The sequence below is a fragment of the Streptomyces sp. NPDC059917 genome (genome assembly GCF_042730635.1).
GTDB lineage: Bacteria > Actinomycetota > Actinomycetes > Streptomycetales > Streptomycetaceae > Streptomyces.
In genome coordinates this window covers 1-115,343 of sequence record NZ_JBHWLC010000015.1, presented here as the reverse complement: position 1 = coordinate 115,343, position 115,343 = coordinate 1, and the positions used below count along the sequence as shown (strand labels likewise).

General features: G+C 74.1%; 81 protein-coding genes. 25 read left to right on the top strand and 56 right to left on the bottom strand.

Annotated elements, in window-relative coordinates:
• Positions 1-142: 142 nt before the first annotated feature.
• The 5 genes from ACFWAR_RS11735 to ACFWAR_RS11715 all read right to left on the bottom strand — a co-directional run bounded on the left by ACFWAR_RS11735 (position 143) and on the right by ACFWAR_RS11715 (position 6,512).
• Positions 143-2,629 (bottom strand): right-handed parallel beta-helix repeat-containing protein, encoded by a 2,487-nt coding sequence (locus tag ACFWAR_RS11735; protein ID WP_385775728.1) that lies wholly within the window; start codon positions 2,627-2,629, stop codon positions 143-145.
• A gap of 129 nt (positions 2,630-2,758) precedes the next feature.
• Positions 2,759-3,358, bottom strand: coding sequence for a hypothetical protein (locus ACFWAR_RS11730; protein ID WP_385775726.1), 600 nt, complete (start codon positions 3,356-3,358; stop codon positions 2,759-2,761).
• Positions 3,359-3,675: 317 nt separating this feature from the next.
• The gene (locus tag ACFWAR_RS11725; RefSeq protein WP_385775723.1) at positions 3,676-4,500 is read right to left on the bottom strand and encodes an MOSC domain-containing protein; all 825 of its coding nucleotides are present in this window, start codon (positions 4,498-4,500) and stop codon (positions 3,676-3,678) included.
• A gap of 59 nt (positions 4,501-4,559) precedes the next feature.
• Complete coding sequence (locus ACFWAR_RS11720; protein ID WP_385775721.1) at positions 4,560-5,102, bottom strand: DUF6643 family protein; 543 nt, start codon at positions 5,100-5,102, stop codon at positions 4,560-4,562.
• A 237-nt stretch (positions 5,103-5,339) separates the two neighbouring features.
• The gene (locus ACFWAR_RS11715; protein WP_385775719.1) at positions 5,340-6,512 is read right to left on the bottom strand and encodes a glycosyltransferase; all 1,173 of its coding nucleotides are present in this window, start codon (positions 6,510-6,512) and stop codon (positions 5,340-5,342) included.
• A gap of 174 nt (positions 6,513-6,686) precedes the next feature.
• Here ACFWAR_RS11715 and ACFWAR_RS11710 point away from each other — a divergent pair, with 174 nt between their 5' ends.
• The gene (locus ACFWAR_RS11710; RefSeq protein ID WP_385775717.1) at positions 6,687-7,484 is read left to right on the top strand and encodes a glutamate racemase; all 798 of its coding nucleotides are present in this window, start codon (positions 6,687-6,689) and stop codon (positions 7,482-7,484) included.
• 58 nt (positions 7,485-7,542) lie between these two features.
• Here ACFWAR_RS11710 and ACFWAR_RS11705 read toward each other — a convergent pair whose 3' ends face one another.
• A complete protein-coding gene (locus ACFWAR_RS11705; protein WP_385775715.1) occupies positions 7,543-8,523 on the bottom strand; it encodes an ADP-ribosylglycohydrolase family protein in 981 nt (326 codons plus the stop codon).
• Positions 8,520-9,116 carry a TetR/AcrR family transcriptional regulator gene (locus ACFWAR_RS11700; protein WP_385775713.1) on the bottom strand — a complete coding sequence of 199 codons (597 nt, stop codon included), beginning with the start codon at positions 9,114-9,116 and terminating at the stop codon, positions 8,520-8,522. Before ACFWAR_RS11700 ends, ACFWAR_RS11705 begins: the two co-directional genes overlap by 4 nt.
• Before the next feature lie 195 nt (positions 9,117-9,311).
• Here ACFWAR_RS11700 and ACFWAR_RS11695 point away from each other — a divergent pair, with 195 nt between their 5' ends.
• From ACFWAR_RS11695 to ACFWAR_RS11685, 3 genes are all read left to right on the top strand, one after another.
• Positions 9,312-9,827 (top strand): hypothetical protein, encoded by a 516-nt coding sequence (locus ACFWAR_RS11695; RefSeq protein WP_385775711.1) that lies wholly within the window; start codon positions 9,312-9,314, stop codon positions 9,825-9,827.
• A 76-nt stretch (positions 9,828-9,903) separates the two neighbouring features.
• Positions 9,904-11,637, top strand: a complete 1,734-nt coding sequence (lnt, locus tag ACFWAR_RS11690; RefSeq protein ID WP_385775709.1) for an apolipoprotein N-acyltransferase — start codon at positions 9,904-9,906, stop codon at positions 11,635-11,637.
• Positions 11,638-11,646: 9 nt separating this feature from the next.
• Positions 11,647-12,147: an NUDIX domain-containing protein gene (locus ACFWAR_RS11685; RefSeq protein WP_385775706.1), complete on the top strand. Its 501-nt coding sequence runs from the start codon at positions 11,647-11,649 to the stop codon at positions 12,145-12,147.
• A gap of 25 nt (positions 12,148-12,172) precedes the next feature.
• Here the strand turns inward: ACFWAR_RS11685 and ACFWAR_RS11680 are convergent, their stop codons facing one another.
• Both ACFWAR_RS11680 and ACFWAR_RS11675 read right to left on the bottom strand, forming a co-directional pair.
• On the bottom strand, positions 12,173-12,967 hold the full coding sequence (locus ACFWAR_RS11680; protein ID WP_385775704.1) for a trypsin-like serine peptidase: 795 nt from the start codon (positions 12,965-12,967) through the stop codon (positions 12,173-12,175).
• 106 nt (positions 12,968-13,073) lie between these two features.
• Positions 13,074-14,612, bottom strand: coding sequence for a hypothetical protein (locus tag ACFWAR_RS11675; protein ID WP_385775702.1), 1,539 nt, complete (start codon positions 14,610-14,612; stop codon positions 13,074-13,076).
• 174 nt (positions 14,613-14,786) lie between these two features.
• Between ACFWAR_RS11675 and ACFWAR_RS11670 the strand changes: the two genes are divergently transcribed.
• Both ACFWAR_RS11670 and ACFWAR_RS11665 read left to right on the top strand, forming a co-directional pair.
• On the top strand, positions 14,787-16,076 hold the full coding sequence (locus ACFWAR_RS11670; RefSeq protein ID WP_385775700.1) for an ATP-binding protein: 1,290 nt from the start codon (positions 14,787-14,789) through the stop codon (positions 16,074-16,076).
• A gap of 369 nt (positions 16,077-16,445) precedes the next feature.
• The gene (locus ACFWAR_RS11665) at positions 16,446-16,802 is read left to right on the top strand and encodes a DUF6191 domain-containing protein (protein ID WP_385775698.1); all 357 of its coding nucleotides are present in this window, start codon (positions 16,446-16,448) and stop codon (positions 16,800-16,802) included.
• On the opposite strand, the gene ACFWAR_RS11660 is transcribed toward ACFWAR_RS11665, so the two are convergent.
• The 5 genes from ACFWAR_RS11660 to ACFWAR_RS11640 form a co-directional block, all read right to left on the bottom strand.
• Positions 16,780-17,421, bottom strand: a complete 642-nt coding sequence (locus tag ACFWAR_RS11660) for a hypothetical protein (protein ID WP_385775696.1) — start codon at positions 17,419-17,421, stop codon at positions 16,780-16,782. The genes ACFWAR_RS11665 and ACFWAR_RS11660 overlap by 23 nt on opposite strands.
• Positions 17,418-19,037, bottom strand: a complete 1,620-nt coding sequence (locus ACFWAR_RS11655; protein ID WP_385775694.1) for a serine/threonine-protein kinase — start codon at positions 19,035-19,037, stop codon at positions 17,418-17,420. Before ACFWAR_RS11655 ends, ACFWAR_RS11660 begins: the two co-directional genes overlap by 4 nt.
• A 193-nt stretch (positions 19,038-19,230) precedes the next feature.
• On the bottom strand, positions 19,231-20,484 hold the full coding sequence (locus ACFWAR_RS11650; protein WP_385775692.1) for a Tm-1-like ATP-binding domain-containing protein: 1,254 nt from the start codon (positions 20,482-20,484) through the stop codon (positions 19,231-19,233).
• Positions 20,485-20,532: 48 nt separating this feature from the next.
• Positions 20,533-21,018, bottom strand: a complete 486-nt coding sequence (locus ACFWAR_RS11645; RefSeq protein WP_385775689.1) for an NUDIX domain-containing protein — start codon at positions 21,016-21,018, stop codon at positions 20,533-20,535.
• A 29-nt stretch (positions 21,019-21,047) separates the two neighbouring features.
• Entirely contained in the window at positions 21,048-22,094 is a 1,047-nt protein-coding gene (locus tag ACFWAR_RS11640) for a cation diffusion facilitator family transporter (RefSeq protein ID WP_385775687.1), read from the bottom strand.
• A 231-nt stretch (positions 22,095-22,325) separates the two neighbouring features.
• Here ACFWAR_RS11640 and ACFWAR_RS11635 point away from each other — a divergent pair, with 231 nt between their 5' ends.
• Genes ACFWAR_RS11635 through ACFWAR_RS11625 form a run of 3 tightly spaced genes read left to right on the top strand, consistent with a single transcriptional unit; the run spans position 22,326 to position 26,493 of the window.
• Positions 22,326-24,734: an FHA domain-containing protein gene (locus ACFWAR_RS11635; RefSeq protein WP_385775685.1), complete on the top strand. Its 2,409-nt coding sequence runs from the start codon at positions 22,326-22,328 to the stop codon at positions 24,732-24,734.
• Between the two features lie 14 nt (positions 24,735-24,748).
• Positions 24,749-25,453 (top strand): hypothetical protein, encoded by a 705-nt coding sequence (locus ACFWAR_RS11630; RefSeq protein ID WP_385775682.1) that lies wholly within the window; start codon positions 24,749-24,751, stop codon positions 25,451-25,453.
• Positions 25,450-26,493, top strand: a complete 1,044-nt coding sequence (locus ACFWAR_RS11625) for a serine/threonine-protein kinase (RefSeq protein ID WP_385775679.1) — start codon at positions 25,450-25,452, stop codon at positions 26,491-26,493. The genes ACFWAR_RS11630 and ACFWAR_RS11625 overlap by 4 nt, the downstream gene beginning before the upstream one ends.
• Positions 26,494-26,528: 35 nt before the next feature.
• Here ACFWAR_RS11625 and ACFWAR_RS11620 read toward each other — a convergent pair whose 3' ends face one another.
• On the bottom strand, positions 26,529-27,791 hold the full coding sequence (locus ACFWAR_RS11620; RefSeq protein WP_385775677.1) for a streptophobe family protein: 1,263 nt from the start codon (positions 27,789-27,791) through the stop codon (positions 26,529-26,531).
• 172 nt (positions 27,792-27,963) lie between these two features.
• On the opposite strand from ACFWAR_RS11620, the gene ACFWAR_RS11615 reads away from it, so the two are divergent.
• The 3 genes from ACFWAR_RS11615 to ACFWAR_RS11605 all read left to right on the top strand — a co-directional run bounded on the left by ACFWAR_RS11615 (position 27,964) and on the right by ACFWAR_RS11605 (position 31,555).
• On the top strand, positions 27,964-29,706 hold the full coding sequence (locus tag ACFWAR_RS11615) for a DUF6777 domain-containing protein (protein WP_385775675.1): 1,743 nt from the start codon (positions 27,964-27,966) through the stop codon (positions 29,704-29,706).
• 216 nt (positions 29,707-29,922) lie between these two features.
• On the top strand, positions 29,923-30,780 hold the full coding sequence (locus ACFWAR_RS11610; RefSeq protein ID WP_385775673.1) for a hypothetical protein: 858 nt from the start codon (positions 29,923-29,925) through the stop codon (positions 30,778-30,780).
• 322 nt (positions 30,781-31,102) lie between these two features.
• Positions 31,103-31,555, top strand: a complete 453-nt coding sequence (locus ACFWAR_RS11605; protein WP_385775671.1) for a hypothetical protein — start codon at positions 31,103-31,105, stop codon at positions 31,553-31,555.
• 99 nt (positions 31,556-31,654) lie between these two features.
• On the opposite strand, the gene ACFWAR_RS11600 is transcribed toward ACFWAR_RS11605, so the two are convergent.
• Together ACFWAR_RS11600 and ACFWAR_RS11595 are read right to left on the bottom strand one after the other, a co-directional pair.
• Entirely contained in the window at positions 31,655-32,173 is a 519-nt protein-coding gene (locus ACFWAR_RS11600) for a DUF2716 domain-containing protein (RefSeq protein WP_385775669.1), read from the bottom strand.
• 51 nt (positions 32,174-32,224) lie between these two features.
• Entirely contained in the window at positions 32,225-32,986 is a 762-nt protein-coding gene (locus ACFWAR_RS11595; RefSeq protein WP_385775666.1) for a hypothetical protein, read from the bottom strand.
• Between the two features lie 271 nt (positions 32,987-33,257).
• On the opposite strand from ACFWAR_RS11595, the gene ACFWAR_RS11590 reads away from it, so the two are divergent.
• Both ACFWAR_RS11590 and ACFWAR_RS11585 read left to right on the top strand, forming a co-directional pair.
• Positions 33,258-33,608: a peptidase inhibitor family I36 protein gene (locus ACFWAR_RS11590; RefSeq protein ID WP_385775664.1), complete on the top strand. Its 351-nt coding sequence runs from the start codon at positions 33,258-33,260 to the stop codon at positions 33,606-33,608.
• Positions 33,609-33,725: 117 nt separating this feature from the next.
• A complete protein-coding gene (locus ACFWAR_RS11585; protein ID WP_385775662.1) occupies positions 33,726-35,834 on the top strand; it encodes a SpoIIE family protein phosphatase in 2,109 nt (702 codons plus the stop codon).
• A gap of 7 nt (positions 35,835-35,841) precedes the next feature.
• Here the strand turns inward: ACFWAR_RS11585 and ACFWAR_RS11580 are convergent, their stop codons facing one another.
• Both ACFWAR_RS11580 and ACFWAR_RS11575 read right to left on the bottom strand, forming a co-directional pair.
• Complete coding sequence (locus ACFWAR_RS11580; RefSeq protein ID WP_385775660.1) at positions 35,842-36,501, bottom strand: DUF4328 domain-containing protein; 660 nt, start codon at positions 36,499-36,501, stop codon at positions 35,842-35,844.
• A gap of 187 nt (positions 36,502-36,688) precedes the next feature.
• Positions 36,689-37,312, bottom strand: a complete 624-nt coding sequence (locus tag ACFWAR_RS11575) for a DUF4328 domain-containing protein (protein WP_385775659.1) — start codon at positions 37,310-37,312, stop codon at positions 36,689-36,691.
• A gap of 191 nt (positions 37,313-37,503) precedes the next feature.
• Here ACFWAR_RS11575 and ACFWAR_RS11570 point away from each other — a divergent pair, with 191 nt between their 5' ends.
• A complete protein-coding gene (locus ACFWAR_RS11570; RefSeq protein ID WP_385775657.1) occupies positions 37,504-40,401 on the top strand; it encodes a phosphodiester glycosidase family protein in 2,898 nt (965 codons plus the stop codon).
• Here the strand turns inward: ACFWAR_RS11570 and ACFWAR_RS11565 are convergent.
• From ACFWAR_RS11565 to ACFWAR_RS11555, 3 genes are all read right to left on the bottom strand, one after another.
• Entirely contained in the window at positions 40,382-42,421 is a 2,040-nt protein-coding gene (locus tag ACFWAR_RS11565) for an ABC transporter permease (RefSeq protein ID WP_385775655.1), read from the bottom strand. The two genes, ACFWAR_RS11570 and ACFWAR_RS11565, sit on opposite strands and share 20 nt — an antisense overlap.
• A gap of 249 nt (positions 42,422-42,670) precedes the next feature.
• A complete protein-coding gene (gene modA / locus ACFWAR_RS11560) occupies positions 42,671-43,498 on the bottom strand; it encodes a molybdate ABC transporter substrate-binding protein (RefSeq protein ID WP_385775653.1) in 828 nt (275 codons plus the stop codon).
• Positions 43,499-43,707: 209 nt separating this feature from the next.
• The gene (locus ACFWAR_RS11555; protein ID WP_385775651.1) at positions 43,708-44,103 is read right to left on the bottom strand and encodes a molybdopterin-binding protein; all 396 of its coding nucleotides are present in this window, start codon (positions 44,101-44,103) and stop codon (positions 43,708-43,710) included.
• A 128-nt stretch (positions 44,104-44,231) separates the two neighbouring features.
• Between ACFWAR_RS11555 and ACFWAR_RS11550 the strand changes: the two genes are divergently transcribed.
• Positions 44,232-44,615, top strand: a complete 384-nt coding sequence (locus ACFWAR_RS11550; RefSeq protein ID WP_385775649.1) for an RNA-binding S4 domain-containing protein — start codon at positions 44,232-44,234, stop codon at positions 44,613-44,615.
• A gap of 58 nt (positions 44,616-44,673) precedes the next feature.
• Here ACFWAR_RS11550 and ACFWAR_RS11545 read toward each other — a convergent pair whose 3' ends face one another.
• From ACFWAR_RS11545 to ACFWAR_RS11525, 5 genes are all read right to left on the bottom strand, one after another.
• On the bottom strand, positions 44,674-45,102 hold the full coding sequence (locus ACFWAR_RS11545; protein WP_385775647.1) for a PTS-dependent dihydroxyacetone kinase phosphotransferase subunit DhaM: 429 nt from the start codon (positions 45,100-45,102) through the stop codon (positions 44,674-44,676).
• Positions 45,099-45,725: a dihydroxyacetone kinase subunit DhaL gene (gene dhaL, locus ACFWAR_RS11540; protein ID WP_385775772.1), complete on the bottom strand. Its 627-nt coding sequence runs from the start codon at positions 45,723-45,725 to the stop codon at positions 45,099-45,101. Before dhaL ends, ACFWAR_RS11545 begins: the two co-directional genes overlap by 4 nt.
• A gap of 85 nt (positions 45,726-45,810) precedes the next feature.
• Entirely contained in the window at positions 45,811-46,815 is a 1,005-nt protein-coding gene (gene dhaK, locus ACFWAR_RS11535) for a dihydroxyacetone kinase subunit DhaK (protein WP_385775645.1), read from the bottom strand.
• Between the two features lie 331 nt (positions 46,816-47,146).
• Positions 47,147-48,229, bottom strand: a complete 1,083-nt coding sequence (locus ACFWAR_RS11530) for a CHAT domain-containing protein (RefSeq protein ID WP_385775769.1) — start codon at positions 48,227-48,229, stop codon at positions 47,147-47,149.
• A 29-nt stretch (positions 48,230-48,258) separates the two neighbouring features.
• Complete coding sequence (locus tag ACFWAR_RS11525) at positions 48,259-50,283, bottom strand: hypothetical protein (RefSeq protein WP_385775642.1); 2,025 nt, start codon at positions 50,281-50,283, stop codon at positions 48,259-48,261.
• Between the two features lie 71 nt (positions 50,284-50,354).
• Here ACFWAR_RS11525 and ACFWAR_RS11520 point away from each other — a divergent pair, with 71 nt between their 5' ends.
• Positions 50,355-50,915, top strand: a complete 561-nt coding sequence (locus tag ACFWAR_RS11520; protein ID WP_385775639.1) for a hypothetical protein — start codon at positions 50,355-50,357, stop codon at positions 50,913-50,915.
• 167 nt (positions 50,916-51,082) lie between these two features.
• On the opposite strand, the gene ACFWAR_RS11515 is transcribed toward ACFWAR_RS11520, so the two are convergent.
• Positions 51,083-51,760 (bottom strand): DUF6338 family protein, encoded by a 678-nt coding sequence (locus ACFWAR_RS11515; protein ID WP_385775636.1) that lies wholly within the window; start codon positions 51,758-51,760, stop codon positions 51,083-51,085.
• A gap of 1,046 nt (positions 51,761-52,806) precedes the next feature.
• Here ACFWAR_RS11515 and ACFWAR_RS11510 point away from each other — a divergent pair.
• Positions 52,807-53,238 (top strand): VOC family protein, encoded by a 432-nt coding sequence (locus ACFWAR_RS11510; protein WP_385775633.1) that lies wholly within the window; start codon positions 52,807-52,809, stop codon positions 53,236-53,238.
• Positions 53,239-53,324: 86 nt separating this feature from the next.
• Here ACFWAR_RS11510 and ACFWAR_RS11505 read toward each other — a convergent pair whose 3' ends face one another.
• Positions 53,325-53,783 carry a ricin-type beta-trefoil lectin domain protein gene (locus tag ACFWAR_RS11505; RefSeq protein ID WP_385775630.1) on the bottom strand — a complete coding sequence of 153 codons (459 nt, stop codon included), beginning with the start codon at positions 53,781-53,783 and terminating at the stop codon, positions 53,325-53,327.
• 64 nt (positions 53,784-53,847) lie between these two features.
• A complete protein-coding gene (locus ACFWAR_RS11500; RefSeq protein ID WP_385775627.1) occupies positions 53,848-58,077 on the bottom strand; it encodes a S8 family serine peptidase in 4,230 nt (1,409 codons plus the stop codon).
• A gap of 91 nt (positions 58,078-58,168) precedes the next feature.
• On the opposite strand from ACFWAR_RS11500, the gene ACFWAR_RS11495 reads away from it, so the two are divergent.
• Positions 58,169-59,122, top strand: coding sequence for a helix-turn-helix domain-containing protein (locus ACFWAR_RS11495; protein WP_385775624.1), 954 nt, complete (start codon positions 58,169-58,171; stop codon positions 59,120-59,122).
• Between the two features lie 15 nt (positions 59,123-59,137).
• Here ACFWAR_RS11495 and ACFWAR_RS11490 read toward each other — a convergent pair whose 3' ends face one another.
• The 8 genes from ACFWAR_RS11490 to ACFWAR_RS11455 all read right to left on the bottom strand — a co-directional run bounded on the left by ACFWAR_RS11490 (position 59,138) and on the right by ACFWAR_RS11455 (position 72,329).
• Entirely contained in the window at positions 59,138-61,996 is a 2,859-nt protein-coding gene (locus tag ACFWAR_RS11490) for a TIR-like protein FxsC (protein WP_385775621.1), read from the bottom strand.
• Positions 61,989-62,942 (bottom strand): AAA family ATPase, encoded by a 954-nt coding sequence (locus ACFWAR_RS11485; protein ID WP_385775618.1) that lies wholly within the window; start codon positions 62,940-62,942, stop codon positions 61,989-61,991. The genes ACFWAR_RS11490 and ACFWAR_RS11485 overlap by 8 nt, the downstream gene beginning before the upstream one ends.
• Positions 62,939-65,014 (bottom strand): hypothetical protein, encoded by a 2,076-nt coding sequence (locus tag ACFWAR_RS11480; protein ID WP_385775615.1) that lies wholly within the window; start codon positions 65,012-65,014, stop codon positions 62,939-62,941. Before ACFWAR_RS11480 ends, ACFWAR_RS11485 begins: the two co-directional genes overlap by 4 nt.
• A complete protein-coding gene (locus tag ACFWAR_RS11475) occupies positions 65,011-66,006 on the bottom strand; it encodes a hypothetical protein (RefSeq protein WP_385775612.1) in 996 nt (331 codons plus the stop codon). Before ACFWAR_RS11475 ends, ACFWAR_RS11480 begins: the two co-directional genes overlap by 4 nt.
• 119 nt (positions 66,007-66,125) lie before the next feature.
• A complete protein-coding gene (locus tag ACFWAR_RS11470) occupies positions 66,126-68,072 on the bottom strand; it encodes an amino acid transporter (protein WP_385775609.1) in 1,947 nt (648 codons plus the stop codon).
• 110 nt (positions 68,073-68,182) lie between these two features.
• A complete protein-coding gene (locus ACFWAR_RS11465; RefSeq protein ID WP_385775766.1) occupies positions 68,183-70,249 on the bottom strand; it encodes a helix-turn-helix domain-containing protein in 2,067 nt (688 codons plus the stop codon).
• A gap of 79 nt (positions 70,250-70,328) precedes the next feature.
• Positions 70,329-71,723 (bottom strand): MFS transporter, encoded by a 1,395-nt coding sequence (locus ACFWAR_RS11460; protein WP_385775764.1) that lies wholly within the window; start codon positions 71,721-71,723, stop codon positions 70,329-70,331.
• Between the two features lie 264 nt (positions 71,724-71,987).
• Positions 71,988-72,329, bottom strand: a complete 342-nt coding sequence (locus ACFWAR_RS11455; protein WP_385775606.1) for a DUF1330 domain-containing protein — start codon at positions 72,327-72,329, stop codon at positions 71,988-71,990.
• Between the two features lie 309 nt (positions 72,330-72,638).
• On the opposite strand from ACFWAR_RS11455, the gene ACFWAR_RS11450 reads away from it, so the two are divergent.
• Positions 72,639-73,115: a cupin domain-containing protein gene (locus tag ACFWAR_RS11450; protein ID WP_385775602.1), complete on the top strand. Its 477-nt coding sequence runs from the start codon at positions 72,639-72,641 to the stop codon at positions 73,113-73,115.
• 600 nt (positions 73,116-73,715) lie between these two features.
• Here the strand turns inward: ACFWAR_RS11450 and ACFWAR_RS11445 are convergent.
• From ACFWAR_RS11445 to ACFWAR_RS11430, 4 genes are all read right to left on the bottom strand, one after another.
• Positions 73,716-75,194 (bottom strand): GH1 family beta-glucosidase, encoded by a 1,479-nt coding sequence (locus ACFWAR_RS11445; RefSeq protein ID WP_385775599.1) that lies wholly within the window; start codon positions 75,192-75,194, stop codon positions 73,716-73,718.
• A 49-nt stretch (positions 75,195-75,243) separates the two neighbouring features.
• Positions 75,244-76,137, bottom strand: a complete 894-nt coding sequence (locus tag ACFWAR_RS11440; protein WP_385775596.1) for a carbohydrate ABC transporter permease — start codon at positions 76,135-76,137, stop codon at positions 75,244-75,246.
• Positions 76,121-77,158: a carbohydrate ABC transporter permease gene (locus ACFWAR_RS11435; protein WP_385775593.1), complete on the bottom strand. Its 1,038-nt coding sequence runs from the start codon at positions 77,156-77,158 to the stop codon at positions 76,121-76,123. Before ACFWAR_RS11435 ends, ACFWAR_RS11440 begins: the two co-directional genes overlap by 17 nt.
• A 122-nt stretch (positions 77,159-77,280) precedes the next feature.
• Positions 77,281-78,633 carry an ABC transporter substrate-binding protein gene (locus ACFWAR_RS11430; RefSeq protein ID WP_385775590.1) on the bottom strand — a complete coding sequence of 451 codons (1,353 nt, stop codon included), beginning with the start codon at positions 78,631-78,633 and terminating at the stop codon, positions 77,281-77,283.
• Between the two features lie 334 nt (positions 78,634-78,967).
• Between ACFWAR_RS11430 and ACFWAR_RS11425 the strand changes: the two genes are divergently transcribed.
• Entirely contained in the window at positions 78,968-79,993 is a 1,026-nt protein-coding gene (locus ACFWAR_RS11425; protein WP_385775587.1) for a LacI family DNA-binding transcriptional regulator, read from the top strand.
• A gap of 70 nt (positions 79,994-80,063) precedes the next feature.
• On the opposite strand, the gene abc-f is transcribed toward ACFWAR_RS11425, so the two are convergent.
• On the bottom strand, positions 80,064-81,662 hold the full coding sequence (abc-f, locus tag ACFWAR_RS11420; protein ID WP_385775584.1) for a ribosomal protection-like ABC-F family protein: 1,599 nt from the start codon (positions 81,660-81,662) through the stop codon (positions 80,064-80,066).
• Positions 81,663-82,382: 720 nt separating this feature from the next.
• On the opposite strand from abc-f, the gene ACFWAR_RS11415 reads away from it, so the two are divergent.
• Positions 82,383-83,840, top strand: coding sequence for a trypsin-like serine protease (locus tag ACFWAR_RS11415; protein ID WP_385775580.1), 1,458 nt, complete (start codon positions 82,383-82,385; stop codon positions 83,838-83,840).
• Positions 83,841-83,906: 66 nt separating this feature from the next.
• Here the strand turns inward: ACFWAR_RS11415 and ACFWAR_RS11410 are convergent, their stop codons facing one another.
• A complete protein-coding gene (locus ACFWAR_RS11410; protein WP_385775578.1) occupies positions 83,907-85,454 on the bottom strand; it encodes a S8 family serine peptidase in 1,548 nt (515 codons plus the stop codon).
• Positions 85,455-85,715: 261 nt separating this feature from the next.
• Here ACFWAR_RS11410 and ACFWAR_RS11405 point away from each other — a divergent pair, with 261 nt between their 5' ends.
• Positions 85,716-88,631 (top strand): AAA family ATPase, encoded by a 2,916-nt coding sequence (locus tag ACFWAR_RS11405; protein WP_385775576.1) that lies wholly within the window; start codon positions 85,716-85,718, stop codon positions 88,629-88,631.
• A 19-nt stretch (positions 88,632-88,650) separates the two neighbouring features.
• Here the strand turns inward: ACFWAR_RS11405 and ACFWAR_RS11400 are convergent, their stop codons facing one another.
• From ACFWAR_RS11400 to ACFWAR_RS11385, 4 genes are all read right to left on the bottom strand, one after another.
• Positions 88,651-91,503, bottom strand: a complete 2,853-nt coding sequence (locus tag ACFWAR_RS11400; protein WP_385775574.1) for an ATP-binding protein — start codon at positions 91,501-91,503, stop codon at positions 88,651-88,653.
• 45 nt (positions 91,504-91,548) lie between these two features.
• Complete coding sequence (locus tag ACFWAR_RS11395) at positions 91,549-93,222, bottom strand: hypothetical protein (protein WP_385775571.1); 1,674 nt, start codon at positions 93,220-93,222, stop codon at positions 91,549-91,551.
• Positions 93,223-93,487: 265 nt separating this feature from the next.
• Positions 93,488-95,062, bottom strand: a complete 1,575-nt coding sequence (locus ACFWAR_RS11390) for a S8 family peptidase (RefSeq protein ID WP_385775569.1) — start codon at positions 95,060-95,062, stop codon at positions 93,488-93,490.
• A 376-nt stretch (positions 95,063-95,438) separates the two neighbouring features.
• Positions 95,439-96,878 carry a sulfatase gene (locus ACFWAR_RS11385; protein ID WP_385775565.1) on the bottom strand — a complete coding sequence of 480 codons (1,440 nt, stop codon included), beginning with the start codon at positions 96,876-96,878 and terminating at the stop codon, positions 95,439-95,441.
• Positions 96,879-97,160: 282 nt separating this feature from the next.
• Here ACFWAR_RS11385 and ACFWAR_RS11380 point away from each other — a divergent pair, with 282 nt between their 5' ends.
• Positions 97,161-97,820, top strand: coding sequence for a hypothetical protein (locus ACFWAR_RS11380; RefSeq protein ID WP_385775563.1), 660 nt, complete (start codon positions 97,161-97,163; stop codon positions 97,818-97,820).
• A 62-nt stretch (positions 97,821-97,882) separates the two neighbouring features.
• Here the strand turns inward: ACFWAR_RS11380 and ACFWAR_RS11375 are convergent, their stop codons facing one another.
• From ACFWAR_RS11375 to ACFWAR_RS11345, 7 genes are all read right to left on the bottom strand, one after another.
• Positions 97,883-100,738, bottom strand: coding sequence for a condensation domain-containing protein (locus ACFWAR_RS11375; RefSeq protein WP_385775561.1), 2,856 nt, complete (start codon positions 100,736-100,738; stop codon positions 97,883-97,885).
• Entirely contained in the window at positions 100,728-102,521 is a 1,794-nt protein-coding gene (locus ACFWAR_RS11370; protein ID WP_385775559.1) for an amino acid adenylation domain-containing protein, read from the bottom strand. The genes ACFWAR_RS11375 and ACFWAR_RS11370 overlap by 11 nt, the downstream gene beginning before the upstream one ends.
• A 46-nt stretch (positions 102,522-102,567) precedes the next feature.
• Complete coding sequence (locus ACFWAR_RS11365) at positions 102,568-104,475, bottom strand: non-ribosomal peptide synthetase (protein ID WP_385775557.1); 1,908 nt, start codon at positions 104,473-104,475, stop codon at positions 102,568-102,570.
• Positions 104,472-107,657, bottom strand: coding sequence for an amino acid adenylation domain-containing protein (locus ACFWAR_RS11360; protein ID WP_385775555.1), 3,186 nt, complete (start codon positions 107,655-107,657; stop codon positions 104,472-104,474). Before ACFWAR_RS11360 ends, ACFWAR_RS11365 begins: the two co-directional genes overlap by 4 nt.
• 117 nt (positions 107,658-107,774) lie before the next feature.
• On the bottom strand, positions 107,775-109,073 hold the full coding sequence (locus tag ACFWAR_RS11355; RefSeq protein WP_385775553.1) for a condensation domain-containing protein: 1,299 nt from the start codon (positions 109,071-109,073) through the stop codon (positions 107,775-107,777).
• A gap of 26 nt (positions 109,074-109,099) precedes the next feature.
• Positions 109,100-110,413, bottom strand: a complete 1,314-nt coding sequence (locus ACFWAR_RS11350; RefSeq protein ID WP_385775551.1) for an MFS transporter — start codon at positions 110,411-110,413, stop codon at positions 109,100-109,102.
• Positions 110,414-110,741: 328 nt separating this feature from the next.
• Complete coding sequence (locus ACFWAR_RS11345; RefSeq protein ID WP_385775550.1) at positions 110,742-111,236, bottom strand: MarR family winged helix-turn-helix transcriptional regulator; 495 nt, start codon at positions 111,234-111,236, stop codon at positions 110,742-110,744.
• Between the two features lie 75 nt (positions 111,237-111,311).
• Here ACFWAR_RS11345 and ACFWAR_RS11340 point away from each other — a divergent pair, with 75 nt between their 5' ends.
• Complete coding sequence (locus ACFWAR_RS11340) at positions 111,312-113,390, top strand: MMPL family transporter (protein WP_385775549.1); 2,079 nt, start codon at positions 111,312-111,314, stop codon at positions 113,388-113,390.
• Here the strand turns inward: ACFWAR_RS11340 and ACFWAR_RS11335 are convergent.
• Positions 113,374-115,233 carry an SIP domain-containing protein gene (locus tag ACFWAR_RS11335; protein WP_385775548.1) on the bottom strand — a complete coding sequence of 620 codons (1,860 nt, stop codon included), beginning with the start codon at positions 115,231-115,233 and terminating at the stop codon, positions 113,374-113,376. The genes ACFWAR_RS11340 and ACFWAR_RS11335 overlap by 17 nt on opposite strands.
• Between the last annotated feature and the right edge of the window lie 110 nt (positions 115,234-115,343).

The window sequence follows — 115,343 nt, the reverse complement described above, 5'->3', positions numbered from 1 at the left end:
GATTACGTCCAGTAGGCGGGCGATCCTCCGCCTTGCGATCTTCCCCTCGGCCCTTCGGGCCTGGGGAGACCCCATGGCACCAGACGCCGCGAGCAGCGCCCTTCGGGCGCCCGGCGCTACTTTCGAAACACGCCCGAGGATCTCAGCAGGGCGACGGGAGCAGCGGAAGGTCCGCCACGAACAGCAGGGTGAGGTCGTCGGTGGTCGGCTCCGACAGCTGGGCCACCCGCCCCGCGTGCCGCTCGACCATCGACTCGAAGGTCTGGCGGGCGGTGCGGCCGTTGCCGAAGGCCGCGCCCTTCGGCAGCTCGGTGAAGTAGGTCAGCAGGGCCTCGACGGTGCCCTCGCCGAGGCGGTACTCGTGCTCCTCCGCCTGCTGTTCCACGATCCGCAGCAGCTCCTGCGGGCCGTAGTCGCCGAAGGTGATGGTCCGGGAGAACCGCGAGGCGACCCCGGGGTTGACCGTGAGGAAGCGGTCCATCTCCGCCGTGTAACCGGCGACGATGACCACCACCGCGTCCCGGTGGTCCTCCATCAGCTTCACCAACGTGTCGATCGCCTCGCGCCCGAAGTCCCGGCCCGAGTCCTCGGGGGCCAGCGCGTACGCCTCGTCGATGAAGAGCACGCCGCCCCTCGCCCGGTCGAAGGCCTCCTGGGTACGGATGGCCGTGGACCCGATGTGCTCGCCGACCAGGTCCACCCGGGACACCTCGACCAGGTGCCCCCGCTCCAGCACCCCGAGCGAGGCCAGGATCTCCCCGTAGAGGCGGGCGACGGTGGTCTTGCCGGTACCGGGGGAGCCGGTGAAGACCAGGTGGCGGCGGACGGAGGCGGCCTTGAGACCGGCCCGCTGCCGGCGGCGGCCGACCTCGATCATGTCCGTCAGGGCGCGGACCTCGCGCTTGACGCTGTCCAGGCCCACCAGGGCGTCGAGCTGCCCGAGCACCTCGCCGGAGCCGCGGGCCGCCGCACCGGACGGCCCGTCGCCGTCCGTGGCCCGCTGTCCCGGAACCGGGGTCTGCGGGTGCGCGGCGCCGGTGCTTCCCGCACCGGCCGGAGCCGTCGTCGCCGTCAGCGGTACGCCGCCCCGCGCGCCCGCCCCCGCGCCGGTGGCGGCCCCCGCGCCCGCCGCCGACGCCGTGCCCAGGACCCCGGCGCGCACGGCGGCCTCGTCGCTCGTGCAGTCCTCGGAGAGCGGGCCCTCCTCGGCGAACTCGTAGCCCCCGCGGGAGCAGCGCTCCGTGTGGCAGCGGGTCAGGGTGGTCCGGCAGCCGTCGATGACGTGGAAGCCGAAGCCCGTGCTCCCGCTCACCCGGCAGGCGTGGAAGGTGCCCCGGCCGCCCGCCGACACGTAGAACCCGGCCTCGGCGGCGGAGCTGACGGTGCAGCGCTCCAGCGCGGGATCGGCGCCCTTGGTGACGATCACGCCCGTCTGCACCGAGTCGATGGTGCAGTTGGCCAGGGTGCCGCCGCTGCCGTGGTCGCGGAACCAGGCCCCGGTCGCGGCCTCGCGGATCCGGCAGTCGTCGAGTTGGGCGGTGGCGCCGTCGCTGACGGAGACGGCGGTGTTGCGCACCTGGGACAGGTCGCTGTCGACCACGTCGACGCGCGAACCCCGGTCCAGGACGAAGAGCGCGTCCGGCACGTCGTGCACCCGGCACGAGTCGAGGGACGCCGTCGCCCCGTCGCTGATCCACACCGCCGGGTAGTCGCCCGTACTGTCGTGGATCTCGCAGGACTCGGCGTCCACCCGGGTGCCCGGGTCCCACACGGAGAGGCCGTTGCGGCCGAAGCGGCGCACAGTGGTGCGGCTGAGGGTCAGCACGGAACGGGACCGCAGGTCCACCGCGTTCTCGGGGATGTCGTGGATGTCGCAGCCGGCCAGCGTCAGCACCGCGTCGGTGTCGAGGGTGACCCCGTCCGCGGAGGTGCGGTGCACGGAGCAGTCGGTGAGCCGGGCCGTGGCCCGGGCGGCGATCTGCACCCCGGTGCCCTTGATCTCGTAGACCTCGCAGCCCAGCGCGTCCAGGCCCGAGCCCTCGCCCGTGACGCCGATCCCGGCGCCGGTGCTGTGGTGGATCCGGCAGCGCTCCAGGCGCGGGTGGCCGCCGCCGCGCACCGAGACGCCGGTCTGCCCGGCCGCCACCACCTCGCACTCCTCGAAGACCCCGCCGCCGCCGTCGAGCACGGAGATGCCGACGCCCGTCGGGTTCTCGACGGTGCACCGGCGCACCACCGGCCGGGCCCCGCCCCGCACCTCGATACCGGCCGCGGAGCGGGTGCTCACCCGCAGGTCGGTCAGCTCGGGGGAGCCGTCCTCGACGAGCAGGGCGGGCGCGGCCCGGTCCTGTCCCTCCAGGTGCAGGTCCTGCACGATCGCCGAGGCCCGGACGGTGAGCGCCACCCCGTCGAGCGGGGCGATGCGCACCGAACCCAGCCCGCCCTCGGGCCCGCGCAGCGTGACGGCGTGGTGCAGCACCAGGTTCTCGCGGTAGGTCCCGGGAGCGATGGACAGGACGTCCCCGTCGCCCGCGGCCGCCAGCGCGGCGGTCAGTGTCGGATATTCACCGGAGCGGCGCCGCCATCGCGAAGGTCCGCCGTGCGTCACCTGGACCGTGCCCTGTGCCATCGTGCTGCCGTGCCCCCACCCTCGTGCTCGTGCCGAAGCGACTTCACCGGCGGTCGGTGGCCCGCGTTCGCGACCGTGTCCGCACCGGCCGGTCCACCGTAGCGCGCGCGGGCCCGGCGAGTTGCCAGGTCAGCTGCCCGCACCCGCTCTGCCCCAGTCGGGCCCGGCCGCCGCCCAGGCCCTGTCCAGCCGCAAGTACCGCCGATGCATGAGCCGGCGTACGACCATGCGCCGGAGCGTCTCCACGAGCGCGGCCGCGCCGAACGCGGCGGCCAGGCCCGCCAGAGCGGCGTGCACGGCGGCGGTGGAAGGGTCCAGCGGGTGGCCCACCAGTCGGCCGTGGTGGTCGGTCCATATCCGGAAGTGATCGCCCGGGCGCGGTGGTTCCTGCGCCGCCGGGACCGTCCCCTGATGGTTGGTCCCGTCGGGCGCGGTCCACGCGGCGACGACCTGCGTCCGCTGCGGCGACTGCCGTTGCGCGGCGGGGTCGGCGGCCGATCCGCCGAGCGAATCACCGGCGGGCCGCACCACGACCGCCGGGGTCAGGTACCGCTCCTGCCGCTGCTCGCGCGCGGCGCGCTGCAAGGTCACGTCCACACGCAGACCGGCCGTCCAGCCGACGGCCGGCACCACCACCAACACGCACACCAGGGCGGCGAAGGCCACCCACGCCTCGATCAGATCCGTCCGCCGACGCAGCGGGTTGCGCCGCCAACGCCAGACTCCCATTGCCGTCCACACGGTCGGGCACCCCCTTGCCTCCGTCTGCCTGCACGTCCAAGCCTCGCCCATGTCCCGAGGACGCGCATTCCGGGACTCGCGAGAGGTGTGTCACCCGATCCGGTGGTCAGTCGGAGGACGGGTCGCCGCACGTCTCATTCGGCACAACGGCACCGCGGGGCCGCCCGGTTCCCGTTCCTGTGGGGAGCCGCCCGAAGGTGTCAGTCCGGATCCGGTCAGATGGGCTCGGACCGGATCCGGGCGGGTCGCCAAAGCCTCGTGGCGCCTACTGGGGCCGCCCTCGAGCGCGGCTCGCGCGGGGTGGTTCAGTCGAGGATCCGGACCTCGTCGCCGACCCGGACGGTCCCGAGCCGCACCGGGACCAGCATCCGTCCGAAGGCCAGGGACTTGCCGATCCGGCGGTGCACGGCCAGGGTCTTGAGCGGCTCCTTGCCGCGCTCGGCGGTCCGCTGGTCGGTGGTGGTGATCACGCACCGGCCGCACTCGCGGACCCCGCGGAAGACGGCGTCCCCGATCGCGACGCGCTTCCAGCCGTCCTCGGCCCACGCCTCGGCACCGGACACCACCAGGTTGGGGCGGAAACGATTCATCGGCAGCGGACCCTCATCGGCGTGGTCCCCCTGGGCGATCAGCGCGTTGAGCGCGTCCAGCGAGGCGAGGGTGGCCACCAGCAGCGGGTAGGCGTCGGCAAGGCTCACCGTCTCGCCCGGCAGCGCGTAGTCCGGGTCCACGGGCCGTCGTACGGCCGGGTCGTCGAGGTGCACCAGCCGGGCCGGGAAACCGAGGTACTCGGTGAACCAGGCGTGGCCGGCCGTGTCCGCGACGACGGTGTCGATCTTCTTGCCGAACAGCACGACGGGCTCCAGCGGTCCCGGCGCGGGCGGTTCCACCACCACGGACGCCAGCCCGGGAGCCGACAGCGCGACCCCGCCGCTCCCCAGCGGGCGGGCCGAGGCCAACGCGAGGCGCGGCTGCTGGCGTTGGGTGATGACGTTGCCCTCGGTGTCGATCACCGCCCAGCGCCGGTCCCCGGCGAGGCCCCAGGGCTCCACGGCCACCTCATCGGGAGAGGTCCCCGCTACCGATTTGACGGGATGGACGTGGAGTTCCTGGACATGCATGTTCGTCATGGGGGCATCATTCCAGCCGCCCCCGGGCGCTTACCAGCGGGTATGTGCCGCGGGCGCCGTCAGTAGCCGCGTCCCTGGTACGGGCGGCCGTACTGGTCCTCGTAACCGGAAGGCATTCCGGAGGGAACCGGAGCCGCGGCCTGCATCGGCCGCGGCGCGGCCGGGCGCATGGCCTCGTAACCGGAAGCCGCGGCCACCGGCCGGGGCTGCTGCGGCTGCGGCGCGTATCCGGAACGGGCTCCGGCCGGCTGCTGCTGCGGGATGTACGGCGCCGGCGCGTGCTGCAACGGCATGGGCTGCGGAGCGCCCTGCTGCTGGTACGGGTAGCCGTAGGCGGGCTGCTGCTGCGGGGAGGGGGCAGCGGGCAGCGCGGGCAGGGCCGACGGCAGGGCGGGCAGGTATCCGCCCGCGTAGCCGTTGTTGCCCTGGGGGGAGCTCTGCCCCTGGTAGCCGCCGCCCATGGAGTCGTAGGCGGCCGGCACGCGGATGGGCGCGATCTGAGGAGTGCCGCGTTCGGCGACGAGGGAGTCGTAGATGGGGGTGTCCGGGAAGGAGGGCGCGGAGTAGTAACCGCCGCCATAAGTGGAGCGGGGGGAGGTCATGGCACATAAGTTAAGCCCACGACTTCACGGGGTCCATAGCGAGGTCCCGTCAACACCGCGCTGACCTGCATATTCGCAGGTCAGCGCCACAGCTTTCACTTGACGTTCACGTGCACGATTCGTCGCTTTAAACCGCTCTTGTTCCTACTCGTGCCTCCCTGGAGGGGAGTTGGGGCAACGCCCCGCGCACCCCTGTGACCTCGCATGACGCGCGTTCAGGCCAGATCGAGACGTGTTTCAGGCATCGCTGGGACGGGCATAGGTGCGTCCCTTCCACGCCGCGCCGCGCCCGCGGTAGTGCTGGACCGCCGAGTCGACCGTCATCAGCAGGTAGAGCAGCGCGGTCAGCGGCAACAGCGGGGCGAGCACCGCCGACTGCCGGTAGTAGCGCAGCATCGGCAGGTACGTACCGGCCATCAGCAGCCAGGCCGCGGCGCCCGCCCACGCGGCCACGGGCCGCCCGGTCAACAGGCCCACCAGGCAGGTCACCGGCGGGGCCAGGTAGACGAGCGCCAGCCCCGCCACCGTCCCGACCAGGAGCAACGGCTGGTGCCGCAGCTGCGCGTAGGCGCTGCGCGAGACCATCCGCCACAGGTCACCGAGCCCCGCGTACGGGCGCACGCTGTCCACCCGCTCCGCCAGCCCGAGCCAGATCCGGCCACCGGCGCGCCGCACCGCGCGGGCGAGGGAGACGTCGTCGATCACCGCCTGACGGATCGACTCCGGTACGCCCGCCCGCACGGCCGTCTCCGTGCGCAGCAGCACGCACCCGCCCGCCGCCGCGGCGGTCCGTCCCGCCGGACGGTTGATCCAGCGGAAGGGGTAGAGCTGGGCGAAGAAGTACACGAAGGCCGGTACGACCAGGCGCTCCCAGACGGTGACCACCCGCAGCCGGGCCATCAGCGACACGAGGTCGAGGTCGGCCGAGACCGCGGCCGCGACCAGCTCGCGCAGACTGTCCGGCTCGTGCGCGATGTCGGCGTCGGTGAGCAGCAGGTACTCCGGCTCCCCGGCGTCCGCGGCCCGCGCGAGGCCGATGCCGTGCCGCACCGCCCACAGCTTTCCCGTCCACCCGGCCTCCGGCTCGCCCGGGGAGCAGACGGTGAGCGGCAGCCCGGGGTGCTCCCTGGCCAGCGCCAGGGCCAGCGCGCCCGTGCCGTCGGTGCTCCCGTCGTCGACCAGGAAGACCTCGGCCTCGCCGGGATAGTCCTGGGCGAGCAGCGAGGGAAGGCTCAGCGGCAGCACCCCGGCCTCGTCCCGGGCGGGCACGACGACGGCGACGGAGGGCCACCGGGCGGGCGGGGTGCGCGGCGGGAGCCGGACGTCGGTGCGCCAGAACATGCCCTGGCCGAAGGTGAGCCAGAGCCAGACGGCGAGCGACACGCAGGCGGCGATGCTGAGGGGGCCCATCCCCGCAGTGTGCCGAAACCGGCCGTGCGTGTCGCGTACCGACGCAGGCCCGCTCCGACCCGGATCCGGCGCCCGGGCGGCTCGACCGCCCGGGCGGTCCGGCGCGCGGGCGCTCGGCGTCCGGAAAGGGGTGTGGCGGGCCGGTCGGGGGCGGGGGTCGATTAAGGTGACCAAGTGAAGATCGCGCTCATGGACTCCGGCATCGGCCTCCTCGCGGCGGCCGCCGCGATGCGACGGCTGCGGCCGGACGCCGACCTGGTCATCTCCTCCGACCCCGACGGCATGCCCTGGGGACCGCGTACCCCCGAGGACCTCACGGGGCGGGCGCTGGAGGTCGCGCGCGCCGCGGCCGGGCTGCGACCGCAGGCCCTGATCGTCGCCTGCAACACCGCCTCCGTGCACTCCCTGCCCACCCTGCGGGCCGAGCTGGAGCCGGGGATCCCCGTCGTCGGCACGGTCCCCGCGATCAAGCCCGCCGCGGCCCGCGGCGGCCGGGTCGCCATCTGGGCCACCCCGGCCACCACCGGCAGCCCCTACCAGCGCGGGCTGATCCGCGACTTCGCCGCGGGCGTACCGGTCACCGAGGTCCCCTGCCCCGGTCTGGCCGACGCCGTGGAGTACGGGAACGCGGAAGCCGTCGTACGGGCCGTCGCCGCGGCCGCCGCACTGACCCCGCCGGACGTCACCGACGTGGTCCTCGGCTGCACGCACTACGAACTCGTCGAGGCCCCCATCCGGGCCGCCCTGGCCGAACGCACCGGCGGCGCCGCCCTCGTCTACCACGGCTCGGCGGAAGCCGTCGCCACCCAGGCGCTGCGCCGCATCGGCGCCCGCCCCGAGCCGGATCTGCCGCGCACCGGCACCCTGACCGTGCTGCACAGCGGCCGCCCGGGCGAACTGCCGGCCGCCGCCCTCGGCTACGCCGAGGGCCGCCTCCTGACCGCCGCCCAGGACGCCCCGGCCGGAGCGTAGTGCCGTGCCCGGGTCGTCGCCTTCGGGCTCGCCTTCCGGGTCGCCTTCCGGCGGTGCCTCAATCGCCGGCGGGGCTTGATCCGTCCGCTTCGACGAGGGCTTCGGCCAGCTCCCGCAGCGCGTCGGCGTCCAGGACCTGGTCGCCGAAGCCGGGCAGGGGGACGTGCAGGGGGTCGGTCCACCGCTCGGGGACCGCGCCTGATCCGTACACCGCGCCGGCCAGCGTGCCCGTCACCGCGGCCACCGTGTCCGTGTCGCCGCCGACGTCCACGGCCGCCCGCAGCGCCTCCTCGAAGCCCGTCGTCGTCCGCAGCGCCCACACCGCCGTGCCCAGGCACGGCCACACCGCGCCGTTGAACTCGGTCGCGAGCCCGGGATGCCAGCCCGGGGCGAGCACCCGGGCGTAGCGCTCCCGCTGGTCGGCGCGGACCTCGGCGAGCACCCCGGGCAGGGCGGCGAGCGGGTCCCCGCCCTCCAGGGCGGTCCGCACCAGCTCGTGCAGCACCGCCGTGCCCTCCCAGGCCGCGGCGTCGCCGTGCGTGAGCGCCGCGATCCGTCGGGCGGCGTCCATCGTCGCGGCCCGCCCCGCCGCGGCGAAGTACACCGCGGAGGTCGAGGCCCGCATCAGGGAACCATTGCCCGCGGCCCGGGCGTTGATCTGGAAGTGCAGCGCCGCGGCGAGTTCCCAGGACGCGCCGTTCGTCAGCACGTCCTCGGTCTGTAGCCCGATGTCCTTCGGTTCGCCCGCCGCCCACCGTTGGAACCGGGCGAAGACGTCCGGCAGTTGGAGTCCGCCGTGCTCCCGCAGCGACGCGCCCACGAGGACGGCCATCTGGGTGTCGTCGGTCGCCTCACCCGGATCCCAGCCGCCGCCCCCGCACATCTCGCCGCCCCCGCCCGGCGCCGGGAAGCGCGCGGAGAAGGCGCCCGCCGGGCCGAACTCGAAGGGGGCGCCCAGCGCGTCGCCGACCGCCGAGCCGAGGACGGCCCCCACGGCGCGGTCGGTGCGGGCGGCGCGGTCGGCGCGGTCCGGGCTCACGGGGCGGGCTCCGTCGGCGCGCCCGGGCACACGGCGTCCAGCACGCCCCGGGCGAAACCGTCCAGGTCGTCCAGCCCGGCCACGGCCAGCGTCCCCGGCGCCCCGGCCAGCAGGTAGGGGAGGGCCCCGTGCAGGACGAGGGTCAGCGCGCGGGCCCGTTCCGCGGTCCCGTACGCCCCCAGCCCGCGCAGCAGATGGGCGTGGGCCGCGAAGTCGGCGGCGGCGATCGGGTCCAGCAGCGCGGCCAGCCAGGGCCGCCGGGCGCCCTCGGCCAGCAGCTCCAGGTGGGCCAGTACGCGCGGGCGCCCCGGCCCCGCGACCTCGCGCAGCAGCCCGGCGAGCAGCGCGGCCACCCCGGCCCGGTCGGTCGGCCCGGCTCCCGCCAGCGCGTCCGCCCGCTCCCGGTAGCGCTCCAGGCACCGTTCGGCCACGGCCCGCAGCAGGGCGTCCCGGGTGGGGAAGTAGTTCTTGGCCGTGCCGAGCGGCACCCCGGCGACCGCGTCGACGGCCCGGTGGGTCAGCCCGCGGCCACCCGCCTCCGCCAGTACGTCGACGGCCGCGTCCCGCAGCAGTTCCCTGCGCTCCTGGTTCACCGGGGCAGCCTAACGACCCCGCCCCGGCGGCGTCCGGCCGCTTCCGGCGGGCTCCCGCCGCGCGTTTGTCCGTCCGGCGCGGCGGGCAGGCGCGGACAGCGGAGGCGCGGGGCGGACACGGACCGCCGCGCGGCCCGTCCGCCAAAGGGTCGAGAGGCGGTGGCGCGCGTGCGGAACGTGAGTACGCTGCTACACATGACGGACCACCCTCCGGGCCCGCTCTGGACCGGCCGGGCCTCGAACCGCGTGCAGTGGCTGATCGCCGCCGCCGGCGCGGCCTGCCTGGCGCTCGGCATCGAACTCGCCGTCGACTCCGCATGGACGGCCGGGATCATCCCGCTGGTGATGTCGGTCGTCGGCTGCCTCGCGGTCGGGCTGCTGATCCTCTACGGCACCCTCGCCTTCGTCCACGTCGCCGTCACCGTCGACTCCGAGAACATGGAAGTGCGGTGCGGGCACATAGGGCTGCCGCGCCGCCGGATCCGGCTCTCCGAGATCACCGCGGCCGAGTTCGTCCCCCGCATCACCCCGCAGCAGTGGGGCGGCTGGGGCTACCGCTGGCGGCCCGAGAAGGGCACGGCCGTCGTCGTCCGCCGGGGCGAGGGCGTCGAGCTGCGGCTCGGCGACGGCAAGCTCTTCACCGTCACGGTCGACGACGCCGAGAACGCGGTGCGCGTCATCCGTACGCACCTGCGCGCCCTGACGCGCTGACGCCGGATCGCCCACCCGGACCCCGACGCGCGCCCTCACCGGTCGGGGCACGGGTCGGCGACGTACACTCCGCCAGATGAGCAGCAGCGCCACCCGTGCGGTCGAGAACGAGCCCCCCGTCGTGCCCTCCGGCGAACCGGTGTCCCCACGGGCGCGCCGGATCGCCTGGCTGCTGCGCGCGGGCGGCTCGGTGGCGGCCGGGGTGCTGCTGTACCTGAGCTTCCCGCCCCGGCCCCTGTGGTGGCTGGCCCCCGTCGCCTTCGCGCTGCTCGGCTGGTGCCTCCAGGTGCGCCGGGCGCGCGCCGGATTCGGCTTCGGGCTGCTGGCCGGGCTCGGCTTCATGCTGCCGCTGCTCTTCTGGACCGGCGAGGAGGTCGGCCCGGTGCCGTGGCTGGCCCTCGCCGTGCTGGAGGCGCTCTTCGTCGGGCTCACCGGGCTCGGGATCACGCTGGTCCGGCGGTTGCCCGCCTGGCCCCTGTGGGCCGCGGCGGTCTGGGTGGCGGGCGAGGCGGTCCGGGCCCGCATCCCCTTCGGCGGCTTCCCCTGGGGCAAGATCGCCTTCGGCCAGGCCGACGGGTTCTTCCTGCCGCTGGCCGCGCTCGGCGGCACCCCGCTGGTCGGCTTCGCCGTGGCCCTGTTCGGATTCGGACTGTACGAGGCCCTGAGCGTGGTCCTCGCCCGGCGCACCGCCGCCAGGGCGACCCGCGACGGCTCCGGGAGCCCCGCGGGCGCCACGACCACGGCCGACGCCGACGTCACGGCAGCACCCGAAGGCACAGGAACCTCCGGCGCCACGCGGGCCCCCGGGGGCACAGGGGCCACCGCCCTCACGGCCGCCCTCGCCGCGCTCAGCGTCGTCGTACCGCTCGTGGCCGCCCTCGCCGCCCGCCCGCTGGTCTCCGACGCGGCCGAGGACGGCACGGCCGTGGCCGCCGTCATCCAGGGCAACGTCCCGACCATAGGGCTCGACTTCAACTCCCAGCGCCGCGCCGTCCTCGACAACCACGCCAAGCGCACGCTCCAACTCGCCGCCGACGTCAGGGCGGGCCGTGCGCCGCAGCCCGACTTCGTGGTCTGGCCGGAGAACTCCTCCGACCTCGACCCCTTCGCGGAGCCCGACGCCTACGCGGTGATCGACCGGGCCGTGAAGGCCATCGGGGTGCCCGTGGCCATCGGCTCGGTGATCGCCCCGGAGACCGGCCCGCTGCGCAACACCATGATCTTGTGGGATCCGGTCAAGGGGCCCACGTCCACCTACGACAAGCGCAAGATCCAGCCGTTCGGCGAACGCATGCCGATGCGCTCCTTCGTCCGGATCTTCAGCTCGGACGTGGACCGGGTCCGGCGCGACTTCGGTCCCGGCAAGGAGCCGGGGGTCTTCGACATGGCGGGCAGCCACGTCGGCATGGTCACCTGCTACGAGGCCGCCTTCGACGACGCCGTGCTCTCCACCGTCCGGGCCGGGGCGCAGGTCATCGCCGTCCCGAGCAACAACGCCACCTTCGGCCGCAGCGAGATGACCTACCAGCAGCTCGCCATGGACCGGGTGCGCGCCGTCGAGCACAGCCGGACCGTCCTCGTCCCCGTGACCAGCGGGGTGAGCGCCGTCATCCACCCCGACGGCAAGGTCGTCCAGCAGACGAAGATGTTCACCCCGGACGCGCTCGTCGCCACCATCCCGCTGCGTTCCTCGCAGACCCCGGCCACCCGGTTCGGCCCGCTCCCCGAGTACGCCCTGCTCGCGCTCGCGGCGGGCGGTTTCGGCTGGGTCCTGCTCCGCCGGGCCGGGGCCCGCCGCAAGGCGTCGTAGGGTCGGGGGATGAGCACCCCCGAGTTCATCCGCAGGATCCGCGAGCACGCCGGGCACCAACTGCTCCTGCTGCCCGGCGTGAGCGCCATCGTCGTCGACGACCTGGGGCGGGTGCTGCTCGGGCGGCGCGCCGACACCGGCGAATGGTCCGTGATCGGCGGCATCTGCGAGCCGGGGGAGCAGCCCGCGCTGACCGCCGTGCGCGAGGTGTACGAGGAGACCGCCGTGCGGTGCGTGCCGGAGCGGGTCGTCCTGGTCCAGCAGCTGTCGCGGATGGTCTACCCCAACGGGGACGAGTGCCAGTTCACCGACATCACCTTCCGCTGCCGCGCGATCGGCGGCGAGGCCCGGGTGAACGACGCGGAATCGCTGGAGGTGGCCTGGTTCGCCGCCGACGCCCTGCCGCCGCTGGAGCCCTTCGCCCTCGACCGCATCCACCGGGCGCTGTCGGACGAGGAACGGGCCTGGTTCGAGGTCCCCGACGAGGCGCAGGCCTTCCCCTCGCCCTAGGGGGAGGCTCCGGCCGGGGGGTGCCTCAGGACCACCAGGTGTCCCGCGTCCAGTGGTGCACCCCCGGGTCGGCGGCGCGGCCCGCGGCCTCCCGGTACAGCTCCTGCGCGCCGTCGCCCATGACCGCGCTGTAGGAGATCTCCGGAACCTCGCCACCGCCCTGGTACCCGCCCAGTACGCCCACCAGCGCACCGTCCGCCAGCCACGGGCTGCCGCTGGTGCCGCCCGTCAGGTCGGGGCAGCCGATCCGGCGCTGGGTGTCGCTCTGCATCGTGGTGTCGTTGGAGCAGACCAGCGCGGTCTCCTCGCTCGCCGGGTAACCGACGATCGTCACCGTCACGTCGTCGGGCTGCTCGGCGATCACCGGGAAGCCGCCGACCACGTCCTCGATCTGGCGGCCGTCCAGCGGGGCGACGGTCGCGAAGGAGATGTCCGCGTCCGGGTCCTGCCCGCTCTGCCAGCTGGGATCGACGTACTGCCCGGTGAGCTGCCACACGCCGTACGGCGCGGTGCCGTCGCGGTAGCCCGGTACGAAGACGGCGTTGCGTACGTCGCCCAGACAGTGCGCGGCGGTCGCGATCACGTCGTGCCCGTCGCTGCGGACCACGGAGGCGGTGCAGTAGTGCCCGCCGTCCAGTCCGCCCGCGAAGAGGGCGCCCACCCGCTGCGCCGAGCCGTCCGCCGGAGCCAGGACGGTCACCCCCAGGGGCGGCGCGGCCGAAGCGTCCGGGATGTTCACCGTGAGCAGTGCGGACATCGCGCCGATGGCCAGCACGGCACGGGCCGCGCGGCGGGCGCGGTGGGCCTTTCGGGGAAGCATGCGCTGGATCATGCTCCGAGCTTCCAACGCGAACCTTTGCCCGGAGCCTCGGATTCCATAAGAATCCGCTGTGAATTCGTGACCCGGAGGGTGGAACCCCGAGGCCCTAACGCGCGTCCGACCTCTGCTCGTACACCGTCACCCTGCGCCCGCGCACCTGTCGGTCGGCCACCGCCACGAAGCGCTCCCGGAGCACCGCGGCCTTCACCCGGTCCCGCTCCGCGCCCGACGGCTTCGCCACCTTCGCCGCGTCCGTGACCAGCAGGATCCGGCGGTGCGCGAGCATCGCGGCCCGCAACCGGGCCGGATCCTCGCCCTCGACGCCCTTGAGGGTCCCGGAGGCGGCGGGGGAGCGCACGAGCGCGATGTCGGCGAGCCCCGCGAAGCTGCCGGGCGAGACGAGCGCGGTGTCCCGGCGCGCGGCCGGCACGTAGAGCACCGCGTCCCCGGCGCCCTTGAGCCCGGCCACCTCGTCCGCCACGGCGAGCACGTCGTCCACCCGGCTGGCCGGGGCCCGCCTGCCCAGCTCCAGCGGCAGCATCGAGAGCGCCGCCCCCGTGATCGCCACCGGTACGACCAGCGCGGCGCCCCGGAGCGAGCGCCGCGCGGCGGCCCGTACGCCCGCGCCCAGGGCGGCGCCGATCAGCAGGGCCAGTCCCAGCATCGAGAAGAGCACGTACCGGTCGAGGAACAGGGGCTGCACCAGCGACAGCCCGGCCAGTGCCGCGAAGGGCACCACCAGCAGCGGCAGCCCGACGGCGGCCACCGAGGGCCGCCCGGCGCGCGGCCGCTCCAGCAGGGCGCCGACGGCGCCGATGGCCAGCAAGATCGCCGGGCCGACCAGCATCGACCAGGTCAGCGGCGGTATCCAGGACACCTGGCCGGACTGGGTCCGGCTGAACAGGATCAGCGGCAGCGCCCCCAGCACCGCTCCCGTCGAGGCCAGCGCCCACCGCAGCAGGACCGGCCGCCCGGCCCGCACCCACCACAGGGTGGCCGCGTGGGCGGGCAGGACCAGCAACGAGAGCCAGTTCAGCAGGGCGCACACCAGCACGGTGACGCCGTACGCCCACCAGCGCCCCCGGCCGCGCAGCCCGTCCGGTCCGGCCTCCGGTCGGCCCACCAGCAGCAGGGTCGAGAGCCCGGCCCCGGCCGCGACGAGGGCGTACGGCCGTCCCTCCTGGAGCTGGAACTGCACGGCCGGGAGCAGCCCGAGGGCCGTGCCGGCGCCGATCCCGGCCCAGGAACCGGCCCGCCCCGGGGTCAGCCTCCGGGCGAGGGTCGCCACGCAGCCCGCCGCGACCGCGACCGCCAGCACGGAGGGCAGCCGCAAGGTGGTCGTGCTCGCCCCGAACACCTCGAAGAGGCCGTGCATGAGCAGGTAGTACAGGCCGTGCACGGCGTCGACGTTGCCGAGCATGCGCCAGATCTCGCCGGTGGAGCGCAGGGCCACCTGCCAGGTCGCCGCCTCGTCGCGCCAGACGCTGTCCTGCCGGGAGAGCCCCCACAGGCCGAGCCCCAGGGTCCACAGGAAGGGCACGAGCGCCACCGCCCACGCGGCGTACCGGCGCCCCTCCTGCGGGACCCCGGCCGGAGGGACTCCGGGCCGGGAGGTGCGGGAGGAGCTGGATGCGCCGGAAGTCATGGAAGTGCTCGGGTCCTCGGTCGGCCGTTCGGGGTTCGTCCACCAGTCTATGGACGTGGCGGAGGGTTCCCGACCGCTTGTTGTGCACCGCGGTACGTGATCGCCCCCGCCGCCCGCCCCTAGCCTCGCCGCAAGGAGCACGCAGGAGCAGTAGGTACGAGGGGCGGCAACCCGGTGAACTGGCTCATCCACGACTACCGCGAGAACGATCTCGCCGCGGTCGTCCACCTGATCGACACCACCGCCGAGCTGGGCCAGGAGTCCGTCTTCTCCCTCGCCGAGTGCATCAGCGCGCTGACCGGGCGCCAGCCCGCCGTGGTCGCCGTCCACCAGGGGGTCCCGATCGGCGCGGCCCTGGCCTGCGTGGCGGGGGAGCGCGCCTGGGTGATGCGGATCGCGATCTCGGCCGGGTGGCGCGGCCGCGGCCTGGCCAGCGCGCTGCTCGTGGAGCTGGAGCGGCGGCTGATCGCGGCCCGGGTCGGGCGGATCGCCTACGTCCTGCCCGAGGAGGACCTGCTCGGCGAGGGGCTCCTGAACGCCGGGTACACGCGCCAGCCCGCCGTCGCGTACTTCGAGAAGACCGAGCCGCTGCACGGACCGGCGGCCGGACTCCTCGACGAGCTGGGCGGCCGCTTCCTGCCGTCGGACCTCTGGGACGCCGTCGCCGGGATGGAGACGGAGAAGGACCTGATCGAGCGGCGCGTGGTGCTGCCGCTCGCCGAACCGGAACGGGCCGCCCAGCACGGGGTGCGACCGCCGCGCGCCATCACGCTCTTCGGACCGCCCGGCACCGGCAAGACCACCTTCGCCCGCGCGATCGCCTCCCGCCTCGGCTGGCCCTTCGTGGAACTCCTGCCCTCCCGGCTCGCCGACGAGGGAAACCTGGCCACCGCCCTGCGCGGCGCCTTCGCGCGCATCGCCGAACTGGAACGGGTCCTGGTCTTCATCGACGAGGTCGAGGAGATCGCGCCCGTGCGCACCGAGCCCGCGCAGCCCGGCGGGATCCACGGGGTCACCAACGAGCTGCTCAAGCTGATACCCGGGTTCCGCGAGGGCGGCGAGCGGCTGCTGGTCTGCGCGACCAACTCGATCCGCTCGCTGGACCCGGCCTTCCTCAGGCCCGGCCGCTTCGACTACCTCATCCCCATCGGAACGCCGGACGCCGGGGCGCGCGCCGCGATCTGGGCCCGCTACACGGCGGGCCGCGCCGACGTCGACGTGGCGGCGCTGGTCGGGGCGAGCGAGCTGTTCACCCCCGCGGACATCGAGCACGCGGCGCGGATCGCGGCCCAGGTGTCCTTCGAGCGGGACCTGGAGGGGGCGGGCATCCGCGGGGCGTTGGCCGGGCCGCCGGGCGCGGGCACCGAGGACTACCTGGCCGCCGTCGCCCAGTGCCGACCGACCGTGACCCCGGCGCTGACCGGACAGTTCGAGGCGGACATCACGGCGCACGCCCGCTTCTGAGGGGTACCACGGCCCCGGAGCCCGGGGCCGGGAGACGGAAGCGGCCCGCAGCTGCTCCCCAAAGCAGCTACGGGCCTCCCCGCGCGGACTCGGCATCCGTGCGGGACGGCCACGTTCCGGTTGGGGTGTACGCCGGCTGGAACGTGGCACGCAGGGGTGCCGGGGAGGTGTCCTGCACACCTCCGTCAACGTCTACGAGTCAACCAGCGGGCCCACCGCCGGGGCTTCGGCCGGACGGCCACGGCCGGATGGGCCGAACGGCGGAGGGGCGGGCGGACGCCGAGGGGGGTCGGACGGGCCGCCGATCGGGTTACTGTCACACCGTCCGACCGGGACGCGATCCGATCCGCTACGACGCCGGAGACTGCCATGGGCTTCGTGATCTTCATGACCCTGCCGGGACTCGCCCTGCTGCTCACGGCCATGGCGTTCCTCGACCTCGCGCTCGAACGGGCGGGCCGGGCCGGGGTGCTGCCCTGGCGCTGGAGCGGGCGGCAGGGCCAGATCTCCTCCACGGGCTTCGAGCAGCTCCACGCGAGCTTCTCCCCGGGCAAGCAGAACGAACTGAAGGAGCGGCAGAGCGCCCTCGTCATGCGGGACGACGAGGAGGACGGCGCCCCGCCGCGCACCCGCGTCGACCTCGACGGCGGGCGCGCGGTGATCCGGCTCCCCGCGCTCCCGCCCGCCCCGGACGCCGCCCCGATCAGCGGGGACAGCGGTAGCTGAACTCCACGGCCGCCGTGTGCGGGCTCGGTTCCTCGATCCGCACCTCGGCCCGGGCCGGGTAACCGCCCGTGCCGTGGAAGGTCCACAGCAGGTGCAGCCGCGCCTCGTGCTGACCGCGCGGCACCCGCTCGGTCAGCCGGTCGGAGGTGCTGCCGTCACTGCGCACCCAGCGGTAGGTGATCGTCCCGGGCCGCCCGTCGGTCCGTACCACGGCCACCACGTCGGCCGCCGCATCGCAGGCCGGCCCCTGCGCGTCGGTGCTCACGGTGACGTCCCGCACCGCCAGGGCCGGCCCGTACCGCTGCCAGGCCAGGTACGCGAGCACGGCCGCCAGCACGACCAGCGCCAGCGCGTAGCGGCGCAGCCCCGCGCCCCGGCGCCGTCGCCGCGGGGCGGCGGGCTCCGCCGCGGTCACCGGGAAGGGCGCGGCCAGCGCGGCCGTCACCCCGGGCCCGAAGCGCAGCACGGAGCCCTCGACCCGGTCGGGCACCGCCTCGGGACCGTCGAACCGGCGGGTCGCCGCGAGGGCGTCGGGCCGCTCCGGCGGGCCGCTGATCCAGTGGCTGCCGAGCACGGTCGCGCTGTAGTCGTCGTCCTGGGGCGCGCGGGGATCGCTCATCGCGGGACCTCCACCCGCGGGACCTCCACGACCGAGCAGCGCGGGATGGCCGCCGTGGCGGTCGCCGACTTGTTCCCCGCGGTCGGCACCGTGGTGACGCGCACGCTCAGGTAGCAGCCGCGGCCCTGGGTGAAGGTGTGCGTCTGCGGAGGCAGCGCGCCGCCCTGGGTCCTGGCACTGGTCGAACCGTCCGCCACGCGGAGGTCGCCCTCGTAGGCGCCGAGGAACCACTCCAGGACCACGGTCGCCTCGCCGCCCTTGACGCCGAGGGAGACGGTCGCCTGCCCGGCGCGCGTCCCGGCGCGCAGCGCGACCGACACGGAGCCGACGACCACGGTCGGCCTGGGGGACGGAGTCGGGGTCGGGGTCGGCGTGGGGGTCGGCGTCGGGGTCACCGACGTGCTCGGGCTCGGGCTCGTACCCGCGCTCGCGCTCGTGGTCGGGCTCGGCGGGACGGACGCCGAGGGGGACGCGGAGGTCGAAGGGGAGGCGGAGCCGGAGGCCGAGGGGGACGGGCCGGAGCTCGGCGGGGCGGACCCGGGCGGGCCCGCGCTGGTCGTCGCGAAGGCGCTCACCGCGGAAGTGGAGTCCGGGGAGGCGCCGACCGCCTCCGTCGCGAACAGCAGCACGGTCCCCAGCACCAGTGCCGTACCGGCCGCCACCCAGCCCCGCCTGCCCGGCCGCCAGGAGACGGGCGGCGGCGGGAGCACGGTGGTGGCCAGCGCGGTCGTCCCGGCGCCCGGCGCACCCGCCGACGGGAAGAGCAGCGGCAGCAGCGCGGCCAGCGCCGCCAGCTTGCGCTGCCCGCGCTCCTCCCAGTCGGGCCCGTAGGCCGCGCGGGCCAGGTCCTCCAGCTCCACGACGAAGGCGTCCGCGTTCTCCGGGCGCTGCTCCGGCTGCTTCGCCATGCCGCGCCGGATCAGCGGCCGCACCGGCTCGGGGGCCTCGGACTCGGGTACCGGCGCCTCGATGTGCTGCACCGCCAGCTCGGCGAAGTTCTCCCCGGCGAAGGGCTTGCGGCCGGTCAGGCACTCGAAGAAGGTCGCCGTCGCCGCGTACACGTCGGCCGCCGGGGAGGCGGGCTCGCCCTGCCACTGCTCGGGGGCCATGTAGGCGGGAGTACCGGCCACCCCCGGCTTGGTGCCGCGCCCCGTCGCGATCCCGAAGTCCACGAGCTTGGACGAACCGTCCTGGGCGACCAGCACGTTCTCCGGCTTGTAGTCCCGGTGGACGACCCCGGCGCGGTGCGCCTCGGCCAGCCCGAGCAGCGATCCCTTGAGCACCACCAGCGCGGCCTCCGCGTCGGTGGCGCCCGAGCGCTTGAGGACCGCGCGCAGGGATATCCCGTCCACCAGCTCCATCACGATGGCGGCGCCGCCGGGTGCCTCCACGTACTCGTACAGCCCCACCACGTACGGCGAGTGCAGCCCGCCCAGCAGCCGCGCCTCCGCCCGGAACTCCCGGACGAAGGCCGGGTCGTGGCGCAGCCGGTCGGCGAGGTACTTGATCGCGACCGCGGTACCCGTCGCGTCGTGCACGGCGAGCACCACGCGCCCGCTGCCGCCCGATCCGAGCTCCCTGCTCTGCGTGTAACCGGGGACGGTCCACGTGTTCATCCTTCGCCCCCTGCCATGGCGTCGCCGCGTCCTGCGCTGTCGTCGGACGGCCCGGCGGTGCCGGGCCATCTCCTGGGACACGGATTGTGCCGTGGCCGGTTCCCGGCCGTACACCCGTCTCACCCACTGGTTTCCGGCCGGTCGTTCCCGGCCGGGGCGGCGGGTCGGGCGGAGGCGGGGCGGCGGGGCGCGGTCAGGCCGCGGCCTCCCGCACCGCGATCATGTCGTGCAGCCGCTCGGCCGCCGCCCGCCCGAAGGCCGGGTCGTTGATGTGGGTGTCGTAGTCGTAGAGCCGGGTGGCGCTGCCCCGCAGCCCCTCGCGCAGGGCCGTGAACAGCGCCCGGTCCGCGACCGCGTCGTGGTACGGACCCCCCGGCGCCCCCAGGGTGGAGAGCCCGCGCAGCGGCAGGCACACGGCGGTCGGCCCGGTCGCCACCCGCAGTTTGGCCGCGACCCTGCGGCCCAGCTCGGTGCACTCGGCCTGGGTCGTGCGGATCACCGTGATCGACGGGTTGTGCACCCGCACCCGCCGGTAACGGGCGTGCTCGGGCAGGCTCTCCAGCGGCCCGAACTTGACCATGTCCAGCGCGCCCAGGCTCACCACCTGGGGGACCCCGGCCCGCCCGGCCGCGCTGAGCCGGTCCGGGCCGGCGGTCAGGATCCCGCCGCACAGGTCGTCGGCGAGTTCGCTGAGGGTGAGGTCGAGCACGCCCGCGAAGAGCCCCTGCCCGGCGAGGGTCTCCAGGGTGCGGCCGCCCGCGCCGCTGGTGTGGAAGACGAGGACCTCGTAGCCGAGTTCGGTCAGCCGCTCGCGGGCCGCGTCCACACCGGGCGTGGTCACCCCCGCCATGCTGGCGGCTATCAGCGGTCGTCCGCCCGCGCCGAGCCGGGTCGCCCGCGCCTCGTGGGAGGTCCGTGCGTAGGCCTTCGCCATCGCGGCGACGGCCTCGGCGGCGTTCGCCAGGACGGGAGCGGAGACGCTGTTGATCCCCGCGATGTCCACCACGCTGTACATCATCGTGATGTCCGACGATCCGACGTACGGGGCCACGTCTCCGGACGCCATGGAGGACACCATCAGTTTCGGCACCCCGAGGGGCAGGGCCCGCATCGCCCGGGTGGCGATGGAGGTGCCCCCGCTACCGCCTATCGCCAGCACGCCGTCGAGCCGCCCCTCGGCGTGCAGGCGCACGAGGGTCGCCTCGGCGCCCCTGGCCATCGTGGTCACGGCCGCGCCCCGGTCGGCGGCCGCGCGCAGTTCCGTCAGTTCCGTTCCCGCTGCCCGGGCCACCGCTTCTCGCGGGACATCGGCGGGCACCCGGGGATCGCCCATGATTCCTGTGTCGACCAGGACCACCTCGACGCCGGCGCGCGCGATCCGCTCGCGCAGCCAGCCGTACTCGACACCCTTGGTGTCCAGGGTTCCCACCAGCACGACGCTCGTCATGAGTTGTAATGTCCACGCAGTCGAGCCCGCTGGCAAGTCAAGGTCGAGTCAATCGTTCAATAGCATCAATAGCCGTTCCAGGAAAGGGACTTGGCCCACGACCATGCTGCTGCGCGCCAGCGGGGGAGCGAACCAGGCCACGCGGTCCAGCTCGGGAAAGTCCTGCACCCTCCCCGACCCCGGCGGCCACTCCATCGAGAAGGTCCCGGGCCGCATCAGCGCCGGGTCGAGGTCCGCTTCGACGGCCCAGACGGTGACCAGCTTCCCGTTCGACTGGCGGACCTCGCCCAGGGGGAGGTAGGCGCCCTCCGGCGGCGGCAGCCCGATCTCCTCGGTGAACTCCCGGCGGGCCGCGTCCCGCGGGGCCTCGTCCGCCAGGTACTCGCCCTTGGGGATCGACCAGGCACCGGCGTCGCGCCGCTCCCAGAACGGACCGCCCATGTGCCCGAGCAACACCTCGACCCCGGCCGCCGGGGCCGCGTCCACGGCGGGGCGGCGGAAGAGGAAGAGGCCCGCACTGCGCTTCTGCGTCATGGCCCATGCATGCCCGGTGCGGGCGCCGCTCAATGCTGGTGCGGGCCCTCGCGGTGCACCGGCCCGTGGGCGTCCGCGCAGTGCCCGTCCGCGTCCTGCGGCCGCTCGCCCGCCCGGCCGACCGACAGCAGGGCGTCCTGCACGTGGTCCACCTGCAAGGTGGTGTGGGTGATCCCGTAGTCCGCGCGCAGCATCTTCTCCAGGTCGCGGCGCACGGCGTGGCAGTCGCCCGCCGGTTCCACCAGGACGTGCGCCGAGAGCGCCGCCTGACCGGAGGTGATCGTCCAGATGTGCAGGTCGTGCACCTCGGTCACCGGACCGTGCGCCACCAGCCGGTCGCCGACCGCGTCCGGGTCCACATGGGCCGGAGCGGCCTCCAGCAGGATCCGTCCGGACTCGCGGATCAGTCCGTACCCCGCCTTGACCATCAGTACCACCACGATCAGCGTGGCGATCGCGTCCGCCTGGACGAAGCCGGTGGTGAGCACGATGAGACCGGCCACCGCCGTCCCGATGAAGGCGAACAGGTCGTTGAGGATGTGCTGGTAGGCGCCCTCGACGGCCAGCGAGGACCGGTTGGCCTTGGAGATGCACCACGCGCAGACCACGTTGACCACGATGCCCGCCAGCGCGGTGACCAGGACCAGCCCGCCCTGGACCGCGGGCGGATCGATCAGCCGGCGGACCGCCTCGTACGCCAGCCAGAGCGCCAGCAGCAACAGGGTGAGGCCGTTGGCCTGCGCGGAGAGGATCTCCGCACGCTTGAGCCCGTAGGTGAACCCGCCGCGCGCCGGCCGGGCGGCGAGCCGCATGGCTATGAGCGCCAGGACGATCGAGACGGCGTCGGTCAGCATGTGGGCGGCGTCGGAGATCAGGGCCAGCGACCGGGCCACGACACCGATGACGACCTCGACCGCCATGAACGCGCCGATCAGGCCGAGCGCGATCCCCAGCCAGCGGCGGTCGGCGTTCGCCACGACCCCGTGCGAGTGCCCACCGTGCCCGCCGTGGCCGTCGTGCCCGCCCCCCTCGGTCCCGCCCGGCGCGTGGTCGTGTGCGTGGTCGTGCGCACTCATCGCTGGTCCCCCGTCCCTTCGATCCCGTCGGCCCGCCCGGATCCGACAGCCGGTCCACTCGGATCCGACGGTCTGTTCGGATCCGACGCGTGAAGTGAAGCGCACCCGCGCGGGATCGGCAAAGGCTGCAACGGGGACCGTTGTCATTACCCATAAGAACGCTCTGACCTGCGGCGATGTCAGGCAGTGGCCGAACGGGCCCGATCGGCCGTCCCGTGGGAAAATCGCCTCATGGTCCAGCGCCACGGTGTGCCGACCGCCCCCGAACTGGTCATGGAGACCGACAGGGGGTCCACCGTGATGAGCCCCGGCCGGACCTACCACGTCGGCCGCGACCCCCAGTGCGAGATCTGCTTCGACGATGCCCGGGTCTCCTGGCACCACGCCGTCCTGCGTCCCGACGGCGACCACTGGACGGTCGAGGACGAGGGCAGTACGAACGGCACCTGGGCCGAGGGCCACCGGGTCCGGGCGTGGAGCGTCGGCCCCGGCAGCGAGCTGCGCTTCGGCCACTCCCTCAACGGCCCGCGGGCCGTCTTCGCCGCCCCCGGACGCCCCCCGCCCGCGCCGCCGGGCCGCCCCGCCGCGTCCCCGCGCCCCTCCTCCGTCACCAACCCGGCCTTCACCGGCACCTTCCGGCGGCCCACCTCGGTCCGCGCGCTCCCGGCCCGCGGCGCGGGCGTACCGCGCACCGCCCTGGCCATCGGCCGCGACCCCGACAACGACCTCGTCCTCGACGACCTCGTGGTCTCGCGGCGCCACGCCGAACTGCGCTCCCTGCCCGACGGCGGCTACGAGATCGCCGACCTCGGCAGCCACAACGGCACCTACCTCAACGGCTACCCCGTGGACCGGGCCGCCCGCCTCACCGAGGGCGACATCGTCGGCATCGGCCACCGCGCCTTCTGCCTCGTCTCCGGACAGCTCCAGGAGTACGTCGACACGGGCGAGGTGTCCCTGGAGGTCCAGGACCTCACCGTCGCCGTCGACCACGGCCGCAAGGTCCTCCTCGACCACGTCTCCTTCCCCGTCGGCGCCAAATGCCTGCTCGCCGTCGTCGGGCCCAGCGGCGCGGGCAAGTCCACCCTCCTCGGCGCCCTCACCGGGCTGCGCCCCGCCGACCACGGCACCGTCCTCTACGACGGCCGCGACCTCTACCGCGACTACGCCGAACTCCGCAGCCGCATCGGCCTCGTCCCGCAGGACGACATCCTGCACGCACAGCTCACCGTCCGCCGCGCCCTCGGCTACGCCGCCGAACTCCGCTTCCCGCAGGACACCGCGAAGGCGGAACGCGAGGCCCGGGTCGCCGAGGTGATCCGCGAACTCGGCCTCGACCAGCGGGCGGACCAGCCGATCCACAGCCTCTCCGGCGGCCAGCGCAAACGCGTCTCGGTGGCCCTGGAACTGCTCACCAAACCCTCCCTGCTCTTCCTCGACGAGCCGACCTCCGGCCTCGACCCCGGGATGGACCGCTCCGTGATGCACATGCTGCGCGGGCTCGCCGACGACGGACGCACCGTGATCGTCGTCACCCACAGCGTGCTCAGCCTCGACGTCTGCGACCGGCTGCTCGTCCTCGCCCCCGGTGGCCGGATCGCGTACTACGGCCCCCCGGACAAGACCCTCGACTTCTTCGGCTACGACCAGTGGCCCGAGGCCTTCGAAGCCTTCGAGAACGACCAGGGACGCGACTGGGCCGGTGAGTACCGGGCCTCGCCCTACCAGCGCCGCTACGCCACCAGCGCCGCCTCGCCCGTGCGCGCCCGCACCGACGGCGCCCCCTCCGCCTCCGCCGCGGGCCTGCGGGTGCCCCCGCCCAAGCCGCAGAGCTGGGGGGCGCAGCTCGGGACCCTGATCCGGCGGTACGCCGCCGCCCTCGGCGCCGACCGCACGTTCCTGGCCATCATGGTCGCGCTGCCCTTCGTCATGGGAGCCATGGCCCGCGCCCTGGCCGGCAGCGAGCTGACCCCGGAGACCGCCATCAACGCCCTGCTCATCCTGAATGTGGGCGGGGTGCTGACCGGCGCCGCCAACGCCGTGCGCGAACTCGTCAAGGAGCGCGTCATCTACCAGCGCGAACGCGCCGTGGGACTGTCCCGCTCCGCCTACCTGATGTCCAAGGTGGTGGTCCTGGGCGCGATCACCGTCGCCCAGGCCGTGGTCCTCACCCTCGTCGGCCTCTTCGGCGTGAAACACAACGCACCGGGCGGCAAGGGCGTCCTGCTGCCGCCGCTGATCGAGATCACCCTCGCCGTGGCGCTGCTGTCCTTCACCGCGATGATGCTCGGCCTGCTGGTCTCCGCCCTGGTCAAGAAGGAGGAGGTCACCATGCCCCTGCTGGTCCTCCTCGCCATCGTCCAGGTCGTCTTCTGCGGGGCCCTGCTCCAGCTGAACGGCGTGCCGGTGATCGAGCAACTGGCCTGGTTCGTGCCCTCGCGGTGGGCGCTCGGCGCCATGGCCGCCACGATCGACCTCGGCGCGCTCGTCCCCGGGAAGCTCACCGACGATCCGCTCTTCGCCCACTCCGCCCGGATCTGGCTGCTCGACCTCGGCATGCTGGTCGCCCTGTCCCTGCTGTTCGGGCTGCTGGTCAGCCGCCTGCTGCGGCGCCACGAGCCCGCGATCATGCGGAAGTAGGGGGAGCGGACCCGATGACGCTGCCGACGGGAGGCCCGGACGGGATCGCGGACTTCCGGCCCACGCATGTCGTCCCCCAGGAGGGGCTGCCCGCCTGGGAGGCCCCGGACCTCTCGCTGGCCACCACCCCGCTGGACCCGTTCCTGCCCGTACAACTGCTGTCCCGGCGCGGGGAGTGGGGGGAGGTCCTGTGCTCCAACGGATGGTCCGCCTGGGTGGACGGGCGGCTGCTCGTCGCGGTCCCGCAGCCGCCGCCCACCGCCGGGCGGCCGCTCAGCCGTACGGAGGACCCGCGCCCGCTGCTGGCGCGCTCGGTCGACGCGCTGGAGCGCTACCGGCGGGCCGTGGAGGACCTGGCCGCCGGGCGCGCGGACACCGAGGCGTTCCGGCGGGGGACCCGCGGGCTGCGCGCCGGGGTGGTCGTGGACGGCGAGTCCGTCTGGATCTACGACGAGAGCGACGGACGCTGGATGTACGGCGACGGCACCCGGCTGACGACGTACGCGGTCCCGGCCGCGCCGGGCGCCCGCCCGGGCGCCCGCCCGGGCGCGCGGACGGGCGCCGGCGGGGAGCGGGACGACGCGGCGGGGGCGGGCGCGCGGCAAGCGATGCCGGAGCCGGACGGACCCGGTGGCGGATCGGCGTCCCACGCGCCGACCAGGCTCGTGGGCCTCCCGGACGAGGAGCGGGAACCGGGCGCAGGCCCGGAGGCGCGATGACGGCCGGGGAGGCGCCCGGGGAGGCGTCCGGGGCCGACGGCGCCCCTGGTCCCGGATCCGGATCCGGATCCGACGCGGAGCCGGTCCGCGGGCGCCCCTCCGACCTGCGGGGCAAGCGCATCGCGGGCTACCAGGTCGAGAGCGAGCTCGGCCGCGGCGGCATGGCCGTGGTCTACCGCGCCCTCGACCTGCGCCTGGACCGCACGGTGGCGTTGAAGCTGCTGGCCCCCGAACTCGCGCGCAACGACACCTTCCGGCGCCGCTTCGCGCACGAGTCGAAGGTCGCGGCCGCCATCGACCACCCGCACATCGTGCCCGTCTTCGAGGCGGGCGAGACCGACGGGCTGCTGTACATCGCCATGCGCTACGTCGCCGGGCAGGACCTGCGGGCGATGCTGGACCGCACCGGCCCGCTCCCGGTGGAGGCCGTCGCCCGCATCGCGGCCCAGGTCGCCTCCGCCCTGGACGCCGCCCACGACCACGACCTGGTCCACCGCGACGTGAAGCCCGGCAACATCCTGGTCGCCGGGGGCACGGACAGCGAGCACCCCGAGCACGTCTACCTGACCGACTTCGGCCTGACGAAGAAGTCCCTGTCGCTGACCGGCTTCACCAGCGTCGGCCAGTTCGTCGGCACCCTCGACTACGTCGCCCCCGAGCAGATCTCCGGCAAACCGGTCGACGGCCGCTGCGACGTCTACAGCCTGGGCTGCGTGGTCCACGAGATGCTGACGGGCGGCCCGCCCTTCCAGCGCGACGACGACATGGCCCTGCTCTGGGCCCACCAATACGATCCCCCGCCCCCGCCCTCCTCCCTGCGCCCGGAACTCCCGCCCGCCGTGGACGACGTGCTCGCCCGCGCCCTGGCGAAGTCCCCGGAGGAGCGCTGGCCCAGCTGCCTGGCCTTCACCTCGGCGCTGCGCGGCGCGGGCGCCGGCAAGGCCGCCCCGCGCGTCCCGGTCCTGCCCCCGTCCCCCTCCGCCCCGGCTCCGCCCCCGCCGGGGTGGGCCCTGCCGGTCTTCCGGCGGCCGGCGGGCTGAGGAGCGCGGTCCCGGTCCCGGGGGGGGCAGGGGAGTCAGGAGGGCGGGCCCGCTTCGACCCGGCCGCGGCGCCGGACCGGGGTGGCGAGGAGGGCGCCGAGGAACCCGGCGACCGCACCGCACACCAGGGCGAGGGCGACCGTACGCCACAGGGCGGGGAGCAGCCGCACCTTCCCGCCGAGGCCGTCCACGTCACCGATGCCGAGCAGCGACAGGCCGAACCGGGCCTCGACCCCGGCCAGCAGACAGACCACGAGGGTGCCCACGGCCAGGGCGACGCCCAGGTGCAGGGCGTGCTGCCAGGGGCGGACCCGCGCGGGGGAGCGGGCCGCCATCACGAAGGCCGCGCCGAGCAGCAGCACCGCGGCGACGGCCACCAGCCACCAGGCCCTGGAGTCCTGCCGGGCCAGCGAGCCGACGTCCACGGTGGAGAGGTCGGGCGTGCGCAGCACCTCGTCCAGGACCTTGGGCATCGGCAGCCCGAAGGGGCCCTCGACGTGCCCCTGCCAGGCCCCGCCGAACCCCAGGGTGAGCGCGAGCCAGGCGAGGTTCGGCAGCCCGAGGAGGACCACGGCCAGGGTCTCCCGGCCGTGCCCGCGGGTGGCGGCGACCACCACGCCGACGACCACGCCCAGAGCGACGTACGCGAGGAGCAGCGCGACGACGGCGGACGCGGCCGGGCGCACGGCCCCGTGGAAGCGGACCAGCCGGTCCGGCAGCGGCGCGCGCCGCGACACCAGCAACGAGATCAGCAACAGGCCCAGGATCCACAGGAGTCCGAAGAGCAGGGTGGCGGGCAGGGCGCTCTCGAAGCCCACCGTCGGTGCGGAGTCGAGGAGTTCACCGATCTCCCCGATCGGTGAACTTCCGGTGGAGAGGCCGAAGGTGTGCCGGGCGTAGAGGGCGAAGGCCGTCAGGACGAGCAGCCAGAGCAGCACCAACGGGGCGGCCCGGGACAGGAGTTCGCGCGGTCGGGCGACCGCGTGGTGGCGCATCGGGCGCAGGAAGCAGAAGGCCGCGGTCAGCGCCCCGGCCAGGCTGACGGACAGCGGCATGACCGACAGCCCGCCCTGGGCCCCCGCGAGGAAACCGGCCCCGCCGGTCACGTCCACCGTGCCGCCCGCGGCCATCACGACCACGGCGGCCACCACGTGCGGGAAGGCCCCGCCGGGCAGCTCGTCCGCGCCCGCGCAGAGCAGGCCCGCCGTCGCGACGACGGTCATCGCGGCGAAGCCGGCCAGGACGGCGATCAGCGCGTCCGGCCACACCCGCTCGGAGCCCCGAGATGTACGGCTCACACGCAACGGTAGGCACCCTCCGCTTGCGGGCACCACCTGAACGGCGCACACAATGGTCGGCAGGAGTGCACGAAATCCACGGAATCCGGTGATTTCCGCAGGAGCAAGCCTTTCGCGACATGCGGAACATTCACCCGGGTACCGGAACTCCTCCGCCTGGGAAGAAGAGCCCGTGACAACGCAACCTTCCGGCCAGTTGCCGCCCGAGCGCCCCTCGGGACCTCCTTCGGGATCTCCCTCCGGGGCGCCGTCAGGTCCGCCCTCCGGCCCGCTCTCGGGCGGACGGCACGGCCCGCCGCCACCCCCGCCCGGCGCGCCCCCCGGGGAGGGCACGCCCGGATCGGCCGGGCCGCCGCCCCGGGGTCCCTGGTGGAAGTCCGTACCGCGGCTCGTCACCGCCCTCGTCGCGGTGGCCGCCGCGATCACGCTGACGGTCGTCCTCACCCGCCCCTCAGGCCCCTCGCACAACGAGGGGGAGGTCTTCCTGCAGACCACCTCCGCAGCGGGCCCCGACCCGTTCACGGAATCGACGGTCGCGCAGACCGCGGCGGAGGAGATCCAGCCGACGGCCACGGCCACCACACCGGTGCCGGGCAGGACGCCGACGGTCGCCCCGACGGGTCCCACCCAGGGAGCGACGGTCACCCGCAGCGTGAGCGGCTCGGCGCCGGGGCTGTACGGCGGCACGAAGGACATCGCCAGCTGTGACGTGGAGAAGCAGATCAAGGTGCTCTCCGCCGACCCGGTCAAGAACAGCGCCTTCGCCTCGGGCGTAGGCATCCAGCCGGTCGCGGTACCGGGCTTCCTGCGCTCGCTCACCCCCGTGCAACTGCGCGTGGACACCCGGGTCACCAACCACGGCTACCGGGACGGCAAGATCACCAGCTACCAGGCGGTACTCCAGGCGGGGACGGCCGTCCTCGTGGACGACCGCGGCGTGCCGCGGGTGCGCTGCGCCTGCGGCAACCCGCTCGGGCCGCCGGTGGCGCTGCAGGCCGATCCGAAGCGGTACGGGCAGCCGTGGTCCACGTACCACCCGGCGAACGTGGTGGTCATCGCCCCGTCGGTGACGGTCATCAACAAGTTCGTGATCTACGACCACCAGGACCGCCGCTGGTACGAGCGGGACCGCGGCGACAAGCCGAGGCACGACAAGCCGGTACCGCCGCCGGTGATCCCGACACCGACGTTCACGCTGCTGCCCACGCCGACGCCTACGCCGACGCCTACGCCGACCCTGACGGTGACGCCCACGCCGACGCCGACCCTCACGGTGACGCCTACGCCTACGCCTACGCCTACGCCGACTCCCACGGACTCGCGGTCGACCTCGTCCTCCGAGACCACCTCGCCGACGGTGTCGCCGTCCGACTCCGGCTCGTCGTCCCCGTCCACGTCCCGATCGTCATCGGAGTCACCCTCGGCAACGGAGTCGGAATCGGCAACGACGTCCGCGTCCGCGTCTCCGTCTCCGTCCCCGTCCCCGTCCGACTCGGTGTCGGTCTCGCCGTCGCGCGAGGAATCCGCGTCCCCGAGCGAGAGCCGCTCGCTCTCGCCGTCACCCTCGCCTTCCCGCACGCATTCGCCTTCGCCGTCCCATTCGGCGAAGCGTTCTACGGAGCCCCCGGCACCGGTGTCCCCGGCGGAACCAACCCCTCCGGCGCGGCCGACCCCTTCCGCGCCGGAGCCCGCACCGGTGGTGACCCCCTCGGCAGTTGAGCCGCCCCCCGTGGTGTCCGTACCGCCGGCCCCCACCCGCCCGTCCTTGCCGACGCCCCCGACCCTGCGCCCCGAGCCCTCCCCGCCGCCTCCGCCCCTCCCGACCCCGACCACTGGGAACGGCAACGGCAACGGCAACGGCAACGGCAACGGCGACAGCAACGGGAACAGCAATGGCAACGGAGGAGCCGGTTAGCGCCACATGACCGGACCGGCCTCCCCACCCGGGGAGGCCGGTGGGACGCAAAGGGTTTGTCACGGGGGTCCACGTCGACGAAGATCACCCTCGTGACGACCAGAAAGGGCCATGCCGTCTAGACGCCCCGGGTACCTCTCCACCTCACGCGCACCGCCGACCGCCGCTCACCGCAGCGCCCGAACGACGTGACCGCCGACCCAGGAGAGCCCGCCCGTGCAGAAGACCGCCCTCGTTCCCTACGCCCACCTCCCCCGAACGCACCACGACCGCCATGTCCTGACCAGTACCGTCGACGTCTTCGGCGCCGCCCACTGGCTGCTTGCCGACCGTGCTCCTCAGCCCGGCGGCGATGCCCTGCCCTACGACGCGCTGGTCGTCTCCGTGCATCCGGGCGGCGACGTCGAACTCACCGAGCTGAGCGCCGTGCGGGCCCGCGGGCCGCGCCTGGACCGTCTGCCCGACGGCGGGTTCGTCGTCGCCGCGGCCCGCGCCCACCAGTACGAGGACGGGGACCAGGTCCAGGTCTTCGACGTGCTCGGCCGCGAGACCTCGTCCTTCTCCGTCGGGGACGCCATCGAGCACCTCCTCGTGGACGAGGCCGGCCACATCTGGGTCGGGCACTTCGACGAGAACCCGGCCGGAATCCGCCGCTGGAGCCCCACGGGCCACCTCTACTGGACGTCGGACGGCGCGGGCATCCCCGGCCTCTTCGACTGCTACGCCCTCAACGTGTCGGGCACCACCGCCTGGGCGTGCCCGTACACGGACTTCCCGCTCGTCGAGATGCGCCCCGACCGGCCCGTGAAGGTGTGGGCGAACCGGGTGCGAGGCGCCAAGGCGGTCGCCGTCCACGGCGGGCGGGTCGCCTTCTACGGCGGCTACCGCGAGGAACAGGACCGGCTCGCCCACGGAGAGCTCACCGAAACGTCCGTCGAGCCGACGGAATCCGGCCTGCTCACCCTGCCCGACGGATCCCGCCCGGGCCGCCGCCGGGTCGTCGGCCGAGGAAGCCGGATCTACGTTCAGGCCCAGCCGTTCACCACATGGGGCGTGTTCGACCTGCGCAACTGAACATCCAGCACAGGAGCAGCCGAGGACCAGCGCGCCGCCCACTTTCGTCCACCGGATCACCAAGTACGACCCTGCGGACGTCCCTCGCCGCCCTTCGACCCCACGCTTCAGAGCGGGCGGCACTTCGGCCAACTCCGAGACGATCAAGCCGATCTCCCGCCCGGCTTCGGGGTACTCGCTCCAGCCCGGCATTGCGGCTCAAGGTGAACGACTGGGGCCTCCTGCGAAGGGACAGCGGTACGGCTCGCGGGGTCCGACCGGTGTCGTGGGAACCCTGGAAATGGAGGTGCTGTCCCCTGGCCTGGGCAGGCAGGATCTCCCCATGTCGACAGAAGTCAGCGGAATCATCGAGTGCCGGCCGGGGGTTCGGCTGTGGGGCCCTGATGACGAGGACTCCGTATGGGAGGCCGGCATCGATCTCCTCCTTCTGAACATGGGTAACGCTTACGAAGGCCTGGCCTGTCTCTTCGGAATCCGGAACTACTTCGGTTTCCGGCCCCTCTCGGAGGATCGCGGCTTTCCGGATGACGCCTCGGAGGGCCTGCGACGTGAGTTCGCCGACTGCGGCGGCCCCCGCTATGTGCACGGGACGACCTGGCTGACCTGGTCCGAGCTGGAGAGCACGGACTGGCAGGCGACCGACGACTCGGGCACGCGGACCCGCGCCTCAGTCGCGGGGATCGACACCCGGTGGGGCCCGGTCTGGAAGGTCATGCGCATCCTCAGCGACATCCACGGCGCCGAGAACGTACGCCTCGTCGTGTGGTTCCACTGACGCGCGCCCGAGCCGGGAAACCCAGGAGCCTGAGTGTGGCTGGGGGGCTCGGGCGTCGTCGAGGGCCGAAAAGGCGTAACTCATGGGTGAGGCATTGCGCTACGGGTGCTGTGTCGTGCGACCAGATCTGCGGATCGGTGTGCCGAGAAGCTCGTCGAGCTGTGGTGCCACGACATCGAGGAGCGACTGACCGAACAGGCACAGCGAGTCCTCCCACGGATGCCCGAAGCTTCCGGTCCGGAAGTCCTCCGTGAGATAGGCGTAGTAGTCGCCATCGGGGTACGGGCTCAGGGGCCACCCTTCCTGTCCGGGGCCTCCGGTCAGGTGAGGTGAGAATCGGAACGCGGCGTGTTGCCAGTCCAGTGCGAACAGCGTGTCCTGCGGCGGAACGCAGGCCGTGAGTCCTCGCTTTATCAGCGCGACCAGTCGGTCGAGCCGCTCGTAGTCCGGATCGTCCTCCAGCGACGCCAAGTTCCAGGTGGCCGAGGCGACGGGTTCCTTGATGGCCGGCCACGTCGTCGGGTTCATGCTGGGCCGAAACGCGAACTCCGCGTAGAAGCGGTCCCACACTCGGCGGTACTCGGCTTCGGGGAGTTGGACCACGGGCTCGTTCTTCACCCGCAGAGCCTACCGATCACGAGCGGCTGCCGGCGCCTCCCGCCCGGGAGTTCAGCGCATGCCCGCGTCGCGGAGGGCGAGGGTGGTCTTCGCGGCCGTGGCCAGGTCCGGTTCCCGTAGCGCCACTCCGGCGAAGGTGTAGGCGTCGCTCCAGGCGCAGACCGACTGCTCGCCGTCCGGGCCCGTGATGTGCCCGCAGCCGATTGCGCCGCGGTGTTTTCCCGGGGCGAAGCGGGCGACGTCCCGTGCCTTCGCCCCGGCGAAGTAGCTGTGGAACTCCGTCTCGATGGACGGGCGGGCCTCGTGCAGGGAGGGATCCGAGTCCGCGGTGCGGATGAGGAGGCGGAGGTCGGCCTGGTCGTCCTGGTTCCTGCTGTAGTAGGCGGACCGCGCGCGGGGGGACGCCGTGCCGCCGCCCGCCTCGGCGCGTGCGGCGGCCTCGCCGGTCAGAAGCCGGTAGTCCTCGAAGGCGTCCGGGGGAACGAAAGCGGTGAAGGGCGCGGAGCCCGCGCTGTCGGCGGGAGCTTCGGCCGCCCGGGCATCGGCGGCGCGCGGCGCCGGATCGTGGGCGAGTACGGCGCTCACCGTCGCGGCGGCCGCTATCGCCACGGTCGCGCCGATGATCAGCAGGCGCCGCTGCTTGCGCGTGCGCGCGGCCCGCGCGGGGTGGACTCCGGCCGGGACCGGCCCCGTGCGCCAGGAGCGGGTGAGCCACCAGAGCAGCACGAGGGGCACCAGGGCGACGGCGAGGACACCGCAGACCCGGCCGGCCGCGTAGGCCGCCGAGGTCGTGTCCACGAAGGCGATGATCATGCCTGGCATCGTACGTGTGATCGAAATCTGCGCCACGGTGTTTGTCCGGGGCCCGTGGACACCCGTGACCGTGTGCCGGAAGCGGCGTCCGTCCCGTCCGTCCCGTCGACGCGTGTCCGTCGACGCGTGTCCGTCGACGCGTGTCCGTCGACGGTTGTCCGTCGACGACGTCGCCTGTCGCAACCCGCTTCGGTGAACGTGCGCCCCCGTGAGGGTGAGTCGGCCGGGCTGGGCTCGCTGTGGATCGGAGGGTTCCGCTAGAACGCTCGGCATGATGATCAATAGCCTGACGCGCGGCTGCGCCGTGCTCGCCCTCGTCGCCCTGCCCCTGTTCTCCCCGACCTCCGCGGTCGCCGCGGTGGCCCCCTGTCCCGGTGGGTCGGTCTGCTTCTACACCGATGCGGACTTCGGCGGGCAGAGCTGGCAGTGGTCGCCGCGCAGCGGGTACCGGGACATGCCGCCGCAGCTGCACGACCACGTGGGCTCCTTCGTGGCCAATGTGGACGCGTGCTTCATCGACTGGCAGCCGAAGGCGACCCGCCAGGTCCGCGACGGCGACTGGCGGCGCAGCTACCGGGGCGACTTCGGCGGCCGCATCGACGCCGTGCAGTCGACCTGCTGACCGTCGACCGCTGACCGGCGGCCGCGAGCGGTGAGGGGCGGTCGCGCAGGGTGACGACGTGGCGGGGCGTCGCGGCTTCCCGCCGCGCGGCGGGCCGATGGGTGAGACCCTGGCTGCATGGCCGAAAGGGGCGAATCCCCCACGGTCGACTGGCCTGCCCGCCCGGACCTGAGCCTCGCGCTCAATCGGATGGGTACGTTCGACTGGGACCTCGACAGCGGGCAGATGCACCTGGACCCGACCGCACTCGAGGTCTTCGAACTGCGCCCGGAGGAGTTCACGGGCACTCCCGGCGGGCTCCGGGTGCGGATCCCGCCGGGCGAGGAGGCCCGGCTGGACGCGCGGGTCGCCCAGGCGCTCAAGGACGGGCGCAGCCACTACGGCGCCTACTTCCGGATCCGCCGCCGCGACGGCGCCCTGAGCTGGACCCACATCCAGGGCCACATCCTGCGCGGCCCGAGCGGGCGCCCGTACCGGATCATCGGGATCGTCCGGGACGCGGACCTCGACCCGGGCGAGCCGGGCGCGCGCAGCGAGCGGGACGAGGGGCGGCGCCGCATGACGGGCGTGGTCGAGCGGACCACCGCCATCCTGGCCCACGCCCGGACCGTCAACGACGTCACCGACATCCTCAAGGACCCCGCCGCGCTCGGTCACCTCGGTGCGGTCAGCATCATGCTCGGGGTGGTCGACGGCGGCCGCGTGCACCTGGTGGCGGAGGGGCAGCTGGGCACGTACGTCCCCGAGATCGAGTACACGCGCGTCGACGCGGACCTCCCGATGAGCGAGGCCGTACGCACCTTGCAGCCCGTCTACGTCACCTCCCGCGACGAGTTCGAGCGCCGCTACCCGCTGCTCTGGCGCTACATCGAGCCGCTCTCCGTGCGCAGCGGGGTCTACCTCCCGCTCATCGCCCAGGGCCGCCCGATCGGTGCGATCGGGCTGCTCTACGCGCGGGAGGGCGACTTCACCGCCGAGGAGAGCAACCTGCTGGTCGCGCTGGGCAGCGGCATCGCGCAGAGCCTCCAGCGGGCCATCCTCTTCGAGCAGGAGCACGACCTCGCCGAAGGGCTCCAGCGGGCCATGCTGCCCCGCAGCATCCCCGCGGTCCCGGGCGCGCGGATCGCCGTACGCTACCGCTCGGCGCGGATGGGGCGGGACATCGGCGGGGACTGGTACGACGTGATCCCCCTGGGCGAGGGCCGGGTCGGCGTGATGATCGGCGACGTCGAAGGCCACGACACGGACGCGGCGGCCGTCATGGGGCAGCTGCGGATCGTCCTGCGCGCGTACATCGTGGAAGGGCACACCCCGGGGACCGCGATGGCCCGGGCCTCCACCTTCCTGCGCGAGCTGGAGACGGAGCGCTTCGCCACCTGTACGTACGCGGAGATCGACCTGACCAGCGGGATGGCGCAGATCGTCCGGGCCGGGCACCTGGACCCGGTCGTGCGGCGCGGCGACGGCAGCTGCCACCGGGTGTCCGCGGCCGGCGGCCTGCCGCTGGGCCTGCCGCCGCGCGACCGGTCCGGGACCGGCTCCGGTTACCCGGTCACCACCATGGAGCTGCATCCGGGAGACGCCCTGCTGCTCTGCACGGACGGCCTGATCGAGCGGCCGGGGGCCGACGCGGACACCGGGATGCGGGAGTTCATGGAGGCGGTCCGCGACGGGCCGACCGACGTGGAGGAGTTGGCCGACGCGCTGTGCGACCTGGTCGGCGACTCCGGTACGGGCGACGACATGGCCCTCCTCGTGCTGCGCCGCCGCGGTACCCCCGCCCCGCGCGGCGGCGGCCCGCTGCGCCAGCGGCTCGACCCCGGGGACACCGACGGGCCGACGCTGGTCCGGCACCTGATCCGGGCGGCGGTGGCGGCCTGGGGCGCCCGGGACCTGGCGGACGAGATCGAGCTGGCCGCCGACGAGCTGATGACCAACGCCCTCGTGCACACCGACGGGGGCGGCCAGGTCAACCTGCGCCTCACGGTCGAGGGCCGGATCAGGATCGAGGTCGAGGACTCCTCCAGCGCCCTCCCGCGCAAGCGCGAGGCGGGCGACTGGGCGGTGTCGGGGCGCGGGTTGATGCTCGTGGACCGGCTGGCCGACGAGTGGGGGGTCGAGCCGAAGGGGGCGGGGAAGTGCGTCTGGTGCGAGTTCTCCCTCCCCGTCGCCTCGGTCGTCGCCACCGCCGACCTGCCACCGGCCGTACCCGTCCCGCCCGGGTGAACGGGCGTCAGACGAGGGCGTTCGGGCCCTGGGTGGCCTTCGCGAGCTGCATCGCCGTCAGTTTGCGCACGAAGCGGACGGCCAGCACGCCCGAGGCGAGGAACAGCAGGTCCCCGAGGATCGAGACCGTCATCGAGGTGCGCAGGGTCGTCGCGTAGTCGGACGCACCCAGCCGGTTCGCGACGAAGAACAGCAGGTGGGAGCCGGCCCAGGCGGCCCACCAGGCCACCACGGGACCGTAGGAGACGCGCCGCCACGAGCCGTCGGGCGCCGCCTGCGCGCTCGCTCCCCAGATCTCCGTGGCCGTCTTGAACGGCAGCCACAGCTGACCGATCGGGATGAACCAGCAGCCCACCGCCCAACGCGTTCCCCGACCGAAGCCCTCGGGGGCGAAGACCCCGGCGTTGACCCGCACCCGGTGGAACCAGACGAGGAAGAGGACGGCCGCCGGCAACTGCGCGGACAGCGCCAGGCTGTAGGAGATGGCGGCGAACCGGTCGGCAGCGGCGTACCCGCTCATCGCCGCCGGGGTCGGACCCTCGTCGATGAAGGTGGTGAGCGAGGCGTACAGCCGGTAGTCGGCGAAGAGTTGGGGCAGTGCGGCGAGCGTGGCAAGGGCGAGGAGCACGCTCACCGCGGTCGCCACCCCGACGGGCGAGCGCAGCACGGGCCCGGCGGGCGCATCGGATGCGTCGGGCGCATCGGGTGCGTCGGGCCCGGCGGGCGTCACGACGTCCGTGGACTCGGTCGGCCCGGTCGCCTCGGGAGAGGTTGGTACATCGGATGGTGCGGACGGAACGGCGGACATGCTGGAAGACCCCCCACGGGTACGGACGATACGGACGGGCGCGGCCTCAGAACGCGGCGTTCGGGCCCTGGACCGCCTTGGCGTGCTGCATGGCCGTCAGCCTGCGGACGAACAGGACGGCGAACACGGCCGATACGGCGGACAAGAGGCTGCCGACCGAGTCGCTGGCGCGGGCAATGAGGTTCGAACCGATGAAGGTCACCCACCAGATGGTGACGGGCGTGACGGAGACCGCGCGGGCGGAGCCGTCGGGCGCGGCCTGGACGCTGGCCCGCCAGACGTCCTGGGCGATGCGGAAGGGGAGGAAGAGGTTCACGATCGGGATGAACCAGGATCCGATGGCCCAGCCGGGCCCCTGGACGAAGAGGTCGGGCCGGAACACCCCGCCGTTCACCCGGGTCCGGTGGAACCAGACGATGAAGACAACTCCCGTACCCAGCAGCAGGACGAGCTGGGCGATCCCGACGGTGGCGTACATGAGCGCGGCCCCGGTCAGCGGGCCGTCGCCCGCGAAGTCGGCGGCGGCGTCCGTGCCGAAGCCGATCGCGGCCGCCGCGAGGTCGACCGCGCCCGCGACGGCGAGCAGGATCGTGAGGGCGGTGGCCAGCCCCTGCGGCGAGCGGAGGGCCGCGGAGGCGGGTACGGACGGACTGATGGCGTCATAGGACATGACGAAGGACCCCCCACGGGTACATATGGTGCGCATAAAGAAACCCGCCGAGGGCGGGACCTGCGCGAACATACGTCAGATGATCGTCGGCTGTCCAAGGATTTCGAGGGGCGCGCGGCGAATGGCTGAATCGACGAAATGATGGTCGTTTCGGCGGATCATCCCTCGATCGACCACCGCATCCTGCCTCAGTGTCCACACTCCGCCCGCTGCTGACGTTCCTGCTCGCCACGGCCGTGCTGGCGGGCCCCGCCCCCGGCGGCCCGACCGCCACCGCCGCGACGGGGGGCGTCGACACCGGGGGCGTCGGCACCGGGGGCGTCGGCACCGGGGGCGTCGACACCGGCGGCCCGGACGTCGGTGTCGAGACCGCCCGCTCCGGCCGTCCCCTCGCACCCGGCGTCCGCCTCGACTCCTACGACCGGCTGGAGCGCGACCGCTGGCTGCGCGTCGACGAACTCGCCGTCGACCTGGGCGCCCCGGGCGTACGGGCCGAGTACCTGGGCGGGAACGGCCCGGCCACCGTCGCCGACCTGGCGGCCCGCCACCCCGCCGGACCGGGCCGCCGGGTGGTCGCGGCCGTCAACGGCGACTTCTTCGACATCGGGGCCACGGGCGCGCCGCTGGGCCCGGGCGTCCGCGACGGCCGACTCCTGCACGCGCCCGCGCCGGGCGCGGGGGCCGCCATCGGATTCGGCGCCGACGGTACGGGGCGGATCCTGGGCCTCGGACTGACCGGCAGCGTGACCTTCCCGGCCGACCCCGCCCGGGCGCGGCCCGGGGATCCGGCGGGCGACTCCCAGCCGCTGCTCGGGTACAACACGGCCCGGCCGCCCGCCGACGGATTGCTCGCCTACACCGCCGACTGGGCCTGGGGCCCGCTCCCGGCCGCGGGCCCGGGCCCGGGAGCGGTCGCCGAGGCCGAGGTGTGGGACGGAGCGGTCACGGCGGTACGTTCGCCCGCGCGCGGCACCCCGCCCGCGCCCGGCGTCACCGTGCTGGTCGGCCGCGGCCGGGCGGCCGCCCGGGTCGCGGCCCTGCGCCCGGGGGACCCGGTGGCCGTCTCCGCGGCGGTCCGGCGCGACGACGGCGGCGCGGCCCCGCTGACGGCCGCCCTGGGCGGGCGCGCGGCCCTGGTGGTGGACGGAGTGCCGCAGGGCCACGACGGAGAGCCGAACGACACCGCCGCCCCGCGCACCGCCGTGGGCCTGGCCCGGGACGGCCGCACGCTCCGCGCCGTCACCGTCGACGGCCGTCAGCGCGACAGCGGGGGCCTCACCCTCACCGGCCTCGGGCGGCTGATGCGTGACCTCGGGGCGCACACCGCGCTCAACCTCGACGGCGGCGGCTCCACCACCCTGGTCGCCGGCCGCAGCGGGACCCTCGAACTCGACCTGGAGAACTCCCCGTCCGACGGCGCCCTCCGCAAGGTCGCCAACGGGTTGGTGCTCACCGTCCCCACCGGCGACGGCCGTGCCACCGGCTGCCGGGTCGAAGCCCTGGGCGGTGCCACCCGGGTCTTCCCCGGCCTGACCCGGACCCTCACCGCCACCGGCTACGACGCCACGCTCGGCCCGGTGGCCCCCGGCGCGGGCCGCCCCCGCTGGTCGGTGGACCCGGGCGGATCCGGCCGGGTCGCCGCCGCCGGGGTCTTCCACGCCCTGCGCCCCGGGGGCGCGGCGGTACGGGCCCGCTGCGCGGAGGCCGCAGGAGCGGTCCACCTGGACGTGCTCGGCCCGCTCACCGGCATCCGGCCGAGCACGCGACGCCTCGGTCTCGCGGATCCCGCCGAGACGGGGTCCTTCGGGCTCACCGGCCGCGACGCGCAGGGCCGGACCGCCCCGGTCGAGGCGCGGGACGTGCGGTGGGAGTACGACCGTACGCACTGGCGGGTCGCGGCGGACGGGCGCGGCGGGTTCACGCTGACCGCCCTCGTGCCGCGGGCCACCGGACGCCTCCGGGCGACCGTGGCGGCTCCGGGCGCCCCGGCGCTGACCACCGAACTCGCCGTCGGGGTGGGCCTGGTGGAGGAGGGCCTGGCGGATCTGGACGACGCGGAGCAATGGCGGGGACCCGGCGCCGGTGCGGCCCCGGGGCACACTGGGCGCGGGCTGCGCCTGGACCCCGCCTCGGCGGCCCAGGGCGTTGCCGCCGCGCTCGCGCCGCATCCCTTGCCGCTGCCGGAGTCGGCGCGGTCCCTCGGCCTCTGGGTCGAGGGAGACGGCTCCGGGGGCCGGATCACGGCCCGGCTGCGGCAGGGTGACGGAGCGGAGGTCCCGCTGCGCGGGCCCGCCGTCGACTGGACCGGCTGGCGTCGGCTCACCCTGCCCGTACCGGCGTCGGCCGAGCGCCCGCTGGTCCTCGACGGGCTCTCGGCGAGCGCCGGGTCGCGTCCCGGTGCGCTGGTCGTGGACACGGTGACCGCCGAGGGTCCCCAGGTCGCGTCGGCGCCGTCGGTCCCGGCGGCGCTCGACCCGGCCCTCGCGGCCTCGCCCGCCGAGGTCCGGGCCCGGCCCTGGCGGTTCGCCGTGCTCCCCGGCGGTCAGTCGGCGGCGGAACTGCGGCGGGCCCGGACCGAGATCCGCGCCGAACGCCCCGACCTGGTCGTGGCCTCCGGCGACGCGCCCTCTTCCGCCGTGCACCGGGGCGTACGGTTCCTGCGCCTCGACGGGGGCCACCGGACCCTGGACGGGGGCGGGCTGGAGCGGTTGCGGGCGCTGCGCGCGGGGATCGCCGCCGCGGGCCGGGAGGCCGGCACCGGAGCGCTGGTCGTCGTACAGGACGACGGGGCCGGGCCGTCACCGGTGGACCGGAAGGAGGCGGAGCTCCGGGACCGGCTGCTCGCGGAATTCCGCTGGGCGACGGGCAAGGGCGCCGCGGTGGTGACCCTCGGGGGTCCCGCGGTCGCGGTGGGCCGGGCCGAGGGCGTGCTGTCGGTGACGGTGGGGCACTCCGGGTGGGTGCTGGTGGGAGCCGACGGCGCCGTGGGCGGGGAAGCGGGCGTCGGCCGGGCGCCGCAGTGGCTCTCCGTGGAGCCGCATCCGGGGGGACCGGCGCCGGGGGCGGGGCTCAGAGGGCCACGAGGGTGACCTCGGTCGCCTTGACGCTGGTCCACACCGGGGCGCCGTCCGCCAGCCCCAGCTCGGCGGCCGCGTCCGGGGTGATCTCGGCCACCAGGTCCGGGGCCTCGGCCGAGGCGACCAGGACGCGGAGCCTGCCGCCGACCGCCGTGATCTCGCGGATGGTGCCGGGCCACACGTTGCGGGGGCTGCCGCCCGGCCGGTCCCGGTGGATCGAGACCGCTTCGGGGGCGATGATCGCGAGCGCGGGGGTCCCGTCCGGCAGGGCCTCCGCGGCCACCAGGCGGCCGCCGCCGGGCAGTTCGAGACCCTCCGCGGTGGCGCTGCCGGACCAGGCGTTGCGGCCGAGCATGCGGGCCACCCAGGGGGAGCGGGGGTGGCGGGTGACTTCGGTGGGCGGGGCGTCCTGGAGGGTGCGGCCGTCGGAGAGCACGAGGACCCGGTCGGCCAGGGACACGGCCTCGACCGGGTCGTGGGTGACGATCAGGCAGACTCCGCCGAAGCCGGAGAGGTGGCGGCGCAGGGTGTGCCGGACGTGGGCGCGGGTGGTCTGGTCGAGGGCGGCGAGGGGTTCGTCGAGGAGGAGCAGGCGGGGGCGGGCCGCGAGGGCGCGGGCGAGGGCGACGCGCTGGGCCTGACCGCCGGAGAGCTCGGCGGGCTTGCGATGGGCGAGGTGGCCGACGCCGAGGCGGTCGAGCCAGGCCCGTGCCTCGGCGCGTGCCGCGGCCCGCGGGACGCCGTGGGCGCGCAGGCCGTACGCGGTGTTGGCGAGGGCGTTCAGGTGCGGGAAGAGGGCGCCGTCCTGGGGGACCCAGGCGACCTGGCGCTTGTGCGGGGGCAGGGCGCTCACGTCGAGGTCGCCGAGGGTGAGCTCGGCGTGGGCGCGCGGGGTCAGGCCGAGCAGGGCCCGTAGGAGGGTGGTCTTGCCGGCGCCGTTCTCGCCGACCACGGCGATGGTGGTGCCGGGTTCGGCGTCCAGGGTCAGCTCGTTGAAGCCGCTCACCTCGGCGTGCAGCGGCCAGCGCTCGGCGGTGGGCGCCCCGGTGGTGATGGCGGAACCGGAAGCGGGGGAGGAAGCGGCGGCGGAAACGGACGCGGGGGAGGAAGCGGAGGCGGAAACGGAAGGGGAATCGAGAAGGGAAGCGGAGGCGGCGGCAGCGGAGGCGGCCGGTGAGCGGGCGCCGGCGAGCGGGGTTCCGGTCCACCGCCCGCGCAGCCCGATCAGGACGGCCATGGCGATGGCGAGCAGCAGGAGCGACAGCGAGGTGGCCGCCTCGGGCTGGTCCTGGAGGAGCAGGTACACCTGGAGCGGCAGGGTCTGGGTGGTGCCGGGAAGGTTGCCGGCGAAGGTGATGGTGGCGCCGAATTCGCCGAGGGCCCGGGCCCAGGTCAGGGCGGCTCCGGCGATCAGGCCCGGGGCCACCATGGGCAGGGTGACCGTGAAGAACACCCGGACCGGCGAGGCGCCGAGGGAGGACGCGGTCTCCTCGTAGCTCTGCTTGAGACCGCCGAGCGCCCCTTCCAGGCTGATGACCAGGAACGGCATCGCGACGAAGGTCGCGGCGACCACCGCACCCGAGGTGTGGAAGGGGAGGGTGATGCCGAAGGTGCCCTCCAGCCAGGGACCGAGCAGTCCGCGGCGCCCGAAGCCGAGCAGCAGGGCGACGCCGCCCACGGTCGGCGGGAGCACCATCGGCAGCAGCACCAGCGAGCGGACGAGCGGCTTTCCGGGGAACGGCACCCGGGCCAGCAGCCAGGCCAGCGGCACGCCGAGCAGGAGCGAGAGCCCGAGTGCCCAGAGCGAGACGAGGAGGGAGAGCTTGAGGGCCTCGACGACGCCGGGTGTGGTGAGGTGCGTGCCCAGTTGGCTCCACTGGGTGCGCGCGAGGATGCCGAGGAGGGGGAGGAGCAGGAAGGCGACGGCGAGCAGCGCGGGCACCGCGAGGGCGAGCGGCGGCCGGGTGCGGCTACGGGTGCGGGCACGGCCGCGGCCGGTGGGGTCGTCGTGGCGGCTGCGGAATCTGGCCATCTGCGGTGCCTGCTCTGCCTGGTGTGCCCGCCGGCGACGGGGAGTGGATGTGGATGCGCCCGTAGATGCGGATGCGGATGCGCTCGCGGATGCGGATGCGCTCACGGATGCGGATGGGGAAGAGGAACGCGGAGGGGAATGGGGAAGGGGGGCGAAGGCGAAGGGGGAGGTACTGCCTGTCCCCCCGGACCAGGCAGTACCTCCCCGTTGACCCGCTTCGGACGCCCCGCCGGAGCGGGGCGCCGACGGCTACGCCTGCTGGAAACCGGCGTCCTGGAGGATCTTCTGCGCCTCCGGGGTGCTCAGCCACGCCACGAAGGCGGCAGCGGCCTCGGCGTTCTTGGAACCCTTGAGGGCGGCGGCCGGGTAGGACGCGACGGCGTTCTGCTCGTCCGGGATGTCGACGGTCGTGATCTTGTCACCGGACTTGATGGAGTCCGTCTTGTAGACGAGACCGGCGTCGGCCTCGCCCAGCTCGACCTTGCTCAGCACGGCGCGGACGTTCGGCTCCTGCGAGACCGGCTTCACCTCGATCTTCTGTGCGTCGAGGATCTGCTTGCTGTAGCGGCCGACCGGGACCTCGGGGGCCGCGAGGACCACCTTGATCTTGGTGTCGGCGAGGTCCTTGAGGGCCGCGATCTTGAAGGGGTTGCCCTTGCCGGCGGCGATGACCAGGCGGTTCTTCGCGATCACCTTCGGGTCGTTGACCTCGGCCTTGAGGCCGTCCATGGTCTTGGTGTCGGCGGTCACCAGCGCGTCGGCCGGAGCGCCCTGCTTCACCTGGGCGGCCAGTTCCTGCGAACCGGCGAAGGAGAAGGTGATCTTCGTGCCGGGGTGGGCCTTCTCGTACGCGGCGCCGGCCGTCTTGAAGACGTCGGTCAGCGAGGAGGCGGCCAGGACCGTCAGGTTGGCGGCCTTCGGCGCGGCGGCCGAGGGGGAGGCGGAGGCGCTCGCGCTCGCGCCGTCGGCGGCGGGCTTCTTCGCCTCGTCCTTGCCGCAGGCGGTCAGCGGGACGAGCAGGGCGGCGCCCAGCACGGCGGCGGTGGCGCGGCGACGGTTGATGCGGGTGGAGAACATGGGAACAGCTCCTCGGGTCTGGCAAGGACCCGCGCCGGTGACGGGCGGAGCGGGTGGAAGTGGGGACGTGCGGTGGTGCGTCGGCGCGTCGAGCCGTGATGCGGTGGCGCGGTGATGCCGTCGTGCGGTGGTGCGGTGGTGCGGTGGGGCAGTCATGCGGTGGTGCCGTGCGTACGAGCGGTACGTGGTGCGGCGCCGTGCGGTGGCCGTCAGGTGCGGTCGATGTGGACGCTGGTGGACTTCACGCGGGCGGTGGCCTGCATGCCGACCTCCAGCCCCAGCTCCTCGACGGCCTCCCGGGTGAGCAGGGAGACCAAGCGGTGGGGACCGGCCTGGATCTCGACCTGGGCCGCGACGTCGCCGAGCTTGACGGCGGTCACGATCCCCGGGAAGGCGTTGCGGGCGGAGGTGTACGGCTCGCCGTCCTCCAGGTGGGCGCCCTGGCCCACCTCAACGGAGAAGGCCGCGAGGTCGCGGCCGTCGATGAGTCGTCGGCCGCCCTCGTCGCGATGGGTCGCGACCCTGCCGGCGTCGGCCCAGCGGCGAGCGGTGTCGGGGCTGACGCCGAGCAAGCGCGCGGCCTGCCCGATGGTGTAGGACTGCATGTGCGACAAGGTAGGGGCGCATCCGGCGCGTTTGCAACTTCATTGGGATGACCTACATGGCAGATGCCATGCCGGTTGTCGCATCCGACGAACTTCGGGCGGGGCGGCCGGGTCGATAGAGTCGGCGCATGGCTGATGAGGGAACGGCAACGGGAACGGCACGGGTGGACAGCTGGATCTGGTCGGTACGGCTGACCAAGACCCGCTCGCTCGCGGCCGCCGCCTGCCGGGCGGGGCACGTGAAGGTCAACGGCGAACGCGCCAAGCCGGCCCAGGCGGTCGGTCCGGGCGACGAGGTGCGCCTCTTCCACGCCGGGCGCGAGCGGATCGTCGTGGTCCGGCGCGCCGTCACGAAGCGGGTCGGCGCGCCCGTCGCCGCCGAGTGCCTGACGGACAACAGCCCGCCGCCGCCCACGCCCGTCGAGGCGGCCGTCGTGGGCATCCGCGACCGGGGCGCGGGCCGTCCCACCAAGCGCGAGCGCCGCGAGATCGAAGGCCTGCGGGGGCGCTGAGGCGCGGTCGGCGGGGCCGACGGTTGGGCGGGTGGGCGGGCGGCGGCGGGGCCGGGGCTCACGCCTTCCGGTAGTCGTACGCCTCGCCCGCCGCCGCGGCCACGGCCTCCAGCGGGGCCCCGGTCGACGCGGTCACCACGGCGGCCACCGCGCCCTCCAGGAACGGCGCGTCCAGCAGCCGCGAGCCCGGTGGCAGCTCCTCGTCCAGCAGCAGTGCCTTGACGGTCAGCACCGAACTGCCGAGGTCCGCGATCAGCGCCACCCCGGCGCCCCGGTCCACCGACCGGGCCGCCGCCACGATCAGCTCGGCGCTCGTGCCCAGCGCGCCGTCGGCCGTGCCGTCGGGCATGCCGCCCGCGGCGGCCACCGGGGCGGCGGAGCCCCCCGCGGCCAGACCGCGGGCCAGCTCCGCCACCGAGCGGGCGACCGCCGCGCTGTGCGACACCAGCACGATCCCGACGAGCGCCGCGTCCGCTTCCCCGCTCACTGCCCCGCCTCCGCCGGACCGTCCGCCGCATCCGCCGTATCCGCGAGCGCGCGCAGCAGCAGGGCGGCCGAGGTGGCACCCGGGTCCTGGTGCCCGATGCTCCGCTCGCCCAGGTAGCTCGCCCGGCCCTTGCGGGCCTGCAGCGGTACGGTCGCCAGCGCGCCGCCCTCCGCGGCCGCCGCCGCCGCGCGGTAGGACGTACTCAGCTCCGCGACCCCCGGTACCAGCGCGTCCAGCATCGTCTTGTCGCCCGGGGCGCCCCCGCCCAGCTGCGCGACGGCGCCCACCCCCGCGTACAGGGCCCCCCGCACCTCCGCGTCCGAGACCTCGGCGGCGTCGCCGAGTTCCTTGCCGGTGCGCCGCAGCAGGGTGCCGTACAGCGGGCCCGAGGCGCCGCCCACCACCCCGATCAGGGTCCGCCCGGCCAGCTGGAGCACGGCTCCGGGCGAGGGCGGCCGCTGGGCGTCGATCTCGGCGCGCACCGCCAGGAAACCCCGCAGCAGATTGCTGCCGTGGTCGGCGTCGCCGATGGGGGAGTCCAGTTCCGTCAACCGGTCCGCCTCGCGTTCCACCGAGGCGGCCGTCGCGGCCATCCAGCGCCCGAAGAACTCCGCGTCCCGCACCACGTCACGCACCGGATCTCCTCGCAGTCGATCACCCGTCAGCCTGCTTTCCCCGCAGCCTACTTCGCGGCCCGTTTCGCGCCGGTCAACGCCCCCAGCGCAGAGCGGTGGTCTGCACGGGCGCGTCCCACAGCCGCAGCAGTTCCTCGTCGGCGCGGCACAGGGTGACCGAACACCCCGCCATGTCCAGGGCCGTGACGTAGTTGCCGACCAGGGCGCGGGCCACGGGCACGCCGCGCTCCGCCAGCACCCGGGCCACCTCGGCGTGGAAGCCGTACAGCTCCAATAGCGGGGTCGCGCCCATCCCGTTGACCAGCGCGAGCACCGGCCCGCCGACCGGACCCACCTCGTCCAGCTCCCGCAGCACGGCCTCCACCGCCACCTCCGCGATCTCCCGCGCGCTCATCATCGGGCGCCGCTCCCGCCCGGGCTCGCCGTGGATCCCGATGCCCAGTTCCAGCTCGCCCTGCGGCAGGGTGAAGGTCGGGCCGCCCTTGGCGGGGGTGCTGCACGGGCCCAGGGCGACGCCGAAGCTGCGCGAGGACGCGTTCACGCGCCGCGCGAGCGCCGCGACCCGGTCCAGCGGCGCGCCCTCCTCGGCCGCCGCCCCGGCGATCTTCTCGACGAAGAGGGTGGCGCCGGTGCCGCGCCGACCGGCCGTGTGCAGGCTGTCGGTGACCGCGACGTCGTCGTTCACCAGGACCTGCTCGATCCGGAGCCCGTCCTCCTCGGCGAGCTCGGCGGCCATCTCGAAATTGAGGACGTCCCCCGTGTAGTTCTTGACGACGAACAGCACCCCCTGCCCGCTGTCCACGGCGGTCGCGGCCCGCAGCATCTGGTCGGGCACGGGCGAGGTGAACACCTCTCCGGGGCAGGCCGCCGACAACATGCCGTACCCCACGAAACCGGCGTGCAGCGGCTCGTGCCCGGACCCGCCGCCCGAGACCACCCCGACCCGCCCGCCCCCGCGCACGTCCCGGCGCACGACGATCCGCCGCTCCACGTCCACCTCCAGCTCGGGATGGGCGGCGGCCATCCCCCGCAACGCGTCGGCGACGACGGTCTCCGGACTGTTGATCAGCATCCTCATGCGCATCTCCCGGTGGGGTGAAGGGGCGACTCTCTGCTGACTTCGATGACGCCCCGTCAGGCAACATGTCGACGGCGCGCTGTTCACGTCGACGGTAGGCGAGCCCACCCCGCAGCAACAGGCAGATGGGGTCCCGGGCGTGGCACAGGGCCCGGGCAGAGCCGCCGCCGGCAGGCGGAACCCCTTCCCCACGGCCCCCTTGCCGGTGGTCGGCTGGGACCAGTTGCGGTGCCGATTCCAACCAGTGCTCAAGTGGGCGCGAATGCGATATCTCCCGTGTCCCCGTGTCCCCGTGTTCGCCTGGAGGGTTCGAGCTGTCAGGCCGGCCGGGTCAGGCGCCCATGTGGATATGGGCGGACCATAGGGTGGGGAAGCGGGGGAAGCGGTCGCGGAAGGCGCGGGTCGTTCGGTGGAGCTGGAGCGCCGTGAGGTCGGCGTCGAAGGCGGCCCCGGGGAACTGCCCGTAGAAATGGGCGGCGATCTCGGCGGCGACGGTGTCGTCGACCTGCCACAGGGTGCCCACGACATGAGGGAAGCCGGCGAGCTGGAAGGCCGAGACCACGTGTATCGCCTCGTCTGCCAGTTCGGGGGTGGTCACGGCGGTGTTACAGGCCGACAGGTAGGCGAACTCCGATTTCTCCAGGCGCAGGCGCGAGATTTCCAGCACCGTGAGGGGCTTGGACCGATGGTCGTGGACCAGTAGCCGGCTGCGGGACGGGTCCTCGGAGTCGGTGTCGGCATGGCATGCGAAGTGCGCCCATGGGGTCGTGGCGAGGGCCGCGAGGACAGAGTCCCGGGTTGCCTGCGGGCCGACCAAGGGGTGTGCCGAGGGAAACAGGGTGCTCAGGTGGCGGTTCTCGGCCAGGGCCGCCGGCAGCTCCGTCTCCCCGGGCGTTTGGGGCATCGCAATGGAGAGCAGGTGCGGCGGCTCGCCGCGGCGGGCCGGGAGCCTGCGGGACCGGTCCTGCCGGGCGCGCTGCGTGCGGGCATGTGCCAGCGCGCGCACGGTGGGGGCATACGAGGACACCACCCGGTCGAGCACCGTACGCCTCGGCCCCCGCGTGGGGTCGTCACGATGGTGGCCGGCCGCATGTAGGGGAAAGAAGGCCAGCGGACCGCAGGGGATCCACCACAGCCGCGCGGGCTCCCGTTCGAGGACCGGACCGGTGAGGCCGAGACGGTCGAGGACGGGTCCGGCCAGCTGGTCCCAGAGCCAGGGCAGGAGCTCCCCGGCCACGGCCTGCTCCACGGCGAGGCGCGCGTGGCCGGACGAGGAGAGGGCGTCCAGGTGTTCGTGCAGGGTGGCCAGCCGGGTGTGGAGTTCCTCGTACGAGACGCCGGGCAGCTCGCAGACCTGGACACCGGCACCGGTCAGCAGCAGTGCGTCGCTCCGGTAGCGGCTGACGTTGAGCATCACGATCGGTCCGCCGTGCGCCTCGGCGACTAGCTCCTCCGCCCGGGCCGACCGCAGGAAGTCGTCCAGGCCGGGCAGGTCCCGGATCGTCTGAGGACGGTCTCCAGTTCGTGGGCCAGCCGTCGGCGCAGGTCGGGGGCGTCCTCGTGCGCGTCGATCGCGTCCTCGGGGCCGGGTTCGGGGTCGCCGTCCAGCCGGGCGCAGAGCCGTTCGAAGCGGTCCGAGAGGTCGGGGTCGCGCTCGTGCAGCAGCGTGAGGTCGCCGCGGGACTCCAATGCCTGGGCGGCGAGTACGCCACGGCCCGTCTCGAGCAGTTCGGCGGCGGCCGAGGCGGGGTGCCCGGCCATCAGGGCGCAGGCGGCCGCGTCCGCCGTGAGGCGGGCGTATGCGACGAGTTGGCTTGCCGCGTCCCGGCGAGCCAGGCCCCGGGCGGCGAGGCGGGGCAACAGGTCGACGCCGAGGGCGAAGAGTCGGGCGGCCCGGGCCGGCAGGCCCGCGGTCATGGCCAGCTCCCCGCCCTGCCGGGCCATCTCCACCCGGTCAGGGGTCGGGGCAGTGTCCCTGGCCGCGGCGGTCTCCAACAGCCCGAGTGCCTCTGCCACGGCCCCCCGGTCGTCGGTGCCCGATCCGTGGGTGGAGAGTGCGGCAGCCAGGTTCGCCTCGACGCGTGAGCGGCTTCCGTCGTCCTGCCCGATCTCGGCTACGGCCCTGCGGCCCACGCGTATCGCCTCGGTGAGCGGCGCCGGGTCGCCGGTGCGGTCGTGCAGGGCGCCCAGGGAGCTCGTCAGGTTCGCCAGCAGTGCAGCCCGAACGGAGGACGGCACGGGGCCGTCGACGGATGCGGCGACGGCCTGGCGTTGGAGGTCGACGGCCTCGCGCAGGCGGTCGAGGTCGGGGAGCCGGTCGGGGTCGGCCTCGGCGGTGCGCTTGAGGGACACGGCGAGGTTCGTCAGGTGTGCCCACCGCGTGGGTGCCCCCGAGGGGAGCAGGGCCAGGCCGATCCGGCCCGCGGTGACGGCCTCGTCGAGCAGGGCCGGGTCCGCGGTGCGCTCGTAGCGGTCGTTGAGCAACGAGACGAGCGTGGCGTAGTGCTCGGCGGCCTCCGGATCGTCGTCGGGCGTCTCGCGGAGGAGGGCCGCCATGATGTCCGAGGCCTCGTCGAGGGCCCGGGGGTCGCCTGTCTGGCGCGCGGTCTCCTGGAGCAGGACGGCGAGTTGGTGTCGGCAGAGCCGATGGCGCCGCGTACCGGGCCAGGAGGCGCCTAGCGCCCGGCGCAGGGCGGCGATCCCGAAGTAGGCGGCCCGGGCATCGCCGGTTTGGGCGTACTGCCGGCGCAGCATGAGGGCGGCGCGTTCGAGCTGATCGGTCGATGCCTCGCGGGGGTTCGCCATGACGCGCACGACGAGGCCGGCGGCACCGACCGCCTCGGACAGCAGGAGCGGATCGCCGATGTCGGCGGAGAGCGCGTCGTGCAGGTCCTTCGGGGCGGTGAGGGTGCCGCGGTGCCCGAGCGCCAGGGCCTCCTCGCGCTCGGCCGGGTCACCCGTGTGTTCGGACAGGATGTGCAGGGCCGTGGCGAGGATGCCGCAGCGGTGCTCCAGCGTGTCCGGACGGGAAGCGGCGGCCATCGCGTTGCGCGCGGCGCTGATCGTGAGCCGGGCGGTATGCGCATCGCAGCCGTTGGCGAGCCGGGTGCCCAGTGCCTCCAGCAGGTCGTCCCAGGAGGCGCTGCCGGGCGGTCCCTCCAGCGGTTGCCGCTCCCCGAGCCGTTCGAGCAGCGCCTGCGGGACGGGCAGTACGGCGCCGGAGTCACGTACGAGTTGGAGGAGTACGCCCGCCGTCCGTAGTTCGCCAACAGTGCGTTCGTCGGCGGCGGCCATGGCGCGGTGCCAGAGCGCGAGCCCGACGAGGTGGCTGGTCTCCACGATGTCCCGGGCCTCGGTCGTCTCGGTGAACAGGGCGACCGTCTCGGTCAGGACCTCCTCACCGAGGAATCCGTACGGGCCGCCGTCGGCGAGCCGCGAGCGCAGAGCCGTTACCCGTCGATCCCTCACGTGCCCCCACCCCTCGTGGCCCGTTGTCCCCGTGAATGTCAACGTGTGCTGATGCAGGCTAGATTGACGATATGTCAGAGTATTCCGAAGTCGTTCGATCCACGATCCTCGACGCTGCCGAGCAAACGCTTCGCCGGACGAGCTTCTACATCAAGCCCCAGGTCTGGATGCTGTGCGAGGACATGGAGCAGCCGGTGGCCGGCTATCTGACCTGCCGGGACTTCCGGCGTGGAGCGGACGCCGCGAAGGCGATCGGGGATCTTGGGCTCTTCCCCTCGCAACTCGCGGCGACACGTCTCATCGTCGCCTGGGAGGACGCCGATCTGCGCACCGCGCTTGAACTGCCCGGCGAGCCGTACGCCCACGCCTACGTCACGCTGGAGGCGAGCTTCACCGACCACGTCCTGCACTGGCACCCCTTCGAGCAGGAGGAGACGGACATACCGAACGAGATCCGGTTGCCCACCGTCATACCGCACTGGGGAACACCCGCTCGCTACGAGAACGTCCCGCTCCTTCCGCCGATTCAGCACCTGCTCGACGTGTGGCGTGAGCTCCGGGGCGGAGACATGTGGGAGACGGCCCGGGGTCAGGAGGGATCCGGATACCGGCTCGTCATGTTCGAGCGGTAGCCGGTGGTGGGTCCTCCGTCGCCGGGGGTGCGACGGGTGTCGAGGCACCCGCGGGGCCGGGTGGCGGGGGCGGGGGCTCCTCCGGGTCGTCCGGCGCCCCGAGCGGCTGGTGACCGCGAGGGGTGCTGCCCCGCTCGATGAACTCCCGTTCCGCGTCGGTCAGTCCGTCATCCGCCGTCGACATCCGCGCCCCTTTCCGGAGTCTTGACCATTTCCAGGATGTCAACGTCCGACAGCCGCAGATAGATCCCGTCCGTCCCCTCGACCCGGGCACCGAACGAGCCGTCCGGACCCATCTGGTACGACCACTGCAGGTAGAGGTCCGGATCGCGCGGATAGCCCGACGCATACGACCGCGAACCGAACCAGCCCCCGACCCACGTGCCGTCCTTCAGTCGGGCGCGGACGAAGCACGGCCCGGCGTCCCGCGCGCCGAGCGCGTAGTCCCAGGCCGTCGGCACGGGCCGGTACGCCGTACGGGCCTTGCGCCGCTCGGCGTGGGTGACGGCTGCGGCGGCCGCGGCTGGGACGCCGAGGAACAGCACTAGCGCCCACAGCCCGACCGCACGCGGATGTGTGGCGACCAGCTGAGTCAGCGCCGACAGCCCGGACTTCCCGGGCCCCTTCGCCTGCCGCCAGGCCGCCACCAGGGCGGGCCCGGCGACAATCGCATAGAGCCCGTTCAGGGCCACGCTCGCGGTGATCGCGCGGAGCATCCGCTCACCGAGCTGGGCCTCCGAGGCCACCGGCCCACGCCATCGCTCCCGCAAGAACTGGTAGGTCAGCCCAGGCAGGAGCAGCAGCACCAGGGCCGCGAACTGGGCGATTGTGGACGGTGGTTGCATGCATTTCTCCCCCGGATCAGCGGCCCTCATGGTAGTCGCGCCGCAGGTGGACGGACGGACAGCCGGCCAGCCCGCGGGCCGAAAGACCGCGTTCGCTCACGGGGCGACCCTGGAGTCGCGCCGAAGGTCATCCACTGCTCGTACGGGAAGGCAAGGAACAAGCTCAAGCCGTACGGATGAAGATGGTGCGGGAGAGAGTTCAGCTGTGCGTGTCAGGAGTCCGTGCGAGGCGCCACTTGGATATGACTCACGATGTGGCTGTCGAAGCTCAGCATGTCAAGGAACTCAGGAATGCTTATGGCAGGGCCCTTGATGAAGGAGATACGCGCTTCAAGTATGACTGGCTGTCGATGCGGCTGCGTTCTTTGGTGCTACCTGGCCGACCTGGGCCGCAGCGGTAGGAGCGGCGTTCACGGCATGGGGGGCCACGGCGGCTGCGGCGGGAGAGGCGTTTGGTGCGATCGTTGTCCCGATCGTGCTCGGAGTATTTTCATTTGGTGCCCTGGCCTCTCACGCATTCAGAGCTTCCGCGACTGCGGCTGAGAAGGTGGGGCAAACGGGAGGGAAGATCGTAGGTTTCCTGTTTGCGCGAGCCGGAGCCGTTGGAGTGGCTGCGGAGGAGGTTGTCGAGCGCAATATCCGCGTAGCTCTGACAGAGCTGGGCGCTCAGCACGGGACGGCCCCCGATCAGCTCTCTCGCCCGGCTCCTATCGTCCGCCACCTACGCCTCGCGGCCTACGCCGGAGTGTGGGCTGCGCTGGGGGTGTTCGTCATCAGTGTCGGGTTCTTCGCGCTGGGCGTTGCGGACGCGTGGAACGACTTCACCTGCACCCCAGGGAACAAGTTCTCGTTCCTGTGCACAGATACGTGAGGGCACCGGCCGACCCGGACGGAGCTGGTCCGCACGCCGTCGGTTCGCCGTGGGACCCGCTTGACCCGTTCCCGGACGGCGCTGACGTCGCCATCTGGACCGGGCGGCTGCGCTGCGCAGCGCTGGAGGCCTCCCGACCTGGGGAAATGGGCGGGGCCCCTGTTATCGTGCGCCGATGTCAACGATCAGACAGATCCAAGTAACCATCGACTGCGCGGAGCCCGCGCGCCTCGCCGACTTCTGGTGCGAGGTGCTGGGGTACGTCCTGCCGCCGGTCCCGGAGGGGTTCGCCACGTGGGAGGAGTGCCTCGGCTCGCTGCCGCCCGAGGACGAGGCCTATTTCGCGTGCACCGATCCCTCGGGCGCGGGCCCGCGCCTGCTCTTCCAGCGAGTTCCCGAGGGCAAGGTCGTCAAGAACCGGGTGCACCTCGATGTGCGGGTCGGCACCGGGCTCGTGGGTGATGAGCGGCTGGCCACGCTCGAGGCCGAGTGCGCGCGGCTGACGGCGCTCGGCGGGAAGCACGTGCTGACGCAGCGCGCCGATGGCGTCAACGAGTCGTGCATCACGATGCAGGACATCGAGGGCAACGAGTTCTGCCTCGCCTGATCCTCCTCCTCCGGGACCGCGAGGTGGGCAAGCGTCCGCGGCCCTCGGGGCAGCCGCAATCGGCTGCCCCGAAGGCCGGTTCCGGGTCAGACCCAGAGCTGCCACTGGTTGCCGGCATTGCACTCGTGCATGTACACGGAGGTTCCGTTGCTGTCGAGGCATTCCTGCGTCTGCCGGTTCCGCAGCTTCCACCCCGCGCCGGTGTCGATCTCGTCCCAGCGCTGGTAGTTGTTGCCGCTGCACGGCTCCATGTAGACGTCGTGGTCGGTGTAGGCCGTCATGCAGTAGTCCTGCTTGGACCGGTCCTTCTCCAGCCAGCTCCCGTCGCTCAGGTGAACGTCGTAGAAGGGCTCGTAGGAGCATTCCTGAACGTAGACGTCGTCCGGGTTGCCCTTCCAATCCCGGTGGACCTGGAGGCACTTGTTCGTGGGTTTGTGGTCCCAGTGGACGAACCCGTCGGCGCGGGCCACGGAGCTCATCGCGAGGACGAGGATCGGGGCGAGCGCAGCCGTTCCGGCCGCCTGCGCCATGCGCTTGATGTTCACGTCTGAATTCCCCGTTTCTTCGGTCGGTGGCGGGAGGGGGGCCGGTCGGCCACGGGCGGGTCGGTCAGCGGTGCAGGGTCAGGCGGTGGACCCCGCCGTCGACCGTGCCGACGTAGAGGGTCCGGCCGTCGGGGGCGGCGGCCAGCTTGGTGGTGTCCGTGTTCTGTAGGCCGTTCGAGACGTTCTCCCAGGTGAGGCCGTTGTCGGTGCTGCGCAGTACGCCCCGGCCGCCCTGGACGAGTCCGGACTCCTTCGAGCCGGTGGTGGCCGCGTAGAGCGCTCCGCCGACGCGCAGCAGGTCCGAGACGTGGACCGCGAGCGGCCCGGTGTCGGCGGTGCGGAAGGTCCTGCCGTCATCCGTGCTGATCCGGACGGACGAGCCGCCGACGAGCAGGCGGCGGCCGTCCATCGCGAGCGCGGTGACGGGGCCATCGGCGACCTTGGTCTTGGTGACGCCGCCGTCGTCCGAGCGGTAGAGGCCCGAGGCGTTGCCGAGCCAGACGCGCCGCGGATCGCGCGGGTCGCCGGCCATGGCGTCGAAGGACCGCTCGTGGAAGAGGTTCTTCCAGGTCCTGCCGCCGTCGGACGTCGTGAACAGCCCGTCGCCGAGGATGCTCTTGAAGCCGACCGTCACCCGGTCCGGGTCGGCCGGGTGGATCAGGAGCGAGGTCGGTATCTCCGACGAGGTGCCCTTCACCTGCCAGGTCCGGCCCGAGTCACCGCTGCGGGAGACCTCGAAGAGGCCGGTCGCGGTGCGCCGGACCTGCCACACCACCTTGGAGTCCTTCGGCGAGACGGCGATGTGCGAGGTGAGGCGCCCGGTCCTGCCCTCCGATCCGGACTGGCCCCACTCGGGACCGGCGACGGGGATCGTGGTGCGGTAGGTGCCGCTCACCGTCGCGGCGAGCAGCTGGTCGCCGGAGGCCGCGAGGGCGAAGGTGGTCAGGCCCTGCACGCCGATCCTGCGGTAGCCCGTGCCGTCGGCGGAGCCGCGGTACAGGCCGTCCTGTTCGCTGGACACGGTCACCGAGCCGTCGGCCCAGCGGTCGTAGTCCATCGCGATGGCGGCCTTGGAGGGGGCGGGCGCGGGCTTCCAGGTCCTGCCGTGGTCGCGGCTCACCTGCCCGGCGCCGAACAGCGCGCGCAGGTACAGGTCACCGCCGGAGGCGGACAGTCCGTTGCCGCCCTCCGGTAGGGGGAGCAGGGTGGACCAGGTGCGGCCCTTGTCGTAGGAGCCGCGGACGCCCGTGCCGGGCACGTAGGCGACCACCACGGTGGAGTCGGCCGCCAGGCCGCGGATGGTGTTCACCGGCTCGTCGAGGACGAGGTGGGCGGCGCCGGGGTCGCCCCTGCCGACGCCGTCGATCCGCCAGACGCCCTCGAAGGTCGCCAGGTAGAGGGTGTCGCCGACCAGGGTGGCGTCGCGGACGGCGCCGGTCACGCCGGTGGGGTACGTCGCCCAGTGGTCGCCCGCGTCGGTGCTGACCAGCAGCGCGGAGCCGACCATCGCGGCGAGGGTACGGGTCTGCTCGTCCGCGACGAACTCGTCGATGTGCGCGTCGGGCACGGCCAACGCGCGCCAGGTGCGGCCGTTGTCGTCGGTGCGCAGGATCGTGCCCCGGCGGGTGGGGTCGGCGGCCGTGTTCACGGCGTACCACCAGCGATCGGGGCGGTGGGCGTCGACCACGACCGCTCCGGTGCCGTTGCCGTCGGCGATCGGGAGCCTGCCCACCTGGCGCCAGTTGGCGCCGCCGTCGGTGGTCAGCCAGGGGGCGGCCTTGCGGAACTGGGTCACGACGGCCTGCTTCGGCCGGGCGGGCGAGAGCGCGAGGTGGCCGGCCTCGCTGTTCGGGCCGATGGGCTCCCAGCGGTTGCCGCGGCTGTCGACGGGGGTGACCTCGAAGGCGCCGGTGCCGGTGATGAGTCGGCCGTCGGTGGTCCTGGCCCGCACGGCCAACCGGTAGGCGCCGGCCGCCTTCCCCGTCACGTCGGCCTGGTAGTAGCCGGCCCCGTTCATGGTGGTGGGCAGGGTGAAGGGCTTGCCGCGCGGCGGCGTCACCTCGATCTGCGGCGGTGCGTTCAGGGCGGTCGGGGCGGCGACGTGCACGGTGGAGCGGCCGTCGCTCGGGTCGGGCGACGCCTGGACGACCAGGTGCCGGACGACGAGCAGGTACGGCACCCGCAGGGCCGGGCCGCGGTCGGGGGTGGCCGTGATCCGGCCGCTGATCTCGGTGTCGGTGGCCGGGCGGTCGGCGCGCAGGGTGACGGTGACGGTCGCGGATCCCCCGGCGGGTACGGTGACCCGCGCCGGGGAGACGGTGGTGGGCCCGGTACTGGCGAGGTTGACGGTCAGCGGTTCCTTGCCGGGGTTGGTCAGGCGTACCTTCGCGGCGCCGCCGACGGTCTTCTCCGCCAGGTCGGCGAGGCCGAACGACACGGCCGTCGGGGAGGCGGCGAGGGTGGCCGAGGCCGCGGCGGCCACGTCGAGCCGTCCACCGCCCTGGACGGTGGGGCCGGTGCCGGCGAGTTGCTTCGCGGTGCCGACCAGTGCGGACCTGATGGCGTCCGGGGCCTGGTGCGGGCGCAGTTGGCGCAGCAGGGCGGCGGCTCCGGCGACGTGCGGGCTCGCCATCGAGGTGCCCGACATGCGGTAGACACCGGGTTCGTACATCGAGGTGGGGATCGTGGAGCGGATCTCCACTCCGGGTGCGACCAGATCGGGCTTGAGGCCGAAACCGGTGGCGGGTCCGCGCGACGAGAACGAGGCGATCTCGTCGGTGGAGTCACTGCCGCGCAGGGTGACGGACACCTTGCCGGCGGCCAGTCGACGGCTCAGCTGGGCGTACTGGGTCGTGTCGATGCCCATGACGACCAGGCGGTCCATGCGCAACGAGTCGCCCGAGGCGGCGCTCCGGCCGAGGTCGGGGCGGGCGGGAGTCGCCGTGGCGTCGACCGTCCCCGGGGCGGCGGCGAGCACGGGGCCGCCGTTCTGCGGGAGACCGCCGAGCACGGCGAGCGCGCCGCGCTTCTCGGCCTCGCGCGCCCAGTCGATGTCGTTCCCGCTCAGGACGTCCGTACTGGGCGGTACGAGGATGTCGGCCCGCAGGATCTTGCCCCGTACGTCACCGACCCGCTTCCAGTCCTCGGCGGTGCCCGCGCCGACGTCGACGAGCGGCGCGGTGACCGGCTCCCGCGGCGGGTTCGCGGACAGGATGCCCCGGTACGTCTGGATCAGTTCGGGCTCCTTGCCCGCCAGGTAGGCGCTGGGCATCCGCACCCCGCTGGTGGAGGCGCCGACCGCGATGACGCCGTCGGCCGACGCCGGGGTGTTGACGGTCCCGCTGCCGGGTCCTTCGTTGCCCGCCGCCGCGACGACGACCACTCCGGCCCGCACGGCGGCGCTCGCCGCGCGGCCCAGCGGGTCGGTGCCGTCGCCGGGGCCGCCCAGGCTCATGTTGATGACGTCGGCCGGATGGGGGTTGGCCGGGTCGGCCGCCGCCTCGATGCCCGCGATGATGTCGGAGGTGTAGCCGCTGCCGTCGGCGCCGGTGACCTTGTAGGCCAGCAGACTGGCGTCCGGCGCCATGCCGGTGACGCCGCCCTTCGCGGCCGCCTTGCCCGCGATGATGCCCGCGACGTGGGTGCCGTGACCGTTGTCGTCCATCGGGTCGTCGTCGCCGTTGGCGAAGTCGAAGCCGCCGACGACCTTGTGGCCCTTGCCGAAGCCGCCGCCCAGGTCGGGGTGGCCGTAGTCCACGCCGCTGTCCAGGACCGCGACGACGGTGCCCTTGCCGGTGGCCTTCACCCCGGCCGGGTCCGCGCGCTTCCAGACCTCGGGCGCGCCGGTCAGCGGCACGCTGACGTCCGTGCGCACCTGTATCCGGGTGTCGGGCCGGACGGCGGTGACGCCCGGCAGCGCGGCCAGCCGCGCCGTCTCGGAGGCGGGCACCGTCATCGCCACGGCGTTGACGAGCAGGCCGAGTTTGCGGGGCGATGCGGGGTGCAGCCCGGCGCCCCGCACGGCCCCGACGAAGGCGTCCTGCCGTGCTTCCAGGGCCCGTCGGGCGTCACCGACGGTGGCGGCGGCGCCGGCGGCCAGGGAGGTGAGGGAGCCGCCGGGGGCGGCCGTGACGGCGGCGTTCCCGGACAGTTCGACGATGACCCGCTGGTTCGGGTCGGGTGACGTCGCGGTCGCGGTCGCTGTGGCGGGCATCGCGGTGAGCGTCCCGGCGAGCGCGACGGTGGTGACCGTGACGGCCACCAGGCGTCGGCTTCTTCGTGGGTTCTTGGCCATGGGGAGAAGTCCTAGCCCCGAAGTCACTCTCCGTACAACGGATCCCGGCGGCCCATTGCTGCCGCTGGCACAAGTGGGCCAGTATCCGCATATGACGAACGATCTCACCCCCGCAGGCATCGATCCGTTCGACGAGAGCGTCTACCGGGCCGTGTTGACCCGTCGTACGGCGGCGCCCACCGAACTCGCCGCCGACCTCGGCTGCTCACCCGTCCGCGCCGCCCGGGCGCTGGACCGACTGCACGACCAGGGGTTGGTCGGGCGGCTCGCGGGTGTCCGCCGCCGGTACGCCGCGATCGAGCCGGCGGGCGCGGTCGAGTCCCTGGTGCGCACCAGGGCCGCGGAGTTGGACCGGGTCCGTTCGGCGGCGGGCGAGCTGTCCCGCCTCTTCGCGGCGGCCCAGGCCGGCACCGCCGGAGAGGACGAGGTGGAGATCACCACCGGCCGGGAGGCGCTCGGCCGGTGGTTCGTGCGCCTCCAACAGGAGGCGCGCGAGGACGTCATGACACTGGACCGGCCGCCGTACGCACTGACCACCTCCAACCCGGTGGAGAGCACCGCGCTCGGGCGCGGCGTGCGCTACCGCGCGGTCTACGCGCCGGAGGCGTTGGAGTGGCCGGGGGTGCTCGAAGACATCCGCGGCCTGGTGCGCCGCGGCGAACAGGCCCGGGTGATGCCGGGCCTGCGGATCAAACTGGCCATCGCCGACCGCCGGTTGGCGCTGATGCCGCTCTCCCTGGACCTCGACGGCGTGCGCGCCGCGGTCATCCGCCCCTCCAGCCTGTTGGACGCCCTCACCGACTACTGGGAGCTGTGCTGGAAACAGGCCCTGCCGCTCGACGCCCCCGCCGAGGACCCGCTCGGCGAGGAGGACCGCCTGGTGCTCACCCTGCTGGTCAGCGGCCTCAAGGACGAGGCCATCGCCCGTCAGCTCGGCTGGTCCGTGCGCACCATGCGCCGACGCATGAGCCACCTCCACGAACTCCTGGGCGCGGTGAACCGCTTCCAGGCCGGGGTCGTCGCGGCCCGCCGCGGCTGGATCTGACCGCCCCGTTCGGGCCTATTCGGGTTCCGGGGTGCTGCCGAGGCCGTGGTCCAGGTAGGCGGCGTAGGCGTCCGCCACGGCCCGGGGCACCGCGGCGCCGAACGCCCCCAGGTTGATCAGGCCGCGGACGCTCTCGGAAACGTGGCCGTCGGGCCCGTACCACCGGGCGGGCAGCACGCCGTATTGCGCGTCGAGGAGGCTCGTGCGCGCGTGGTGGCTCTGCTCGTCCCGGCGGTTCCAGGCGACCAGGGCCACGGTTCCCGGCTCCCGGGCCTCCCGCAGCGCGATCAGCGCGGCGCGCAGCCGCGGCACGCTGAGCGCCCAGGGGTCCACGAGCAGGACCAGCGGTCCGGTGGACGGGCCGGCGCGCTCCACCCGGGCGACCTCGGCGTCCAGAGTGGTGGCGTCCACCTGGTCGTTGAGGTGGAAGGCGAGGTCGGTGGCCACGTCCACGAGGGGCCGCCGGGAATCGGGGTGGTACGGGTTCCAGCGATCGGGCACGTCGCCGTAGTAGCGGGGGTCGCGCCCCTGGGGCAGGTCGCGCAGGGTCGGGGCCACCACGGCGATCCGCAGGCTCTCCTCGCCCGGCGCGTGCGACCTGAACGCGGAAGGTGCCCGGAGGTAGTCGACGGTCACGGCGGATGCTCCGCGGGTGGACTCGGCCACGCCCACGATCCGCGCGGCCAGTTGGCCGACCGCCTGCCGGTACTCGTGGGCGTAGGAGCGGAGCCGGATCAGCCCGTACAGCCCCTCGGTCGTGTAGTGCTCCCCGAAGGAGCGCGCGTCGACCGGGAATTGTCGCGCGGGGCGGGGCATCAGGTGCGGTGGCACGGGCACCCAGACCGCGGGCACCACGGCCTGGACCCGCTCGGCGTCGTGCGCGCCTTGGACGACGGAACGCTGGGCGAAGGCGTACCACTCCTTGCCGCAGCTCTCGCTGGTGAAGTAGCGGGGCGAGTAGAGCGGGACCAACACCCGGCTGGCCGACAGCATTTCGCTCAACCGTTCGGCCCATCGCGCCCCGGGATCCAGCTGCTCGTCCATGAACCCGGCGGCAACGCCGGCGGGCAGGTCCGCGAGCGCGAGCACCTCTTCGCAGAGGTCGCGGAAGAAGCGCCGCACCCACCGGTTCGAGTCGGTGGTCCGTGAGCCGAGAAGCGGCGTATGAGCGTAGCTCAGGAAGAAGTAGGGCCGGGCGGGGGACCGTACCCCCGGTGCCGCCACCCCGCTCGTCACCGGGCGGCCGGTGCCGGTGCCGGACCCGGCTCCGAGGTCGCGGAGCGTACGGTCGGACGCGCGGGCGAAGGGCTCCGCCTCCGGCCCGATCCCGGCGGCCCCCGCCGCGTCCGGCACCAGTGCCGGGAAGCGGCCGGGTGCCGCGGTGTGCGCCGCGACGAACCGGGTCAGCACCTCACGGGTGCGCAGCGCGTCCCGGGCGCCGAGCCGCGGCGCCAGGTGCTCGCGCACGCCGTCCCGGAAGCGGAGCACCGGCCCGCCCGGCCCGACCCCCGCTTCCGCCCCGGCCGCCCGCGCCTCGACGAGGAACAGGCCGCCGACGACCACCTCGGCCAGATCGGCCGCCGTGGCCTCCGGGACGAGCTCCTGCCGGATCACGTGGAGCAGGCCGGTGTACAGCTGCGGGTACGCCGAGCAGAGCACCGCGAGCCGGACGGCCGGTGTCGAGGCCCGGCGCAGGAACGCCTCGGCCGTCCGCGCGGCGTCGGCGGGCCCTTCCCCCGGCGCGGCGGGCGCCGGGCCGACCAGCCCCGGACCGGGGAGCAGCACCGCCTCGCAGCCGTCCGGGTCGCCCCGCATCAGCGTGCGGGCCCAGCGGGAGACGGAGCGCGGCGTCAGCCCGACGACGGGCAGCGGCAGCCAGGCGTCCCCGTGGCCGCCGACCGGCGCGTGCTCCCGCGCCGACGGCCCGTACGCCAGCTCCGCCAGCGGGGGGACCGCGAACCGCAGCGCGGGGTTGCGCGCGCCCGGCGCCCCGGGCGGGGTGACCCGCACCGCCGGGAGGTCGAGTCCGCTGTACCGCCAGATCCGCGACGGCAGCGGGTTCACCAGCACGGTGGGGGTGGCCGCGGCCCAACCGCGCAGCCGGTCCCAGAAGGCGCGCTCGCCCCCGGCGCCGGACACGCAGTCGGAGAGGACGAGGACCAGCCGCCGGGGCCGCGCCGACGGAGCCCCGGCGCCGAGGCCGCCCGCACCCGTACCGGGGCTGGTGGCGGCGACCGGCGGCCACGAGGCGGCCTCCCGGACCCGGAGCGTGCGGAACGCTCCCGTCGAGGCCAGCACCTTCAGCAGCTCGGCGCCCGTGTCCTGCCAGACGGCCATGGTCGGGGACCGGTCGAGCACGACGGTCAGGTCGAACCAGCGCTCCGGGGCGGGGCGGAAGGCGGGCAGCAGCTCCCCGCTGCGGGCGTACCCCGCGACCGTCTCCCCGACGTCCAGCCGCGTTCCGCGGCCCGCGGGCCAGACCCGGCGCAGCGGCCGCAGCGCGCGGGCGAGCTCCCGGGCACGGGGCAGCGCCGCGGCGCGGGGCACCGACATCTCCCGGGCGGGCAGCGAAGCGCCGCCCGGCCCCGACGGTCCGTACACCCCGAGACCCGGCCGTCGCCCGATCCGTTCGCGCGCGTCGACGGCGCCCGCTCCAGCAGCCGTGGCGGCGTCGGGCGCCGGGGCGCCGGGGGCGGCCGCGGCGCTCGCCGCCGGGTCGTGCTGCCCGGCCGTCGCCGCCAGCCAGAGCACTTCGGCGATCGAGAGTGCGTCCAGCCCCCGACCGAGCCCGTGCAGGGCCCCGGTGACGGCCGCCAGCGGGTCGCCCTCGCGGTCCGGGGCCGGGGGCGGCGGCGGTGCGGGGGCGTCAGGCACCCGAGAGGTCCCGCATCAGGAGCGCGATCAGCTTCTCCCGCTCGGCGTCCGCCATCCGAGCGGGGCCGTCCAAAAGGTGCAGGGTGCCCAGGAGTTGGTCGACGGCCACGCTCTCGCCCGCCGCGACCCGCCGCACGAAGCCGTCCACCAGCTCGGCCGCCGGACCCGCGTCGCCGACCTCCAGGCCCAGGTGGCCCCGTACGACGCCGCGGATCAGCTCGGCGGTCGGCTTGGGCATGGTGTAGCGCACGCAGCGCCGCAAGAAGGGGGCCGGCAGCTCCTGTTCGCCGTTGCTCGTCATCACGATGAAGGGGAACTCGGTGCACTGCACGTGCCCGTCCTCCACGAGGTGGCGCGCCCCGCTCTCCCAGACCCGCACCAGCGCCCGGTCCTGCTCCTCGCGCATCAGCTCGGTGACGCGGAACTCGCCCCGTTCCAGGACGTCGAGGAGGTCCCCGGGCAGGTCCAGGTCGGCCTTGTCGATCTCGTCGACGAGCAGCGCGCGCGGCCGGGGCGAGGGCAGCAGCGCGGTCCCCAGCGGCCCGAGGGTCAAGAAGGCGGCGATGTCGTCCGTACCCGCTTCGTTTCCGGCCCGGGCCTTCTCCTGCTGGAGCCGGTGCGCGTGGATGCGGCCGAGCGCGTCGTAGCGGTACAGGGCGTCCGCGAGCGTACTGCGCGAGGTGACGTGCCAGCGCAGTACGGGCCCCAGGTCCAGCTCGGCGGCCACCTGCTCGATCACCGTGGACTTCCCGGTGCCCGGGCCGCCGGTGATCAACAGCGGCCTGCGCAGCGCCAGGGCCGCGTTCACGGCGTCGGTCAGCCCCGCCGGAGGCCGGAACACACCGGCGGCCGACGGGATCGGGAAGGTCCGCCACGGCGGCGGGGCGGGGAGGGCGGCGGCGGGCCTCGGCACGCCGTCGCCCCGGTAGTACGCGTCCCAGGTCATGGGGTCCCCTCGGCTCGGTCGCGGACGGGCAGGGGCGCCGTCCGCAGGAGGCGGCAGAAGCGCAGCCAGTGCTCGTCGTCCCAGACGGCGCGCAGATCGGCGAGGTCGGCGCCTTCGACGCCGCGCCACCGTTCGCGGTAGGCCTGCGCCAGGGCGCCCGGCATGGCCCACCAGTCACGGTCGAGGACGGCGCGCCGCTCCTCGGGGAAGCCCGCGGCGCCGTCCGGCCACAGCAGCACCGGGGTGTAGGCGAGCAGCGTCTCCATCAGCCGCGCGTCGGCGCCGGGATGGCTGCTGAGGCCGATCCCGCGGGCGTAGCGCCCGACCCGCAGGTGCCCGCGCAGCCGCGCCGCGTCGAGCAGGTCCTCGTGCGCGAGCCAGTCCACGGGCGTGCTCCCCCGGCACTCGGCGATCGACTCCCACCGCGCGGCGACCACCGGCTCGATGCTGCGCAGCGCCGCGTCGGGGGTCAGCCGACTGCTCCAGTGCAGGTGCACGTCGTACCGGATGCCCAGGAGCATGGCGGCGCCCACCTCTTCGGGCCGCCAGGTCAGCAACGGACCGCTCGGCACGGCCAGGTCCAGGCGTTTCAGGGGGAGTTCGAGGGTGCGGGCGTGCTCCTCGGCCCACAGGACGGCCTCCTCGACGGCGTTCTCGGCGCCCGCGCGGTCCGCGCTGTCGCTGGGGAACTGCTCGTGGTGGATGACCGAACCGTCCAGGAGCAGCCAGCCGTCGAGGACTTCGGGCCAGTCCCCGATCAGGGAGGAGTGCAGGCTGACGACGAGGCCGAGCCGCTGGCCGGCCGCGCGCCGGGCGGTGTGCTCGATGGCGTCGTTGACCTCGACGGGAGCCTCGATCCGCGCGGCCCAGGCGCGCAGCTCGGGGTCCCCCGGGTCCCGGCCGCAGACCTGGGCGAGGAGCGTGACGAAGCGGGCGACGGCCCGCCTGCCGTCCCGTTCGGTGTCCGGGTGGTTGAAGACCAGCTCGTCGATGATGGCGACGTCGGAGAGGTGCGGGGCGCCGGTCGCGGGGAGGCGTCCCTCGGCCGCCAGCATGCTGTACAGGGTGTGCCGCAGCCGGGCGGTGGTCAGCTCGGCGCCGAGCCAGCTACGGACGAAGTCGACCGTGCGGACCGCGACGAGGAGTCCGTCGAGGCCGCGTAGCGCCCGCTCGCGCAGCGGTCCGGGCGGGTGGCGCAGCAGTTCGCCGCGGCAGCGCAGGGCCGCCCGCACGTCCGGGGCGCCGTCCGGCACGGGCATCGCGGGATCCAGGGCCGCGAACGCCTCGGTGAGTTCCTCACCGGCGAGCACCCCGCCGAAGCCGCCCGACAGGCCCTGCCGGGCGCGGGCGTTGCGGGCGATCCACAGGGGTTCGTCGGCCGCGCCGTCCCCGTCGTAGTCGAATCCGGAGACGTTCTGCCCGACCAGGAGGCCGCGCAGCGCCTCACGGGTGGCGGCCACGCCGAGGGTGGCCCCGACGCCGGGCAGGCCCTCGCGCAGGACGGCGGTCAGCTTCCGGGAGAAGGCGAGGTCGACGGCGGGCTGTCCGAGGGAGGAGGCCATCAGCAGCCCCAGCCGGGTCCGGCCGTTGCGGGCGCCCCCGGCCAGGTCCGCCACCGCGGGCGGCGCTCCGGCGGCGTGGCAGGTGTCGACGACGCCGAGCACGCCGTCGACCCCGGGGTGGTCCGCGGCCCGCACCAGCAGCTCGCTCACGTTCACCGCGCCGTGCCGCAGGTCGTCGGTGGAGTCGGCGCACATGAGGTGCAGGGTGCTGGTGCGCCCGGCGGCGAAGCCGTGCCCGAGGAAGGCGAGGACGAGCGTCGCGCGGTGCTCGGCCGCGTGGTCGATGGCGGCGCCCACGCTCTCCACGAGGGCCGCGCTGGTCAGGTCGTCACCGCTGATCAGGGAGGAGCGCCCGGCCGGCAGCCCCGGTTCGCAGGCACCGAGCGAGGCGTCGGCCAGGGCCCCGTACAGCGCGGCGGCCGCCTCCTCCAACGAGGTCAGCCGGACCATCGAGGGGCACTGCGGTGCGATCACCAGGACGTGGCGCCGCCCGGCCCGGCGGCCTCTCACCAGGGCTGCCCGCCGTCCGTGTCCGCGCCCGACCGCGGGCGCGCGAGCCGGGACAGCGCCTCGGCGACGGGACCGGCGACGGCCGGTTGCGCCAGGTACTTCTCGGCGGAGTGCACCCAGACGCCGTCCGAATCGACCCGGCGCGATCGCGGTACGACGCCGGCGGAGTTGCCCCGTACGTCCCGCTCCAGCCGCGGCCGGACGGTGAGGACGTCGTCGCGGTCCCAGAAGTTCAGCCAGTCGCCGACCCCCTCGGGCACGACCGGGGGCTGCGGGACGAGCCGGGGCCACACGGCCGTCCGCATGGTGAGGGGGGAGCCGATCGTGACGAACAACGGCACCGGTGCCGCGAGTTCGTGGAGCGCCTCCAGCGCGACGACCGACCCCAGGGAGTGCGCCACGACCACCGCCGGCCCGTCGCCCACCGCCTCGGCGACCCGGGCGCGGATGCGCCGGTCGAGCCCGGCGCCGTCCGCACCGGCTTCGACGCGGGCCAAGTACCGCGCGACCTGGGCGAGATGACCGACCATCACCTTGGGGGTGATCCAGCGACCGGCGCCGCTCCACGGCCGCAGCGCCAGGACCGTGGTGACCACGTCGAGCGCGCGGCGTACGACCTGCCCGCCGCCCTGCTCCTGCGCCCTGGGGGCGGCCTGCGCCCGGGCGTGGTCCAGGATCCGCAGTTCGTCCGCGTCCGCCGCCTCCGTCAGGTGCTCCACCCAGGCGACCAGCAGCTCCGCCAGGACCGCGTCCGTGGCCGCGTCCGCATCGCTCCCCGGATCCCCGGCGCCCTGCGCCTGCTCCTGGTGGAACAGGTCGCCGTAGTAGGCGAACGCGCACTCGACCGCCCCGCCGCGGGCCAGCGCGGCCGCCGCTCCGGCGTGCCCGGCCGCCCGCATGCCCTCGGCCAACGCCCCTGCCCACGCGACGCGTTCGCCTTCCGGATCGCGCGGTCCGCCGATCCCGTGGACGAACACCAGCCGTGGCCGCATCGGACCCTCCCCTGGTACAGCGCGGTGTGTTGGCAGGTTAGCAACGCACCTGCCGCCGCGCGCCCTGATCGCCCCGGGTGGGTCCTCGGACGCCGGACTGGCGTCCGATCCGGGCGGCCTCAGCCCGCGTGGACGTGCGGGCGGCGGGCGCGGTCGGGTTCGGCCTCGCGGATGACCTCGCGCGTGACCGGGGCGACTTCGCCCTGACCGAAGAGGAAGAAGCGCAGGAAATGGGTGAAGGGGTTGCCCTCGGTCCACTCGAAGTAGATGTGGGGCCGCTGCCCGGTCGTGTCGCGCACGTGCAGGAGCAGCGCGGCGAGGGCGTTCGGTACGGTCGAACTCTCCAGGGTCAGCACGCGGTAGCGGCCGTGGAGCACCTCGCCCCGCACCCGCAGACCGGATTCGAACTCGGACGGGTCCAGGACCGTGACCTCGACGAACAGCACGTCGTCCGTGACCGGTACGTCGTTGTCGGCGCGGATCTGCTCCACCTTGTCCCGGTACTCGGCGAGGTCGCGGCTGTCGGGTTCGTTGGCGATGAAGCGGATGGTGCGGTTGGCGGTGTCGCGCACGAACCGCTGCGCCATCTCGTCGAGTTCCACGTCCGTGACGCGCAGCTCGAAGACGCGGGCGAGGCGGGAGAGCAGGGAGAGCGCCATGATGCCCGCGATGAAGCAGGCGCCGATCTTCACGCCGTCGGGCCGCTCCACCACGTTGACCGCCGTCGTGTAGAGGAGGACCGCGGAGATCAGGCCGAAGGCGAGGGTCCAGCCGCGCTGGCGGGCCCGCCGGGCGGCGATCGTGACGGCGACGGCGGCCGAAGTGATCAGGACCAGGACCCCCGTGGCGTACGCGCCGCCCTGCGCGTCGACGTCGGCGTCGAAGAGCCAGGTGACGAGGAAGGCGACGAGGGTGAAGACGATGACCATCGGGCGCAGCGCGCGGGCCCAGTGCGGGGCCATGCCGTAGCGGGGGAGATAGCGCGGCATCAGGTTGAGGAGACCGGCCATGGCCGAGGAACCGGCGAACCAGAGGATGAGGATCGTCGCGACGTCGTAGACGGTGCCGAAGGTGGAGCCGAGGTGTTCGTGCGCGAGGTAGGCGAGCGCGCGACCGTTCGCCGCTCCACCCGGCTCGAACTCGGCGGCGGGGATCAGCAGGGTGGTGATGAAGCTGGAGCAGATCAGGAAGACGCTCATGATTACGGCGGCCGTGGTGAGCAGCTTCTTGGTCTCGCGGATCCGCCCGGCGGGCCGGTCGTGCGTGTCGTCCGGGTCGCCCTGGACGTGCGGCATGACCGCGACGCCCGTCTCGAACCCGGAGAGCCCGAGGGCCAGTTTGGGGAAGACGACCAGGGCGATGGCGATCATCATGAACGGGTTGCCGTGCTGGGCGGTGAGCGCGTGCGACCAGTCGGTGACCACGTGCGGCTCGGTCACCACCTGCCACAGGCCCACCGCCATCACCACCACGTTCAGCGTGAGGTAGGTCCCCACCAGGACGACGGCCACCCCGATCGCCTCGCTGAAGCCCTTGAGGAAGACGGCTCCCAGCAGCGCGATCATGATCAGGGTGATGACCAGTTGGTGCCCGCTCAGCACACCGGTGAGGTGCGGGTTCTCCACCAGGTGCGCGGTCGCGTCCGCGGCGGAGAGGGTGATCGTGATCAGGAAGTCGGTGGCCGCGAACCCGAGCAGGGTCAGCACGAACAGCTTGCCCTTCCAGAAGGACAGCAGCCGCTCCAGCATCGCGATCGAGCCCTCGCCGTGCGGGCTCTCCTCGGCCACCCGGCGGTAGACGGGCAGCGCGCCCAGCAGGGTGAGGACGACGAGCACGATCGTGGCGAGCGGCGAGAGCAGGCCGGCGGCGAGCGCCGCGATGCCGGGCTGGTAGCCGAGGGTGGAGAAGTAGTCCAGGCCGGTCAGGCACATCACGCGCCACCAGGGGCGGCCGTGTTCACCGCGCGGCGCGTCCTGCCGACCGCGCCCCCGCTCCTGTTTCATCTGGTCGGTGAGGCCTTCCAACATCCAGGCGCGCAGGCGCGTGGTGCGGGTGGGGACGGCCATCGTGGTGCTCCTGTCGTACAGCCCGGATCCGGCCAAAGAGAGGGCCGCGACGACCGAGCGTACGGAAATCGCCCGGATGTGCACGATCGGGCGACGATCCTGACGCGCCCTTAACGCGGAAGGTCGCTGACCTCGGCCGATGCGTCCCGCGCGATGCCCGACACGCGGTGCACGCGCAGCGCGAGCTGGATCTCCAGGGCCCGCGCGGGGGAGTTCCAGCTCTCGCCCAGGAGCCGGCGGATCCGGTCCAGCCGCTGCACCACGGTGTTGACGTGGACGTGCAGCGCGTCCTTGGCCCTGGCCAGGCTGGCCCCGTGCGCGTAGTACGCCTCCAGGGTCCCGATCAGCTCGGTGCCGCGCCTGCGGTCGTAGTCCAGTACGGGGCCCAGCACCCGCTCCACGTAGCCGGACACGTCGCCGCGCTCGCCCAGCAGGATCCCGAGGAAACCCAGGTCCGGCAGGGCCGCGCCCTGCCCGGTGTGCCCCAGGGCGTGCAGCGCCTCCAGGCAGCGCAACGCCTCGGCGTGCGCGGCGGGCAGCCCGGGCGGACCCGCGGCCGGCCCGGCGGAGCCCACGGTGACCGGGGCCGCCAGTACCCGGCCCAGGTCCTCGGCGAGCGAGCGGGCCAGCGGACCGGGGTGCCCGGTCGGCGCGACGAGCACCACGCGGCCCTCGTACAGTCCGGCGAGCCCCTCCAGGGCCCGGGCCCGGCGGGCCCCCTCGACCAGCAGCCTGGTCCGCTGCGCCGCGTCGCAGTGCAGCACCAGTACGGCGTGCGGGCGGGTCAGGTCGACGCCGAGCTTGCGCGCGCGCAGCGACTGACCGGCGGGGTCCCGGACCCGCCCCGCGGGCCCGGTGGCCAGGAGGTCGCCCAGCAGCTCGCCGCGGACCCGGTCCTCGGCCTGCGCCGTGGACCGGCGCAGCAACAGCAGCAGGGCGGTGACCAGCGCGGTGCGTTCGAAGAGCCGCCGGTCGGTGTCGGGGAGCTCCGGGCGGCCGGTCAGGGTGATGCTGCCGAGGAGTTCGGGCCCCGCGAGGACCGCGCAGACCCAGTTCCCGGCCGCGCGCACGGCCCGGCCCCCGGAACGGGACGCCGCCGTCCACGCCTCGCGCGCGTCCCGTGCGTCCCGTGCGTCTAGTGCGTCCCTTGCGTCTCGTGCATCCCGTGCGTCCGGCCGCTCGGATGTCTCCGACTGCCCTTGCGCTCGGGGTCCCGACGCCACCCGGGCGAGTTCGCTGCCGTCCGCGTCGTGGACCACCAGGCCGCCGCCCAGCAGCGCCGCGACCTCGCGGGCCAGGTCGCCCGTGTCGGCGCCGCGCAGCACCAGTTCGGTGAGCCGGTCGTGGGTCTCGGCGGCCAGCCGCATCGCCTCGCTGTGCGCGCGTACGGTCTCGTTCGCCACGCCCAGCTCGACGAGGGCCGCGCGCGTCTCCTCCAGCAGCCGGGCGCCGTCGATGGCCACGGCCGCGTGGTCGGCGAGCGAGGCGAGCAGGGCGACCGCCTCGGGAGCGAACTCGCGGACCGCCCGGTCGGCGGCGTACAGCACCCCGATGACCCGGTTGCCCACCCGTAGCGGGACGCCGAGGATCCCGCGCAGCCCCTCCTCGCTCACACCGTTGTCGATGGCCGCGGTGTGCTTGAAGCGGTCGTCCGCGCGGTAGTCGGCGGAGGCGTACGGGCGGGCGCTCTGGGCGACCAGACCGCCGAGCCCCTCGCCCATGCCCAGGCGCAACTGCTGGAAGGCGGCCGAGACGGAGCCGTCGGTGACCCGCATGTAGGTGTCCCCGACGACCGGGTCGTTGAGGGTGAGGTAGGTGACGTCTGTCCCCAGCAGCAGCCGGGCCCGGTGCACGATGGCCCGCAGGACGGCGTCCGGGTCCCGCAGGGCGGCCAGGTCCCCGGCGGTGTCGAACAGCGCGGTGAGTTCCGCCTCGCGGCGCCGGTGCTGGTCCAGGGTGCGGCGGATGTCCAGGGCGACCCGGGTGGCCTCCTCCACCCACGCCTGCTCCCCGGCCCCGACCCCGGCCGCGCGGGCGTCCGCCGCGGGCCGGGCGAAGCGTTCGGCCGGTGCTCCGTCGGCCAGCAGACCGAGCAACTCCCGCAGGGCGACAGCCGCTGCGTGGTCGGGGACCGCGTGGTCGGCCGCGGCGCGGTCGGGCGTCCCGTCGTCCGCCATCCCGTCGTCCGCCATCCCGTCGTCCGCCGTCTCGTGGTCCGCCGTCCACACCGAGGTCATGCGGGAGTTCCTTCCAGGGTCAGGCGGCCCGCTGGGTCTGCGGAGCCTTCCGCCCGGGCCGTCCGGACGCCCCGGGCGCCGAGGTGTCGTTCACGGTACGCGCCAGGTCGCGGCCGCGGGTCTCCTTGGCGAAGGCGACGGTGAGGGTGGTGACCACGGCGGCCGCGCAGAGGTAGAGCGACACCGGGACCGAGGAGCCGTAGTCCGCGAGCAGTTCGACGGCGATGATCGGGGCCAGCGCCCCGGCGACGATCGAGGCGAGCTGGGAGCCCATCGAGGCTCCGGAATAGCGGACCTCGGTGTCGAACATCTCGGAGATGAAAGCCGCTTGCGGCCCGTACATCGCACCGTGCAGCAGCAGTCCGACGGTCACGGCCGCGGCGATCACGGGGAACGACTTCGAGTCGAGCAGGGCGAAGAAGACGAACGCCCACACGGCCATGCCGCCGGAACCGATCAGCGTCACAGGGCGGCGCCCGATCCGGTCGGAGAGCGCACCCCAGGCCGGGATGGTGACGAAGTGGACGGCCGAGCCGATCAGGACCGCGTTCAGGGCGGTGGTCTTGGGCAGGCCCAGGTGCGCGGTGACGTACACGAGGAGGAAGGAGGTGAGGACGTAGTAGGAGATGTTCTCGCCGAACCGGGTACCGATGGCGACCAGCACCTGGCGCCAGTCCCGGCGGAACACCTGGACGACGGGGGCGCGTTCCGCGGCTCCGCGGGCCGCCGCCGCGTCCGCCTTGGCCCGCGCGGCCAGGAAGACCGGGGACTCGGACACCGAGAGCCGGATCCACAGCCCGACGGCCACCAGCACCCCGGAGAGCAGGAACGGGATCCGCCAACCCCAGGCCAGGAAGGCGGCGTCCGACTGCACGGAGGCGAGCAGCGCGAGGACGCCGGTGGCCAGCAGGTTCCCACCGGGTGCGCCGGACTGCGGCCAGGAGGCCCAGAACCCGCGGTGCTCCTCCCCGCCGTGCTCGGAGACGATCAGCACGGCCCCGCCCCACTCCCCGCCGAGCGCGAAGCCCTGGATCAGCCGCAGCAGCGTGAGCAGGATCGGCGCACCGATCCCGATGGTCGCGTGCGTGGGCAGCAACCCCATCGCGAACGTCGCCCCGCCCATCATCAGCAGGCTGAGCACCAGCAGCTTCTTGCGCCCGACCTTGTCCCCGAAGTGCCCGAAGACCACCCCGCCCAACGGCCGCGCCAGGAAGCCGATCGCGTAGGTGAGGAAGGCGATCAGCGTCCCGGTCAGCGGATCGGCCGTCGGGAAGAACAACTTGTTGAAGACGAGCGCGGCGGCGGTGCCGTAGAGGAAGAAGTCGTACCACTCGATGGTGGTCCCGATGAGACTGGCGGCGACGATCCGCCGGATGCCGGACGGAGGCTTCGGGGCGGTACCGGGGGAGACCATGTGCACCACTTCCAGGATGTCTGCGGGGACGTCGGACGTGGCCACAACGTAGAAGTCCACAGGTCGGCGGCATATGTGGCCGACCATCACAATCAACCCCGACCGGGTGTGCCGGAGCACCACATGGCCGGCCGCACCCCGCGACCGCGGCGTGCACCCGGTGGAGCGCGGGGCGCCGAACCGGCGCTCGACCTGTGGATCGCTTGCTCGACGATCACGGGGTGGCCGAGTCGGTCACGGGGCGGTCGGTCGGCCCCGGATCGCTCAGCCGGCTTCGGTTCGCAGCTTGGCGGCTCGTTCGGCGGGGTCGTAGCCCGGTCCGACGCCCTCGATGAGCAGCAAGTCGCCCTCCACGTGGTCGGTGCGCAGGCGCAGGATGGCCCGGTAGGCGGGGGAGTCGTACCAGGCCCGGGCTTCGGTCAGGCCGGGGAACTCGATCAGCACCATGCTGCCGGGCCACGACCCCTCCACGACGTCGACGGGCGGACCGTGGATGACGAAGCGGCCGCCGAAGGGGTCGAGGGTCGCCTGGATGCGCTCCAGGTAGTCGAGGATGTCGGGGTGACTTCGGCGGCTGCGGAGATGGGCGAAGCCGTAGGCGGGCACCACGGGGTCCTTTCGTTCGAGGGGCGCTAGTGATGCCCGGAACGTAGCCCGCGGCTGGTGTGTCACGCGATTACCTCGGAGGTAGTCGCCGGGAGCCGGACCGCCGACCTGGTGGGGTCCGCCGCACGGACCTCCACCACCGGCACGACGGCAGCGACGCGCGGCCGGTGTCGGGTGTCGGGCGGTCGTGATCGTCGTGCCCGCGTGTCACTGGCGTCGGGCCGTCACGTCGCGGTGATCCTGTAAGGGTTGGTCCGGCGCAGGACCTGCGTCCGCACGCCTACCGTCTCCGTCGACCGGGAGAGAAGCATGACCATCAAGGACATCGGGCCCGCACCTCAGAGTTTCGACCTGGAGCGGGCGACGCTGGACAACGCCGACTACCGCTCGGTCGCCTGGTCCGGGAAGTACCTGCAGCTGACCCTCATGTCGATCCCGGTGGGGGAGGACATCGGCCTGGAGGCACACCCCGAGACCGACCAGTTCCTCCGCCTCGACGCGGGCCGCGGCCGAGTCCAGATGGGCAGTGCGAAGGATCGCCTCGACTTCGACCAGGAGGTCGGGGACGGCTGGGCGGTCCTCGTGCCCGCCGGTACGTGGCACAACATCACCAACATCGGCGACGAGCCCATGCGGCTCTACGCCGTCTACGCCCCCGTCCACCACGCCCCGGGCAAGGTCCACGCGACCTTCGCCGACGCGGAGAGTGCCGAGGACTCGGGCAACGACGAACCGCCGAGCTGGTCGGTGCAGCCGACCCACCATCGCGCGGACAAGCACGCCTGACCGTCCGTTCCATGACGCAGCCCCAGGCCAAAGACCTGGGGCTGCGTCATGGAGCGGACGGGGGGCTCAGTCGGTGAGGAGGGCGGACAGCTGGGGCGCGTACGCCGAGTGCAGTACGAGGGAGGCGGCGCCCACCACGGCGGCGTCCGCGCCGAGCGGGGACGCCTTGACCTCGACGACCCGGATGCTCCGGGACAGCGCCCTGGTGGCCAGTGCCGAGGCGACGCCACCTGGGCGCGGGCGCGGGCGACGGGGATGGCGATGGCGATGGCCGGTTCGGGGCGGACCTCGCCGCGTACGCGGCCATCGCCCACGCGCATCCCGACGATCCCGGCCTGCTGCCCGCGCTGATGCTCCAGCATGTCGAGCTGGAACCCGGACAGGCTCTGTTCCTCGGCGCGGGCGTCGCACACGCCTACCTGTCCGGCCTCGGCGTGGAGATCATGGCGAGTTCGGACAACGTCCTGCGCTGCGGGCTGACGACGAAGCACGTGTACCCGGCCTCGGCCGCGCCGTCTACGCCCTGGCGGGCGACGAGCTCCGGCTCGGGGGAGCGGGAACCGTCTTCCGCGCGACGACGGAGGTACGCACCCGCCCCCGTCAGGAAGGCCCCGCCTCCTGAATCCGAAGCGCCGCGCCCCGCTCGCCAGGGGGGCGCAGTTCGCCGGTCCGGGCCACGGTCGCGTACCAGTGCGCGCTCGATTTGGGGGTGCGTTCGAGGGTGTCATAGTCGACGTGGACGGCGCCGAACCGTTTGGCATAGCCGTAGGACCACTCGAAGTTGTCGAGCAGCGACCACAGGAAGTAGCCGCGCACGTCCGCCCCGGCGGAGATCGCGCGGTGTACGGCGTCGAGGTGGGCGTGGACGTAGGCGGCTCGCTCGGGGTCGTGGACCGTGCCGTCGGGGCCGATCTCGTCCTCGTACGCCGCTCCGTTCTCGCTGACGACGAGGGGCAGCCCGGGGTAGCGGAGCGCGGTCCGGGTCAGGAGGTCGTACAGCGCGCTCGGGTCCACCGGCCAGCCCATCGCCGTGCGGTCGCCCGGCGCCCTGTGGAAGGCCACCTCGTCCGCGCCCGGCCAGGGCGAGTGCGCACTGTCGCCGTGGCCGTCGTCCTGCGGCTTGCGGTGGCCCGGTGCGACGTGCGAGACGACGGTGGGGGTGTAGTAGTTGACGGCGAGGAGGTCCAGGGGCTGGTGGATCGCGGCGCGGTCGCCGTCCCGGACGAAGGCCCAGTCGGTCAGGTGGGCGGTGTCGTCGAGGAGGTCGTCCGGGTAGGCGCCTTCGAGCATGGGCCCGAGCCAGATCCGGTTGCCGACGGCGTCGATGCGGCGGGCCGCGTCCCGGTCCTCGGCGGAGGGGGTCAAGGGGCGGATCTCGTGCAGGTTCAGGGAGACCGCGAGCCGGGCGTCCCCGGGGAGCGCGGCCCGCAGGGAACCCGCCGCGAGGCCGTGGCCCAGGTTGAGGTGGTGGGCCGCGCGCAGGGCGTCGACCGGGTCGGTGCGCCCGGGGGCGTGGACGCCGGAGCCGTAGCCGAGGAAGGCGCTGCACCAGGGCTCGTTGAGGGTGATCCAGTGCTTCACCCGGTCCCCGAGGGCGTCCGCGACGAGCCCCGCGTACGCGGCGAACCGTTCGGCGGTCGCGCGCTCCGGCCAGCCGCCCGCGTCCTCCAACTCCTGGGGCAGGTCCCAGTGGTAGAGGGTGAGGGCGGGCGTGATGCCGGCGCCGAGCAGCTCGTCGACGAGCCGGCGGTAGAAGTCGAGGCCCCGCCGGTCGGCGGGGCCCCGGCCGGTCGGTTGGACCCGGGACCAGGAGACGGAGAACCGGTAGGCGCCTAGGCCGAGTTCGGACATCGTCCGGACGTCGTCGCGGAAGCGGTGGTAGTGGTCGACGGCCACGTCACCGGTGTGGCCCTCGAAGACCCTGCCCGGGGTGTGGGAGAAGGTGTCCCAGATGGACGGGGTACGGCCGTCCTCGCGGGCGGCGCCCTCGATCTGGTAGGCGGCGGTGGCCGTGCCCCACAGGAAGCCGGGCGGGAAGGTGCGGGCGGTGGTCGGTGGCCGGGTTTCGGACGCGGTCATCGCAGGGCGCTCCCAACGCGAGTGCGGATGAAGGTGAGGTGGGGGCAGGTCAGTTCTTGACGGCGCCGGCTGTGATGCCGCCCACGATGTGTTTGCCGAGCAGCGCGAAGACCAGGAGCAGCGGCACGGTGGAGATGAGCGCGCCGGTCAGCACGACGGCCTGGTCGACGGTGTGGTTGCCGGCGCCGAGACCGGCCAGGGCGACCTGGAGGGTCGGGTTGCCGTCGGGGGTCAGGGCGATGAAGGGCCAGAAGAAGTCGTTCCAGGACTGGACGAAGACGAGCATTCCCAGGACGGCCATCGCGGGCCGGGCCACCGGGAAGACCACGTGCCAGACGATGCGCAGGCTGTGCGCGCCGTCCATCCGGGCGGCTTCCACCAGCTCGACGGGCAGGGCTTCGATGAGGTATTGGCGCATGAAGAAGACGCCGAAGGCGGCGACGAGCGAGGGCAGGACGACCGACTGGAGCTGGTCGACCCAACCGAGGTCGGTGATGATCCGGTACAGCGGGATCACGCTGAGCTGGGGCGGGATCGTCATGGTCGCCACCACCAGGGTCAGCAGGGCGCCGCGGCCGCGGAAGGGCAGTTTGGCGAAGGCGAAGCCGGCCAGGGTGGAGAACAGGACGGTGGACAGGGCCACGAGCCCGGCCACGACCGTCGTGTTGATCAGCGCCCCGCCCATGTCGACCTGGTTCCAGGCGAAGGAGAGGTTGTCGAGGAGCCGGGGGCCCGGCAGGAGCGGAGCCGGGGCCTCGACCACGCGCTCGCCCGAGTGGGAGGCGGCGACCAGGTTCCAGTACAGCGGGAAGAGCGAGACCAGCGCGGCCAGGCCCAACAGGACGTACGTCAGCGGTCCCGCGTGGTGCTGACGCCCCGCTCCCCGGCGCACGCGCGGGGTGCGCGGCGCCTTCGCGACGGTCGTGTCAGATGAGAGGGCCATGGGTTCGGCCACCTGCCTTCCGGCGCCGGTGCGAGCGGGAAACCAGCGCCTGGACGCCGCCGATGAGCAGGAGGAGCAGGAGCATGACCCAGGCGATCGCGGAGGCCTGGCCCAGTGCGCCGGTGACCCAGCCCTTCTCGTACATGAGCAGGCTCAGCGTCTGGAACTGGTTCCCGCTGCCTCCGCTGATGCCGACGCTGCCGCCGAAGAGCATCGGTTCGCCGAAGAGCTGGGTGGCGCCGATGGTGGACACGATCACCGTGAACAGGATCGTCGGCCGGATGGACGGGATGGTGACGCTGACGAACTGCCGCCAGCGGGACGCCCCGTCCAGCGCCGCGGCCTCGTAGAGGTCCTGCGGTACGGCCTGCATCGCGGCCAGGTAGATGAGCGCGTTGTAGCCCGTCCAACGCCACGTCACGATGGTCGAAATGGCGATCTGGGAAAGCCACTTGGAGGATTCCCAGGCGACCGGGTCGAAGCCGGCCGAGCCCAAAGCCGTGTTGATCAGGCCGTAGTCGGTGTTGAACAGCTGGGCGAAGACGAGCGTCGCCGCCGCGATCGAGGTGGCGTAGGGGGCGAGGACCGCGACGCGGAAGAAACCCCGGCCGCGGAGACGGTAGTTGAGCAGGTGGGCCAGGCCGAGGGCCATGAGGAGCTGGGGGACGGTGGAGATCACGCCGATGGTGAAGGTGTTGGCGAGGGCGTTCCAGAAGAACTCGCTCGTGGCCAGCGCCCGGTAGTTGTCCAGGCCCTTCCACTGGGCGGTGCCGCCGAGCTCGACCCGGTGGAGGGAGAGCCAGCCCGTGTAGATCAGGGGGAACAGCCCGAAGGCGGCGAAGGCGAGGAAGAAGGGGGCGACGAAGAGGTAGGGCACCGCCTTGAGATCGAAGCGGTAGAGCGCGCTGCGCAGTCCGTTCGCGTCGGCGGGCCGCCGCTCGCGTGCGTCGGCGCCGGGGCCCGGGGGCGGTGCGGGGGGCGGCGGCGAGCCGCCACCGGTCGCCCGTACGGGGGTGGTCACGGGGGCGTCCTTCCAGGTCGATGAGTGCGGTGGTGCGAAGGCGACGGACCGTGGTGGCCCGTGGTGGCCCGTGGTGGCCCGTGGGGAGGGGCGGGCGGCGGCGGGCCGTCGAGGGCTCCCCGCTACTTGGCGATCTTGTCGTCGACCAGCTTCCTGACGTTGTCCCAGGCCTTCGCCGGGTCGGTGCCGCGCTGCTCGATGTCGAGGATGCCGTTGTCGGTGAGGAAGGTCTTCACCTGGCCGTCCCAGCGGCTGATCGGGGCGGGCGTGATGCCGGCCGCGGCCTGCGAGTAGATCTTGCCGACCGGGGTGTCGCCGAAGTACGGCAGCTTGGCGTCCTGGACCGCCGGCGAGTCGAGGGTGTCCTTGGAGGAGGGGATGTTGCCGTTCACGCCGAAGACCTTGGCGTGCTGGGCCGGTGCGGTGAGCCAGGCCGCCAACTCGGCGGCCTCCTTGGCGTGTTTGCCGGACTTCGGCACGGCGAGGAAGGAGCCGCCCCAGTTCCCGGCGACGGGCGGTGCGGCGATGTCCCACTTCCCCTGGTTCTCGGGGCCCGCCTGCTCCTTGATGATGCCCGTCATCCAGCTCGGGCAGGCGACGGTGGCGAACTTCGCGTTCTTGAAGGCCGCGTTCCAGGTGCCCTTCTCGTCGAACTGGCGCAGCTTCGCCGTCAGTCCGCCCTGCGCGGCCGCCACGGCGGTGTCCCACGCCTTCTTCACGCCCGGGCTGTTCGCGTAGTCCAGCTCGCCCTTGGTGTCGGCGTACTGCACGGGCTCGCTCGCGACCACGGCGTTGAACAGGCCGCTCGCGGAGTCGTGGAACGCGGTTCCGGCCGGGGCGTTCTTCTTGTAGGTCTCGCCGGTCCGGATGAACTTCGCCCAGTCGCCGGCCCAGAGCTTGGCGACCTCGGTGCGATCGGTGGGCAGCCCGGCCTTGGCGAAGAGGTCCTTGTCGTAGCAGATGGCCATGGGGCCGATGTCCGTGCCGAGCCCGATGACCTTGCCGTCACCCGTCGTGGCCTGCTTGACCTTCCAGTCCAGGAACGCGCCGAGGTCGGCGCCGCCCGTGGTGCGCAGGTCGGTCCACTTGTCGGCCATCGCCGCCCCGGTGGCCTCCGCGATGTAGCCGACCTCCAGGGCCTGGATGTCCGCGAGGCCGCTGTTGCGGGAGAGGCGCAGCTTGAGCGTGTCCCAGTACTTCTGGCCGTCCGCGACGTTCGATTCCTCGATCTTGATATTCGGGTGGGCCTTCTCGTACTCGGCGTAGAGCTTGGCGCCGGTGGTGTTGTCGTAGCCGAAGGAGCCGAAGGTCCCGATCCGCAGCGTGATCTGCTCCTTGCCCGCCTTGTCCGCCCCGCCCCCGGCGCCGTCGTCGCCGCAACCGGTGAGCAGGGCCGCACCGGCCGCGACGGCGACGGCCGCGGAGATCGCGCGGATCGTGGTGCGGCGTTCGCGTCTGCTGCTGGAAGTGCGCATTGAACTCTCCTCGTCCCAGGTGGTGCTCGTGGTGCGCCAGGGGGTCCGGCGGGTTGTTCGCGGCTCCGCGAGGGGCCCGCCCGGACCGATGTGAAGACCGTTGTCGCTCCCTAAGATGGGAGCGCTCCCACGTCGTGCCGGAAGGTTGCTGCCTAACGGGGGCGGGTGTCAAGAGGTGAACGTGGAATCGAGCAGCGGGAATTGGGGGCCCGGCTTCGACCTCGCTCTTGAGTGTGGCCCGTGATGTCGCGGACGGCGATCGTGGCGCCGTAAGACGATCGTGGCTAGTGTGGGAGCGCTCCCAACACTTCTCCCCGTATGGAGTCCGGACATCGTGAGCGGACGACGCAACGACAGGCCCACCCTGGAAGAGGTCGCGGCCCTGGCCGGCGTCGGCCGGGGCACGGTCTCCCGGGTCGTGAACGGTTCTCCCCGGGTGAGCGATCAGGCCCGCCGGGCCGTCGCCCGCGCCGTCGCCGAGCTGGGGTACGTACCCCACCAGGCGGCCAGGGCGCTGGCCGGCAGCCGGACGGACGCGGTGGCCCTGGTGATTCCGGAGGCCGAGGCCAGGCTCTTCGCGGAGCCGTACTTCCTCGACCTGATCCGCGGGGTCAGCGCCGAACTCGCCTCTGCCGAGAAGCAATTGCTGCTCACCCTGGTTCGGACCGAGGCCGAGCGCCGACGGTTGGAACACTGCGTGGCCGCCCGGCGCGTCGACGGCGTGCTGCTGGCGTCCGTCCACGGTGACGACCCGCTGCCCGACCGGATCGCCGAGCTGGGGCTGCCGGTGGTCATGAACGGACGGCGCTCCGAGGCCGAACCGGTCGACCACGTGGACTGCGACAACATCGGTGCGGGACGCGCGGCCGTCGCCCACCTGGTGGGCCGGGGCCGCCACCGGATCGCGACCATCGGCGGCCCCCTCGACATGTACGTGGCCCGCGCGCGCCTGGGCGGCTACCGCGCGGGGCTCGCCGAGGCCGGGATCGGCCCCGACGAGTCCCTCGTGGCGATCGGGGACTTCACCGAGGAGGGCGGCCGACGGGCGATGCGCGGGCTCCTGGAACGCGCCCCCGACCTGGACGCGGTCTTCGCCGCCTCCGACGTGATGGCGGCCGGCGCGCGCGGGGTGCTGCGCGAGGCGGGACGCAAGGTCCCCGGGGACGTCGCCCTGGTCGGCGTGGACGATTCGGTGGTGGCCCGGCTGATGGACCCGCCGCTGACCAGCGTGCGCCAGCCGATCGAGGAGATGGGGCGCACGATGGCCCGGCTGCTGCTCGACAAGATCACGGAGGGGTCCCGGGGCGCGGGAGCGCGCCGGGTGCTCCCCACGGAACTGGTCGTGCGGGCCTCCTCCTGAGCGGTCCGGCCCGTGGCCGGGCACCGCCGCGACGCCGTCGGGCCCCGCGCACCGCGCCGGAACGAACGGCCTACCGGACGCGGCCCGCCCGCAGGTGGAGTTCCTCCCCGCCGAATCCGGCGCGGAAGCCGGGGTCGTGCGAGACCGCGACGACGCTTCCCGGGTAGTGGGCCAGGGCCCGTTCCAGGTCCTCGACCAGGGACAGCGCCACGTGGTTGGTGGGCTCGTCCAGGACCAGGAGGTCCACCGGGCGCGTCACCAACCGGGCCAGCGCCAGCCGTCGTTGCTGCCCGGCGGAGAGTACCGGCACGGGCACGGCGAGATCCTCCTCGCGGAAGAGACCGAGGGCCAGGAGCTCCTCGGCGTACTCCTCGGCCGCGCCGGGTCGGCCGGCCGCGAAGGCGTCGAGCAGGGGGCGCCGGCCGGGCGCGGTGGGCAGTTCCTGCGGCAGGTACCCGATGCGCCCCGGGAGCCGCACGCTCCCGGTGTCGGGCTCCGTGGCACCGGCCAGTACGCGCAACAGGGTGCTCTTGCCCGCTCCGTTGGGGCCGGTGACGAGCAGGCGCCCGCCCGGGGCGACCGTCAGCTCCTCGATGTGGAGCCGGTCTCCGACGGTGACACCGGCCAGGAGGGCGGCTTCGGCCTCGGGGTCCGCGGCCGCCAGGGCCGCGGTGAAGCGCAGCGGCCGTGGCGGGGCGGGCACGGGCGACTGCCGAAGGCTCCACAGCTGCTGGCGGGCCGCACGTACCCGGCCGCCGAGCTTGGCCTCGTGGGACCGGCGGAACTTGCCGAAGCCCTCCCGAGGGTCCTTCCCGCTCACGGCCATCCGCTCGCCCACGGAGGCGACCAGCCGTTCGGCGCGGTCCACGTCGGTCGACCATTCCTGGTGGCGCTGCTCCCAGCGGGCCCGGGCGGCGGCTTTGGCGGTGCGGTAGCCGGACCAGCCGTCGCCGTACCGGGTGATCGAGCGGGTGTCGCGATCGACCTCCAGGATCGTGGTGGTGACCCGCTCCAGGAAGCCGCGGTCGTGGGTGACGGCGACCAGGGTGCCGCGGTGCGACCGCAGCTGCCCGACCAGCCAGTCCACCACGTCGCGGTCGAGGTGGTTGGTCGGCTCGTCCAGCAGCAGCAGCTCGGGCCGCGCGGCCAGTACGCAGGCCAGCGCGAGCCGGGAGCGCTCCCCGCCCGAGAGGGTGCCCAGGGCCCGGTCTACGGTGATGTGCGCGAGGCCCAGCCCGTACATCGCGGCCTCGACGCGCGCGTCGGCCCCGTAGCCGCCGCGTTCCTCGAAGGCGCTGCTCAGCTCCCCGTACGCCGCCAGCGCCGCCGCGTCGGTCAGGTTCCGCTCGGCCGCGCGCATGCGCCGTTCCAGTGCGCGCAGGTCGGCGAGCGCGTCGTCGACGGCGTCCTGGACGGTCAGGGCGGGGTCGAGGCCGAGGCTCTGCGCGAGGTGGCCGGTGCCGCCGGGGAAGGCGACGGTGAGCTCGCCGGTGTCGGGGCGTTCGAGCCCGGCGAGCAGCCGCAGGAAGGTGGACTTGCCGGATCCGTTCTCGCCGATCACCCCCGCCCGTTCGCCGGGGCGGACGGTGAGGGTGACCTGGTCCAGGACGGAGCGGTCACCGAAGCTCTTGGAGACGTCTTTCATCGCCAGTTGGGCGCGTGCGTGCATGATTCGTTTCCCTGGGTGGGTGCGAACAGGGGGGCGGCAGGAAACGCCGGGCCGCCGCAGCTCCTCGCACTGCGCGATGCGCGGTGCGGAGTGCGGTGTGCGCGGGCGTGGCGCCCTGAATCAGCGGAAGTCGTAGTGCGAACCCATGCGCCGACCGTAACAAGCCGCGTCGGCTCGCGGCACCTGGAATTCCCGGGGCGGACGGCCGTGCGGTCGGGTCCTTCTGGAGGCAGTCCCGTACGAGCCCGAGGAGCGCATCCGGTACGCCCGTGGGCGCGAGGCCGCGTGCCTGCTCCGGCGACATGAAGCCGGGAGAGCCGATCAGCTTGCCGGTGCGGGTGTGCGGGCTGTCGCCGGTCGGGCTCTCCCTCGCCCGGGCGATGCCGAAGTCGATGACGCGCGGGCCGTCCACCGTCAGCAGCACGTGGGACGGCTTGGGGTCGCGGTGGATCAACCCCGCCTCGTGCACGGCCCCCAGGGCATCGCCGCCGCCACCTCGCGCGCGAAGCGCCGTCGGAACTCGGCGTCGGCCGTGAACTCGGGCTGCACCACCTCGACTGGTCGAGCCCGCGGGAACGGGACGCGGAACGAGCGGGATCGACGGCGGGAGCGCCGCGCACCACGGCATTAGATGCGTAGGCGTACGGGGTGTTGCCACGGTTGTTCCCGCACCCGGCCGGGCCGGAGGGTGGCCGGCAGCAACCTCGACAAGGAGCTGCCGTGAAGTCACAACACCGCATGGTGGGCGCGCTCGCCGCCCTCCTCGCCCTGCCGCTGTTCGCCCTGCCGTCGGCCGCGCACGCCGCCGACGGCCCGGCGGCGGCCGTCACTCCGCTCGGTGACACCCCGCTGCCGCCCGGGGTGTCACCCACGTCCGTGGGTGGAACTCCCGCCTCGGTCAAGGACTACCCCTTCGTCATAGCGGGCCTGCGCGAAGGCGGCTCGCGCCCGCAGGGGCAGACCTGCACCGGGTCGGTGATCGCGCCCCGCAAGATCCTCATCGCCGCGCACTGCAAGGCGGCGGAGGGCAAGAAGACGTTCCTGTACGGGCTGGACGACCTCAACGCCGGCGGGGGCACGCGCGTCGGCGTGGTGAGCTACGACGTCCACCCCAAGTACGTGAACTTCGACCAGGGTTACGACGTCGCCGTGGTCACCACCGACCAGGACGTCCCGGTGCCGGGGGGCCAGTACGCGAAGGTGGCCACCTCAGCCGACACCGACCTGAACAAGCCGGGCAAGTCCGGCCTCGGCCTGGGCTACGGCAAGAAGGACTTCAACGACGACACCCGCGACGTCACGCTGACGAAGTTCACCCTGCCGATCGTGGCCGGGAGCAACTGCAACGGCGTCGGCGCCGGTTTCCAGGACGCCACCATGATCTGCAGCGGGTACGGCGACGGGCACGTGTCGATCCTGCCGGGCGACAGCGGCGGCCCGCTGATCGTCGACGGCAAGGTCGTGGGGGTCGCGTCCTGGAGCCGCGCCGACTTCAAGTGGTACAGCGTCTACGGTCGGTTGAACAACGACATGGGCGACTGGGTGAAGGAGCAGATCGGCCAGACCCCGCCGTCGACGACGTTCTCGCTGGCCGTGTCCCCGGCCGCCGTGAAGGTCGAGCCGGGCGCGTACGCCTCGACCACGGTGAGCAGCACCGCCGGTTCGAACGGCAGCGAGAAGGTGGACCTGAGCGCGTCCGGTCTGCCCCAGGGCGCGAAGGCGACGTTCCAGCCCTCGTCGATCGATTCCGGGAGCGGCGCGAAGCTGACCGTCGAGACGGCGACCAGCACGCCCCAGGGGGAGTACGCGGTCACCGTCACCGGCACCGGCCCCAGCGGCACCGCGACCGCGAAGCTCACGCTGACCGTGGGCTCCGGCCAGCCCCCGACCGGTGACCTCAAGGTGAGCGTCGACCCGACGAGCGGAACCGGTACGCCCGGCTCCTTCAGCTACGCCACGGTGACCGTGGCGGGTGGATCCGGGACCGTGAAGCTCTCCGCGGCCGGTACGGGCCTGCCGATCCCGCCGAGCTTCAGCCCCGCCACGGTGAACGGCAGCGGGACCTCCCGGATGCAGGTGGTCACGCCGTTCCAGAGCGGGGCCTACCGGATCACGGTGACCGCCAAGGACGCGGCCGGCAAGACGGCGACGGCGACCTACACCCTCACCGTCCGGTAGCGGCGGGGGTGCGCAGCGGGGCGGGGAGGGCCCTGAGGGGGCGCCCTCCCCGCCCTTCGCCGTGCGTCAGAAGGTGAGCGTGAACCCGTCGAGGGTGCCGGTGTCGAAGCGGTACCGGTCCTGGACCCGCAGGGTCCAGGTGCCGTTCGCCTGTTCCGTCGACGCGTTCACCGTGTAGGTGGTGTGGATGCCCGACGAGGAGCCGATGCCCCCGGCCTTCTGCAGCGGGAAGACCGCGCCGCTCGGGCCGACGAGGTCGACCGACAGGTCGGCGGTGTAGGGGTGGCTGATGTCGACCTTCACCGCCAGCGCCGCCGGCGCCTTGCCGTCACAACCCTCCTGGGTGACCGAACCGGACACCGCCGCCCCGGCGTCCGGGATCGCCACCGGTGTGGTGTTGGACCTCGCGGCGCACTTCGTGGGCGGGGTTCCCCCGCCGATGAAGGAGACGTTGAGCAGCTTGTTGGGCGTGTTGCCGCCGGCGTTCTTGATCACGCCGTCGACCGCGCCGCCCACCAGGGCGTCCCGCGTCGCCTTCGGGGTGGCGCCGGGGTTGGCCGCCAGGTAGAGCGCGGCGGCGCCCGTCACGTGCGGCGCCGCCATGGAGGTGCCGCTCATGTTGGCGGTGCCACCGTTGGTCAGTGCGAGCGAGGTGATGTTGTTGCCGGGGGCGAAGAGGTCAGTGCAGGAACCGTAGTTGGAGAAGGAGGCGCGGTTGTCCGCGTCGTCGGAGGCGTTGACGGTGATGGCCTCGGGCACGCGCGCCGGGCTGGTCCCGCAGGCGTCGGTGCTGCTGTTGCCGGCGGCCACCGAGTAGACGATGCCCGCGGCGATCGAGCGCTTGATCGCGTCGTCGCCCACCCCGACCTGGTCCATGGTCAGGCTCATGTTCGCCACCGCGGGCTTGGCGGCGTTGGCGGTCAGCCACTCGATGGCGTCCACCGCGGCGGAGTCCGGGCCCGTACCGGAGCAGTCCGCGCCGAGCACCTTCAACGCGACGATCTTCACCTTCTTCGCCACGCCGTAGGTCTTGCTGCCGATCGTGCCCGCGACGTGCGTGCCGTGGCCGAAGCAGTCGGCCCCGCCGCTGCCGACGAAGTCCTTGCCGACCGAGGCGCGGCCCTCGTACTCGGGGTTGTCGGGCTTGATGCCGCTGTCGAGGACGTAGGCGGTGACGCCCTCGCCGGTGTTGGGGTAGGTGTAGGACTTGTCCCTCGGGAGGGCCTTCTGGTCGATGCGGTCCAGGCCCCACGTCGGGTTGGTCTGCGTACCGGTGGTCCGGGCGGTCCCGTCCTCGTAGACGGCCGCCACGGCCGGGTCCGCCGCGAGGCGTCGTGCCTGCTGCCCGGTCAGGCTCCTGACGGAGAAGCCGTGCAGGACCCGGCCGTACGTGGAGCGGACCTCGCCGCCGTAGCGCCGGGCGAGGGCGGAGGGAGGAGCGAGCGTCCCGGAGTCCTTGAGCACGACGATGTACTGATCGCCGTAGTGCTGCCGGGCCGGCACCACGGTGCCTTCCGGCTGGACCGCGGCGGTCGCGGCGGCCGGGGCTCCGAGGCCGACGCCCAGGCCGAGGCCGAGCGACAGGGTCGCGGCCGCGACGAGAAGTCTGCGCATGGTTGCTCCCTTTGCGGGGGTGGGGGGAAGGCGGTGCGGCTGTCGCACCGTCGGCGGCGAAGTGGCCGCCGGTGCACCACTGTTGGGCGGTGCGGGGTGGTGAACAAGCGGGGTGGTGGCCCGTAGGGGGTACGTAACTAATGGCCGGGCGGGGGCGCTTGCGCTGTCGGGAGCCTAGGATCCGGTCGCCCGGGCCGCGTGGACCGCGTGGACCGGGTACGGACGGACGCGGCTCGTACGGTGGACCGGATCGGGGTGATCATGGCTTCCAGGATCGTGAGCGGAGTCGGCGTCGGAGGCGGCGTCGGGAGCGGCCCGCCGGTGCTCGTCGGCCGGGGGCCGGAGTTGGCCGCGTTGGTGTCCGCCGCGCAGTCCCCGCCCGCCGTGCTCGTCCTGGAGGGCGAGGCCGGGGTCGGCAAGACGCGCCTGGTCCGGGAGTTCGCGGCGCACCCGCGGCTGGCCGGACACCTCGTGCTCACCGGCCGGTGCCAGGCCTCGCCGGTGCCGTTCCCGTACGGCGTCCTGATCGAGGCCCTGCTGGGCGCCGAGGAGCGGCTGCCCGTCGTGCCGCGGTACGGGGCCCTGCTCGGCGTGCTCGGCCGCCACCTGCCGGAACTCGCCCCGCGACTGCCGCCGCCACCCGGCCCCCTCGCCGACGCGGGCGCCGAGGAGCACCGGTTCTTCCGCGCCGTGCGCGCGTTGTTGCGTCTGCTGGGTCGCGTGGTGCTGGTCGTGGAGGACCTGCAGTGGGCGGACGACGGATCGCTGCGCCTGCTGTGGTTCCTCATGCACGATCCGCCCCCGCAACTGGTCGTCCTCGTCAGCTTCCGGCCGGAGGGGGCGCGGACCGGCGGGCCCCTCGCGCGGGGGGCCCGGTCGGCGCCGGGCACGGCGGCAGTCCGGATCCGGCTCGCCCCCCTGGGCGTCGAGGACGCGGGTCGGCTGGCCGCGTCACTGCTGGGCGAACCCGAGGTGTCGGCCGCTCTCGCGGCCCTGCTGCACGAGCGCACGGCCGGTGTGCCGCTCCTCGTCGCGGAGACCGTCCAGGCCCTGCGCGTCGCGGGGTGGACCGCACCGGTCGAGGACGAGGCCGCGCGGCGGATGCTCGACGGCCTGCAACTCCCCGACTCCGTGCGCGAGATGGCGGCCGAGCGGCTCGCGGCGCTGGCGCCGGTCGCGCGGCAGGTCACCGAAGCCGCGGCGGTGCTGGCCGAGCCCGCACCGCTGGGCGTGCTCGGCGCGGTTGCCGGTCTGGACGCCGGGCGGGCCGCGGACGCGCTGCTCCTGGCGATGGAGGGCGCGGGCGCGCTGCTGGGCGAAGTCGGGCCGTGCCGCTACGGCTTCCGGCGCGCGTTCGCGCGACGCGCCGTCTACGAGACGATCCCCGGCCCGCGCCGACAGGAACTCCACCACCGGTCCGTGCGCGTACTGTTGCGGCACGAACCCGTCCCCTGGACGCGGCTGGCCGAGCACAGCCGGAAGGCGGACGATCCGACCGCTGCGGCGCGCTTCGGCGAGGCCGCCGTCGACCGGGCCATCGCCTGCGGGGACCCGGGCACCGCCGTGGGGCTGTTGCAGTCCCTGCTCACCGCCCCGTACCCCGGTCTCGCGGCGACGGACGTGGACAGGCTGGCGGCGAAGCTCGGCGCCGTGGCCTCCGCCGGCGTCTCGCAGGCCGAGGTGCTCGGCACGCTGGAGGGACTGCTCGCCGACCGCCGTCTCCCCGGGCCGCTGGCCGCCGAGATCCGGCTCGGCCTCGGCCTCCTGCTCGTACGGCAGGCGGACGGTCTGGAGGCGGGCCGCGTCGAGATCCAGCTCGCATTGGCGGGCCTGGGCCACCGCCCGGACCTCGCCGGACGGGGCATGGCCGTACTCGCCCAGCCCTACATCGGCGCGACCCCGCTGCGCGGCCACCGGCCGTGGCTCGACCAGGTGGACGCGCTGATCGGCGCCACGAAGGACCCGAGGCTGCGGCTGATGCTGACGGCCAGCAACGTGCCCTCGCGCCTGCACACCGGCGACCCGCAGGCGTGGGCGTGGTTGGCGAAACTGCCCGCCGAGGCCGGAGCGCCCGAGGAGCGGCGGCAGTTGGCCCGCCTCTACTGCAACGCCGCGGACGCGGCCGCCTGGACGGGGCACCACCGGCAGGCCCGCAGCCTGCTGGGGCAGGGCCTGCGACTCGCGGCCGAGTGCGGGGTCCCGTACGTGGTGAGCACGGCCAGGTCCACCGCGGTGCACGTCGACTGGTTGGGCGGTGCCTGGAGCGGCTTGGAGGAGCGGGCGACCGTACTGCTGGCGGAGTACCGGGACCTGCTGCCCGTGGCCAGCGAACTGAACCTGGTCCTGGGCCTGTTGGCCGCCGCCCGAGGTTCCTGGGACCGCGCCACCGGCCACCTGGCCGGGACGGGGGTCCACCAGCCGGACAACGCCGTCACCCCCGTGGCCATCGCCGCGCACGCGGGAGCCGCCGGGGTGCTGCTCGCCCAGGACGCCCCGGAGGGCGCGGCCGCCGAGGCCGAGCGGGGCCTGCGGCTGTTGCGGGCCAAGGGCGTGTGGGCCTGGGCGGGGGACCTGATCCCGATCGCGGCGCAGGCGTTCTGCCGTACGGGCCGCCTCGCGCAGGCGCGGGAGCTGCTCGCCGAACTGGACCGGGAGACGAGCGCCTTGGCCGCGCCGATGGCGCGGGCCGCGCTGGAACACGCCCGCGGGATCGTCGCCGCTCATGACGGCGAACCGGCCCGGGCGATCTCGGCCTTCGAGGGCGCCCGGGCGCAGTACGACCGTCTCCCCGCCCCCTATCCGGCGGCCCTCGCCGCCGAGGGCGCGACCCGGTGCCGCCTCGCCCAGGGCGACGGGGACGCGGCGAGCGCCTTCCGCGCCCTGGCCGACGTCTTCGCCCTGCTGGGCGCGCCCCGCGACGCGGCCCGCTGCCGACACGCCTACCGGTCCACGGGCGCCGTCGCCCCGTCCCGGCGGGGCCGCCGGGGCTACGGGGAGCAGCTCTCGCCCCGCGAGCACGAGGTGGCCCGGCTGCTCGCGGACGGACACACCAACCGCGAGATCGCGCAGACGCTCTTCCTGTCGGTGCGCACCGTGGAGCAGCACGTCGTCAACGTCCTGCGCAAACTGAAGGTGCGCTCCCGCACGGAGGTGGCCGCCGTCCCCCCGCACGGCTGAGCGGCCGACCGGCGACGGCCTAGGAGCGGGGGAGGTCGGCGCGCGAGGAGACGGCCAGTTTGCGCATGGCCTTGGCGACGTGCTGTTCGACGGTGCGGGGCGAGAGCACCAGCGACGCGGCGATCTCGCGGTTCGTCGCCCCGGCCGCGGCGAGCCGGACGACCTCCTGTTCCCGGGGGGAGAGGAGGTCCCCGTAGCCGATGCGGCCGCGTCGGCTGCTGGCGGACTTGCCGTGGTCGCGCAGCAGGCGCCGACATCGCGCGATGTCCCAGCGCGCGCCGAGGAGTTGGTACGCGTCGATGGCCGCGTCGACGAGCAGCTCACCGCCCGGCTGCGCGCCCACCAGCAGGGTCCGGCCCTGCGCTTCCAGGGCCCGTGCGGCCTCGTGCGGGCGGCCGGCCGCACGCCAGGCCCGAGCCGCGGCCTCGAAGCCGACTCGGGCAGCGGCGTGGCCGGGCCGGTGCTCGGCCTCGGCGAGCAGGGCGCGGCAGGTGGCCAGGGCGGCGCGGGCGGCGGGCGCGTCGCGTCCGGCGATGCCCCGGTGGAAGTCCTCGGTGGTGTGCGCCGCTTCGTCGACCGCGCTCGTACGGATCAGCGCCTCGACCGCGGCCGGGACGACTTCGGTGCCCCACACCCAGCACCCGGTGCGGCGCACGTGGTGCAGCGCGGTGTCGGCCGCGGTGAAGGCCGCGTCCGGGCGCCCGGCCGCGAGGTGGATGCGGGCCAGCGCACCGGCCGAAGCGGTGAGCACCATGCCGGTGTCCAGCCGGGTCGTCTCCGCGGCGGCCACCAGGTACCGGCGGGCGGCCGCGGTGTCCCCTTCGGCGTGCAGGGTGAGCAGCCCGCGCACGAGGATCGCCTCGGCGGCCAGGTCCGGTATGTCGACGTAGGCGGCCGCGGCGCGCACCGCGCGGTCGAGGAGCCCCTGCCACGGGCCGGTGGTCCAGGACAGCACCAGGTGGGCGGTCCCGGCGAGCGCGTCGAGGTACGGAACGGCGTTGTCCTGGAGCAGGACGGAGGCGGTGCTCAGGAAGTCGGCGGCGGGTCCGGGGTGTCCCAGGGCCGTCGCGGCATGGGCCAGGTTCGCGTGCGCACGGGCCAGTTGGGCCGCTTCGGGCGCGGACGCGGGCGTCAGGGGGAGCGCGGCGGCGGCCTGCCAGGCGGTGCTGTCCCCGGTCAGCATGAGGACGGTGGCGCGGTTGGCGGCGATCGCCGTGCGCTGCACCGGATCGTCGACCTGCGGCGCGAGCCGCTGCGCCCGTTCGAGGTACTCCAGGTTCTCCGCGACGCGCCAGCCCTTGATCGAGGGGACCGCGACGGCGGACATGGCCCGCGCCGCCAGGTTCGGCGAGGTGGCGAGCAGGTCGGGGACGGCGGCGGCGATCTCCTCCATCCCCTCCATGCCGGCTCCGGCCTGGTTGCGCATCAACGAACCCAGACAGAAGCGCAGTTCACCGCGGACGGCGGGGCTCGGGTCGTCCTGGGCCAGGGTGGTGCGCAGGGCCTCGATGGTCTCCTGGTCCGGCAGCTCGCTGAGGGCGCCGCGGGCGAGTTTGAGGCTGAGCCGGATGCGCCCGTTCGGCCTGGGGTGGTTCCGTCGGGCGACCAGGTAGTGCCGGGTGGCGGTGGTGTGGTCGCCCCGGGCGGCGGCGCGGTCCCCGGCGGTCTCGGTGTAGCGCAACCACTCCTCCGGCCGCCCGGCCCGCTGGTAGTGGTGGGCGATCTGCGCGAGCGGGAGCGGTGCGGCGCGCGCCAGGAGCGCCCGCGCGGTGCGCAGGTGGAGCGCTGGGCGCTCGGGTTCGCAGATCGCTTCGTAGGCCGCCTGGCGGGCGAGGGTGTGCCGGAAGGCGTAGGTGCCCGCGGCGGGGACCAGGACGGCGTGCTCGATGGCCAGCCCGACGGCGCGCCGGGTCCGGTGCTCGGGGATCGCGGTGACGTCGACCAGCAGGTCGATGTCGACCGGTACGGCGGCGACGGCGGCCGCGGCCACCACCGCGCGGGCGTCGGCGGGCAGGCGGCCGAGCCGGTCGAGCATGACCCGCCGGACCGGAACGGGAACCCCCACGCGTTCCAACGCCAGGTGCTCGGCGCCGGTGCCGAAGCCGACCGGGTCCTGGTCGTCGAGCAGGCGCAGCACCTCCTCGACCGCGAAGGGCAGCCCGCCGGTGCGCCGGTGCAGCTGCTCCGCGAAATCGCCGGACACCCGGTCGACCCCCAGCACCCGGGCGGCGAACTCACCGACCTGGTCCGGATCGAGCGGTTGCAGCCGACATTCGTGGACGGGCACGCCGGGTGGGATGCGGGAGTGCAGGGACGCGAGCGGGGTCGGCAGGACGTCGCCGTCGCCCCGGTCGCTGATCACCACGCTGAGGTGCGGCGGCGGCCCGGCCACCAGGGCGTGCAGGAACTCGACGGTCCCGGCGTCGGCCCAGTGGAAGTCCTCCAGGACCAGCACGGCGGGGCCCACCGCGGTCAGGAGCGCGATGGCCGCCCGGATCCGGCGGTGCCGCTCGGCCCGGTGATCGTCCAGCGGGGCCGGTGGGGCGGGCAGCGCGTCGGCGAGCTCGGGCAACAACGGCCGCAGGGCCCCGGTGACGGGCGGCAGATCGTCCGGCACCCGGCCCACCAGGCAGGCGAGCGCCTCGATGACGGGCGCGAGCGGCCAGACGTCCTCGAGGTCCGGGCAGCGTCCGACGGCCCGGGGCCGCTCGCGCAGCGCCGGGGAGGCCAGCAGTTCGGCGATCATCCGGGTCTTGCCCATGCCGCCCTCGCCGGTGACCAGGACCACGCAGGGCGGTCCGGCAGCTGCCGCGACGAGACGCCGCAACGGGGCGGCCCGCCCTACGAGCGGGGTGGGCCGTCGTGCGTTCACCGGTACCGGACTCCTTAACTGCCTTCAGCCGTCTGCGCCTCGTCGTCAGCGGCGTTCGCGCAGCTGCTCCTCGTAGAGGCTCGCGGGCTGAACGGGGGCGCCGGGGCTGACGATCGTCCCCTGGCGCGGCGGGACGGGGAGTTCGCCGTCGTGCTTGCCGGGGGTCCGCTTGCCGGTGATGCCGAAGGCCCAGTTGTCGGCCGTGGGCGGGGCGAGGACGGTGTAGCGGGCCGAGGAGGTGTTCCAGAAGACGTTGTTGGCGCCCTGCCAGCCGTGACCGGTGCCGCCGTCCCAGGCGTTGGCGGCGATGAACGCGCCGTCGCTGCTGACGATCGTCAGCTGGTCGTAGAGGGTGCCCGAACCCCAGCGCATGTGCGGTCCGGCGTCGATCTGGCCGCTGCCGGAGGGGGAGGTGGCGGTGCCGCGGGTGAAGACGTTGGGCCCGGCGGCGTACGCCTGGGTGGTCCACGCGTGGACGCGGTCCCCGGTGACGGTGGTGTCGCGGACCAGGACCTGCTGTCCGCCGATCATGAAGGCAGGCGGCGGCGCGAGCTTCGCGGGGACGGCCATGTCCAGGTCGGCGGCGCGCTCGATGGTGACGCGGCTGGCGTTGTCGTCGACGTAGAAGCCCGAGCCGAAGCGGGTGAGCCTGACGTCGGTGGCCCATACGTCGCGGGCCGCGCCGATGGTCAGCAGGCGCGAGGCGAAGGCGCCGGCCTCGCGGTTCTTGCCGCCGTCGGGACGCCCGTAGTCGGCGTCCTCGGTGAAGGCGGTGGCATCCGCCGCCAGGTTCTCCACACCGGCGTGCGTGACCTGCCCTTCGAGGGCGTAGTGCCAGACGGTGCCGCCGCCGTAGCGCTTCTCGATGGCGGTGGTGAGGGGCGCGTCGAAGGTCAGGGAGTTCGCCGAGACGGCGGTGACGGTGCGCACGGCGAGGATCCCCGAGTTGGGCTTCCACCCCTCGCCGCCGTCGATCTTGTCCATCCCGATCGCCTTGATCCACGCCGTGGTGGTCGGGCGCTGCACGACCACCCGGTCGCCCGGCGTGAACGAGGAGGCGTCCGCCACCGAGAGCTTCGTCGCACCGACCGGCACCCGGGCGTCCGCGATCTCGATGTGCTTGCCCGTGCTGGTGTACGCGGCCCCGCCCCCGATGGTGATGAGCGAGCCGGGCTTCCCGGAGGCCCGGAGCAGCGTCCCGCCGGGGCCGGTTCCCGAGCCGCGCAGCACGACCCCGTCGGCCAGGGCGATCCCGGCCCGGACCCGGAAGGTGCCCGGTCCCAGCGTCACCGCGCCGCGGGTCCCGTCCGCGCCCGCCTTGAGCTGCGCCACCCGGTCGACGGCGGCCTGGATCCGGGCGGTGTCGTCCCCCTTGGCCTGGGCGTCGAGCCGGGTCTTCTCGGCCGCCCGGGGCAGGGCCACGCCCCCGCCCCCGTAGCCCGCCGAGGAGAAGTCGGGGATCGTGGTGCCCGCGGCATCGGGGCGGTAGACCAGGGCCCCGCCGGTGAAGCTGACGGAGGCGGGTTTCGCGTCGGCGTCGGCGACCGCGGGCCCGGCCTGCGCCGACTGGTGGCCGGACTGGAACCACACGACGGACGAGACGGCCAGCAGGCCCGTTCCGGCCGCGACGGCCAGCCGCCCCTTGGTCAGCACCCTGGCGTGTCGGCCGGAAGCCGGTCGGTCCTGCGCCCGACGCCGGGTACGCCTGTTGTTGCCCATCGCGCTACTCCTCGGAAGATCACTTGAGATTCACCCTCGCCGGCCGTCGACCGAAGATCGTTTGGCCAGGGTGGTGCCTGACCGCAGAAGTCGTGGCTGTACGCGGGTCGGGCAGGTGATCCGTCGGGATCGTATGCCCTTGTCTGCTGCGGCGCCGTTAGCAACATCACGTACGGCGGTGCGGGAGCGGCCCCCGGCCCCCCGTGGTCAGGGGGCCGCTCCCGGGACCCCCGGGGACGGATGTGGAGCGTCCCCGGGGGTGGTTTCAGAACTGGAGCGACCAGCTGTTGATGTAGCCGGTGTCCTGCTTGGCGTTGTCGGTCACCCGGAGCTTCCAGGTGCCGTTGGCCACCTCGGACGAGGCGTTGACGGTGAAGGTGCCGGTGACGTCGTCCGCGCCGTCGTTGCTGTTGTAGTCCTTGAGCAGGTAGCTGCTCCCGTCGGGGGCCACCAGCGATACGCGCAGGTCACCGCGGTAGGTGTGCTTGATGTCGACGGCCACGGCGAGGTTCGGGGGTGCGTTGCCGGTGACCCCGCTGACCGTGATCGGGGAATCGGTGGTGGCGTTGTCGTTGACGGCGTAGTCGGCCGTGTTCTCGAACTTCTTCCCGCTGGGCGGTGTGGTGCCACCGCCGCCCACGTTCAGGAGCTTGTTGGGGGAGTTGGTGCCCGGGTTGCCGACCTTGCCCGTGGCGGCGTCCGCGACCAGCTTGTCGCGGACCTGGGCCGGTGACCACGACGGGTTGGCCGAGAGCAGGAGCGCCGCCGCGCCGGCCACGTGGGGCGTGGCCATCGAGGTGCCGCTCATCGAGGTGGTGGAGGTGTTGCTGTCCTTGGACGCCGACGTGATGTCGGAGCCCGGAGCGAAGAGGTCCAGGCAGGAACCGTAGTTGGAGTACGAGGCCCGGCCGTCGCCGCGTTCGGTCGCCCCCGCCGTGATGGCGGACGCCACCGAGGCCGGGGACGAGGTGCACGCGTCGGCGCCGCTGTTGCCGCCGGCCACGGCGTAGGTCACCCCGGAGGAGATGGACCGTGCGACGGCGTCGTTGACGGACTGGTTCGTGCCGCCGCCGATGCTGATGTTCGCCACCGCGGGCTTCACGGCGTTGCCGGTGACCCAGTCGACGCCCTTGATGACGGTGGACCAGGGCGCCGAGCCCTGGCAGTCCAACACCCGGACGCTGACCAGCTTCACGCCCTTGGCCACCCCGTAGGGGCCGCCGCCGAGCGTGCCCGCCACGTGGGTGCCGTGACCGAAGCAGTCCGACGCGTCGTTGTCGTTGTCGACGAAGTCGTATCCGCTGGTAGCGCGACCGCCGAAGGCCTGGTGGGTGAGGCGGACGCCGGTGTCGAGGACGTACGCCGTCACGTTCGCGGCGGTGTTCGGGTAGGTGTACTTCTGGTCCAGCGGCAGGGCGCTCTGGTCGATGCGGTCCAGCCCCCACGACGGCGGGTTGTTCTGCGTGTCCACGGCGCGGGCGAGCCCGTCGGCCTCGACCCGCGCCACCGACGGGTCCGCCGCGAGCCTGCGCGCCGCGGCCTCGCCCATGTCGGCGGCGAAGCCGTGCAGGGCGGCCGTGTAGGTGAGCCGCAGGGACCCGCCGTGCCGCCGCGTCAGCTCCTTCGCCCTGGCGGGCACGTCCTGGCCCGGCACCGAGTCCTTGAACGTGACGATGTAGGAGCCGGCGATGGCGCCCGGCCGGTCCGCGCCGACGATCTGGCCCTCACCCGATGGGGTGGGGGCCGCGCTGACGGTGTTCGCGGCTCCGATCAACAGGGTGACACCGGCACACGCGGCGACGAAAGCGCGTAATGCCGTGGCCTGGGCCTGAGACGTCATCTTCGAAGTCCTCCTCTAGGACTGTCCGGACCGCACCGGCCCGGTTGGTCGTCGAGCACCCACGGCGCACCCGTTGGGGGGCGGGTGCAGTCCGCACCGCGCCGGTGGTGGACATGACAACTCGGCGGGTGTGGTCCGAACGTTCCGTGGGCGGTGCCGCTGCGGAGGGATCCTCGGCGGCACCGTGGGTTCCGACGGCCGCTCCTCTGGGGGGCCTCGTGCATCCGGAGCCCGCGCGAGCGGGTGCCGAGGGCGTGCGAGGGGGGAGTGGCCGTCGAACCCCCAGAGCATCGACCGGCGATGCGGAACGGGGCAATCCGTAGGCCTACCTATTCAATGCGCGCGCCGTACGTCGTGCCCGCCCCGGCGGGCGGGTTCAGGCGGCCCGGTCCGCCGCGAGGGCCGCGGCCAGCGCCGGTATCCCGAGCGCCTGTTCCTGCGCCGGGGTCGATCGGTAGAGTAGGTTCTGGAGCTGGAAGGGGTCGGCCGCGAGGTCGTAGTACTCGCGGAAGAGGAGCCGTCCCGTGCCGCTCACCGCGCCCGTGCCGTCGGTGACGAGGTCGTAGTACTCGGTGTACTGCCGGTCCTTGGCCAGGTACGAGGCCCAGGTCTTCGGCCCGCCCGTGTCGGCGTCGAGCCTCCACCACTCCAGCAGCAGGTGGTCGCGGGCGGCCGTGGTGAGCAGGGACCGCCCGTCGATCGGGGTGTCGGGGGTGATGCCGGCGGCGTCCAGGATGGTCGGGGCGACGTCGATGTTGGCCACGATGCGGTCGTCCGTGGTCCCCGCGCCGAGGCCCGCGGCGGGCCAGGAGAGGAGGAAGGGCACCTCGTGCGCCGGGGCGTAGGCCACCGACTTCTTCACCCAGCTGTGGTCCGCCCAGGTGTAGCCGTTGTCCGAGACGTACATCACGAGGGTGTTCTCCATCTGCCCCAGCGCCGTCAGCTTGTCCCGCAGGGCCCGGACCGTGTCGTCCACCGAGAGCAGGCTGCGCAACTGGCGTTGCCGCACGTCCTGGCCGTCGCCGAAGGTTCCCTTGGCCTTCTGGATGTAGGGCGGTTTGTCGCTGCGGTCGTCCTCGGGGACCGAGGGGCGGCCGTTCCAGGCGGGGACCGGGGTGTCGGCGTACCGGGGGGCGGGGGTGTTGGGCTCGTGGGCGGCGAAGGGGGCGACGTACGCGAACCAGGGGCGGGGGTCGGTGGCCGCCTTGTCGAGGAACGCGAGGGCCTTGTCCCTGATGATGTCCGTGGTGTATCCCTGGATCCGGCCGACCACCCCGTTCACGTTCCACCGGGTGTCGTTGTAGGCCGGGTGCATGCGCGCCCATTCCTCGAAGTGCGGCTGGTCGTCGGCGAGCGGGTAGAAGTTGAGGTACTTGCCGAAGAGCCCCGTGCGGTAGCCTGCGCCGCTCAGGTACCGCTGCACGGTGGTGTGCTGGTCCAGGCCGGTCGACGCCTCGTTGTTGCGCACGCCGTGGTGGTGCGCCGTGCGGCCGGAGAAGAGGGAAGCGCGCGAGGGGGCGCAGAGGGGGGTCGCGCAGTGCGCGTGCGTGAAGGTGACGCCGCGCCCGCCGAGCCAGTCGATGACCTTCGGGATGGCCCAGTCGGTCTGCTTCGGCTGGTCGTCGGAGACGATCAGCAGGATGTTCGGGCGGGAGTTCGCGGCGGCGCCGGGAGACGGCGTGGCCGCCGGGGCGCCGGTCGGAGCGGCGGCCGCCGCGGTTGCGGCGGCGGCGCCGGTGAGGAAGGTGCGTCGGGCGAGAGCGGCGCGCGGACCGGCGGGTGAGCGACGGCGGGGCGTGGGGGAGTGCTCGGCCATGAGGGGCTTCCTGTCCGTTCGGCGATGTGACGGACGTGCACGGGGCGGGGCGGGGCGCACGGGGCCACCGGCCGACCGAACCCGCGGATCAGACCCTAGGGTCCGGGATGCGGACGCTCCATGGACGGGGTGATGCGTTCCCGTGGCGGTGTGGTGGCGGCGCCGTGGCGGCACTGTTGCGCCGTCGTGTCGCGAGGACCGCGACGACGTCACGCTTCCTTATGGAATCTTTACATCAGAGCGATCCGGATGTTGCGGGAGATAACGTAGCCTTCGGGCGCCATGGACTATTGCCACACCTGCCGAAGGCACCTCAACGGCGCACTGGCGTGCGCCGGGTGCGGAACCCCGGCCGACCACCTGACCACACCTCCCGACATCGGACGCGCCGACGACCCCGCGATCGGATCCGGCACGCCCCACCCACCCTCGCTCGTAGCACCCTCCCCTGCCGCGGCGCCCACCCGCGACCACCGGCGGCGACGCCGCCGGACCCTGCTCGCCGCGGGCCTCGGCCTGGTCCTCGCGGGCGGGGCCACCTTCGCCCTGGCCGGGTTCACGACCGGCGGGCGGGACGGGTCCTCCGACCCGGTGCCGGGGGGCGGTACGGGTGTGCGCCGGCCGCCTTCGACCGGCGCCCCGTCCACCGGGACGGCCGTCGCGCCGTCCGTGGGCGCTCCCGGCACGTCCGGCGCGCCCACCCCCGGGCGTCCCTCGGCCGGTGCCTCCGCATCCGCGGGTTCCCCGACGGCCGTTCCCCCGGCCGCGCCGGTCGGTACGGGCGCCCCTCGGCCGTCCGCCGACACCTCCTCGGCGCCGGGGCGGCCCGAGACCTCGCCCTCGACCGCTCCGGGCCCACCGTTCCCGCCGTTCCCGCCGAAGCCCTACAAGACGGCGAAGCCACCCTTCCAGCCGATGGGGTGCCCGCCCGCGGGGTGCTGAGCCGGGTGCGGCGGCGGCCGCGGTGGTGGAGGAGGCCCCGACCACCGCGGCCGCACCGGTGGTCACCGCCGCGGCTCGCCGATCATCGAGGCGAGTACGGCGCTCAACTCCTCGCCCGGCTGCGGCCGCAGCGCCGGTGCGAGGCGGTCCGCGCGGTAGTGCCAGCGGTGGTCGAGGTCGCGGTGCACCTCGTCGGTGAAGGTGACGGCGCTGTCGCCGCCGAGCAGCGCGATGAGCTCCGCCGTCAGGTCGGACCAGGCCACGTGCCCGCTCACCGCGTTGGCCACGCCGTGCACCGGCGCGTCCAGGCAGGAGGTGGCCGCGCGTGCCAGCGCCGCGGCGTGCACCCAGGGCGCCCCGTACCACGCGTGGCCGCCCGTACCGGGTGCGGGCAGCGTCACGGGGCCGCCCGCGAGGACCGCCTGGTACAGCAAACCGGTGGCACCCCAGCGGAGTTGGTCCCGGAGCCGGTCGTGGGCGCCCCAGACGATGGGCGAGCGGACGGCGCTGGCGCCGCCGCGCCCCCCGGTGCCCGCCGCGGCCAGCAGGATCCGCTCGCAGTCGACCTTGGCCCGGCCGTAGGCGCTCAGCACCTCCCGCGACGGCGACTCCTCCGCGACGCGCGCCTCCACCGGTCGGCCGTAGGCGTCCACGCTGCTGACGAAGACGAACGGGCCGCCGTTCCAGGCGTCGACCATGGCCTCCATGGCGGCCACGTCCACCTCGGGGCGGGTGAAGGTGCACGCGGCGTGGATCACGGCGTCCGCGCCCGCGACGGCGGCGCGCAGGCCGTCCAGGTCGCCGAGGTCGCCCTCGACCACCTCGACGCCGTCGCCGCTGACGAGGTGCGCGGACTCGGGTCGGGCCAGGGCGAGCACCGGCCGCCCCTGCGCGGCGAGTTCGCGCAGGACGAACGCCCCGACACCGCCCGTGCCACCGGTCACCAGGACCGTGCCCTCGCGCACCCGGCGCGGTCGCGCGGTGGTGGAGGCCGCCGCGACGGCCGTGGCCCGGTCGGCCGCGCGCCCGTCGAGCAGGGCCGCGACGGCCCGCGGCGTGCGGGTCTGCATGATGTCCAGGCCGACCAGCGGCAGGGTCAGCGCGGACCGCAGGCGCTCGGCGAGTTGGACCGCCGCCAGGGAGTGCCCGCCGAGCGCGAAGAAGTCGTCGTCCGGAGCGGGCCGCCGACCGAGCAGGCCGGCGAACGCCTCGGTCACCGCTTCGAGGCGGGGGCTCTTCGGGGCCGCGGGGACCGGGGCCGCGGGCAGCAGGGCGGTGTCCACCGCCCCCTCGGCCGTGCGCGGCATCGCGTCGAGCAACATGACGGCGGCCGGGACCAGTTCGGGCGCTAGCGCCTCGCGCACATGGGCGCGCAGCTGTACGGGCGAAGGCCCGCCGGTGCGGTTCAGTACGGCGTACGCCAGCACCGGGCCGCCCGCCGGGGCCGCCACGTACGCGTCGGCCACGTCCGGGTGGGCCGCGAGGCGGGCCTGCGCCGGGTGCCCGGTCGCCCGGGGCCGGGCGGGCCGACCGGGCAGCGCCGACAGCCGCAGCGCGGGGTCCTGGGCCACGGCGGTCAGCAGCGCGGCGAAGGACGTGCCGAGCTCCCGACCGGCCTCCTCGTCGAGGGCGGCCCGACCGTACTGGACCAGGCTCCGCGGAGCCTGAGCGTCGTCGAGCAGACCGAAGGTCAGGTCGAACTTGGCCTCGGCGGTGCCGACGTCGACGGCGCGCGCCCGCAGCCCCGGCAGCCGCAGGGCCGTCTGCTCGCCGACGAGGTCCCAGCTGACCCGGACCAGGGAGGACCCGTCCGCGCCGCGGGCCGCCGCCCCGAGCTGCTCCAGCACCAGGTCGAAGGGCACGTCGCGGTGCTGTTGGGCCTCCAGGAGCGCGTCGCGCACGCGCTCGACGAGGGTGGCGAACTCCGGGTCCCCGGACAGGTCGACGCGGATCGGCAGCGTGTTGACGCACAGGCCCACCAGGCCGCGCATCGCCTGGCCCTCGCGATGGGTGGCGGCGCAGCCGATGACGAGGTCCAGTTCGCCGGTGAGGCGGTGCAGCGCGGCGAAGGCGGCGGCCAGGCCCACGGTGAACACCGTGGCGCGGCGCTCCCGGCCGAGCTCGCGCAGGGCCGTGAGGACCTGCGCGTCGATCGCGCTCTGCGCGGTGGCCGCCGGGCGTTCGGCCACCTCGTCCGGCGCCGTGTCGGGCCGGGGGAGCGGCGGCGGGGTGGCTCCGGTGAGCCGCCGGGTCCAGTGGGCGAGGCCGTCCGACGCCCCGGCCGCGCCGGAGTGCTCGCGGCGGGCGAAGTCCGCGTACTGCGGCGGCGCGTGCAGCGCGGCGGCGGAGCCGTCCACCGCGGCGCCGTACAGCACGGCCAGCTCGTCGGCCACGGTCTGCAACGAGGCGCCGTCGATGGCGATGTGATGGAACGTCAGGAGCACCGTGTGGTCCTGGGGATCGTGGCGCAGGACCAGCGCGCGCGGCACCGTCCCGGCGGCCAGGTCGAAGGGGCGGCGGGCCTCCTCGGTCAGCGCGGCGGCGCCGTCGTCCGGGCACTCGACCAGGTCCACCGCGACGGCGGCGGGCGCGGGCAGCGCCACCTGGTGGGGCTCCTCGCCCTCGCGGCCGTACCGGGTGCGCAGGATCTCGTGCCGCCCTACCAGCGCGGTGAGCGCGGCGCCCAGCGCGTCCAGGTCGAGCGGCCCCCGGAGCCGGGTGGCGAACGGCACGCTGTACTGGGCGCCGCTCTGCCCGAGCCGGTCCATCAGCCACATGCGGCGCTGGGCACGGGTGAGCGGGGCGGGCCCGGTCGGCCGGTCGGCCCGCGGCCGCGGGGTCGCGGCGCGGTCGGCGGCGCGGGCGCGGGCCCTGCGCAACAGCTCTTCCTGCAGGGCGGCGTTGGTGTCAGTGGCCATCGGTGTCCTCGGGCGCTTCGGAGTGCGGATCGGGGTGGGCGGCGAGCAGGGCGCTCTCGACCAGGGCGGCGTGTCCGGCCACCGTGGGGGCCGCGAAGAAGTCGGCGAGCGACAGCTCGACACCGAGCTCCTCGCGCAGGTCCTCCGCGACGACGAGGGCGAGCAGCGAGTGCCCGCCCAGGCCGATGAAGTCGGCGTCGGGGCGCGTGACCTCGTGTTCGAGATGGCGGCCCCACACGTCGGCGACGGCCTGCTGGAGCGGGGTGAGCGGCTCGGCCGCGCCGATGTCGGCGGCGGCCGGAGCGAGGTCCGCGAGGGCGTGCCGGTCGACCTTGCCCGAGGTGGTGAGCGGTAGCCGCTCCACGACGGTCAGCTCGTCCGGCACCATGTGCGCGGGCAGGAACGCGGTGAGCCGGGCCAGCAGCGCCTCGGCCCGCGGCACGGGCCCGGGGGCGGCCACCACGAACGCGACCAGGCGCGCGTCGTCGGCGGTGGCGCGGCGCACGGTCACGGCCGCGTCGTCGACGTCCGACTGCTCGCGCAGCACGTGCTCGATCTCGCCCGGTTCGATCCGGAAGCCGCGCACCTTGACCTGGTCGTCGGCCCGGCCGTGGAAGGCGAGGACGCCGTCCGGGCCGACGGAGGCGAGGTCCCCGGTGCGGTAGAGGCGACCCAACACGGGGTGCTCCACGAAGCGTTCGGCGGTCAGCTCGGGCCGCCGGGTGTACCCGACGGCCAACCGGCTGCCGCCGATCCACAGTTCGCCGCGCGTGCCCTCGGCGACGGGCCGGTGGGCCTCGTCGAGGACGTGGGCCGTGGCGCCGGCCAGGGGGCGGCCGATGGGCACGGGCCCGTCGCAGTCGGCGTCGCCGACGCGGTGGGCGGTGGCGAAGGTGGTCGTCTCGGTCGGGCCGTAGCCGTTGACGAGCTCGATCCAGGGGAAGGCGCGCAGCACGGCCCGGGCGTGCTGGGCGGCCATCGCCTCGCCGCCGACGACCACCGTGCGCAGCAGCGAGAAGACCCGGGAGCGGCGCACGGCGAGCTGGTGGAACAGGGCCGTGGTGAAGAAGGCGACGGTGACGCCGTGCCGCTCCATCTCCTTGGCCAGGTCCTCGAAGGAGGGCCGCGCGGTCGTGCACACCACGACGGCGGCGCCGTTGGCGAGCGCCGACCACACCTCGAAGGTGGAGCCGTCGAAGGTGGCCGGGGAGTGCAGCAGCACCCGGTCGCGCGGGGTGACGCTCAGGTAGTCCGGGTCGGTGACGAGCTCGGCGATGGCGCCGTGCCGGATCGCCACGCCCTTGGGGCGGCCGGTGGATCCGGAGGTGAACATGACGAAGGCGGTGTCGTCCCCGCCGGGGCCCTCGCCGTCCCACTCCGCGCCGGTGAGCAGCTCGTCGTCGGGCAGGGCGAGGACCGCGCCGGCCGGGCCGGCCGCCTCCAGCAGCTTGCCGTCGCCGACGGTCAAGGTGGCGCCGGAGTCCTCCAGCATGGCCGCGGTGCGCAGCGGGGGGTGCGCCGGGTCGAGGGGGACGCAGGAGGCACCGGCCCACCACAGGGCGAGCTGGGCGACGACCGTGCGGGCCGAACGCGGCATGAGCAGCGCCACGGAGTCGCCGGGGCGTACGCCGCGGTCGCGCAGGTGGGTGGCGAGTCGGCGGGCGGCGCCGGCCAGCTGGGCGTAGGTCAAGGTGGTGTCGCCGTCCGCGACCGCGAGGGCGTTCGGGGTGCGCGCCGCGTGCCGTGCCACCAGGGCGGGCAGGCCGGTCCGGTCCACGCTCACTTCGTCTTCTTCCGGTCGGTCGCGGAGGGGCCGCGAGGTCGTCACGTCAGGCCCCCGCGGTCGCGGTGGCGGTGCGGCGCCGCTCGATCACGGCGGCGATCGCGCGCAGGTCGGGCTGGCGCAACAACTCGGGCGCGCGCAGGTGCACCCGGGTCTCCCGCTCCAGTACTTCGAGGAGCCGGGCCACGAGGATGGACGTGCCTCCGGCGTCGCTGAAGTTGTCGTCCAGGGCGATGTCGGGGCGGCCGATCAGGTCGCGGACCGTGGTGAGCACGAGCAGTTCGTCGGCGCTCGCGTCCTCGGGCAGGGCGGCCCCGGTGGCGGCGTGCGCCCGCGCCTCCTCGGCCCGCTCGCGCAGGACGGCCCGGTCCACCTTGCCGTTGGCGTCCAGCGGGAAGGCGTCCACCACCTCCACCGTCGAGGGCACCGCCTGCTCGGGCAGCCAGGCCCGTACGGCCGCGAGGAGCACCTCGGGGGAGGGCGCGGCCCCGGCGGCGGGCAGGACGTGCGCCACGAGGCGGGCCCGCCCCTCGGCGTCGCGCGGCGCGGTGACCACGGCGCTGCGGACGGCCGGGTCCTGCTCGAAGGCGGCCTCGACCTCGGCGGGCTCGATCCGTACGCCGCTGATCTTGACCTGGTCGTCCAGGCGGCCGAGGAACTCGATGGCGCCGTCGGCCGCCATGCGCACGCGGTCGCCGGTGCGGTACATCCGGCCCAGCTCGGCCAGTGCGGCGGGCGGGGCGGTGAAGCGGCGCGCGGTCAGTTCCGGGTCGAGGTAGCCGAGGGCCAGGCAGGAGCCGCCCACGCGCAGTTCGCCGTCCTCGCCGCGCGCGACGACGGCGCCGTCCGCGTCGGTGACGGCGACGCTCACGCCCGCGATCGGGGTGCCGATGGGCGGTGCGGCGGCGCTGTGGACGTCCGGGTCGTCCGCGCGCATCGCGTGGGTGGTGGTGACCACGGTCGCCTCGGCGGGGCCGTAGGCGTTGTGGACGGTGGCGGTCACGTCCGGACCGGGGCGCCGGCGCATGCGGTCGCCGCCGACCACGAGGTGGCGGACCGGCAGGTCCTGCGGCCAGGGCCGGTCCAGGAGCGGCTCGACCATGGGGGTCGCCGCGACGGTGACCGTGACCCCGGCCTCCCGCCACCAGCCGGTGAGGGCGGCCGGGTCCCAGCGGACCTCGTCGGGCGCGGGTACGAGCGCGGCGCCGGAGGTGAGGCCGCCCCACAGCTCCATCAGGTGCGGGTCGAAGGCGACGCCGATGAGCAGGGACTGGCGGTCGCCCGGGGCGAGCCCGGTCTGCGCGCGGTACCAGTCGAGGAGCGCGGTCAGGGCCGGGTCGGCGACCGCGACGGCCTTGGGGCGGCCGGTGGAGCCGGAGGTGAGCACCGCGTACAGGGTCCCGGGCACGGCGGTACGGGCGCCGGGCGCGACCGGCGCGAAGGCGGCCACGACCGAGGCGGCGGCGTTCGCCCCGGCACCGGAGAGCGGCAACTCCACCAGTTCTACGTCCGCCTGACGGTCCGGCAGGACGGCCGGGTCGCCGATCAGGCAGACGACGCCGAGGTCCTCGGTCACCGCGGTGATGCGGCGTTCCCCCGGCCGCGGGCCGAGCGGCAGGTACACCGCGCCGATCCGGGCCAGCGCGACCGCGGTCACCACCAGCGCGGCCGAGCGGTCCAGGCAGACCCCGACGAGGTCGCCCGGGCGGACCCGGTGGGCCAGCGCCGCGGCGAGCGCGTCGGCGGCCGCGTCGAGTTCGGCGTAGCTCCAGCGGTGCTCCCCGTCGATCACGGCGGGGGACCCGGGGGCGCTGCGCACCCACTCCTCGTAGCGCGCCAGGACCCCGGGCCCGCCGGACGCGGCGGCCGGGGCGCCGTGCGCGATGCTCGGCGCGGCGCCCGGCGTGCTGCCCGCGGGGTCGACGTCCTGTCGGGTGATCGGTTCGGCGGTCATCGTGACTCCTTCGGCGTCGTGAGGGCGGGGGCGGCGGACCGGGCGAGGGCGCGGGCCTGGTCGCCCAGGACGGGGTGCTGGAAGAGCAGGCGCAGCGAGGGGCGCTCGCCCAGGTGCGGCTCCAGCCAGGCTGCCAGCTGCGCGGCGAGCAGGGAGTGCCCGCCGATGTTGAAGAAGTGCGAGCCCTCCTCGAAGCGGTCGTGCCCGAGCGTCGCGCGCCAGCCCCGCGCGAGCAGGACGACGGTCGGGTCGTCCGACAGCGTCGGGTCGGACAGCGGCGCGGCCTCCTCGGCCGGTGCGACCGGGGCCAGGTCGGCGACCATGCGGGCCAGGGCGGTACGGTCGGGCTTGCCTCCGGCCAGCGTCGGCATGGTGTCCAGGAGCACCCAGCGGGCGGGCACCAGGGCGCCGGGGAGGCGGGAGCTCAACTCGGCGTGCAGCGCCTGCTCGTCCCACGCGCCGCTCTCGTCGGCACGCTCGCGGAAGGCCACCAGGCGGGGCCCGCCGTCGGCGTCCTTGTCGAGGACGACGGCGCAGGACCGGCCGCCGAGCGCGGCGGACGCGGCGGCCTCGACCTCTTCCAGCTCGATGCGGTAGCCGCGCAGCTTGATCTGGTTGTCCCGGCGGCCCAGGAAGCGCAGCAGCCCGTCCTCGCCGCGGTAGCCGAGGTCCCCGGTGAGGTAGACGCGCTCGCCGCCGAGGGCCGGGACGGTGACGAAGCGGGCGTCGGTGACCTGCGCGTTGCCGACGTAGCCCTCGGCCAGTCCGGCTCCGGCGATGGCGAGTTCGCCGACCGCTCCGGTGGGCAGCGGGCGCAGTCCCTCGTCCAGGACGTGGACCCGTTCGCCCGGCAGTTCGACGCCGAGCGGGATCTCGGCGCCCTCGACCAGAGCGTCGCGGGTGATCTCGTGCACCGTGGAGCTGATCGCCGCCTCGGTCACGCCGTAGACGTTGAGCACGGAGAACGGGGCGGCCGCTTCGGTGGCGGTGAAGAAGTCGCGCATCACGTCGGAGGGGATGCGCTCGCCGCCGAGCACGATCAGGCGCGGGGCCCAGCGGCCCCGGGCCAGGGCGGGCAGCAACTCCTCGCGGGTGGCGAGGAAGTAGCTGGTGGGCAGGTTGGCCACGGTGACGCGCGCGGCGGCCAGCAGCTGCGCCAGCTCACCGCCGGTCGGCACGTCCTGCTCGGGCACGACCAGGCAGGCGCCCGCGTACAGCGAGGGCAGCACCTCTTCGAGGGCGACGTCGAAGGACGGCTGGGCGAACAGGAGCACCCGGTCGCCGTACCCGAGGTCGAACCGCGCGGCGGCGCCGGTCAGGTGGTTGACCAGGGCGTCGCGCCCGACGGCCACCGCCTTGGGTATGCCGGTCGAACCGGAGGTGTGGATGATGTACGCCGCCTTCGGCAGGAGGTCGCAGGCGCGGGCGGCGGGCAGTACCTCGGCGTCGACGACGGCGCTCGGCAGGTCCCCCGGCACGGGCACCGGGCTCCCCTCGGCGGTGAGGACGAGCGCGGGGGACAGCCGCCCGAGCAGCAGCTCCAGCCGGGCGGCCGGGTCGGACGGGGACAGCGGGCAGTACACCGCGCCGGTCCGCAGGCAGGCGAGGAGCGTGACCACCGAGTCCACGCCGCGCGGCAGCACCGCGGCGACCGGCGCTCCCGCGCGCACTCCCGCGGCCAGCATCCGCTCGGCGAGCGCGGAGACCCGCGCGTCCAGGTCGCCGTAGGTCAGACGGCGGGCCCCGATCAGGAAGGCGGGCAGCGACGGGTCCCGGCCGGCGGCCGGGTCGAGCGGGTCGCGGTCGGGCGCCGGGGCGAGGGCGGGGAGCGGCTCCAGGGACGCGGTCGGCAGGGCGAGCGAGCCGAGCTCGGTCCCCGGCGCGTCGAGGTAGGCGCGCAGCAGGTCGAGGAAGCGCTCGGCCAGGAGCTCCGCCACGGCCTCGCCGAACAGGTCGACGTCGTAGTCCCAGACGAGGGTCATACCGGCCGCGCCGTGCCGCAGGCTCACGCCGCGGCGGTCGTCCGGCAGCAGCACCACGTCGAGGTCGAAGCGGGTGGTGCCGGTGTTGAACCCCTCGAAGAGGCTGATCTCCAGCCCCGGCACGTCCAGTTCGGGCAGCGGCGCGTCGTGCGCGCTGAACATCACGCTGAAGAGCGGGTTGTCCGCGCCGGAGGTGTGCAGGCCGAGCGCCCGGGTCAACTCCTGGACCGGCACCTCCTGGTGCGGCAGGGCGCGGATGAGGGTGTCGGTGACCTCGTCCATGGCGTCCTCGGCCGGGACGCTCGCGTCCAGGGACAGGCGCAGCGGGATGGTGTTGACGAACATGCCGACGGCGTCCTCGAAGCCGCGCGGCCGGTTGCCCACGGCGGTGCCCACCACCATCTGGCTGCGCCCGCTGTGGCGCCGCAGCAGTTCCGCGAAGAGCCCGAGCAGGGTGGCGAACGGGGTCAGCCCGCGCTCCCGGGTGTGGGCCCGCAGCCGTTCGGCGAGGTCCGCGCCGATCGACTGGCGCAGCTGGCCGCCGTGGTGGCGGCGCCGGGCGCCGGGCCGGGCGAGACCGGGCAGCGGCATGTCGTACGAGGCGTCGCGGAGCGTCTCGGACCAGTACGCCAGGCTCGCGCCCAGGGCGTCGGCGCGCACCTCCCCGGCGCGGGCGCGCACGTGGTCGGCGTACGAGCTGGGCGTGCCCAACTCGATCTCCTCGCCCAGGACATGGGCGCGGTAGACGCGGAACACGTCGTCCAGCAGGATCGCGAAGGAGTGTCCGTCGTGGATCAGGTGGTGTTCCACGTGGATGAGCCGGTGCTGGTCCTCGGCGAGCTTGACCAGGGTCCAGCGCAGCAGCGGGGCCTCGAAGGTGTCGAGGGGGGTCTCCGCCTCGGTGCGCAGCAGCCGCGCGAACGCGCCCGCCGGGTCGGCCTCACCGGAGAGGTCCACGGTGTGCAGCCGCGGCGCGCAGTCGTCGACCACCCGCTGACCCGGCATCGCGCCGGGCACGGCCACGAGTTCGAGCCGCAGGCCGGGGTGGCGGGCGAGGGTGGCGGCGAGGCCGGCGCGCAGCGCGTCGACGTCGAGGGTTCCCCACAGGTCCAGGGAAGCGGTGAAGTTGTAGGCGCGGCTGCCCGGCTGCACTTCTTCGTGCAGCCAGACGATCTCCTGCGAGGAGGAGAGGGGGAGCATGGCGATCCCTTGGGTTGTCGGGTCGGTGGGGTACGGGCGCACGGTGGCGCGCCCGCGCGGCGGTGCGCCGACCGCTCCGCGGGTCGCGCGGCGCGGTCGGATGTCGGAGATCGGGGGCTAGCGGGCGAGGGCCGCGGCGGGCAGCGCGTCGCACAGGGCCGCGAAGGCTTCCTCGGCGGCGCCGTCGGCGAGAACCGTGCGGTCCCACACCATGCGGAGGTGGAGTTCGGGTCCCTGGGTGGCGGACACCGCGAACGGGGCGCGGACCTGGCGGCCGCCGATGTGCACCTCGCGGCCGGTGGTGGCGCCGAGCCGGAGCGGGGTGCGGTGGCGGGCGTCGTCCACGGTGAGCAGGCCGTCCAGCCTGCCGGACCAGGCGGAGCCACCGGCGCGGGCCGCTCGTACCACCTCGTCGAAGGGGGCGTCGGCCCGGTCCAGGTCGTCCCACCAGTCGGTGGCGGTGACCTCCGGCGAGGCGCCGCCCCGGGTGTCGGCCGGGAAGACCACGGTGTTGAGGAAGCAGCCGAGGACCTCGGCCGCGCCGGTCGGACGGCCGCCCCACGGGTAGCCGATGGGCGGGACCGGGCCCGTGCCGTACAGCGCGGTGGCCGCCGCCCGGCAGGCGTCGAGCAGGGCCGGGAAGGGCACCCCGCCGGTCGGGGAGGCGAGCCTGCGCTCGACGGCGCCGCTGGGGAGCCCGGCGCGGACCGGTCGGGTGCCGGGCGGCGGGGCCTGCTCGCACACCGTGCGCAGCCGTTCGCCCCAGTACGCCAGGGCGCGGGGCGAGGCGGCGCGGTCCTCGGCGTCGAGCTGGCGCAGGACGGCGTCCTTGTACCGGGCCAGCGCGGCGTCGGCCTCGGCGGGCGACACGTCGGCGGCGCCGCGACGCTCGCGGTAGGCCTCGGCGAGTTCCTCGACGATGCGGGCGAGGGACTGGCCGTCGCAGGCGGTGTGGTCCAGGACGACGGCGAGGACCTCCTCGGCCGCTGCGTCGCGGTCGGTGGCGTGGGCGAGGAACAGCCGCAGCGGTGGACCCTGCGGGGCCCAGTGCGCCAGTGCTCGCCGCAGCGCGTCCTCGGCGCTCTCGCCGGGCGCTGCGGGCACGTGGTCGAGCGGTACGTCGGCCGGTTCCGGCCGCAGTACGGGCGTCGCGCGCACGACGCACGGCCGGGAGCGCAGGACGGGGTGGCGGGCGGCGAGGTGGTTGGCGGCGGCGCGCAGCCGCGCGGGATCGACCGTGCCGCGCGGGAAGGCGAAGAACATCGGCACGATGTCCGCGCGGCCGGCGGGATCCAGGGAGCGTAAGAGCAGGAAGCGTCGCTGGGCCCCGGTGGCGGGCAGGAGCGCTGCCGCCGGGTCACCCGCGCCGAGGCGCTGGTAACGGGCCAGATACTGGGCCGTGATGCTGGGGAGCACGTGATCCTCTCTCGGGAAGAAGCGGGTCAGCGGACGGGGGCGGTCGCGTCGTGGCCGGGCGCCGCGTCCTGCCGCTCGTCGTCGTCGGGGTGCGCGACCTCGGGGAGTTCGCGCATCCGCCGCAGCGGGGAGAGCAGCAGCGGGACGGGCACGAGGAGGAAACCGACGGCGCAGATCCACAGTGCGGCGCGGGCCCCGGACGCGTCGGCGACGGCGCCGCCCACGAGTGCGCCGAGCGGCAGCGTGCCCCACATGAGGAACCGCAGCGTGGCGTTCATCCGACCCAACAGGCGCGGGGGACACAGCGTTTGACGGAAACTCACCTGTGCGACGTTGTAGACCACGGCGCCGAAGAAGACGGCGCCGGAGGCGACCGCGAAGAGCGCGGCGGCCGCGCCCTTGCCGGACAGCGGCCAGAGCAGCGCGAACGGCCCGGTGACCAGGGAGGACAGCCAGATGATGCGGGCCTGGCCGAAGCGGCGGGCCAGCCGACCCGCGCACAGGGCGCCGGCGAGTCCGCCGACGGCCGAGGCCGAGAGCATCCCGCCGATGGCGGCGGGTGCGAGATCGAGCACCCGTACCAGGAACACGGTCTGAGTGGCCATCAGCATGGCGGTGAAGAAGTTCCCGAGGCCGGTCGTGACCGCGATGACGCGCAGCAGGGGGTGGCCGAGGACGAAGCGCAGTCCTTCGCCCACCTCCTTGCGCAGCGATGCGCCGGGGACCGGTTCGGGCTTGCTCTCGGGGCGCCTGATGGCCAGGAGGAACAGCGCCGAGACGGCGTAGCCGATGGCGTCGGCCACGATGGCCAGGTGCGCCCCGACGAGCTGGACGAGCCCGCCGCCGAGCCCGGGCCCGGCCACCTGCGCCGAGGAACGCACCGTCTCCAGGGCCCCGTTGCCCGCCACCAGGTGTTCCCGCGGCAGCAGCACGGGCAGGTAGCTCTGGTGGGCCACGTCGAAGAAGACGGTGGCGACGCCCACGACCAGGGCGACGACGTACAGCTGGGCCATGGTCAAGGCGTCCGCCACCGCGGCGAGCGGCACGCTGGCCATGGCCAGGCAGCGCACGACGTCGGCGCGGATCATCAAGGACAGCTTGCGCATCCGGTCGACCCAGGCCCCCGCGGGCAGCCCGATCAGGAGGAACGCGGCGGTCTCGGCCGCGGTGAGCAGTCCCACCTGGAAGGCGGGTGCCTTGAGTTCGAGCACGGCCACCAGGGGCAGGGCGACCAGCGTGACCTGGGCGCCGACCTGACCGGCCGCGGCTCCGGCCAACAGGAAGCGGAAATCGCGCATACGGAACAGACCGCCGGAAGCGGCCTGGGGCGAGGGGGACATATGCCAGACCATGACCGCAGGGCGATCAGGAGTCAAAACAAACAGGACACTTTCGGTCGTTCTTGTGCCATCACGGGAGCGGATCAAGAGAATCAGTGGCCAAGTGAGGGCAACCACCTCATGAATTGCAGGTCGAGAAGCCTGCTGGTGGAGGATTTGCGGCGCCGTGCGGTGGGCGTACGGCGGGCGCACCCGGGGGCCGCAGGCTCCTGGAGCCCCATGGGTGCACTTATGTCCGATACTCACCGGCCCCACATGTTTAGAAGCAACCCCGAGCGTGCCGGGACGTCACGGGGTCGGCCCCCTCGCGCCGGTCGACGGTCGGAGGTCAGCGTCCCAATCGGGTGAGCTGGCCGTTCAGCTCCGCCATGAACCGCACGACGACGTGCAGTTCCTCGCTGCTGAAGGGGCTCCGGGCGGCGTCGGTGGCCCGGGCCAGCGGGCGGAAGTACGCGCGCGCCGCGTCACGGCCCGATTCGGCGTAGTGCAGGTGGACCACGCGCCGGTCGTCGGCCGCCCGCACCCGGCGCAGGTGGCCCGCCTTCTCCAGCCGGTCGAGGCAGGCCGTCACCGCGCCCGTGGTCAGGTCCATCCGCTGGGCCAGCCGCCCGGGGGTCATCGGGCCGCCCTCCTCGTCGTACTCCGCGTCGAGGACGGCGACGAGCGCCTGTACGTCGGTCAGGTGCAGGCCCTGTCGGCGGGCGAACTCCTGGGCGAGTCGGTTGAGCTCCGCGTTCATCGTGCGCAGCAACACGGCGAAGGACTGCAACCCGATCGGGTCGTCGGACGGAAGTGCGGGTGGGGTGCTGTCGGCGCTACGCATGGCACCAGCATATGATCTCTCAATGATTGAGATACTTTGTCGTTGAGTGAGTATTCAACAAGGGGAGAGAACGCGATGACGCGCACACCGCGCTGGGCCCGCTGGCTGGTGCCCGTGGTGCTGCTGGTGATCTGGTTGGGCATCGGCGGGACGCTCGGTCCCTACGCCGGCAAGCTCGGCGAGGTCGCCACCAACGACCAGGCCGCCTTCCTGCCCCGGAACGCCGAGTCCACCAAGGTCATCGAGGCCCGCAAGGCCTTCGAGCGCTCCGGGTCGGTGCCCGCGATCGTCGTCTGGCAGCCGACCGCGCAAGGCCCGGTCAGCGAGGTCCAGCAGCAGGAGGCGACCCGGGCCGTCGCCGCGCTGGCCGGACAGGACGGCATCACCGCGGCGCCGTCACCGGCCCTGCGCTCCGCGGACGGCCGGGCCCTGCAGGCGGTCGTGCCGCTGGCCACCGACCTCGGCGACGCGCTGCCGGCCACCTTGGACCGGGTCCGTACGGCGGCCGCCGCGGTCGCGGGGCTCACCGTGCAGATCGCGGGGCCGGCGGCCAGCCAGGCGGACCTCAAGGACGCCTTCGCCGGGATCGACGGGATCCTGCTGGGCGTGGCGCTCGGCGCGGTCCTGTTGATCCTGCTGCTGGTCTACCGCAGCCTCCTGCTGCCGCTCGTGATCATCAGCAGCGCCGTCCTCGCCCTCGGGCTGGCCTGCGCCATCGTCTACGCCCTGGCGGACCGGGGCGCCGTACGGGTCGACGGCCAGGTCCAGGGCATCCTGTCCATCCTGGTCATCGGCGCCGCGACCGACTACGCGCTGCTGCTGGCCGCCCGGTTCAGGGAGGAGCTCGCCGCCCGCGGCGACCGCACGGCCGCGGCCCTCGCCGCCGTGCGCCGCTCCGCCGGGGCCATCACCGCCAGCGCCGCGACCGTCGCCCTCGCCCTGCTCGCGCTGCTGGCCAGCGACCTGACCAACAACAGGGCCCTGGGTCCCGTCGGGGCCGTCGGCATCGTCTGCTCCGTCCTGGCCACCCTGACGTTCCTGCCCGCGGTGCTGGCCCTCCTCGGGCGCACCGCCTTCTGGCCCGCCACCCCCCGGGCGGCCGACGCCACGGAGGAGGGCCACCGCGTCTGGCACCGCGTCGCGGCCGTCATCGACCGGGCGCCGCGCCGCGTCTGGGTGTCCACGACCCTGCTCCTGCTGGTCCTCGCCGGTTTCGCGCCGACCCTGTCCTCGCACGGAGTGCCGCTGGACGAGATCTTCGTCAAGGAGGCCCCGTCCGTCTCCGCCCAGGAGTCCCTCGGCCGCCACTTCCCCGGTGGCTCCGGCCAGCCCGCGGTGATCATCGCCGACGCCGCCGCGGCCGCGCGGGTGCGGGAGGTCGCCGGGGCGACCGCGGGCGTCGCGTCCGCCGAGCCCGTCACCGCCTCCGGGCGCCCCGGCGCGGAGCCCGCGGTGGTCGACGGCCGGATCCGCATCGACGCCACCCTGGCCGCGCCCGCGGACAGCGACGAGGCGAAGCGGACGGTCGCCGCGCTGCGCACCCGCCTGCACGCCGTCCCCGGCGCCGACGCGCTCGTCGGCGGCTACACCGCCCAGCAGTACGACACCGAGCGGACCGCGGCCCGCGACCGCACCCTCATCGTCCCCGTCGTCCTCGCCGTCATCCTGCTGATCCTGGTCCTGCTCCTGCGCTCCGTCCTGGTCCCCGTCCTGCTGGTGGCCACGGTCGCCCTGAACTTCCTGGCCACCCTCGGCGTGTCCGCACTCGTCTTCCAGCACGTGCTCGGCTTCAGCGGATCGGACGCCTCCGTCCCGCTCTACGGGTTCGTGTTCCTCGTCGCCCTCGGCGTCGACTACAACATCTTCCTGATGTCCCGCGTCCGGGAGGAGACCCTCGTCCACGGCGTCCGCCAGGGCGTCCTGCGCGGCCTGACCACCACCGGGGGCGTCATCACCTCGGCGGGCGTCGTCCTCGCCGCCACCTTCGCCGCCCTGATGGTCATCCCCCTGGCCTTCCTCGTGCAGATCGCCTTCATCGTCGCCTTCGGGGTGCTCCTCGACACCCTCGTCGTCCGCTCGCTCCTCGTCCCCGCCCTCGTGCTCGACATCGGCCCCCGCAGCTGGTGGCCGAGCCGGATCAGCCGGTCGGGGTGAGGCTCCACAGGCGGTGGTCCCAGCCGATGTCGCGGCAGCTGCGTACGGTGAGGCCCGCGCGGGCGGCCAGCTCCGCGTAGTCGCCCTCGCCGCGCACGCCCGAGCCGAAGGCCGCCTTCAGCCGCAGGTGGTGCAGCGCGGCCTCCGTGTCGCCCTCGATCCCGTCCGGTCCCTCCACCTGCTCCACCAGCAGCAGGGTGCCGCCCTGCGCGAGCGCCGCCGCGTTCTCGCGCAGGGCCAGCACCGCGTCGTCGTCGGGCAGTTGTTCCAGCAGGCGGCAGAGCAGCACGGTGCGGTCTCCGGCCGGGACCGCCCCGCCGCAGGGGACCAGCTCCACGCGCGGCAGGACGTCCGTCTCCAGGACCCGGTCCGCGACCGTGCGCAGCACCGACGGCAGTGCGGCGATCCGCACCCGCAGCGCGGGGAACGCCTCCACCAGCGCGTTCGCCACCGCGCCCGCGCCGCTGCCGGTCGCGGTCACCGAACCGGCGGCCGTCCAGTCCCAGCCCGACCGGACCCCGGGCGCGATCCAGGCCGCCTCGTCCTCCACGGCCTCGCGCGCCGCCCCGCCCAGCCGCTCGTCGGCGGCGAGCGCCACCGCCAAGGGGGCGCCGGACGGTGTGCGGTACCCGGCCCGGCCGGTGCGCAGCGTCTCGTGCAGCCCGGACAACGACAGGTCCAGGGCGGCCTGTGCGCCGCGCAGGTCGTACTCCTCCAAGGAGTGGTCGTCCTCGACGAGTTCTTCGCCGACCGGGGCCAACCGGTAGCCGTCCGGCCCCTCGGCCAGCACCTCGAGCTCCGTCAGGTAGACCAGCAGCGCGGTCAGCGTCCGCGGGTCGCTGCCCGTGCGCGAGGCCAACTCCCGGGCGTCCCGCACCCCTTGCCAGACCAGGTCGACCAGGCCGATCGTCACCGCCGCGCGGATCGCCAGCCCGGGGGCCAGGTCGGTGAGTTCGTGCAACCGGTCGTGGGGGTCCTCCTCCTGCGCGGTCACGGTCCCGGCCCGAAGCTCCGTGGCCGTCGGCGGGACCGGCTCCGTACGCCGCCAGTAGCCGGTGACGTGGGTGTGCTCGCGCGGCACCCCGCGGTCCACGGCCAGGTGCCGGCGGATGCCCTTCAAGGTCACCGCCTCGCCCGCCACCCAGGCGAAGACGTTCCCCGGCAGCCACTCCATGTCCCGCACCGCCCGCTCCAACAGGTCGGTGGTGCCCGCCGGGGCGCCGCCGCGCACCAGCCAGGTGATCTCCGCGTCCGCGCGGGTCGCCAGCTCCTGGCGGTGGCTCTCCTCGCCGACCTCGAGGAACACCCGCGCCCGGGTCCCGGCCTCCATCTCCGCCAGCCACCGGCCGATGGCCGGCAGGGCGGTCTCGTCGCCGACGACGAGCAGCCAGTCGGCCCCCTCGGGGTGGCGGTGCGACATCTTCGGACCGGCGATCCACGTCACGTCGCCCGGGCGGGCGGACAGCGCCCACGCGGAGGCGACGCCGCCCTCGTGGTTGACGAAGTCGAAGTCGATCTCGCCGAGTTCGGGGTCGAGGCGGACCGGGGTGTAGTCCTTCGTCAGCGGCCGGGCGTCGGCGGGCCAGTCCAGGCTGGAGACGTTCTGCCCGGGCAGCACCGGCGCGGCCGCGCCCTCCTCGGCGAAGAAGAACTTCACGTGGTCGTCGAAGCCCTCGCTGCTCAGCGCGGGCAGCTCCAGGCCGTCCTTGCGGAAGGCGCCGAGCTGCGGCCCGCCCAGGGTGATCCGCCGCATGCCCGGTGTCACGTCGGCGACGCGCAGCACCGTGAGCTCGCGCAGCACGATCGGGAAGGTGACGACGGAACGGGGATTGCGGGTGGTCATGCGGGGCTCCTCGTACGGCGGGACGCGCACGGCGTCGGGGCGCCGCGCGCAGCGGAAGGGACGAACGGTCGGGGCGGCCGGTGGCCGGCCGGGCGCGCGGGGCGCCGGGC

Excerpts from the sequence above, each read along its gene's own strand:
- ACFWAR_RS11640 (WP_385775687.1), bottom strand. The coding sequence starts at position 22,094 with ATGAGTGCGCACGACCACGCACACGACCACGCGCCGGGCGGGACCGAG.
- ACFWAR_RS11685 (WP_385775706.1), top strand. The coding sequence starts at position 11,647 with ATGAGCACCCCCGAGTTCATCCGCAGGATCCGCGAGCACGCCGGGCAC.
- ACFWAR_RS11550 (WP_385775649.1), top strand. The coding sequence starts at position 44,232 with ATGGCTGATGAGGGAACGGCAACGGGAACGGCACGGGTGGACAGCTGG.
- ACFWAR_RS11645 (WP_385775689.1), bottom strand. The coding sequence starts at position 21,018 with ATGACGCAGAAGCGCAGTGCGGGCCTCTTCCTCTTCCGCCGCCCCGCC.
- ACFWAR_RS11380 (WP_385775563.1), top strand. The coding sequence starts at position 97,161 with ATGGACTATTGCCACACCTGCCGAAGGCACCTCAACGGCGCACTGGCG.
- ACFWAR_RS11695 (WP_385775711.1), top strand. The coding sequence starts at position 9,312 with ATGACGGACCACCCTCCGGGCCCGCTCTGGACCGGCCGGGCCTCGAAC.
- ACFWAR_RS11450 (WP_385775602.1), top strand. The coding sequence starts at position 72,639 with ATGACCATCAAGGACATCGGGCCCGCACCTCAGAGTTTCGACCTGGAG.
- ACFWAR_RS11715 (WP_385775719.1), bottom strand. The coding sequence starts at position 6,512 with ATGGGCCCCCTCAGCATCGCCGCCTGCGTGTCGCTCGCCGTCTGGCTC.
- abc-f (WP_385775584.1), bottom strand. The coding sequence starts at position 81,662 with ATGCACGCACGCGCCCAACTGGCGATGAAAGACGTCTCCAAGAGCTTC.
- ACFWAR_RS11495 (WP_385775624.1), top strand. The coding sequence starts at position 58,169 with ATGACGAACGATCTCACCCCCGCAGGCATCGATCCGTTCGACGAGAGC.
- ACFWAR_RS11735 (WP_385775728.1), bottom strand. The coding sequence starts at position 2,629 with ATGGCACAGGGCACGGTCCAGGTGACGCACGGCGGACCTTCGCGATGG.
- ACFWAR_RS11725 (WP_385775723.1), bottom strand. The coding sequence starts at position 4,500 with ATGACGAACATGCATGTCCAGGAACTCCACGTCCATCCCGTCAAATCG.
- ACFWAR_RS11515 (WP_385775636.1), bottom strand. The coding sequence starts at position 51,760 with ATGCAACCACCGTCCACAATCGCCCAGTTCGCGGCCCTGGTGCTGCTG.
- ACFWAR_RS11430 (WP_385775590.1), bottom strand. The coding sequence starts at position 78,633 with ATGCGCACTTCCAGCAGCAGACGCGAACGCCGCACCACGATCCGCGCG.
- ACFWAR_RS11595 (WP_385775666.1), bottom strand. The coding sequence starts at position 32,986 with ATGATCATCGCCTTCGTGGACACGACCTCGGCGGCCTACGCGGCCGGC.
- ACFWAR_RS11365 (WP_385775557.1), bottom strand. The coding sequence starts at position 104,475 with ATGACCGCCGAACCGATCACCCGACAGGACGTCGACCCCGCGGGCAGC.
- ACFWAR_RS11555 (WP_385775651.1), bottom strand. The coding sequence starts at position 44,103 with ATGCAGTCCTACACCATCGGGCAGGCCGCGCGCTTGCTCGGCGTCAGC.
- ACFWAR_RS11590 (WP_385775664.1), top strand. The coding sequence starts at position 33,258 with ATGATGATCAATAGCCTGACGCGCGGCTGCGCCGTGCTCGCCCTCGTC.
- ACFWAR_RS11630 (WP_385775682.1), top strand. The coding sequence starts at position 24,749 with ATGACGCTGCCGACGGGAGGCCCGGACGGGATCGCGGACTTCCGGCCC.
- ACFWAR_RS11375 (WP_385775561.1), bottom strand. The coding sequence starts at position 100,738 with ATGGCCACTGACACCAACGCCGCCCTGCAGGAAGAGCTGTTGCGCAGG.
- ACFWAR_RS11680 (WP_385775704.1), bottom strand. The coding sequence starts at position 12,967 with ATGCTTCCCCGAAAGGCCCACCGCGCCCGCCGCGCGGCCCGTGCCGTG.
- ACFWAR_RS11395 (WP_385775571.1), bottom strand. The coding sequence starts at position 93,222 with ATGGGCAACAACAGGCGTACCCGGCGTCGGGCGCAGGACCGACCGGCT.
- ACFWAR_RS11650 (WP_385775692.1), bottom strand. The coding sequence starts at position 20,484 with ATGACGAGCGTCGTGCTGGTGGGAACCCTGGACACCAAGGGTGTCGAG.
- ACFWAR_RS11335 (WP_385775548.1), bottom strand. The coding sequence starts at position 115,233 with ATGACCACCCGCAATCCCCGTTCCGTCGTCACCTTCCCGATCGTGCTG.
- ACFWAR_RS11720 (WP_385775721.1), bottom strand. The coding sequence starts at position 5,102 with ATGACCTCCCCCCGCTCCACTTATGGCGGCGGTTACTACTCCGCGCCC.
- ACFWAR_RS11575 (WP_385775659.1), bottom strand. The coding sequence starts at position 37,312 with ATGTCCTATGACGCCATCAGTCCGTCCGTACCCGCCTCCGCGGCCCTC.
- ACFWAR_RS11385 (WP_385775565.1), bottom strand. The coding sequence starts at position 96,878 with ATGGCCGAGCACTCCCCCACGCCCCGCCGTCGCTCACCCGCCGGTCCG.
- ACFWAR_RS11635 (WP_385775685.1), top strand. The coding sequence starts at position 22,326 with ATGGTCCAGCGCCACGGTGTGCCGACCGCCCCCGAACTGGTCATGGAG.
- ACFWAR_RS11360 (WP_385775555.1), bottom strand. The coding sequence starts at position 107,657 with ATGCTCCCCCTCTCCTCCTCGCAGGAGATCGTCTGGCTGCACGAAGAA.
- ACFWAR_RS11730 (WP_385775726.1), bottom strand. The coding sequence starts at position 3,358 with ATGGGAGTCTGGCGTTGGCGGCGCAACCCGCTGCGTCGGCGGACGGAT.
- ACFWAR_RS11520 (WP_385775639.1), top strand. The coding sequence starts at position 50,355 with ATGTCAGAGTATTCCGAAGTCGTTCGATCCACGATCCTCGACGCTGCC.
- ACFWAR_RS11500 (WP_385775627.1), bottom strand. The coding sequence starts at position 58,077 with ATGGCCAAGAACCCACGAAGAAGCCGACGCCTGGTGGCCGTCACGGTC.
- ACFWAR_RS11465 (WP_385775766.1), bottom strand. The coding sequence starts at position 70,249 with ATGGCGGACGACGGGACGCCCGACCGCGCCGCGGCCGACCACGCGGTC.
- ACFWAR_RS11475 (WP_385775612.1), bottom strand. The coding sequence starts at position 66,006 with ATGCGGCCACGGCTGGTGTTCGTCCACGGGATCGGCGGACCGCGCGAT.
- ACFWAR_RS11460 (WP_385775764.1), bottom strand. The coding sequence starts at position 71,723 with ATGGTCTCCCCCGGTACCGCCCCGAAGCCTCCGTCCGGCATCCGGCGG.
- ACFWAR_RS11655 (WP_385775694.1), bottom strand. The coding sequence starts at position 19,037 with ATGAACACGTGGACCGTCCCCGGTTACACGCAGAGCAGGGAGCTCGGA.
- lnt (WP_385775709.1), top strand. The coding sequence starts at position 9,904 with ATGAGCAGCAGCGCCACCCGTGCGGTCGAGAACGAGCCCCCCGTCGTG.
- ACFWAR_RS11675 (WP_385775702.1), bottom strand. The coding sequence starts at position 14,612 with ATGACTTCCGGCGCATCCAGCTCCTCCCGCACCTCCCGGCCCGGAGTC.
- ACFWAR_RS11440 (WP_385775596.1), bottom strand. The coding sequence starts at position 76,137 with ATGGCCCTCTCATCTGACACGACCGTCGCGAAGGCGCCGCGCACCCCG.
- ACFWAR_RS11530 (WP_385775769.1), bottom strand. The coding sequence starts at position 48,229 with ATGCTCAACGTCAGCCGCTACCGGAGCGACGCACTGCTGCTGACCGGT.
- ACFWAR_RS11340 (WP_385775549.1), top strand. The coding sequence starts at position 111,312 with ATGACGCGCACACCGCGCTGGGCCCGCTGGCTGGTGCCCGTGGTGCTG.
- modA (WP_385775653.1), bottom strand. The coding sequence starts at position 43,498 with ATGTTCTCCACCCGCATCAACCGTCGCCGCGCCACCGCCGCCGTGCTG.
- ACFWAR_RS11605 (WP_385775671.1), top strand. The coding sequence starts at position 31,103 with ATGTCGACAGAAGTCAGCGGAATCATCGAGTGCCGGCCGGGGGTTCGG.
- ACFWAR_RS11390 (WP_385775569.1), bottom strand. The coding sequence starts at position 95,062 with ATGACGTCTCAGGCCCAGGCCACGGCATTACGCGCTTTCGTCGCCGCG.
- ACFWAR_RS11410 (WP_385775578.1), bottom strand. The coding sequence starts at position 85,454 with ATGCGCAGACTTCTCGTCGCGGCCGCGACCCTGTCGCTCGGCCTCGGC.
- ACFWAR_RS11350 (WP_385775551.1), bottom strand. The coding sequence starts at position 110,413 with ATGTCCCCCTCGCCCCAGGCCGCTTCCGGCGGTCTGTTCCGTATGCGC.
- ACFWAR_RS11565 (WP_385775655.1), bottom strand. The coding sequence starts at position 42,421 with ATGGCCAGATTCCGCAGCCGCCACGACGACCCCACCGGCCGCGGCCGT.
- dhaK (WP_385775645.1), bottom strand. The coding sequence starts at position 46,815 with ATGAGGATGCTGATCAACAGTCCGGAGACCGTCGTCGCCGACGCGTTG.
- ACFWAR_RS11470 (WP_385775609.1), bottom strand. The coding sequence starts at position 68,072 with ATGGCCGTCCCCACCCGCACCACGCGCCTGCGCGCCTGGATGTTGGAA.
- ACFWAR_RS11345 (WP_385775550.1), bottom strand. The coding sequence starts at position 111,236 with ATGCGTAGCGCCGACAGCACCCCACCCGCACTTCCGTCCGACGACCCG.
- ACFWAR_RS11660 (WP_385775696.1), bottom strand. The coding sequence starts at position 17,421 with ATGAGCGATCCCCGCGCGCCCCAGGACGACGACTACAGCGCGACCGTG.
- ACFWAR_RS11625 (WP_385775679.1), top strand. The coding sequence starts at position 25,450 with ATGACGGCCGGGGAGGCGCCCGGGGAGGCGTCCGGGGCCGACGGCGCC.
- ACFWAR_RS11510 (WP_385775633.1), top strand. The coding sequence starts at position 52,807 with ATGTCAACGATCAGACAGATCCAAGTAACCATCGACTGCGCGGAGCCC.
- ACFWAR_RS11405 (WP_385775576.1), top strand. The coding sequence starts at position 85,716 with ATGGCTTCCAGGATCGTGAGCGGAGTCGGCGTCGGAGGCGGCGTCGGG.
- ACFWAR_RS11445 (WP_385775599.1), bottom strand. The coding sequence starts at position 75,194 with ATGACCGCGTCCGAAACCCGGCCACCGACCACCGCCCGCACCTTCCCG.
- ACFWAR_RS11585 (WP_385775662.1), top strand. The coding sequence starts at position 33,726 with ATGGCCGAAAGGGGCGAATCCCCCACGGTCGACTGGCCTGCCCGCCCG.
- ACFWAR_RS11665 (WP_385775698.1), top strand. The coding sequence starts at position 16,446 with ATGGGCTTCGTGATCTTCATGACCCTGCCGGGACTCGCCCTGCTGCTC.
- ACFWAR_RS11485 (WP_385775618.1), bottom strand. The coding sequence starts at position 62,942 with ATGACCTGGGACGCGTACTACCGGGGCGACGGCGTGCCGAGGCCCGCC.